Below are 113,680 nucleotides of genomic sequence, written 5' to 3' on the forward strand. Positions count from 1 at the left end.
AGCGCGCGCATAATGAGCGCTTTGACAATTACCGCGCCGATGTCCTGCAAGAGGCCGAGCATTGCGTCGCTGAGCGACTCCGTGCCGCGGATGGCGCTCTCGAAGGCGCTGCCGATGCCCGTCGGGAAATTCATGAGGCTTTCGCGCGCGTCCTCCCAGACGGCTCCGGCCTGCTGGCCCGCGGATAAATAGCGGCTCTCCACGCTTGCAAGCTGCTCACCTGCGAGTTTGACCGCAAGCGGCAATTCCGCGAACTGCTGTTTGAGTGCCTCTATCTGTGCTTTGTACTGTCCTGCGCTGATAGCGCCGGATTCATAGCGTTTTTTCAGCGTGTCGAGCGTGTCCGACAGCTGCTGAGTCCCGGCAGACTGCCAGTCGCTGAAAAGCGCCTTCTCGCCGTCCGTCATGTTAAATGCTCCTTTGACTTTGAGCCCAAGCTCTTCGACGCGCTGATTCAGAATGTTGAAGTAGTCCGAGTTAGAAAGAAGCCCCTGCGAGTTCTCCCAGCCGAGGCCGGAAAGATACTCGCGGTCGGCGCGCTCGTATATTTCGGCGAGCTCCTTCGCGGCCTCTTTCTGTTTCTCGATGCGCGCGAGGACACGGTCGGCGTTTTCGGCGTCGAGGCGGATAGCCTCTTTCGCGGCTTTTTCGGCTTCCCGTGCCGCCGCCTTTATTTCGGCGGCGGAAGTTTTTACCGCGCTGCCGGTGGAGGCAACAGAGCCCGCGAGAAATTTCGTCGGGTCGGTTTCAACTTGGAATCCGGCGCTATATTTTTGAACAATCTGCCGTGCTTGCTCCATAATGCTTAGCCCCGATTTATTTTCTGGGACTAAGTTCAGCCCGCCGCGGACTGCCGCGCCTTTACTGGAAAACAGGCCGCTGAAATCCATTTTCACATTATCAGCAACCTTGCCGACGCGCACGGAAGCCTCTTCGCCTTTGCGTGCGAGGAAATCAAAGAATCCGGCGATTCGGTCTTTCAAGTCTTCGAAAAATTTTCCGAGTTCATCCCACTTAGTCACAATCACATAAGCGGCTGCGGCAGCGACGCCGGCGACAAGAGTGAACGGCCCGCCTGCCGCAAGCATGGCTACGCCGAGCTTCGCAAGCGCCGGGATTAGCATGACCGTTATAGCTGTTGCAACGGCTGCAATCGCACCCTGTACTTCCGGCGGCACGAGCTTCTTGAACGCCTCGCGAACGCCGCTCGTCTTTATCTCCTGTGACAGAGCGGTGAGATATGTCGAGACGTCCGACATCTTCGTTTTTAGGTCGAGTCCTTCGGTTATGGAGTCGCCTATGCTGCGCATGATGCTTGATATGGAGTCCTGCATATTGCTGAGCTGGTACGGTATCTCGTCCGCGGACTCCTCCATGATGCCGTCGAAGCGGTCTCTCATGCCGGTAAAAATAGCTTCAAGTGCCGTTTGTGCTGATATGGCTCCTTTTGACGCCTGCGCCTGCACTTCCGCGACGGACTGCCCAGTATAGTCAGCGAGCATCTGCCAGCCTGCGATGCCTGTCTCAGTCAGTTGGAGCATCTCTTCGGCTGACACTTTGCCTTTTGACGCCATCTGACCGAGCGCGAGAGTTATGCGGTCTATGCCCTCCTGACCGAGGCCGAGCGCCGCAGCCGCGTTGCCGACGTTGTTGAGTATCGGGATGACGGCCTCAGCCTGGAAGCCGTAAGCCTGCAAACGTTTCGAGGCGTCGACAAGCCCCGCGAAATCGAACGGCGTTGTGGCTGCGAAGCGCTCCAGATCACGGAGATGCTTTTGCGCAGCATCGGCCGAACCTGTTAATACGGTCATAGATTTTTGGGCGACCTGAAAATCGGCGGACATTTTCACGGCGGCGACGCCAAGAGCCGTGAGGCCGGCGGCGGCATATTTTACGCTGGACAACAGGCTCTGAGACATTCTGACTGCATTTTTCCCGAAGGTCGCGTCTATGCTCTTGTTGATGCGCTTATTCGCTTGTTCTACTCGCTGTGCGAGCTGACTAAAGCCGCTCACGGCTGCGGAAATGTTCGCAGTTATTCTATATTGCAGAGTCGTACTTGCCATCGCCGGCCGTCTCCTTTATCTTCTCGAGCCTGTACCTGTTCGCCTCTTCCGGCGTCATTACGCGACCGCCTTCCCATTCGCCGCAGAGCTTCTCTATCGACGGCGGCTTTTTACCCTGATAGAGCGCCACGAATACGGCGAGCTCCGCGCGTTCGCGCCTCGCAAGATAGCTTTTGTAGTTGTATGCGTGGATGAGGTCGGACAGCTGACCTCTGGTAACGTGCCAGAGGTCTTCGTGGCTCAGCCCAAGCGGGCCGAGCGCCATTAGAAATAGGGACTGCCGTTCGTCTAGGCAGTCCCTTCCGCGTTTTTTGCGTCTTCGCCGTTCTGCGTGGCGAGCGGAATGATGCGCAGGACGAACGAGTTTGTGAGCTCGCCGACTATATCTGCGTACACTGCCGGATAGTCGCCGTCGGCCTGGTCCAGTATCGCGCCGGCGCGTTCGAGCGTCATACCGCGATTGTTCGCAAGCAGTACGGCCCAGAATATAGCGCGGATGAGACGCAGGTCCAGCACGCCATTCGAAATCTGCTGCATGATAGCACTGAGCGGCTGATGCATCGTGTCCTCAAGCATACAGACCGCGTTGAGGCCGAACTCGATTTTATAGTTTTTACCGTTTATAGTGACTTCTCGCATGACTGTCCCTCCTAGACGCTCGCCTGCGCGGTGCTGTCGACGTCGCCGCCGGCGACGAAAGTGACGGCGGCCTCGACGCGCCCGTCGACCGACGCCGAGTAAGAGAGACCCGTTATATAGGCCGGTATCTTATCCTGCGGCTTCGACGCGCCCGTGCCGTCCGGACGGTAGAAGATGTATATGAGCGTGTCGTCTTTCTGCGCTCCCTCAATGAGCTGGAGCGTCTCGCTCTCGGGGTCTACGATTATCGTAAACTCGCCGCGTGCATCTCCCTGCCCCGGGACGTACTGCTTGTTTTTGTCGAAAACTCCGGTCACGTCCACTTCTGTTTTACTTTTGTCGTAGCTCCAGCTCGCCAGGGCTTCGAGGAGGTCGGGCTCGCCGACTCCGTCTTCCGAGACCATGAGCTGAGCGTTTTTTGCAAGCTGTCTGGCCATCAGTCAGTCCTCCTGTCGTAATATCGTATCGTCGCGACGCCGTGCCACCAGTCGGGTTCGGCGGCGTCGCGCATTATCTCTATGCCGTCGTAGAGCGCCCAAGAGGGCACTGCGGCGATTATCAGGTCGTTGATTTCAAGTATCTGCTTGCGCCCGCCAGCGGAGGCGCTTGCGCGCGCCCATACGTCGAGGTCGACCGTCACCTCTGAGCCGCTGTTATCTAGGAGTTCGTCATTAACGCTCTGCACCGACGCGACGGCGATGTACGGAGACGCCGCGTCGTCCGGCGGCTCGTCGTATATGCCGCTGACCTTCGCCATGAGCGCCTCGTTCTCCGCGAGCGCCTTATAGAGCTCGCCGTATTTCATAAGATCAGACATCTTTGAGCGCCTCCTTCATGGCATCTGTCAGCTCTTTGCGAATAAGCCGCTGCTTTGCCTTGACTGCCGGCCGCAGAAAGGGCTGCGCGGGGACTGTCTTGCTCCCCTGTTTATGTCCGTATTCAACTGCGGTCGCGTAGTAAACGCGCGCGCCTGCGCGCTGTTTTTTCGTCCTCCGCTTCGTGCGGCGCGATGTCTCTGGATAGTCGGCATATACGACGCCGCTTAGGTCGTCTTTCCATGTCCGCGCCTTTATGGAGTTGCGCAGCGCGCCGGTTTTCACCGGCGCAAGCCGTTTCGCCTCGTCGCGTACGGCGTCCGTCGCAGTGCGGAGATGTGGATAGACGCAGTCTCGGAGCGCACCTTTCGCTAGCTTGCGCAAGTCTCGGATGGCTTCTTCGGGCATTTTTATGCTGCGCGCCACTGTATTCTACGCCTCCATCCTGCAATCCATCTCGCATACGGCGTGCGCATAGTCCGGCCGCACGGCGCGGACGGTGAGCGTTTTGCCGCGCCATGTTATCACGTCGCCGTTTTCCGGCTCGATTTTGCCGAGCTGAATCGTGACCTGGTGCGTGCGCAGCTCGAGGTCACGGCCGGAGATGATTCCGCTGCGCGAGCGCGTCGCCGTGACCTTCGCCCAGCAGTCGCAGAGCTTTTCAAGCGTACGCACCGAGCCGCCTATGCCGTCGTCGCTTGTCTTCGGCCTTGATATGGTTATCCGCTCCCTCAGCTCGCCCGGGTTCATGCGTAGTCACCGCAGCCTTCAATGTGCGCGAGTATCGCGTCCACTGTGTGGCGCACCGGCGACTGCGCCGCGGAGCCGGACGAGACTATTTCACGACTCTCGTACCAGTGCGCGACCATAAGCTTGACGCACTGGCGGTACAGTTCGTCGTCGGCGAGCGCGAGAGGCTCGCCGTCTTTGACGAGCCTCTGCGTTTTGCTCACCTTGCCCGCGATATACGCCTCCGCCGCCGCGAGCTGACTTTTTATCAGCGCGTCGTCCGTGTCGTCCGGGACGCGAAGATAGAGCTTAAGGTCGTCGAGCGTGAGCGGCATGGCTTACGCCCCCACGGTGATTTTGACGCTGAACGTCCCCGTGTCGGCCGTGACGGCGAAGGTGTGCTCCGCCTCGCCGAGAGTTGAGAGATAGTCGTCGAGGAACGTCAGCTTCCCTCCGCTGAAGGTGTAGTTCGTGCTCTCGACCGTCGCCGGCGTCTCGTCCTTAATTCCCGTTATGCTGTTCGCCCCTGTAACCGTAAACACCACGTCGGCCGGGCTGCCCTTGCTGAACGTGGCTGATTCAGGGTCTACGGTTACGCTGATTTTTTTAGGTACACGAACGCCTTCGTGGTTATCGGCTTGCCGTCGAGTATCGCGTAGCCCATGAACTCCGTCTGGCGCTTCGTCATATACTCGTCGCGGAGCAGCGAGATTTCCTCCTGCACGTTCATGCGGTAGCCGCGCTGGACGTTCGCAAGCAGCATGGCGTCCGCCGGAACCGCGTCCTCCTCGTAGACGACATGGCCGAAGAGCCTGCCGACGCCGCCGGAGATAACGTCGGCGATGAAGTACGGGCGTCCCGTTTCGTCGAGAAGGTTCGCGAGTACGTTCCATATGAACGAGTTCTTGGCGTAAATGACGGCGCCGGAAGAATATCCGCTGCGTATCTTGCCCATGAACTCCGTGAGCTTCGCGTAGTCGACCTCGTCGGTGCTCGCCGTCCACGTCATGACCTGCGGCGTGCTGCTCTCGGCCTCGAGCGCAGTGACTATGCCCTGCGGCTGATTGGTCCCGGTGCCGGAGACGACGGCGGCCGCGAGCGCGTTGCCCATCTTCTCGGCGATGAGGTTCGCGATATAGGTCAGGAACGCGTCTATGGACATCTTTTCGAGTTTCCACGAGATGAGTATCGACTTCGCGAGCTCATATCCGTCGAGCACTATCGAATCGAGCTCGAAGGAGCCGGACGTGACCTCGGTCGATTCGTTGTACCACGTCGCGTTGTCTCCGCCGTCCTTTTCGCGCGGATAGGTGAGCTTGCCTTTGACGTAGGTCTTTGGCACGACGCGGAGTATCGGGTGCGCCTCGCCCATCTCCTTCCATATCTGCTCTACGAGGGTGTTCGGTATGACGATGGTGTGCGTTGAGGCGGTCTGGAGCGCGCCGTGTACTTCTAGGCCGTTGTTCATGCGCGCGAACACCGCGCTCTCGTCGGCGTTGAGCGGCTGGTTCATGAGCGTGCGTGCGAAGGCGGTGCGGTAAAGCGCCTCTTCGTCCCGCGGGCCGCCGGTCTTCTCGGCGGATTTCGCGCCCTCCGGTTCGACGCTCTTGTCTTCGATATTCACCGGAGCGCTGACCTTCATCGCGAGTAGCGCGTTGAGGCTCGCGGCTTCCTTGTCGTGCTTTTCTTTATCCGCGTCGAGCGACTCTATCGCCTCGCGCTTCTCCTTCGCGAGCGCGAGGTCGCCCGAGTTGAGGGCCTCGCGCGCTTCGTCCATAAGTTTCTGGCGCTTTTCTATGTAATCTTTCATTTCTTATCCTCCTGTGTTTTTCATTTCAAGCAGCCGGAGCCGCTCGTATTCCATAGACGCGGCGTATATCGCGCCCGCGTTCTTTGTGCAGGCCGCCATCTGTATAGGCGGCTTGATACTCACTCCGCGAAAGAGCGCGGCAGTCTCCGCCGCGGAAAGGTAGCTTTCCTTGCCCATGAGCTCTATTACTCGCTCAAGGTCGTCCGTCACGTTGAGCCGCTCGGAGTAAACCGACACAACGGCGTTGTCGACTTTTGCAAGCAGCTCAGCGTAGCGCGCAAGTTCTTCCGTGTTGCCGGAAACCGAAGCCCACGCGCGGTGAATCATGAGCATCGTATTTTCGGGCATCTCGATGACGTCGCCCGCCATCGCTATGACGCTTGCGATGCTCGCGGCGATGCCGTCGACGTGGACCGTCTTGCGCCCCTTGTAGCGGCTCAGCATGTTGTAGATTGCCATGCCGGCGAAGACGGAGCCGCCGGGAGAGTTGATGTAGATGTGCAGATGCTCGCTGCTAAGCCCGTCGAGCATCCGGCGGATGGCCTCGGGGTATTTGTCTGCCGAGCTCCACGCCTCCCACCAGTCGGAGACGATTTCGCCGTAAAAGTAGAGCGCCGCGTCTCCGTTTGCGAGATTCCGCACTCGGAGCAGCGTGCTGAGGTTCTCCTTCATTCTTCCTCACCTCCTCCGCCGACGACGGCCGTGTCGAGCCGCCTTATCGGTCTGTCGCCGCCTTCGATTGGCGCCATGTTCAGCACTTCGCGCCACTCGTTGGGCGTCATCGCACCGCGGTCTACCATCTGGAGCAGGTTGAGCTTCGTGCTCATCGAGGCGTATTGCAGGCTGTTCGCGCCAAAGGTGATGCGGTGTCCGGCCTGGCGCTCTCGCGGCGAAAATAGCTTCCGCGTAAACTCGTCGCTCATCTGCTTGGCGACCGGCTCAATCTGTGCCTCGTAGAAGGCGTTCCACTCGTCCTCGGTGTATGAGTTCTGCACGATGTTCTGATTGACGCCGAAAAAGCTGTATATGCGGCGCTCCGTCCTGTCGGTCTGGAGGACGTTCGGGACGTAGTCGTTCGGCTTTATCTGCTGCACCTCGGCTTTCGCGTCGGTCGCGGCGACGCCCGTGCCGTTGCCTTCGGTTGAGAGGTACATCTCCGCGAAGTTCTCGGCCTGCTTTTTAAGGTCTTCCGGCCTTATCGTCTGGTTCCATTTGACGAGCCAGCGGATTATCGCGCCGTTTTTGATGGCGTCCATGAGCCCCTTGTCGCTGGTACCGACCAGCTCCATCAGCGGCGTGAGCGCCTCCTGCGCGCTCGTCCCAAAGATGTCGTTCTCGTAGTAGTCGCGCCGCAGGTGTATCACGTCGCGATACGGGTACGTCACCATACGCCCGTTGCGCAGCACGAAGCGCAGATAGAGGTTATAGCCCCTGTCGTAGATAGCCTCGGCGCTCATGACCGGCAGCGGATACAGCTCTATCGGATAGCCGTTATGGTCGCGGTTGATATAGGCGAAGGCGTTTCGGTTGAGCGTGAGCTGCGCGGCGAGTTTTTCCTGGAGCATACAGCCCGCCATGTAGGGATTCGGTTCCGTGAGGATTTTGCGGATGTAAAAATAATCCGCCTCGTCGCCCTCCGCCTTGACGTGTACCGGCGTGAGCTTGCCGATGGCTGATACGTGCGGCTGTATGCAGCTGCGCAGGATGTCGGACTTGTAGAGCTCTCCGCCCCACTGGTAATAACCGTTGCCTCTGTCCTGTATGACTTCGTAGCGTACGCGGCTCGGGGCGCGGTTAAAAATCTTCGCAAGCCACTTAAACATGGGCATCACCTCAAATCAGGTTCAAATATTCTTCGCGGTGGCGGCAGAAGGCCACGTAGGCGTCGAGCAGCGACGCCATGCCGTCTATGCGGCGCGTTTCGCTGCGCCCCTTCGAGGGCTGGATGTTGTCGTTCTTATCGACATCTATCGAGGTATTCGACAGGCACCACTTGAGTATCGGATTGTTGTTGTAATTTATGATTTTCGCCTCAAGGTCCGCGCCGAGAGCCTTCATCGGAGCGGAGAGCGTGTATTTGCCCTGGATGACCTTCTCCATGCCGTAGCTGCCGAAGTTGGTCTCCATCTCTTTGATAAAGTACACGGCGCTCCACGCGTCGTAACCGAATGCGGCAAGGTATATGCCGTGTTCGTCCTGCACCTCGCGGAACCAGTCCGCGACCTGCCGGTAGTCTATCTGATTGCCCGGACAGGTGCGCAGAAGCCCCTGCTCGCGCCACAGCGCGTAGGGCACTCGGTCCTCGGCTTCTCGGCGCTCGAGTAGGTCTTCGGGTATCCAGTACATTTGCATGACGTAGATATGCGCGTCGTCCGGCACCATGAAGAGCATCGTCGCACAGGTGAGGTCGGTCGTGCTGGACAGGTCGGCGCCGCCGATGCCGTAGCGCGGGGCGAGCGCCGCGATGTCGTACGTCGCAGTGTTGTCGAGCTGCTCAAATGTGAGCCACGCCTCCGACGTCGTTTCGCGCACATTGAAATCCTTCGTCACGAGGTTTTTGACGAGGCGCGGATTTTTCTTCGCGCGCTCGACCTTTTCCGCGAGCGTACGAAGCTCTTTTATCGTTCCGAGCCCTGGGTTCGCCTTCGCCCAGCATTTTTCATCCGTCCACTCGGAGCGCACGTCGAGCTCGTAGATTATCGGGAGCACGCGGTCGTCTTTGTAGCCCGCGGGATCTTCATAGCCCTTGATGATAAGCTCGGCTTCCTCATACTTACGGTCGAAGATGCTTTCTCGTACCGTTCCGGCCGTCGTGACGATGATTGAGAGCGGCTGCTCGCGCGCGCTCATGCCGTCCACGATTACGTCGTAGAGGTTCGTGTCCTCAATGGCATGCAGCTCGTCGATGAGCGAGCAGTGGACGTTGAGGCCGTCGAGCGTGCCGGACTCTGATGAAAGCGGTTTGAATACGCCGTCGTTGACGTCGCAGTCTATCTCGCCGACCAGACACCGGCATCGCCGCGAAAGCACCGGCGACTTCCGCACCATACGCTTGCTCTCGAGCCAGATTATTTTCGCCTGTTCGCGCTTCGTGGCAGCTGATACTATTTCCGGCCCGTTCTCGCCGTCCGCGAGGAGCATATAGAGCGCAATCGCGCTGCCGAGCGCGGACTTGCCGTTCTTGCGCGCCACCATGAGAATGAGCTCGCGGTATTTCCGCGTTCCGTCGTCGCGGCTCACGAATCCAAAGAGCGCAGAGATGAGTGCCTTCTGCCACAGCTCGAGCAGAAACGGTTTGCCGCCGAGCTTGCCTTTGCTGTGTTTGCAGTATTTTTCGATGAACGTTATCGGATGCTGCGCGCGGCGCTCGTCGAAGGTCCACTCGCCAGAATCGTCGTCAAGCAGGCGAACCAGCTCTTTATAGACGCGGCGCACTTTGTCGCTCACGAGCACTTCGCCGGCGGCTATCTGCCGGTAATACTCGCGGATGTAGCCGCCGTCAGTCGCGTGAGTTGACGAAGTCATCGAATCCGTCCCCGTCGTCGGGTTTCGGCGGCTCTTTTTCGACAAATTCCGTAAGCTGCTTCATGATGCTCTGGTAGTTCTTGTTCATCGTATTGTAAAGACGCGCTATCGGACGCTCGCGCTCGTACGGCTCGACCTTGTCCGACTGCGTGAACATCTCGACGAAGCCGTTTTCGTCGAGGTCGGCCTCCATATCCTCAAGCGTCACGCGCATATAGGCCGCGCGCTTGATAAGCGGCTCGAGAGCCGCCTGTTCTTTTTCGGAGCGGGCAACAAAGATGGCATCGAGCCGTTTCTGTTCTCTCTTTATCCGCGTTTCTTTAGACGGCTTCGCCATTTTTGCTGTCAACTCCTTTTTAGGCAGGGGGTTACGCGCGCACCCTGCGTATTTTTCAAAGCTCCCACGCCGGTCGCCGGATTTTGCCCGGTCGGCGCGAAATAGGGGGGCTAGGCCTTGATTAACTGCCCCGAGGCGTCGAAGCGCACATCCTCACGCGTCGGCTCCGTGCCGAAGTGCTCTCTGTTATGACACTCAAGGCAGAGATACTCGAGGTTGTCCCAGTTGAGCGTGATCTCCGGGTCGTCCACATTGCCGTCGGTGATGGGCTGCTTATGATGCACGATGTAGCCCGGCCGCCCGCACCTCTCGCAGATACCGAAGACTGACGCGATATATCCGTCGCGGCATCTCTGCCACGCCGCCGAATCGTAGAATGGCCGTCTCGCCATAACCTCACCGCCCATAAAAAACGCGCCCGCAAGGTTTCCCTCACGGACGCGCGATTTGATAATTTGTGTTTAATTATTATTCGTAGTGCTCCCACATACTTATGACTTTTACGGTATGTTCCGCTTCGTACACGGCATACACAAGCCTATGCTGTCGGTTTATCCTTCTGGAAAGCATTCCTTTAAGGTCACCGACCAGCTTTTCATATGGCGGATAGGGCTTGTAAGGGTTTTCTTTCAATATCCCTATAAGCTCCTTCACCTTATCTCCGAAGCCAGCGCTAATTGCAGTCCTCTTATCCTTGAGCCCCTGCTTCGTGTAAACGACTTTCCATGGTTCATTCATCATCGGGGTCTTCCACGCATTCATCAAGCGGCGTGTTCAGTCCGTCGATAAGTTTCTCCCTCATCCCAGGAATGGAAAGGAGATACAATGTCTCGTTTATCGCCTTGTAGTCGTTCTCGGACAACATGACGACATTTCCCTTTTTTGACGTTATGAATGTCGGTTCTTCTGTTGTAATAACCTCGTCAATGACATTGTACAAATTCTGACGGGCAGCCGTCGCATTAATAATCATATTGCCTCGCCTCCTTCTGCATTATTATCGTACGTTTTTACGTACGTGTCAATAAAATAACCGGACCGCGAATAGCGGCCCGGCTACACAGAAAGGAGATAGTTTTGTGGGAGGAACCGTTTGCCCTTACGCCTGTCACTCAAAAAACCACGCTATCATCATATCGCATAAATTCCGTAAGTACAGGGCATTGTTAGGGCATTATGGCGCGCTTTTCAGGGCAAGTTCAGGGCGAATTAATTTTCTCCGTTCCGCGCCAGCGGTTGCGCTCGTTATGCTCATCCTTGTCCGAGTCGTGCAGCAGGCTGAAGCTCGTGCCGTCGCCATAGACGACGCCGCTCGCTATATCCTCGGCAATCGCCGCCTCACGCCGGCGTAGAGTTTTTACGTCACAGTAATACTCGCCCGCGACGGCCTCAAGCGACTTTGCGCCAGGCAATCCGGCATTGCCGACCTTGCGCAGTAGCTCGTAGTTGTCAGGGTACGCCTTGCGGTACTGTTCCATGACCGCGTACACGCGCGCCCCGCCGCCGTACTGCGCAAACGCCTCGAAAGCACGCTTTGCGCTTTCCGCACTCTCGATGCGCCGCTGCGCTTCAAAAACCGACGGTTCGCTCTGCACATGCACGTCTTCGCTGCGCGAGGAGAATACAAACGACAGCCACTCCGCAAGCTCTTCATCGTCCGGCCAGCGCGCTGTGCCGGTCAAAACATTGAATCCGAGCGGATGCGTGTCCAGAAACAGGAGGATAAGCTCCTTTATGAGCCTGACGCGGCTCGAAATCCATATCTTTGTGCGCTTACGTCCCATAAGTTGCTTGTCCTCCCTTTGATAGTATTACCTTACTCTGCTGTTCCAGACCTCGACGGCGTCGCGTTTGCGGATGCCGTTGTCATCTTTTGTGTAATCCCATAAGTCTGAGACAGTCGCCTCGCACTCTGAGCAGATGACCTCTTTGCAGTCGCCGTAGAGCTTCGTGTGATGCACGACAACAACCGGTTTTCCACCGCAGAATGGACATCTTAGGAGCGTCGCCATGCGTCGTTATCCTTGTTCATTCGCGTGTGCGTGCTTTTTGACATACTCCCGGAGCGCTATTCTGGCAAAATCTTTAGTTTTATCGTCGTCGTAACGCTCGGCAAAGTGCCCCTTGTCCATTAAGCCGTAAAACGCCCTTTTCATCGCCTCTGCGCAATCTTTGCAAACGTCGCCTAATGCGTCTTCGTAACAGACGTCGCCGTTACAGTGCGCAACAATGTAAAATTCTCCTGTGTTCTTAGGCGTGAGTTCTTTGTCACAGTAATCGCAGTAACGGACTTCACAGATGATGGTCTTTTGTTTTACGCTCATTTTGCAGCCTCCTGCTCAGCAGCCTCTCTTGTCTTGGCTCCGTAATAAGCGATGCAGAGGGCGTCCGCTATGCCGTCGCTTGGTTTTCGAGCGCCTTTCGGCACGAGCGGCGTGTTCGGGAACGCCGCCGCCGCGAAGCGTATCGACCTGTCTTTCGTGGTAAGCCCGGCCATCGGCGCGGTGAGCTTCTGCCATTTTTGCGGAGCGACGTATTCGCAGCGTACCCCCCACGCACCGAGAAAACCTTCCCATATTCCGACGCTGCGGCCGAACGAGAACATCGAAGACACGCCCTGACGCGGCATCGCGTGAACGTGTTCGATGTAGGCTCTGCATCTGTATTCCGAAAAGTAAAGCGACAGTTTCTCGCCAAGCGCTCGCAACTCCATCGCATCGCGCGGCGCCGGCGCGGCCAACAGCACTATCAAACGCTTGTCAGTCGCGGTCTCGAGTACGGCTATCCCGCCTTTCGCGCCAAGGTCGACGCCTATTGTTACTTTTCCCGACATTTTCTTCTCTTTCTCCTTCCGCATTTTTCATTCCAAGCCCTGACCGCCTTCTCCCGCGTCCCCCGTGTCGTCGAGCTTCCGCATTTTGTACAGTAGATGGTAGTTCCTCGAATTGTCATAATTACAGACACACTTTCATTTCCGCAGCGACATGGTTTTATGATTTCTTGCATGAGCATTCTCCATTTTTATGCGTGAACCCTTAGCGTGAATGCGTGAATATCCTAAAGGATATATTCACGCATTTCACGCAAGGAAAAGGGCGCAAGCGTGAAATTTTCACGTTTTTTAGTTTTTCACGCTGTTTCACGTTTCACACCTCCGTATGATTCTTTTGCAGGATTTTTCTGATGTATACTTTTTCAAGCTCATACTCGTCCGAGAGTTGATAAACATCATCATCACAAGTTATTTCTCCAAGTCCAGACAATTCTTTACGCATAAGGTAGAAGTTTTGCCGTTTCGTATCAGGCTTCATATTCCCGCTGCGCTCATAAAAAATTTTTCTCCAATCACTCTCACGCACGCCCGCAAATTCGCCGCGTTCGTCGAGCACGCCATACTTTTCAGCGGCCTCGCGGTAAGTTTGAAGGCCGAAGTGCTGCGACTTCGTAAGCTTCGCCGTCTCCTTCTCAGCCCCATCCTCATCCTGCTCAAGCACGAGCGTGGACACGGGTTCTCCGTCGTCGTCGTACCAGCCGGGCAGATGGACGGGAATTTTCTCGAGGTAGACCGGTTCGGCTATTTCTCCGTCCTTGTTCTTGACCTGTTCGAGCTTTATCCTGTCGCCGCTCGTCGTGACGAGTATCTGGTTGTCGAGCGCGCCGCGCCACGCGGTAGAACCTCTGGCCCGCCCCTTCGCGTCCTGGTTCGCGCCTGTGTGATGCACGAGTATCACAGCGCAGTCAAAGGTTCTCGAAAGGGTCGAGCAGGCGTCGAGCATCGTCTTTGCGTCTACGGCCTTGTTCTCGTCGCCTACGAGGAACCTGTGCAGCGTATCTACGACTATGACGGATATTTTCTCCGCCTCGAGGCTCCGTATCTCGGATATGGTACGCGCGAGCCCTTCAGGCGTGTTCAGCTCGCAGTCCGAGGACGATACCCAGGCGTTGAGGCGTTCGACCTTGTGATACAGCTTCCAGCCCGCTATGCGCGCCTTGAGGCCGTAATGGCCCTCGCCCGCAAGATAGACGACGCCTCCATGCCGCACTTTGAGCCCCGCCCAGTCGTTTACGTCCGAGGCTATGCGCAGCACCCAGTCGAGCACGACGAAGGTTTTTCCGCAGCCAGAATCACCGAAGACCATAGCGAGGCCGTTGCACTGGATCCACTTCTTCACGAGCCACGCGATGGGCGCGGGCTTCGCGCAGAAGTCGTCGGCAGAGACGAGCCACGAACTGCCGCCTTTAAGCAGCGCCTTCAAGTCGCCGCCGGCGTTGACATAGTCGTTCGCGTCTCCCGTTTCGGGCGGGATCACAGCCCGTCCGCCGCACAGGTGCGCGGCTTCCTCCGCTGCTTTTTGTCCGGTTCCGCTTTCGTCGTTGTCGCCGACTATGACGATCTCCTGCGCCGGGCCGAGCTTTCCGCGCAGCCACTTCGCTACGACGGGCATATTCCCCGCGTTGAGGGCGACTATCGTCGTGCGTCCCGTAGCCTCGTAGACGCTCGCAGCGGTCGCGTAGCCCTCCGCGACGTAGACCGTCCCCTGCGGAGGCAAAGAGCCGAGCGGAAAATACCCACCCTTTATCTCGCCTCCGCCGTGGAACTGCTTCCCGCCGTCGCCGTCTATATACTGCGCCGAGACTACTTCTCCGCCCTTGACGACCGGCAGCATGAGCCGCCCGTCTCCCGTCTCGTATATCCCGTACGAGCCGACGCGCTTCTTCACGAGATACGGATGTTCCGGCGATGCTTGTTCGAGCGTCTTGAGTATCTTTTTGACAGCCTCCGCTATCTGCTCGTAATATTTGCGGCGCTCGGCCTCTTTTATCTCGATCGCTTCGGCTATGCGGGCCTCGTAGGCCGCGAGCTCTTCGGCGGACAATTCTCTCCCGACGTCGGCGCGCCATCGCTGCTCGAAACCGCCGCGCCATGAGCCGAACATGCCGGCCGGGATGTTGTCGCCGAAGCCGACGTACCAGCCGGCTTTCTCCGTCCCCTTATCTCCTTCGACCGGGAAGCGATGTATTTTCCCGTCGAGGACGATACGGAGGCTCTTCTCCGGATTCAGCCCGGAGGAGGTTATAGCCGCCGCGAGCTGTTCTTCCGGCGCGTCGGGCTTTATCTCCCTATCCCAGCCTGATGCTAAGACAGCCATCTTTGACAGCTTCCCGCCACGCCAGTACGGCGTTCATGGCCTCTGCGGCCCCGCAGCACACGACGGCCCCGTAGCCTATCCCGTCGAGATATTCGAGCCAGTCCTTCTGGGCGTCGGAGACGGCGCCGCCCTTCTGCCGCTTCATCTCTATCCACAGCCCCCACTCGGGGATGAAGAGATCCGGCACGCCGCGGCATACGCCCTCGGCCTTGAGCCGCGCGGCGGTGCGTATGTCGCGCCATCCGCCGTTCGGTACGGCGATTATACGCACGCCGGGGAACGCCTTGCGGAAGGACGAGACGAAGGCGCACTGCTCCTCATGCTCCGACGGCAGCGGTTTACCAGTGCCGGGCGAGCACTCGGTAATATCTTCCGTCTTTTTTGATAGTGACCGTTTCCGGCGCGTCTGCATCATTCAGCACCTCCGCTAGCTGTTCCAGGTAGTTTTCGTCTATTCCGTTCGCGAGCGATATGTCCGCGCCGCATCCGTCTATGATGTCGCGCAGCGTTATCTCCGCCTTGTATCTCGCGTATCCGTCGTGGAGTATCGTTATATACTCCGTCACCTTGTCTCCCGTCAGCTCCGCGTTGTAGTAGTTCACGCAGAGCATGTTTATCTGCTTGGCGCGGCTCTGCTTGACGTACCAGAGCCATTCGCGCACGCGCATCTCCTCCGGGCCGCCCATGATGTCCTCTCCATGCAGCGCGAGAGGCTCCTTCTCCGCCGGCGGGAAAACGTAGCCGCAGGCGGGACAGACCTTGACCGAAGTGTGCACCAGTTCTGCGCACTGTTCGCAGACCTTCACGGGCGCGTCTCCCGTGCCAGGCCCTTTATGCTTTGGCGGGACGACGTCGGTTATCGGACCGTGCCGCTTGACGTTTCCGGCGAAGTCAAGCACCAGGCAGTGGTCCGTGTGGCTCTTGAGCCTCATGCCGCGCCCGGCCATCTGGACGTAAAGACCAGGGCTCAGCGTCGGGCGCAGCATCGCGATGAGGTCGATGTCCGGGTAGTCAAAGCCGGTCGTCAGCACGTTGGCGTTAGTCAGCGCCGTGACGCGCCCCGCCTTATAGTCGCGGATTATCCTCTCGCGCTCGGCCTTCGGCGTATCGCCTGTGACGGTCTCGGCGGATATGCCCCGCGCGCGCAGCGCGTCGCGTATGGCGATGGAGTGCGCCACTCCGGCGCAGAAGAAGAGCCACGCCCTGCGGCCTCCGGCGCGCGCTATTACTTCGTCGACTATGCACTCGTTGTCGTCGGTGTTGTTGACCGCCCGCTGAAGCTCGTGCTCTATATACTCGCCGCCGCGTCGGCCTACGCCGTCGACCGAGAGCTGCGCCGCGGGCAGCTTGGAGCGCAGCGGCGCGAGGTAGCCGCGCGACACAAGCTCCGCGACGGACACGGGTTCGACGAGTCCGTCGAATATCGCGCCGTGCTCGCTGATAAGCCCGTGGCCGAGACGGTACGGCGTCGCCGTGAGGCCGACTATCCGCATGTCCGGGTTCACGCCCTTGAGTTCGCCCAAGAGCTTTCTGTAGCCGCCTTCGGCTTTGTGGCTTATCGTGTGGGCTTCGTCGACGATTACGAGATCGACGTAGCCGAGCATCTCGGCCTTGCCGCGCACGCTCTGTATCCCCGCGACTGTCACGGGCATTCCGACGTCGCGGCTGCCTATGCCGGCGGAGTATATGCCGAGCGGCGCTTCGGGCCACGCGAGCAGTATCTTTTCCGCGTCCTGTTCGAGCAATTCTTTGACGTGCGAGAGGACGAGTATCCGCGACCGCGGCCAGCGCGTCAGGATGTCGCGGCAGAGACCGGCTATGACGTGGCTTTTACCGCTGCCCGTGGGCATCACGACGCATGGGTTGCCTGCGTTGTATCTCATCCATGCGTAGAGCAGGTCGATCGCCCGCTGCTGATAATCTCTCAGAGCCATCAGAAGGGCACCTCCTCGTCTTTCTCGCCCTGTTTGTCGATTATTAAAAGTTCGTGCGTCGTGAGGGCGCAATCGGTGAGATACGGGCTTCCGTTGAGATATTCTCTGCCCTTTATCTCATATCGCGCGCAGAATCCGTTTTCCGTGCCGCCCCTGAATTTCCACGGCACGAGGTCGGGATGCGCGGTGTGGCAGTCGCAGCCAGCGCGCTGTTCGTCGACCGTAAGCTCGTATGGCGTGCCGTGCGAGCATATCCATGTCCCCTCTTTAGTCGGCGTGACGTGGGCGCAGGTGCGGCAGTTGACCTCTTCCGAAAGATGCGTCGTAAAGCAAAAGTCGTGCGCCGCGCAGAGCTTGCACTGCCACCACGACGGGTCGGCGGAGAGCGGCTCTGGTATCCTTTCCGCCAGCGCGAGGCCGTGTCCTCGGCGTATCAGGGATTCCGCCTTCGGCTTGTCGAGATATACGCGCTCGGCGTACATTTCGTCGTTGTCTTTGCATACGGCTATGTAGAGCGCGCGGTCTATCTTCGTGCCGAGCATGTAGCCCTGCATCTGCCACCAGTGGCGGCGCTTGGCCTCATAGACGCCTTTGCTCTGGAGCTCGCGGAAGGACTTGAGCGAGTGCGTCTTGAATTCCGCGACGTGGCGCGTCTTTTCGGCTCCGGGCACACCGCTTTCGATTATTCCGTCGACGGAGCCGGATACGTGGCAGCCGAAGTCTACGCGGCACTGTCCGTCCTCGTCGGCGTCGGTCGAGCGGATCACGACGCCGGCGGCGCGGAGGTCGCGGACTATGGTCTCTTCTTCGCGGTGTCCGCGGCGGAAGAGGCGCAGCATACGGCCTGAAAAATTTTCTGTAACCGCCCAGCGGAAGTTGAGCCATATCCAGCGGTCGCACGGGTGTCCCAAGAGCGAGAGCCCCAGATGCGCTCTCGGGGGCTCTCTGTGCTCTTCGTGCCACTTGTCTATGCGGCTCTGTATGTCAACCTGATTGAGCGGCTCCGGTAAAGCCGCCATTGCCGCCTACCACTTGAAGTCTGGCGCACTAGAACGAGGCTGCGGCGGCTGCGCGAACGCCTGGCTGAAGCCTCCGCCTGCGGGAGGCATTACGGCGTCGCCTGCGGGCGGCATGGACGGCACGGCTCCGTCTACAGCCTTGTAGTTCCTCACGTCGTTGCTCGCTGGATATTTGTCGGTCGCCTCGCGTACCGTTACGCTCGCCCTGACGGTCGCGCCGAGCAGCTGATCCGTGTCCTGGAGCGGTTCCTGCACGCGGCCCGCGATGGTGAGGGCTTTGAGCTGCTGCCGGCCTATGCGCTCGGCCTCCGCGGAGCTGTTGCGGATGTTGAAGTTCGCAAAGAGCTTGCGCCCTTGGTAGGCGGGGCCGATTATGTCGAACTGGACTTTTATGCAGAGCCCGCCTGTGCTCGTCTGTTTGAGCTCCGTCTTCGTCACCTGCATGACGTATTCTCCCGCCGGCACGGGGGTGAAGTCTTCCGGTTTTACGCTTGCAAATTCCTGCGCGAAGTCGTTTCCGAGTATTGCCATGGTTATTTGTCCTCCTTTTTGAGTTCAACGGTTATGCTTACTTTGCCCGGGGTTTTCGTGATGGCGGCTGCGAAAACATTCTGTGTCATGGGATTGAGTGAGTTCCAGCCTTTTTTGTCCAGTTCGGCCTTCCAGCGGAATGACTTGTCCGCCTCTTCTTTCAGCCCGTAGCGGACCGTAATGTCTTGTAACTGTGCCGCGTCTATCTTGACGTTAATCGCGCGCTTGACGCAGACTTTGTATTCGTTTACGGTGCGGGTCTGCGAACCTTCCCACTGTTCGGGCACTTCGAGGGCTTTCGCGAGTTCGGCCTCGAGAGCCACGCGCTTCGCTTTCGCCGCGTCTTCGGCGGCTTTGGCTTCGTAGAGGTCTTCTATGAGTTCGTATGTAGCTTCGGTCATTGCGCCTGTCCTCCTATTTTTTCGATGATTTTGCCGAGGTCGGCAGGTTCCCACATGTCGAGCCGCCCGCTCCTGTCCTTCGCCGTCCAGATGCCGTCCGTCGCGCACTGGAGCGTGCGCATCGTCTCGCCGTTTTCGTTCTGACCGACGCGCAGCGCGAGGACTTCGTCAAAGAAGTACGGAAGCATCTGGCCGAGTTTCTGCCCCGGCATGGAGGGCGAGTGAAGGAGCTGGCCGAGTTCGTTCTGCTGTTTCTCTACTTTCGCGGAAAAGTAGACGTGCCGCCCGGGGAGGTCGCGGAAGTCGCGGATAAGGGCGGTCATTATGTCCTGCATCGCGCCGTACGCCTGGCGCGGGTCTTTCGACTGAGCTTTTTCCGTTCCGAGCACGACTTCGGCGATTTCGGAGATGGAGTCGAGCGCTACGCTGCGGAAGCCCTTCGCCTCTTCGGACGAGGCGAGCCACCCGTAGGCCTCGCGTAAATCCGCCATAGTCTTGATTTCGATGTAGGGCAAATCCTCGCCGCTGATGGAGAGCAGCCCGCCTTCCGCCGAGAGGATGACGGGCGCCGGAAGCGTCTTTATGAGCGTGGTCTTGCCGGAGCCCGCCATACCGTAGACCAGGACCTTAAGGCCGTTCATTTTGACTGTGTTGGTGCTTTTCAGGTTGATTGCCATTATCCTTCCTCTTTGATTTCTTTTCCTTCTCTGAACTCCGCAAGCACTTCCGAATGCACTACTTTTTGATGTTTGAAGTCCAGGTCGCGTATATCCTGCTTCGTGCCGACCGCGACGCTGACGCCCTTGACTCCGGTTATCGTGTAGGCGTATACGCAGTAGGTCGGGGCTTCGTGCTCGCTTTTCACCTTCGCTTCCGCCATGGCGGCTTCGACTTCGTAGAGGGACATGACGAAGGTCATGAGCTCGATGGCCGATTCCTTTTCGCTTATCTCGTCTTTATGCGGAGCGAGCGCTTCTTCTTTGATTTCCTTGATGGCCCGTTTTTCCGCCAGTATCTTCGCCTGTAGGTGCGAGAACTTGTCTCTGGCTTCGCTGCGGTCTTTGTCCTGCTTGACCGGCTCGTCCGTCGGGAGGATCTCTTCGCCGGCGAGCCTTTGCTGTCCGTCCGGCTCGACGAAGACGGCGAGAGTCGTTTCTCCGGATTCCGTGTCTTCCGGCTCAGGTTCCGTTATCACAACCGGCGATTCCGTTATTGAAACGGGTAAATTCGTTGCCGGAACGGGGCCATGGCATGGGATGATTTCGCAATCTCCGCAACCAAAATATTTGCGTGCTCCGTCTATGTCCTCGACTTCGGCGACGTGCGAGCCAGGTACCTGCGGGCAGACGTAACGCTCCAATATCTGCGGCGCGGGTTCGGCGGAGGCCTGGCCGGCCTCTTTGTATTCTGCGTCGATGCGAAGTATCTCCGGCGTGAGGTCGTGCAGCCAGGTCTCCATAAGAGCGCTGGTTTCGAAAGAACGCAGCAGCTGCTCTCGTGTCACGCAGCTTCCTTCCGGCGGTCCTTCGCCTTTGTCTATCCCATCTATGAGCGCGCGTATGTTCGCATTCTCTTCTCTGAGCCAGAACGCTCCTTCTTCGACCGCCGTGAAGGCGGCCTCCTGGAACGAGTCGTAAACATATACGTCGAAGGCCGTCCTAAGCACGTTGTTGGCCCATACCGGCGGCCACGCGAGACTGTACTCGGTCATATACGGCGACTCTTTGCGCCAGCTTTTACCGTATTTGAGATAGAGAACCGGGCTGAACAGTCCCGCAGGACAGCGTCTGACGTGCAGGTATGACGTACGGGCGTACGGTTTTTTTATCGAGCACGGGAAAAGCGGCATAGCCCCGTCGTCGCTGGTCGGTGAGAGATATGTTTTATCTATCTCCCAGTAGTCGAAGCTGTTTTCATCAAAGCCGAGCAGCGCGGCGATTTTTCGCGCCGTGGCGTCGCGGCCGTAGCCGCGCTTTCCGGCGTTTTCCTCGTGCAGCTTTATAAGCTCAGCGCGCCTGTCGTAGAATTCCGCGGCCGTGATGCCCATCGTCATACGCCTGCCTCGTACGAGGCGGTGATAACGGTCTTCGCGCCGTCGTTGCCGCTGAACTCGTTCATGATAGTGAGCTCTCTGGCCTCGATGTCCTCAAGGATGTACTTCAAGGCCATAGCGGCGTGTTCTTTCGATATTTGCCCTTCTTCTAAACTCTCCTGCATTAGTTTTCTTTCATGCAGCGCGCTGTCTATGCGTTTTTGCCTGCGGTCGCGCTCCGCGGCCCAAACTCCCATGTAGACGCCGATTACAAAACAGACGGCTACAAACAGCATATAGACCGGCGTGCTCACTGCCGGCGCTCCTTTCGGCGCGGATGTTCATCGATGTACTTGTCGAGCTCCCTGATGTCGTAGCGCGTGAGCTTCTCGTTGCCTTCGAGCTTCAAATACTCCGGGCCGATGCCCTTATCGCGCCAGTCGCGCAGAGTGCGGCCGGAGACACCGAGATACTTCCCCGCCTCATTTTCGCCAAGCAGCCGCGGCGGCCTCTGCATGGATTCGTCAATCTTCTGGATGGCGTCCATCAGCGACGCCCGTAGTTCTTCACGCTGTTGTTCAAGTGCTTGTTCGGTCATTTTCTAAATAGTCTCCTTTGTATGGTGTGCTATATTCTTTTAAAGATGTGAAGCGACTCCCTATGACGAACTTAAAGACTAATTAGTATCCTTATGAGCTCTGGTAGGTCTTTACTGTCTATCAGGGCTCTATCTTCTCCGGTCTTAGCATCTAGCCTGCGGAAAATCGCAGTCTTTAGTTTCTCGGCAAGCTGTTTTTTATCTTCGTCTGTAAACGCTTTCAAATTTATCATCTCCCTTCGTTTAATTTCGTGTTGCCTGTATTCCGTTGTCATGGTGCAGTGTGAAATTTTTATTCGTCAGAAACCAAATCTTTCACAGAACAGCCAAGAGCGTTGGCGATTTTTTCAAGTGCTCTAATAGTTGGACTTTTAGTCCCTCTTTCATAGGCCACTATGGAATTTATTGAAAGACCAGCTTCCAATGATAATGTTTTTTGGGTCCAGTCTTTTTCTAATCTTTTTGATTTAATTCTGTTCATTTTAGTCCATCTATCCTCCTTTAGTTGGATTTTACATAAAACAAAATAACACTATAGCATATTTATGTCAAGACAAAATCCCACTATAGGATTATTGTATTTTCATACTATAGTGTGTATTCTATAAATATGAATAGGATGTGATGCTATGAATATTGGGGAACGCATACGGATATACAGAGAAGCGCAAAAAATGAGCCAAGAAGAATTGGGCAAGATCGTTGGGCTTTCTAAAAATTCGATATATCTTTATGAAAAAGGAGAACGCATCCCACAATCTGACAATTTACTAAAAATTGCCACAGCACTTCAAATAACACCAGATATGTTATTTGGGACACCAGCGGCTAATGTATCGCATGTAAAAATGCTCGAAATCCCTCTGTTAGACATCGCCACGGCCGCAAGCTGCGGAGTCGGAAACGGCCTTTCTGGCGTAGAACTTCAAGCTGGTGAAACGGTTTTCATTGAGTATTCAGACTTGCAGCGCTATGACGATCTTCGCAAGCCGTTTGCGATTCACACCGAGGGAGACAGTATGGAAGGCGCAGGACTTGAGGAAGGCAGCGTCGCCGTCATCAACCCCGCAGAAGACGTTATCAGTGGTGACATGGCGCTCGTCGTATGGAATGATAATTGGTTCGTCAAATGGGTAATCTGGAATCCAGACGGCTCAGTAGAACTTCGTTCGGCTAATCCTAACTACGGCGCCATTAAAGTCGATAAGGAATATGCCGCAGATAGTAATTGGTTCCGCATTGTCGGCAAGGTTGTCTCAATCATTAAGAGGACGAAGCCCAGAAGGGCGTTTTAAATCTTTTAAGGAGCACACATGATATGAAAAAATTCCTCGCAACGCTCGCGCTCATCTTTACTCTTACGTCAACGGCCTCCGCCGCGTCGCTCTACACCACGACGATAATGGACGTGTCAGCCGCCCAGGTACAGGATGCTCTCATTGAGATTTTCACCGGCAAGAACTTCACCATCGACGAAGTGACGCCTTACATGGTTTCCTTTCAGAAATCTTTCGGTGACGGCTTCTTCGAGCCGACGAAGCTCAACACCGTAAAATGCAACCTCATAGAGCGCGACGGCAACGTGCGGCTAATGGTGTCTCAGATGGAAATAATCGCTGGGCGCACCATGCGCAAACGCTCGATAGATCACCTCATTCCGCTGCTGTCCGAGGTTAAGCACGTGCTGGACGGTACGCCGGTCGAAGAAGTGCGCAACGAAGCCGTCAACCAGCTTCCAGGCTCCGGCAATGAGCGCGAGAAGGAACTCGGCCTCGTCCTTGGAGAGAATGGCGGAGTCATCGACGTAAAACCAGGCAGCGCGGCGCACTGAAAAATCGCCATCGGCGACGCAATCCTCGAAATCAATGGCATGAGCCTAAACGGCATGGACCGCGAAGCCGTAAAAACCTACATCGCCAACAAATGGGGCTCCGGCGTGTCGCTCATCATGCTTGTCCAGCACAACGGCGAGAAGAACTTCGTGACGCTGAAAAAAGGCGAATAATTATTAAAGGTTAAATGTAGGTTAAAGCAAAAAATAAAAAGGGCCTTTCCATAACCGGAAAACCCTTGAAATAGCTGGTCGGGATGGTCGGATTCGAACCGACGACCCCCTGCTCCCAAAGCAGGTGCGCTAACCAGACTGCGCTACATCCCGACGCCTACGAGATTATACCATGACTTGGCGGATATTAAAAAGCAGAAGTAAGCGGGATTTCGTCGTAACGACCGCTTCAATCCGGCGCTCCGCTCCTTACGTCGTCGAGCTGGGCTATGAGAGTCGCAGCGAACAGCACGGCGCATCCGGTCAGCTCACGCGCGGAGAGCGTCTCTCCGAGCACAAAGTAGCCGAAGATCGCCGCGAATACTGATTCCGTGCTCATTATGATGCAGGTCGTCAGCGGCTGGACGTAACGCTGCGCGGACATCTGGAAGGTGTAGGCGACGCATGTGCAGACGAGGCCTGCGTATACGACCGGCTTCCACGACGCGGCGACGGCGGCGAAGTCGGGACGCTCGAATATCAGCGAGCCTGCGACGGAGAGCAAAGCGACTGTAGCGAACTGTACGGCCGACAGCTTTACGGGGTCGCTTTTTCTTGAAAATGCGGAACAGGCCATGATGTGCGCCGCCCAGAAGAAAGCGCCAAGAAAGATGACGAGGTCGCCGCGCCCTATGAAAAATCCGTCTTTTATTGAGAGCAGGTAGAGGCCGCCCATGCTCATGAAGATCGACGCGACAGCCGTGCGCGAAGGTATTTTCCCAGCGAATAGGCCGTACAGCGGCACTATAACGATGAATGTCGCCGTTATGAAGGCTGTTTTTCCTGCGGTTGTGCCCTGCATGCCGGCGAGCTGGAGCACCGAGCCGGAGAAGAGCGCCGCTCCGCATATCGCGCCGTGCTTGATGATTCTACCCAGTTCGGCACGTTTTTCGCCGGCGGAGAGCGTTTCGCCTCCGTCTCCCGTTTCGCCTCGCTTCCATGTTACGAAAAGCAGCAGCGCAAGGGCGGCGGAGCTTACGACGTATCGGCTCGCGCAAAAGGTCAGCGGCCCTATTTCCTGCATCCCGAGTATCTGGGCTATATAGGATGTTCCCCAAATAACGGCGCATGAGACCAGCATGGCGGTCGAGACTGCGCGTCTTTTCAGCATTGCGGATTCCCCCCGAATTCCCCGCCCGGCGCCGGAGAGCGCCGGGCCGCGCGGCTCAGTTGTTTTCAACGAGCTTTATTTCTTTAGCGGAAAGATTATATAGTTTGTATACGGCTCTGTCGAGGAGGCGCTCCGTCTCAGAGGCTTCCGGAGAAATTTTTTTGTACTTTCCAGGCGGATCCTGCGCGTAGAGCTCCGAGAGTTTTTTCCCCGCCGCCGTTATCTCTTCCATCAACGCGCGCTGCGCCGCGTTTTCCATGTTGACTCGGCGTATCGGAAGCGACGAGAGCACCGACGTTCGCAGTTCAAAATATCCGTTGAGAAGCTCGGGTGAGCGGGCGCGAAATATGTAGTCCATGACCTTGGAGTTCAGCAGCGCGAGCAGGAACCAGTCGCAGCCCTCTATCACGCAGCACTTGTCGTTGACGTAGGCCGGGCTTTCGGAAGCAGCCGCCGAAAGACGTTTCGTTATCACCGGAAGGATCAGTTTTCCGCGTTCGAAAACGCCGTAGTATTTGCACGACCGAAGCTCCCACCAGTAATCTCCCATATCGCGCCGTTTCGCGGCTCTGCGCTCGAACGGAGCCAGGCGAGAGGCGACCTCCGGATGGTGCGCGGCGAACCAGCGGTCCGGCGCTTCCAGCTCGCGGCGGCGGTCCGTGTAGCCTTTGGGCATGAAGATGAGGCGTTTTTTCGCCGGCGGAAGATAGTAGCGCTTCACCTCGCGCCCAGTGTAGAACGGAACGAGCATCGAGGCCGACTCCGGTTCGGCGGAGGCTATTTCCTCCGCCTCTGCCGCGTCGATTACAAACGCTTCGTTGAGCCCGGTCAGCACGCCGCGATAGACGCCGCCGGCGCACGCGGCGAGCGGCACGCTTTTTTCGCATATTTTTTCTTCGAGGCTTTTTTTATCGGCTTCCGTGAAGTTCCATGGCGTTTCGCCGAGCTCTTCCGCGCCTCGCACGTAGGGCTGTACCGACGCCCGCGCGCGCGGCAGCCCGTTCCACGCGCCGTCGGCGGCTATAACGAGGACCGGCTCGTCGTGCACAGCCTCTTTATAGAACGATAGGACGCAGAGCGGCATGGCGGATCCGGTCATCTGAGGCGCGCTGCCGAGGTCGGCGACCATACGCGGCGGGCGCAGCGCGAAGAAGCGCCGCAACCCTTCTCCGTAGCGCGACCGCATCCATTTGTTTGATATGAGCATGACTGCGCTCCCGTCAGGCGAGAGCATGGACGCCGCCTTCTCGACGTAGTAGCAGTAGAGGTCAGCGCCGAACTGTGACGAAGCGTAGCCGCCGAGCAGAGGTTTTATCGAAGTGAAATGTTCCCCGCGGACATGCGGCGGCTTCGAGACGACGAGGCTGAATTCTTCGCCGTCCATCACGCCGTCTACGAGGACGCTGCCCCATACGAAATGTCCCTCGGCGGGCGCGGCGTCATATTTGAGCATAAGGGCCGCGCGCAGCGCGTCGAGCGCCGTTGCAGAGCAGTCCGTCGCGTAAAGGCCGTTCCTTATAAATTCCGCGGCGAATCTTGCCGCGCCGCGCCCCGACGTCCCGAGATACTTGCCCAGCTTGACTCGCGCCTCCGCCAGCTTCTCTACGACGGCGAGCACGATTTTCCCGTCAGACGCCGCGAGGTCGCAGAAGCGGATCGAAGCCAGAGCTTCGTCTATTTTCGCCGCGTGCAGACGCACCAGGCTGTCGTCGAAAAGTATCCTGTCGTCGGAGACATAGCCGTCGAGCGCCGCTTCGCTGAGGCCGCAGCTTTTATGTATGTACATTTTCAGCCCTTCGGCGCATATGAAGTCCATCAGCTCCGGAGGGACCGTTACGCTTTTTACAGGCGACGAAACGGCGAGCGCGATAAGCCCGCGCCAGTTTTCCGACGGCGGCACGCACGCCAGCACGCCGCCGCACTCCTCCGACGCGGCGCAGGCTTCTACGAATCTTATTATGTTTTCTTCTTTCACTGCGGTGATTTCGACTCCAGGGCAGAGTTTTACAAGAGCCACGTCGATCCTGCCGCAGCCCATCAGAGGCGAGTGGCTGCCGATTATTTTATAAGAAGAGATCAACGACTTGAATCCGCGCGGAATGCGGCGGCCCGACCGTATTCGTCCGTCGCCGGCAGAGACGTTGGAAAAGACGGAACGCGCCAGCAAGAAAAACTTTTCCGAGTCGAAGCCCTCTTCGCACGGCGCGCTGTACAACAGGGACGGATTTCCCTTCGGCATATGAGACACCACCCGCTCGCAGTATTCGTATCTCTAAGTATAAAGCATCGCGCCTCAAAAATACATCCCGCCTTCGCCGTAAGAGCCGATGCGGAACGGCGTTCATACGCCGCGTGCCATTTCATACGATTTTATCAGAAGTCTGCGGCGCGGCCTCCGGCCCCTGCGCAGTCGCACATCCATGTGCGAGAAAGCGCCGGCCGCGGCGACAGATGCAAACGTACTGGAGGACCTCCCCCAGCCGGTCGCAGTCGTCGCTGCCGGGCCGGGGACTGAGTTTCGTACGAGACGACGCGGCCGCCGCATCCGCCGGAACTCGTGAAATAAATCCGAGTAAGCAATGAAAAGCGCGAAACTCTGAACGGCTGGCGCAGTACGCGGAAAGCATATGAAAATGCCGGAGTTTTTAAGCTCCGGCTTTTGCGGTTCGTTACAGAAGCAGCTCGGCGACCTGGACGGCGTTGAGCGCAGCTCCTTTGCGCAGATTGTCTCCGACGACCCACATCGCAAGCGCGTTGTCGAGCCCGGTGTCGCGGCGTATGCGTCCGACGCAGACGTCGTCCGTTCCGGCCACGTCGAGCGGCAGCGGGTACTCAGCGGACTGCGGGTCGTCGCGTACGACGACGCCTGGAGCTTTTGAGAGTATATCGCGAGCCTCGTCCGGCGTTATCGGACGTTCAAACTGCGCCGTCACGCTCTCGCCGTGGCAGCGGAATATCGGAACGCGCACCGTGATGCCGCTTACGCGAAGCTCCGGAAGGTGCATTATCTTGCGCGACTCGTTGACCATCTTCCACTCTTCCTCGGAGATCCCCTCTCCGTCGAACGGGCCGATGTGCGGCAGGAGGTTGAAGGCTATCCCGTGCGGATAGACCTTTTCCTCGTAACCCTTGCCTTCGAGCGCCGCGAGAGCGCCGTCGCGGAGGGATTCTATCGCCGCTTTACCCGTTCCAGCGACGGACTGATAGGTGCTGATGTTGATATATTTGAGCCCGGCCGCCTTGTGCAGCGGGTACAGCACGACTACCGCCTGTATCGTCGAGCAGTTCGGGTTGGCGATTATGCCCTTCTTCTTCGCGAGCGCGACGTCTCCGGCGTTGATTTCTGGAACTATAAGCGGAACGTCTGGGTCCATGCGCCACGCAGAGCTGTTATCTACGACGGTCGCACCGCTCGCAGCGGCGACGGGAGCCCAGCGCTTCGACGTCTTGCCTCCCGCCGAGAAGAGCGCTATGTCGACATCCTTGAAGGAGTCCTCGCGGACGGCGCGCACTGTAACGTCTTCTCCGCAGAATTTGATCTTCTTCCCCTCTGAGCGTTCAGACGCGAGCGGAACGAGTTCCGATACCGGGAAATTCCTCTGTTCGAGCGTGAGAAGCATCTCCCGTCCGACGAGGCCGGTGGCTCCAAGCACGGCTACCCTCATGCCGCTCATCAGAACGCCACCTCGTCTATAAAGTGATCGTGCAGCTCGCGAACGGCGTCCTCCGCGCGCGAAGAGCCGACGACGCATGTGATGGCGAGAGCGGTCGAGGCTATCATTTCTATATTTATGCCTGCCTCCGCAAGTATATTGAACATCTTAGACGGTATCTCGGGGTGGTTCGCTATGCCGGCGCCGACGATCGAGACGCGCGCTATCTCCGTGTCGAAGGAGACGCCCTGCGCATCGACCTCGCGGCACATTTCGCGGCAGACCTGGCTCGCGACTTCGAGGTTTGTTTTTTTGACAAGGAAGCCTATATCGTTGACGCCTCCGCGCATATTGTTCTGAATTATCATTTCCGCGCCGACGCCCTTCTCTGCGAGGTTCGCGAAAAGGCGCGCTGCGACGCCCGGAATGTCAGGCACTCCAAGCAGCACTACCTTCGCCGCCTTCATATCGTGGACGACGGCCTTTATTATAAGTCCCTCCGTTACCGGGTTGCTCATTACCCATGTGCCCTCCTCTTCAACAAAACTTGAACCGACATAAAGCGGCACGTCGTAGCGCGCCGCCATCTCGACGCTCCTGGCCTGAAGGACGTTCGCGCCCTGCACCGCCATCTCCATACATTCTTCGAATCCGAGCTGTTTAAGCTTGCGCGGATTTTTTACGACGCGCGGGTCGCCGGTCATTATGCCCGTCACGTCTTTCAGAAGGCGGCACGACTGCGCGCCCAGAGCGGCGGCGAGCGCGACGGCGGAAAGGTCGGAGCCTCCGCGTCCGAGAGTTATCACGTCCCCGTTGTCCGTTATAGCCTGAAATCCCGTTATGACCGCGACGGTGCCTTCGTTGAGCACCTTTTCGACGGCCTCCGGCTCTATCCTGTAAATACGTCCCTCCATCGGGAAGCCTTTGGCGCGGATGCCCGCCTGCTGCGCCGTGAACGACTGCGCCGGAAGCCCGAACTGCTTGAGCGCGAGCGCGAGCAGCGCGACGCTCTGCTGTTCGCCGGTGGCGAGGAGCTGATCCATTTCGCGTCCGTCCGTCTCGGAAGCGACGTCGTTGGCGAGCGCGAGAAGGTCGTCCGTCGTGTTGCCCATCGCGGAGACTACGACCGCGACGCGGTAGCCCTCTTCGCGCGTCTTTTTGACTATCTGCGCGACGTGCTTCATGCGCGCCGAGTCCGCCACCGAGGAACCCCCGAATTTAAGGACGGTAAGCGGCAGTTTGTCCCATTCCATCTATCTGCACCTCCGATATTCCTCAAGCAGGCGGGGAAACTCCATATCTACGTCTACGCGCGCGCCCTGAGCGCTGCCGTCGAGTACGAAGAACTGCGAGCGCACTCCGTGTTCGGTGAACGTACGGCACATCGCCTCCGCGACGCGCTGCGTCGAGCCTTTGACCAGAGCGATGACGCTCGGCCCGGAGCCGCTGATCGCGACGCTCAAGCATTCGGGCAGGGCCTCGACGCGTGAGAATATCACGTCGCCGCCGGAAAAGAGCTTGCTGCGGTATTGCTGGTGCAGCCTGTCGTCCATTCCCCACTTGAGATAGTCCCATTTCCCAGTGGCCCACGCGGCCGTCAGCAGCGCGGCGCGCCCGACGTTGAATACGGCGTCGGCGAACGGCACTTCCTTCGGCAGCGCATTGCGCGCGTCAGAGGTCTTGACCCGTTCGTCGGGGACGGCGACGACGCAAAGCACCTCTGGCGGAAGCGGCGGAAGGTTGACGTACCGCAGCTCCTTTCCATCCCAGCAGCTTACGACCATGCCTCCGAGGAAGCAGGGCGCTACGTTGTCTGGGTGTCCCTCTATCACCGTCATCGCACGCAGCAGTTCGTCGTCGTCCGCGTCGTATCCAGTAAGATACTTCGCTATCAGCACGCCAGCGACGACAGCGCCCGCGGAGCTGCCGAGGCCGCGGCAGAGCGGGATGATGTTGTGGCACCACAGAGCAAAGCCGGGCCCAGTGACGTTCCATCTTTTACAAGTCTCTTCGTAGGCTTTGACTACGAGGTTCGCCTTCGGCGACGAGAGCTCGCGGCTCCCCTCTCCGAGCGCCTCGACCCGATACTCGCCCTCAGGCAGAAGCTCCGTGACTTTGAAGATGTTATAAAGCGAGACCGCCATCCCGATCGTATCGAAGCCGGAGCCGAGGTTGGCGCTCGTCGCGGGAACGCGGAGCGTTATCAGCGCGTTCACCCCTTCATCACCTCCATAAGCTCGTCGAAGCTGTCTCCGATCTCAACAGGGCGGCCCACCTGCGACATTGCGGTGTCGGGGTCTTTCAGACCGTTGCCCGTAAGTATCATGACCGCTGTGATTCCGCGCGGCAGGCGGCCTTCCTTCTTTAACTTTATAAGTCCGGCGAGCGGCGCGCACGAAGCCGGCTCTGCGAAGACGCCGCCCTTCGACGAAAGTATGTACTGCGCCGCGAGTATTTCTTCGTCCGTGACGGAGTTGAACTCTCCGGAGGACTGCGCGACGGCCTCCTTCGCGAGGTGCGCGCTTACAGGATTGCCTATACGTATCGCCGTCGCCACCGTCTCCGGATTCGGACACGGCTCGCCTGTCACGAGCGGAGCCGCCCCCGCAGCCTGGAAGCCCATCATACGCGGCAGCTTGTCTATCTTTCCGAGATCCCTGTACTGCTTATAGCCGGCCCAATAGGCGCTGATGTTCCCCGCGTTGCCGACCGGGATAGCGTGCAAGTCCGGCGCGCGTCCGAGCGCTTCGCAGATCTCCCACGCGCCGCTTCTCTGCCCCCAAAGGCGATAAGGGTTTACGGAGTTTACTATGGCGAAGCCCTCGCGTTCCGCCGCCTCGCGCGCCATCTCGAGAGCGCGGTCGAAATTGCCGCGCACCGCTATGACCTTAGCGCCGTACATGAGAGCCTGCGCCAGCTTGCCGAGGGCAACCTTCCCCGCCGGAAGCAGCACGAAGCATGGAACCTGCGCCGCCGCCGCGTAAGCCGCGGCTGAAGCCGAGGTGTTGCCGGTAGAGGCGCAGACGAGCGCTTTCGCGCCGTCCTCAAGCGCTTTTGCTACAGCCATAACCATCCCCCTGTCCTTGAACGAACCGGACGGGTTGCACCCTTCGAGCTTGGCCCACAGCTCTATCTCGAGCATCCTGCTGATGCCGTCGAGATGTACTAGCGGCGTAGAACCTTCGCCGAGCGTTATGCGCGGCGTCTTATCTGTGACGGGAAGAAGCTCCGCGTACCTGTCGATTACTCCCATTGTAAAACTCCTCCAATCTGAAGACTGATGCCAGCCGTTAAAAAAGCGCCGCCTCTGCTTTTATTACAGAGGCGGCGCTGAATATGCTTTCCGCTGTTCCACTCTTATTCGGCCGTATGAAAACGGCCCTCGTTCGCGCTGTATCGGGCGCGCCCGGACGACTTATCTCTTTTTGAGCTTCGCCGCCGGCTCGGAGGTGGTCTTCCGGTTCGGTTCAACGAAGGCTTTTCAGCGTTTCAGCCCTCTCTCTGTGATGAGCCCGAACTTTACTATCCTCGTCATTGCCGCAGGATTATTAAGTTCAATGTTGAGTTTATACTACTCAGCGATACAATTGTCAAGCGATAATTGATATTTGAAATTTCGCGCCCTTTCTGTTAGAATGCTCAAGAATTAAGATATAGTGTTTTTAGGTGGGATATTTCAATGGCAAAAGCATCAGCGGATAAAGTTGTTATGACGCGCGAGGGCTACGAAAAGCTCAAATCCGAGCTTGTAAGCCTGCGCGGCGACGGAAGAGCCGAGATAGCGGCGAAGCTTGAGGAAGCGAGAGCCTTCGGCGACTTGAGCGAGAACGCCGAGTACCATGCCGCGAAGGAGGAGCAGGAAAAGCTGGAGAACCGTATACTGCAGCTTGAGTACCAGCTCAGCAAAGCTCAGATAGTAGAGGCTCACGACGTCGATACGAGCATCGTCAGCCTCGGCACGACGGTGACTCTCGAAGATCTCGACCTCAAGAAGACCTTCGTCTATACCCTCGTCGGCACCGAAGAGGCCGACATAAAGGAAAACCGCATCTCCGCGGCCAGTCCGGTCGGTAAGGCCGTCATGGGCAAGCGCGCAGAGGAAGAGGTCATGGTCAGGACGCCGCGGGGCATCCGCCATCTCAGAGTTGCAAAGATTCAGCTCAAATAGCCGGCGTCGGAAAACGGACATAAAAATAGGGGGACGCGAAAGCGTCCCCCTATTTTTATGTCCACGTGCTTGTGATCATCCGCGCTGTATGGAAAAAGACCTCCTGATAATTGACGACAGGAAATCTCCGAACGAAATCCCGCATGCTTTCGCGGCCTTCGGCACAAGGCTAGTAGAGGTCATGCCGGGTGCGGTGTTCGCCTCGAGCGCGAAGCCGCCGCCGTCAGGAGTCACGCGAAAATCGACGCGGCTGTAGACGCGGCAGCCGAGCGCCTTGTGCGCCGCCAGAGCTCCGGCCCTAAGCTTGTCGTTCACCTCGTCCGTGAAATCCGCCGGACAGACGTACTCCGTACAGCCGTGCGTATATTTGTTTTTGTAATCGTAGAAGCCGGTTTTGGGCTTTATGTGAACCGGCGGAAGCGCGACGGTCTCCCCGTCCTCCTTCTCCCAGACCGCGACGGTGGCCTCTTCTCCCGCGATGTAGCGTTCGACGAGCGCCCTAGGCTTGTGCGCCCACGCCGCCTCGAGCGCCGCGGCGTATTCCGAGATATCGGTGACGAACGACAGCCCAACCGTGCTGCCGTCGTCGTTAGGCTTGACTACGATTTTCCCGTACTTTTTAAGCAGCCCGGACGCGAGCTCCACGCACTCCGCGCCGCGCACAGCGGTAAAGCCCTCGGGAGAGGCGACGCCGGCAGCGGCGAAAAGCAGCTTCGCTGCGGTCTTGTCCATCGCGAGCATCGAAGCCTCCGGCCCCGAGCCGGTGTACGGAATATTGAAGGCTTCCATCACGGCCTGAATCCGCCCGTTCTCCCCCCAGCCGCCGTGCAGCGCTACGAAAGCGCCGTCCGCCCCAAGGCCCTCCCAGTCGCGGACGAACCTATCTATCGAGCGCACGTCGTATGTTTCGGCATCGTATCCGTTGCAGTTGAGAGCGTCCGCCACAGCCGCGCCGGAGTTGAGCGAAACCTCGCGTTCTGAACTTACTCCTCCGCACAGTACAATAATCTTCATCATCCAGCCTCCGCAAAAGGTTAGTCGTCTTTTGATCCTATCTCGAGCTTACGGTCGGGGTAAGCGTTTATAAAAAGTGTCAACCCTATAGTGTAGTCGTCCTCCGAACGCTTGTCCCTGTACCACAGTTCCCACGTCATACAGTGCATATTGTATGTCAGCGAATAGAACATTGAAGATATGTCGTCGATTTCTATGTCGTAGTTGCCGGCCACGAGGAAAGTCCATTTCTCCCACGGCGCGCCGAGCGGCAGAGGGAACGAAATGACCTGGCTTATCGTCTCGCTGTTCGTATAGCGGTCCCACGCCATCGGGCTCTTGCCCTCTTCAACCCAGCGGCGGTAATAGGAGGTTGCGAAGTTGAAAACGCCGAGCTTGTAGCTGAAGCCTCCCCATGCGTCCGTAGCCTTCTGATTTTTGTCCTCGTTGTAGTAATCGAAGTATCTGTACCTCGCACCGTAGAACGGCTTGAAGATTCCTATCGACCACTGCGGCCTGCCGCGGTACTGAGCGACGTACGCGATACGCTCAGTCCATTCCTGCGCCGTGATGTTGTCTCCGTAGCGGCCCCACGCCGTGTAAAGGCGCAGCTCGCCGCCCGTCAGAGGCTCGTTGAACCACGGAGACGAAATAGAGAATTCCGGATCACGCCAGACGTCGCGGTCCTCCGTGACGTCCGTAGCGACCTCGGTCGAAACCAGCTCGCGCTGCGCCCAGTACAGCCGCGCGCGCCAGCCCTCGGTCTCGTAGTCGATACCCCAAGCGGGACGCCAGATGGTATCCTCCGTGTCGTCGTTATAGAGCCTGTATATGTTGGCGAAGACGCTGAGCTGATCGGTGATCTGGTAGGTATAGTCGATCTTCGTCTCGAACTCTCCCTGCGTCCAGTAGACCGCCTCGATATCAAGCTCGCCGTACTGCCCCATGTCTATCGGGCCGTGTATCCCGAAGCCCGCGCCGAGGTCCGAATCATAGTTGATTATGGGCTGGAGCCCTTTTTTCTTCCTGCTGCTTATTATGTAGTCGAATGGATACGGAATTACCAGCGCGTCGCCTATGTAGAAGCGCGGACGCTTGAGCACCGTCTTCTTGCCTGGGAATATGACCGCCCTCTTCGAGACGAATTTATAGTGCGGCTTCGTAAAGTCGCACGTCGTCGACGTAACGCCGGTCCATTCAGCGACGTTCTGCGATTGACCGTCCTTTTTCTTCCTCCTAGGCGCGTGAATGATGCCGAGCTTCGCTGCGTCGGAATCAGGCATCATCCGGACCCGCCCGCCCTCCATATGCATAGGGCCCGATTCGCCGGAGACCTGCGTGAATATCCCTCGGCGGGTTTCTACGTTGTACTTGAGATGCTTTCCTATATATTTTTCGCTGCCGGTCTCGCTGTCGGAATATACGACGACGTTCTCCCTGTAATCGGAATAGGCGTCGACGATATGCGACTTGGTGTCGTATTCGACGTATGGAGCAAAGAGGCGGACGCCCTTGTTGCGTATACGGACGTTGCCTTCGGCTATCGCGATGCCGGTATGTTCGTCATAGCTGATTTCGTCGGCATCGAGGAATACCTCGTTCGGCGGCTGCGCCGGCGTCCCGCCGTCAGGCGCGGCGACGGCCGCGTCGTCCGAAGCCGCCTCAGCCAAATCCTCAGATACCGGTGCCGTTTCGCCTCCGAGTGGGATAAAGACGCTGTTTTCCGGCTCGGCGGAAAAGGCCGCGCCGGAAACAGAAATGAGAATGGCGAAGGCAAGGCACGCCGCGGCGATGAAAGGCCGCCCCGCGCGCCTCCCGCCGGATGCTAGTTTGTCCAAGTTACAGTGCCCCCGTTCCTTATGCGGCAGTCGCCGCTTACGGTGTCGTACTGACCGGCGTCGCCGCTTATCACCATATTTTCCGAGCTCAGGACGACGCCCTTCGAGAAGTCCCAGCGTTCCGTCTGCGCGTCGTATTCAACAAAGCCCGATTTCATCTTGTAGGTCTTTCCGTTTTCGGTCATAGTACCGTCTCCGTTTGTAAGAGTTATATCGCTGTTCTCCCGCGTGAAGGTACTCGCGTCGGCGTATATGTGGGTGTCGCGGCCGTTCGGGTCCTTGATCGTAATGTCCACGGAGCTTCCGTATATGACGCCTTCTTTGTGCTCCGCGCGCGGGGAAATTATGATCCACGTCTTTCCGTTCACGACGCGCTCGATCTCTATATCCTCCACGATGATGTCAGGCAGAGGTATATTTTTCACCGCGCCCAGATGCAGATCCCTCCACAAGTAAAAAGCCCCGACGGCGATCACGAGGATCACCGCCAGGACGATGGCTTCACGCTTGGTTAATTTTTTTATGTTCACAGGGGAGCCGGCCTCAGTATAAATTCGGGTCGGAGCGCGTGCCCTGCGGAGCCGGTCCGCCGGGCTGCGTGAGCGGCGAAATCTGAGGCGGCACCTGATAGGCGGAAATCTGGACGGCCTCCGACGTCTGCGCGTAGAAGAGCGTTCCTTCCTTAAGCTGCTTGTCGTTGCCCCTTATCAGGAATCCGCCCGCCAGGCCAACCGGCCCGAGCAACACGGCTCCCGCGAGGCTCGCCCCCGCCGCCCCTATCATGGCGCTGTCGGCTTCCATCGCCTTTTTGGCCGCATCGCCGATATTGACCGGAACGACCATCGGTCCCAGCACTTCAACGCCGTCGATCTCCATCTCTATTTCGGAAGAGCGTCCGAAGCTGCGCGGAGGCTTCACTTTTGTGATATGCGCGAAGACGCGGCTCCCTTTCGGGGCGACTAGCATATCTCCTATCATTATCTGTTCGTTCAGCGCGAGAATGATGATGTCGTCGACCTTGACGTTCCTTACTGTGAGCGTGTTGAGCAGGATGCCCTTCACTATCGTCTCTTTCGGCAGCTCAAACTGCGTCGCGAGTATCCCTTCCGGCAAGAGCTTCGTCAGAAGGCGCTCAAGACGCGAGACAAGCGGTCCGGCCTGGTTCATCCCCTCGAGTATCCCCTCCATCGCGTCTATGCGCCTCGTAAGAGGCCACGTCGGATGTATCTCCTGGCTGACGCCCCATTCGGCGACGGAGAGCTTAAAAAGCACCGAAGGCTGCGTATCGGTTCCTCGTTCAAGGAAGTCTATAAGCGCCGTCTGACGCTCGGTCAGGCTACCAGGCAGCTCGCGTCCGAAGATCGTCCTTTCGACGTCGTTCAGCCTGTTGAGCAGGCCGCCCTCGCGCTTGCTGCCGTATATGATGGTCTCTATCCTCTCAAGCATTTCAAACGCGGGGGGGGCTTTGTCCGGCTTGATTATGGTATTGGCCGTCCCGGTTGAAACGATCGCGGGGCCTGGAGCCGGAGCCTGCCCGGAGGCTTCGCCTCCGGCCGCAGTCTGCGCCGCTGGGGCGTTCGCCGGCTCTGGAGCCGCTCCGTCGTCCGCCCATGAGCAGACCGGGAAGGTCATCGTGAACGCCGCGATCAGCGCGGCTATTTTCTGCGTGCTTTTGTTCATCATGCTTTTTTGGCCTCCTTTTTCTTTTTAAGGTCGAGAGCCGACGCTATAAAATCCTTAAACAGCGGATGAGGGCGCACCGGACGCGACAGAAATTCCGGATGGAACTGCACGCCCACCATCCACGGGTGGTTGTCGTTTTCCATTATCTCAACCTGCCCGCCCATCGGGCAGACGCCGGCTACGGTCATTCCCGCCGCTTCAAATTCCTTTATGTATTCGTTATTGAACTCGAAGCGGTGACGGTGCCGTTCCTCTATACGGTTAGTCCCGTATATTTTTTCGGCCTTGGTTCCGCTCTTTATATCGCACGGATATGTGCCGAGACGCGAGGTACCTCCGATGCCGGCGACGTTCTTCTGCTCTTCCATAAGATGTATAACGGGATGAGTCGTCCGCTCGTCCATCTCAAGGCTGTTTGCGTCGGCGAAGCCGAGCACGTCGCGGGCGAACTCTATGACTGCGACCTGCATTCCGAGACAGAGTCCGAGGTACGGCACTCCGTTCTCGCGCGCGTATTTCGCTGCGGCGATCTTGCCTTCGACGCCGCGCTGCCCGAATCCGCCGGGCACGAGTATCGCGTCGGCCCTGCCGAGTATCTCGGACACGTCGCCGGTCTCCAGGTCCTCCGCTTCTACAGGGAAGATGTTGACCTTGACTCCGTTCGCGATGCCGGCGTGCGACACGGCCTCGTTGACGCTCAGGTATGCGTCTTTGATCTCGGTATATTTGCCGACGAGTGCGACTGTAAGCTCCCCCTTCCGCGTATCGTACTTGTGCAGGAATTCTTTCCAATCCTTCATGTCGGGCGCTCCCTTGGTAGGCAGCCCGAGCTTTTTGAGCACGAGATGGTCGAACTTCTGCGAGTGCAGCACCATCGGTATCCTGTATATGGAATCGGAGTCCACGGCTTCAAATACGGAATCGGCGGGGACGCTGCAGAAAAGACCTATCTTCTCGCGAAGCTCCGGTCCGACAGTGAATTGCGAGCGGCAGACTATTACGTCAGGCTGTATTCCGATCCTGCGCAGTTCGTTGACGCTGTGCTGCGTAGGCTTCGTCTTGAGCTCGCCTGATGCGGCAATGTAAGGGACGAGCGTCACGTGACAGTACAGTATGTTTGAACGGCCGACGCGGCTCGCAAACTGGCGTATGGCCTCGAGGAACGGAAGCCCCTCGATGTCGCCGACCGTGCCGCCGATTTCGGCGATCACTATGTCGTTGTTCTCGCCGACGTGCTCTATCCTGTCCTGTATCTCGTTGGTGATGTGCGGTATGACCTGAACGGTCGCGCCGTCATATCCTCCGGCGCGCTCCCTCTGTATGACGGCGGAATATACCTTGCCGGTCGTGCAGCTGTTTTCTCCCTTTATCGTCTCGTCTATGAAGCGCTCGTAGTGCCCCAGGTCGAGGTCGGTCTCAGCGCCGTCCCACGTTACGAATACTTCTCCATGCTGAAAAGGGCTCATTGCTCCGGCGTCAACGTTGATGTATGGATCCATCTTAATGATGCTGACCTTGTATCCGCGGCGTTTCAGAAGAACGCCGAGCGACGCTGCCGTAATTCCCTTGCCGAGAGATGAAACTACTCCTCCGGTGACGAAAATATACTTAGTCATTGATTACAAACGCCCCTTCTGGCATATCTTATTTTTTATCTGACGTGCTTCAGCGGGTTCTGAGGCTTCCCGCCGACACGAACCTCAAAATGCACGTGATTGCCCGTAGACCTTCCCGTACTTCCGACGAGAGCTATCGTCTGGCCGCGCGAGATTTTCGCGCCGCGTTTTACAAGCAGCTTGTGGCAGTGCCCGTAGAGCGTCGTCATCCCGTTGGAATGTGAGAGGACTATAGTGCGTCCATAGCCGCCCATCCATCCGGAATGGACGACGACGCCGTTCGCAGGCGCCTTTATCTGCGTGCCGCGCGGAGCCGCTATGTCGAGGCCGGAATGGAACACGCGCCGTTTGCCGAACGGGCTCTTCCTCCATCCAAAGTTGCTCGTTATCCTTCCGATTATCGGCAGGCGCAGGCTGCGCGAACCTCCCGTGATCTTGGCGGACGCTCTTCTGATGCCGCCGCGTCCCTTCGTCGCGATGCGGACCTCTGTGTCGGCTATGAGCTTGCCGCCTGGAAGGAAAATTTCTTCCCCGATTATGAGCTTGTCGCTCTTCATAGAATTGGCTGTGAGTATGGCGTCCTTCGCCGAGCCGTATTTATCGGCGAGCTTGCCGAGCGTGTCGTTTTTCGCTATTTTTATAAATACGCCGTCCTGATTCGGGATGCGGAGTTTCGTACCGAGCTTCAGACGGTGGATGTTGCCGCCCAGTATGCTCTGGTTGCTGCCTACGAGCGTATCGACTTCCAGGTCGAATTTCCCGGCGATCCCCCACAGAGTGTCGCCTTCCGAAACGACGTATTCCTTGACTTCAAGTATGCCGCCTTTCTTGGCGAAGGCCAGCTCTTCCTTCTGAAGCTTTCTGACGAACAGCAGAGTCGCCACGACGTCGTCGTGGCTGTCAGGTACGTACAAGACTTCGGCCGGGTTGGGCTTTTCACCTTTGCGGAGGCCGTTCGCCTGGCGGAGATCCTCTTCGGATACGCCGAATTCTTCAGATATGGATTTCAGCGTGTCGCCCGGCTCAAGCACTATCTCTGTCCAATGTATGTCCTCGTCCAGCTCCGTCTTGTCCGCGCTCGATATCCTGCCGTCGTTCTTTGACAGTATGCCGTAAAGCTTCAGTTCTTCCTCTGTGAGAGTCGGTATGCTCGGAAGGGGCCCGATGGCTAAAGGCACAAGCTCCGAGTCCTCCTGAGACGGCGCGGCGTCGCCGCTTCCTGCGGCATTGAGGAAATCGGAGACGTCTACGGTGAAGAACCCCTTGTTGTCCTCCGGGTTCGACGCGGAGACCTCTCCTCCCAGACCTATCCAGTACATACCCGAACGCTCCGCGGCGACGGCGGCGCATACCACGGCCCCGCCGACAGCCAAGACGAGGAAAGCGATGAGGTATATCTTTTTCCTGAATACGGCCTTATGCAAATTGGACTTGTCCTTCATCAGTCCACCTCTTATGAGCTTAAGCTGTGCCTTTGAGCGGCAGTTATTTTAACCGACCTTTATTGTAGCAAGAAAATCGCGGTTCGTGGGGGTGTTTCTCAATTTATCGAGAATAAGATTGAGAACCTCCGCCTCGTCCATATTGGCGATCTTGCGGCGCAGCGACCAGATGCGCTGGAGGTCGGCCTCCGGCACCATGAGCTCTTCCTTTCGCGTTCCCGACTTCGTTATGTCGAGAGCCGGGAATATTCTTTGTTCGGCTATCTTCCTGGAGAGGTGGACCTCCATGTTGCCGGTGCCTTTGAACTCTTCGTATATGACGTCGTCCATGCGGCTTCCGGTCTCGACGAGAGATGTGCCTATTATCGTGAGGCTTCCGCCGTTCTCGATGTTGCGCGCGGCTCCGAAGAATTTCTTCGGGAAGTAGAGCGCGGCCGGGTCCATACCGCCGGAGAGCGTGCGTCCCGACGGCGGGACGACGAGGTTCGATGCGCGCGCGAGGCGCGTGATGGAGTCGAGCAGAAGAACGACGTCCTTAGACACCTCGACGAGGCGCTTCGCCTTTTCAAGCGCCAGTCCGGCGACGCGGAGGTGTTCCTCTGCGGGACGGTCGAAGGTCGAGGCTATTATCTCTCCGTCTACGGAGCGCGCCATGTCTGTGACTTCCTCGGGGCGCTCGTCTATGAGCAGCACCATAAGTATGACCTCGGGATGGTTGGTCGTTATTGAATGCGCGAGGCTCTTGAGAAGGGTCGTCTTTCCCGCCTTCGGCGGCGAGACGATGAGCGCGCGCTGCCCCTTGCCTATCGGCGCGAAGATGTCTACGATGCGCGTCGCTATCTGGCGGCGGTCCGTTTCAAGCTGAAGCTTTTCGTCTGGGAATATCGGCGTAAGGGCTTCGAAATGAGGGCGGCGGCGAGCTTCTTCCGGGTCGGTGAAGTTTACATTTTCTACGCGCAGCAGCGCCTCGTAGTGTTCCTGATCCTTCGGCGGACGGATTATCCCCCAAACGACGTCGCCGTTGCGCAGGCCGAAGCGTCTTATCTGAGAGGCGGAAACATAAATGTCGTTGCTGCTGGGAAGAAGTCCCGACGGACGGAGGAAGCCGTAGCCCTCCGGCATACATTCGAGGGTCCCGCCGTTGTAACGGTATCCGAGGGCTTCCGCCTGCGTCTTCAGAATATCGTTGATGAGGTCGTCTTTTCTTCTTGTAGTTATGGATGAAACGCCGGTGTCCTTGGCTATTTTGCGAAGCTCCGCCAGCGTCTCTCCTGCGAGCTGGTTGAATCCAAGCTTGGGATGCTGATGGCGTATCTGGCCGCGCTCGTTGCGCGCCGCTTCGGGCTGAGGCTCGTCCGCCGCCGTGGATGAAAGCGCCGTTTCTGCGGTTTCCGCGCGGGCTTCGCTTTCGACGGTCTTAGTCTCTGCCGCTGGCGCTTCTTCGGCGGTTTCACTCTCGCAGGCCGCCTCCTGCTGCTGCGGCTGCTCCGACATGGCCGGCTCTTCGCTTTCTGCGGCGTCGAAGATCGTCTCCTGCCTTGACTCCTGATCTTTCGTGCGGCGTCCGCGCTTTATCGGTTTATGCTCCTCTTCCGGCGCGCCGGCTTCAGCCGGCGGCGCGGATGGCGATTCTTCTTTTTTCCTTCTGCCGCGGCGCGGCTTCTCCGCCTCGCCGGCTTCGGACGTTTTTCTTACGGACGTCCTTCTTTTCTTGACCTGCGCCTCTTCTCCGCCATCTTCTGCAGCGGACGGCCGCTCCTGGCTCTGTTCGGTCTGTTCTCCGGCGTCTGCGGCGGCTCTGCTTCTTCGCTTTACGCTGGTCGTTTCGTCGTCTTGTTCAGTTTTTCTTCTTGGCAAGTTAATAGCCTCCGTTTAATATTTCTTATTTCTTTTTACTTTATTGTTTTCTGACAATCTCAAAATCAAGGCTGCTGAGCAGTTTCGTTGAAGATGAAATGGTTACCTTGTAATTACCCGCCGGAAGCGGCGTGCCTTCCTCCTGAAGCAGGTAAAACGCGCGCACTCCGTCCTTCGCCATAAGCTTCAGGGACTCGGAGAGCACCTTTTCGTTTTCGTAGTACCATGAAATTTCCAGGTGGTTGCCCTCGGGAGCGGAGGAATATTGAAACCACAGACATACTTGGCGCACTCCGTATTGTATCGAGCTCCTCACCTTGTGAGGCAGCCTGTCTTTATCCAATTCGACGCATACGACGGCTTTGTCTATGGTGAAGGTGCTGCCGAGGAGACCTGTTCTCAGACTAACAACGCTTAATATTACCAGGACAACGACCGCCGCTCCGAGCAACAAAAGGGGCCGCCGTCCAGAACCTTTTACATAATCTCGTTCCATCTGTGCCACCAGTCTCTGGAATGTTATTCTAACATGAGTTTATTAGAAAATATATAGACTAAGGTGCAATATCCGTCAAAATCTTTCAATTTAATTTTTTCAGCCACGCGCGGCGCGCTTCCACAGTGCCTTGATGTCGGAAACCATTTCCTCGAGGGCGGGCGCGCCGAAGCCGTCCACAGAAAGCTCGCTTATGCCGCTGATGCCGTCTACGGCTCCGGCCTCCGCTGCGGCACGCAGGATTTTCGTTTCGTCGCCGGGTTCCATACCGCGCCAGCGTCCCCAGATAAACGACAGGGCGGCGGCGAGCGAATATGCCCCCCAGTTGCTTACGTCAGCCGTGAGCGCGAACTCGGCGCGCACGACTGAGAGGCACGATACGTAGTCCGGGAGAAGCGCCGACAGACCGGCGAAATAATTTCCCATTCCGGCCTCGTTCCCTCCGTCGCCTATTCCGATAGTACGGATTCCGAACATGTCCGCCTCGAGCGCCAGCGCGTCGAGCGGCGCGGCCCATGCGGATATATCTTTTTTCTTGAAATTGTAGTAACGTCCGTCCGAAGCACGCCCGGGGCGTTCGACGAATATGACTCCCTCCAGCCCGGCGTCTTTCAAAGTCTGGGGGGCCTCCCGCACCGTTCTTTCAGGGCATCCGGCGGCCTCAGCGCATTTTCTCATCACGTCGATGCACAGAGAGTCCGTCCATATCTCGCACCGGCGCCCCTCCGCAAGAAAAGCCCTCGCCAGCGCGACGGCGCCGCCTGGTCCGTCCGTTTCCGGCGCGCCGGCGGCGGGGATGTAAAATCCAGAAACGACGGCGACGCTGCTAAGCGGCGCAAAAGCCGAGGCTGCGCGCGCCAGCTCGCGCGGGCTGCTCAGCCTCGAAGCGCCGCGGCCTGCGGCGTCGCGCGCGGTGAGCGCCGTAAGCTCCTGCGCGAAGCTTTCTAACAATGCTTCGTCCACGCCGGCGTCCTCCTTTCGCCACTCTTGGCGGAACGGCGCGGGATTTACCGCGCGCCGCCGTTATATGCTGAGAGTCTCCATTATGCGGAGCATATCCTTATCCAGCGGCCTGCGCTCTTCCCATGCTTTTTGGAGCGGGGAGGCGACTATTTCTCCGCCTATGCGTCCTACCATCATGCCCATCTTGCCGTCCAGCAGGCACTCTACCGCAGCATATCCCAGCTTCGCGGCGAGCACCGCGTCGAAGCACGACGGTGAACCTCCGCGCTGGATATGTCCGAGAACGACTATCCTAGGGTCATAGTCGCATTTGCCCTTGAGTTTGTCGGCGAGCTCGTGCGCCGGCATTACGCCCTCGGCAAGCACGATTATCGAATGCGTTTTACCGTGTTCCTTCGCGTAATGAACCTTTTTTATTATCGCCTCTATATCGGCCGGTATCTCCGGCACAAGTACGAATTCCGCGCCGCACGCGACGGCCGTTTCAAGCGCCAGGAAGCCGGCGTTGCGGCCCATCACCTCGACGATGAACATACGGTCGTGGCTCGACGCAGTATCGCGCAGTTTGCTTATACATTCAAGCGCCGTGTTACAGGCCGTATCGAAGCCTATTGTGCAGTCGGTCCCTGCCATGTCGTTGTCTATCGTACCGGGAACGCCTATGACCTGTATTCCGCGTTTGTGCAGTTCGAGCGCGCCGTGGAACGATCCGTCTCCGCCTATTACGACCAGAGCGTCTATGTCGTTCTCGCGAAGTTTTGCAGCCCCGGCGTTGACGCCCTCGGGACGCATAAATTCCGCGCATCTGGCGGTGCGCAGTATCGTGCCGCCGTGCATCAGTATGCCGCCGACCGAGCTGCGAGTCAGAGGAACGAAGTCTCCGTCGAGAAGCCCCTCGAAGCCGCGCCTTATGCCTATAACGTCCAGCCCGTGATACAAGGCCGTGCGCGTAACCGCGCGTATCGAAGCGTTCATCCCCGGCGCGTCGCCGCCGCTTGTTAACACACCAATCCTTCGAAGCATGTTTTTATCCTCCTTGCCCGCTCTTTTCCGTTTACACGAAGATATTATAACAGATACTGCGGCTCTTCCGGGCCGTCTGAGGCTTCGGCAGAGCCGCGCGTCCTGCGCGACCATAGCATTACGGCGGCGGGAACGGCGCCGGCCTTTCTGAGTGCCGCGATGGCGGCGCGCGCCGTGCCGCCGGTTGTGTATACATCATCGACGAGTATAACGCGTTTCCCGCGCAGCCGTTCAGAAACTCTGAACGAAGCTCCGGAGACGCCCGCGCGTTCGGCGGCGTTCCGTCCACTCTGCGGCGCGCGGCGTTCGGCCCACGACATGGCGCGGGCCTCAACGTCGAGCCCGCGGCGCGAAGCTATGCCGCGCGCCAGCAGCTCGGTCTGATTGTACGCGCGCCGGCTGCCTTTGTGCAGCGGGAGCGGAACGATGCAGTCCGCTTCTATTCCTTCTGCAAGCTTCGACATGCGCGCGCCCATCGCGAGCCCGAGAGCCCGCATGTTCCTATATTTGAGAGCGAGAATGAAATCCCTCGCCGCTCCCTCGTGGAAGGCCGCGGCGTAGCACGGGACGCCGCCGTAACAGCACGGCCTGCCGTAAGGCCCGCCGCACTCCGCGCAGAACGGAGGCGGCGGCTGCGACGCGGCGTCGTTCAGACATTCTTCGCAGAAAGGCACCGCAAGACGCCCGCAGGCCGGACAGCTGCTTGGAAAGATAATGTGCAGAAGTTCACCGAAGACGTATGGAAGGCGCAAAATCAAGCAAAATGGGCGGCCCTAGGGCCGCCCGGTAAATTTACGGCTTACGCGAAACGCTTCGCCGCGTTTTTGAGAGTCTCGGCCTTGTCCGTGCGCTCCCACGCCGGCATCGGGTCGAGGTCGATGCGCCCCATGTGCCCGTAGGCGGCGAGACGCTTGTACTGCGGCTTGCGCAGGTCGAGGTCGCGGATTATCGCCGCGGGGCGGAAGTCGAAGTTTTCGCGGAGCAGCTCCGTGATTTCCTCGTCCTTTATCTTGCCCGTGCCGAATGTCTCGACCATTATCGAGACCGGCCTCGCCACGCCTATAGCGTACGCCACCTGTATCTGGCAGGCGTCGGCGAGCCCAGCCGCCACGACGTTCTTCGCGGCGTAGCGCACCATGTACGCGCCGGAGCGGTCCACCTTGGTCGGGTCCTTGCCGGAGAACGCGCCGCCGCCGTGCGGGACTGCGCCGCCGTATGTATCGACTATTATCTTGCGCCCGGTGAGGCCGCTGTCGGCCTGCGGGCCGCCGAGGACGAAACGTCCCGTCGGGTTCACGAATATACGGAGCTTCGACGTAATCAGATTTGCTGGGATGACGGGCTTGATAACGTGCTCTATGATGTCCGCCTCGATCTGCTTCTGGTCGATCGCGGGGTGATGCTGCGTACTGATGACCACGGTGTCAACGCGGACGGGCTTTCCATTCTCGTATTCGACAGTTACCTGGCTCTTTCCGTCGGGGCGCAGATACGGCAGAGTCTTGTTCCTGCGGACCTCAGAAAGACGGCGCGCGAGCTTGTGCGCGAGCGATATCGGGAGCGGCATAAGCTCTTCCGTGTCGTTGCACGCGAATCCGACCATAAGCCCCTGGTCCCCAGCGCCTATGGCGTCGATCTCGTCATCGGAAAGCTCCTTAGCTTCCTTGGCCTTGTCCACGCCGAGCGCGATGTCGCAGGACTGCTCGTCTATCGTCGTTAGGACGGCGCAAGTGTCTCCGTCGAAACCGTACTTGGCGCGCGTGTAGCCTATTTCCTTGACGGTCTTGCGCGCGATTTTAGGAATGTCGACGTAGCAGTTCGTGCTTATCTCCCCGGCCACCATGACGAGCCCTGTCGTCACAAGCGTCTCACACGCGACGCGGCCCATCGGGTCAGCCTCGAGGATGGCGTCGAGGACGGCGTCGGATATTTGGTCTGCGAGTTTGTCAGGGTGTCCCTCCGTCACCGATTCAGACGAAATGAGATACCTTTCTTTGCTCATAATTCAAACACCTCCGTAAGGATTTATGATACTTCGGTTATTGTAACATCTGCGCGAAAATTTTTATATACGGCTTTGCGCAAAAGGCCGGCGAAACATCTGCGCCGGCGCGCCTCACATGGCGCGGAGCGCACGAAGGAACCCGCTCACGGCGCGAAGGCCGTTTTTCAGCGTCTCTTTGCCGCAGGCGTAGCCTATCCTGAAACAGCGCGGCTCGCCGAAACAGTCGCCCGGCGTGACGAACGCGCCGGTCTCCTTATACATAGCTTCGCAGAACTCGTAAGACGGCATGTCCGCGCCGTACCGTATCAGCGCCGTCGTCCCGCCGCGCGGCTTCACGTAATCGACGAGCGGTTCGCCGGAGACCCATTCGTCCAGGATTTCAAGATTTTCGCTCACTATGCTGCGGTTCCTCTCGAGCAGCTTTTCACCGTGCTTAAGCGCGAGCGCCGCGACCGACTCGTCGAGCATCCCGCAGCTTATGAGGTTGTAGTCCCTGTGCGAGTGGCAGCTTTTTATCACGCTCTCGTCGCGGCTCGCAATCCAGCCGAGGCGAAGCCCGGCGAGCGAAAAAACCTTCGACATGCCGCTGACGGAAATCCCTTTCTCGTAGATGTCCGCCATCGACTCGCTCCATTCTTCACCGGGCGTCAGATGACGGTACGCCTCGTCGCAGAGCACCCACGCCCCGGCGCTTCGCGCGATGTCCGCAATTTCCTCAAGCATCCGCGCGTCCATCAGCGCACCGGTGGGGTTGTTGGGGTTATTGACGCATATCATTTTGACGCCGCGTCCTGCCAGCCGCCTCAGCTCGCCCAAATCGGGCAGATATCCGTCCTCCCGCCGCAGACGCAGGATCGAGACCTCCGCGCCGAGAGATTCCGGAATTGAATATAGCTGCTGATACGTCGGCATGACGCTGACCACGCTGTCGCCAGGAGACAGCAGCGAGAGGAACACGTGATGATTCGCCCCGGACGCCCCGTGCGTCGGGACGACCTGTTCCGGCCTTATCGTTCGGTATAGCGCGCAGACCCCTTCCTTAAAAGCCGGCTGCCCCGCGATGTCTCCGTACGTCAGCCGTTTCGCCGAAAGAGCGTTCAGAAATTTTTCCTTGTTTTCTCCGGTCAGTTCGAAAAGCTGGTCGAGAGAGACGGAATCGACGCACGTTTCAGCTATATTGTATTTCGCCCCCGTTTCCCATGCGTTCATCCATTCCTCCACTTCAAACGGCTTGATATACATGCAGAACCCTCCTTATAAAAAATAAAGCGCCCGCGGCTCCCTTGTAACGCGCAGAGCGCGCCGTACCTACGGGAGACCGTGGACGCTTTTCACCCTCCGCCCGGTGGCGGAGGAAGCATTTACCCTATTTATGTTACGAAGATAACACGAACCGCTCTTTCGGTCAACGCCGGCTTCGAGCGAAGCCGGCCCGCCCACGGCGCTTTGCAAAAACGGGCTGCAAATAGTATGATGAAAGCGCTATGCGCGGATAAAGCGGCAGACACGAAAACATAAACTTAAGCGAGCGGCAGCGGGAGTGAACCAAATGGAAACAGAAAAAATAAACGCCCCGTCGCATATTGAGATACGCGGCGGGCGCGTACACAACTTAAAAAATATCGACGTGGACATACCTCTTCAGAAAATCGTAGCGATAGCCGGAGTATCTGGCTCCGGGAAATCGTCGCTGGCTCTCGGCATTCTTTACGCTGAGGGTTCTCGGCGCTACCTCGAGGCGCTCTCGACATACACGCGGCGGCGCATGACGCAGGCCGAGAAAGCGCAGGTAGACGACGTGCTCTACGTCCCCGCCGCGCTCGCGCTGCGCCAGAGGCCCGGCGTCCCAGGCATACGCAGCACGTTCGGCACGGGGACGGAGCTGCTGAACAGCCTGCGCCTCATGTATTCGAGGCTCGCGAGCCACAGATGCCCCAACGGCCATTATCTTCCGCCGTCCCTCAACGTGGCGGCGGGACTCGAGCTCGTCTGCCCGGTGTGCGGCGCGCACTTTTTCGCGCCGAGCGCGGAGGAGCTCGCATTCAACAGCCAGGGGGCGTGCAAGCGGTGCGACGGCACCGGCGTCGTCCGCACCGTAGACGAATCGACGCTCGTGCCGGACGAAAACCTGACCATCAACGAGGGCGCCGTCGCACCGTGGCAGACGCTGATGTGGTCGCTGATGAAGGACATCGCCCGCGAGATGGGCGTCAGGACGAACGTGCCCTTCAAAGACCTCACGCCGAAGGAGCGCGACATCGTATTCCACGGCCCCGCCGTCAAAAAAAGGATAATCTACCAGAACAAGACGAGCGGTGCGGCGGGAGACATGGATTTCACATACTTCAACGCGACGTACACGGTGGAAAACGCTCTGGCTCACGTAAAGGACGAAAAAGGCATGAAACGCGTCGAAAAATTCCTGTGCCAGGACGTCTGCCCGGACTGCGGCGGCACGAGGCTCTCCGAGGCCGCGCGCGCGCCGAAGCTGCGCGGAATATCGCTCGCCGACGCATGCAAAATGACGCTCGCAGAGCTGTCCGAGTGGGTCGCGGGCGTCCCCGCTTCGCTTCCGACGGAGATGCGCCCGATGGCCGAAAGCATCTGCGACTCGTTCCACGGCGCGGCGAAACGGCTGACCGACCTCGGCCTTTCATACCTGACCATCGACCGCGCCGCCTCGACCCTCTCGACGGGAGAGCGCCAGCGCATGCAGCTCGCGCGCGCCGTGCGCAACAGGACGACGGGCGTGCTTTACGTTCTCGACGAACCGTCGATAGGTCTTCACCCGTCGAACATGGAGGGGCTGACCGGAGTCATGCGCGACCTTCTCTCCGACGGCAACACGGTGATCCTCGTAGACCACGACGTGAACGTGCTGAAAGAGGCGGACTGGCTCGTCGAGCTCGGCCCCGAGGCCGGAGCGGGCGGCGGAAGGATCATCGCGCAGGGAAGCATTGAAGAAGTCGAGAAGAACCCTGCGTCGAAGATAGCCGGATTCCTGACCGGCGAGCGCGTCATCGACGTGGGGAACCACGTCCCGGCCGGCAAGATGTTCGACCTCGGAACGATAAGCCTCTCGACCTCCGACATACACACTGTGAAGCCGCTCGACGCGGATTTCCCGAAAGGGCGCATGACGGCGGTCACAGGCGTCTCCGGCTCCGGAAAGACCACGCTGATACTCGAAAGCCTCATCCCGGCGCTCGAAGCGAAGATAAAGGGGGCTAAACTGCCGCCGCACGTTAAATCCGTAACGGCGGAGGGAATCCGCCAGGTCAAACTGATAGACGCGACCCCGATAGGCGTCAACGTCCGCTCCACCGTAGCGACATACGCCGACGTGCATGACGAGCTGCGCAAAATCTACGCACGCACGCCCGACGCGAAGGCGAAGGGCTACAAAGCGGGCGACTTTTCCTACAACACCGGGAAGCTGCGCTGCCCCGTCTGCGACGGCACGGGAGAAATAAGCCTCGACATACAGTTCCTGCCGGATGTGGACATTCCGTGTCCCGAGTGCGGCGGCTCGCGTTACTCCAAGGAAGCCGGCCTCGTCCGCCGTTTCCCGAAAAAATCAGAAAAAGGCTATTCGCTTCCGGAGCTCATGGACATGAGCATAGACGAAGCGCTCGAAGTCTGCGCCGACCTTCCGAACGTGAAGCGCAGGCTCGAAGTGCTGCACGGCCTCGGCCTCGGATACCTCACGCTAGGCGAAGAAACCCCGAGCCTCTCAGGCGGCGAGGCGCAGAGGCTGAAGCTCGCGAGCGAAATGGGAAAAGGACAGTCCGACTCCGTGTTCGTATTCGACGAGCCGACGATCGGCCTGCACCCCCTCGACGTTGAGACGCTGCTGAAAGTTTTCAAAAATCTGATAGACAGCGGCGCGACCGTCATAGTCATAGAACACGACCTCGACGTGATACGCAACTCCGACTACGTGATAGACATGGGCCCCGGCGGCGGCGCGGAAGGCGGCACGATAGTAGCACGCGGCACGCCTGAAGAAATATGCCGCTGCGCGGAGAGCAAGACCGGTTACTATCTGAAAAAATACATCGGATAATCAAAAATCCGGCGCGATGCGGAAAATTTTCCGACGCGCCGGATTTCGTATATTTTGCGGAGCTTTTATAGTTGTTTAACTAATAAAAAAGCTGCTTTCATCGTCATTCCGCACTTGACGCGGAATCTCGTGTCTTTAAATTCATGAGGCCTCGGTGAACACAAGTCACTGGATGCCGCGTCGGAGCGCGGCATGACGGAAAAACGTTTTCCTTGTAAAGTTTACTCACTATACGCACTTGTCCGCACGCCCGCGGCGTTGTCGCGTACGCTCTTGATTGCGGCAAGCAGCGCGGTCCGCCTGCCGGCGTCGAAAAGTTTGACGAAGCTCACGGGCTTGTCGAACGGCGGCTTTTGAAGCTCTGCGCCCTCGATATATCCGTTCTGCTCTATATAGCTGATGATTTTGCGTATAAAAGTTATCTGGTTCTGATTCAGCGACTGGTCGTCGATGAACGCGGAAAACGCCTTCATCGCCGCCTCGTGATCGAGCTTCGCTATGCGCCGCACGAGAAGGCCGAAGGGCGTCTCTCCGTATTCGCGCCTGTAATCCTCGGCGCTGCCGAGTTCGACGGTCAGGATGCGTTCCAGCGTACCGTAGTCCTCCGCCGTCAGCGGCAGGTTGTGCGTCAGCTTATGGATAGCAGGAATGTCCGCGTGCTCGTTGATATAGCGGTTCACCTTAGCGCGGTAGTTCTCGAAATCATACGGCTCGCCGAGCGGCTCTCCCTCGCGCCGTTCAAGCACCGGGTCGGCGAGCTTCGTCACCACGAGCCTGCGCTCGTCGCCGCCGTCGTCGAGGAACTTGATAAGCTCGCGCAGTTCGCGCCGCGCCTTTTCAAAGATCAAAATATCCCCCGCCGCCCAAAATTCCTCCGTTCCTATTTCGCGGATAAAATCAAGCTTCTCGGCTATCTGAGGTATGCTCGCCCTGCGTTCCAGCGCCGAGGCTACGGAGCAGAGCTGCGCCTTCGCGCGGCGGAAAGCCGGGGAATTTTCGATGCGCGCGAGCATCAGGCCGTACATGAAATTATCGAAGCGGCCCGCCATTTCGTCGCGCCCGTCGCCGCAGACGAGCGGCGCGACGTACAGCGTCAGCTCGTGCCTGTCCTCGTCGCCGATATGGACGAACGCCTCCTCGCGCTTATATTTTTCGACGTAGCGCCTGCGCAGCCGCACGCTCGCAAGATTCGTATTCAGAGCCGCCACCTGCTCGCGGCAGCCTTCCGCAAGCTCGCGCCGCCAGTTACGGAAATCTTCGTCCGAATACGCGCCGTCCTCGAGAGCGGCGCAAAGGCGTATCCGTTTGCAGAAAACGCTCTCCGCGAGCGACTTCGTCTCGCGCCCTTCGTATCCTTCCTTGTGCGCGCGGAAATATTCGAAATTCCCGCAGTAGTCGAAAATTATAAAACGGCGCTTGTCAGTGTACTCGCCGTCAATATTGTCTACGCAGCCGAGCCCTTTGCAGAGCCGCGTGCCGCGCCCTATCATCTGCCAGAATTTCGTTTTCGAGCGAACTTTCTTGAAAAATACGAGATTCACGGCTTCCGGCACGTCTATGCCCGTGTCCATCATATCGACGGAAACGGCGATGTGAGGCTCCCTGTCCGCGATTTTAAAATCGTCTATGACCTTCTGCGCGTATGCGTCGGCGCAGACCGCGCGCTGCGCGAATCCGCCCTTCAGCCGTGGATAAAGCTTGTTGAAGCGCTGTATGATAAACTCCGCGTGTCTGGTGTTCTGCGCGAAAATAATGGTCTTGCCTATGCGGTCGCCTCCCGCCGTGCGTATGCCGTTCTCCATCAGATCCTGCAAAACGGCGTCGCACGTCTCCTCGTTGAAGACGAACCTGTTGAGCTGCGCGGAGGGTATAAAATCAGGCATTGAGCCGTCGTCCTCCGCGAAATCCTCTTCGTAGCGCTCTTTATCCTCTTCGGAAAGGTCGTCGTAGGTTATCCCCTCTTCGAGGAACTTCGTCCTGACCTCGTAATTGTAGTACGGCACGAGCACCTTGTCCGTATTCACCGCCGTCTCGTAGTCGTATGCGTAAGTCGGCACGCCGTGCTCCATTTCGAAAAAGTCGTAGGTGTTGCGGTCAACGTCGGTCTTCGGCGTCGCGGTAAGGCCGACGAGCGCCGCGTCGAAATATTCGAAAATAGCGCGGTATTTCTTGAAAATGCTCCTATGGCTCTCGTCAATGATGATAAGGTCGAAATGCGCGGGAGTGAAAAGCCGCCGCCCGTCCTCCGTCTTCGCCGAGTCTATCGCGTTCAGCATCGTCGGATAGGTCGAAAAGACTATGCGCGCCTCTTTGTCGTCCCTGTTTGAGCAGAGATTGCAGAGCGACATATCCGGCAGGTAATTCTTGAAATCGTCCTTCGCCTGCTTCACGAGCGCCACACGGTCGGCGAGGAACAGGACGTTCGTCACGTAACCGCCGCGGCTCAGCACGTCCGTGAGGCTCGACGCCGTGCGCGTCTTTCCCGTCCCCGTCGCCATCACCAGCAGATGCCTGCGCGCGCCGCGCTCTATCTGCGCGCAGACGGCGCGTATCGCCTCCTTCTGGTAATAGCGGTCGGTGATTTTGTCGTCTATCTTTATTTCAGAAAGCGGGCGGCGCTCCGCCCTGCGGTCGATCAGCTTCTGCAGATCGCCGGGCGAGAATATCCCGCTCACACGACGCTGCGGCGCGCTCATGTCGTCCCAGAAATACGTGTCGAAGCCGTTCGTCGTAAAAATCACCGGCCTCCGCCCGAATTTCCGTTCGAGCGCATCGGCGTAGAGCTTCGCCTGCGTGCGTCCCGCGTTCGCATCGCGGCTCGCGCGCTTCGCCTCCACGACGGCGAGCGGCAGCCCGTCGCGCCCGAAAAGCACGTAGTCGGCGAATCCGGCCTGCCCAGGAACGCCGGCCATATCCGCGACTTCGTATTCCTCCGCGACGTTAGCGCCCGGGCCGGAAAACGTCCATCCGGCCTCCTTCATATCCACGTCTATGTAAATCTTGCGCGTGCGGAACTCGGAAATATCCTCCGGCTCGAACCTGCGCGTTTCGCGGTGCGCTTCCTTCTCTGCGGTATAGCGCGCGGACATCGCGCGAATCTGTCCGAGAAGCTCTTCGATACGCGCATCCTTCTCGGCGAGCAGCCGCTCGCCCTCCGCGGCCCTCTTTTCCGCCTCCGCGCCGCGAGATGCGGGAATCCGACTTGCGTCGAAACTCCGTTCCTCGTAGTCCGCGCCGTAGCAGTAATCTATCCATTCCACGAACTCGAAGAGCGCGCGCAGCGAAGCGAGCGCTTCCTCATGAGTCACGCCGCGCCCCGTGTGTACCGCGAGATTGCCGAGCTTCACGATAAAAGGCAGCCTCCCCCACACTTTTTCATCGACTGCGCCGCGGAAAGTGTACTCGTGGATCAGCGACTGCAAATTATCGCGGTAGGGCATTTTCATCGTCTTGTCCGCCGCGTATACCCACTTCACCGCAAGCTCGAGCGCCTTGCGGCACCCCACGGCGCAAAGCGCGGGAGAGGCCGCGAGAATATTTTCCGCCTCGGCGCAGGCCGCGGCGAAAAGCGAATATTCGGGCTTTTGCTCTAAAAATGTGAAGTTGGGCATATGTATTACCCTTTCTTATTTATTGTATTTTCTTATCAACCTGTTTAATGCATTTGTAAACTCTTTAATATCTGCAAAATAATTGGGGTAAGCATGAGTCAAAGCATCAAAGGACTGCGCTGAGACCAAAACAATATCCAGTTTTTTTGCTCCATTTTGCAATTCTAATTTATTATATTCTTCTGTTGCTTTCTCAATTCCGCTAAAGCGATTAACTTTTAACAATGCATCGTTCACATCTAGTGCAAGCAAATAATATCCGGGGTTTTGACTTTTTGTAGTACGAGGTATATATGATGTTGCAAGTCCAATTGTATAAAGCTTATTAATAACTTCAAGTTCTTTCATTATTGCCATCAATTCAGCTACTACAACTTTTGCGTCTGTTGAAATACCTTCCACAACCTTTGTACCTTCTTGTATAGAAAATATCGCAGAGACAACTTTAAAAAACCTTAACCAGCGTTCTGACCCTTGGTTGAATTTTAACCCGTTTTGTGTAAATATGCCAACGGTCTCTACAGCAGTAGCCCACAAATGTTGTAGTTTGGTTCTTAATTGTATTTCAACTAGTAATCCATTATAGTCGTTTCTTTTATCGCTTCTGTACTTATATATGAGATGAATTCCTCTATAACCAGTCTCATTTTTAGGCAACGCAATATAATCTTTCTCGTTATGTAACTCATGACGAATACGTGAATTTTGTAGTTTTTCTTTTACAGCATATACTGCGTTTACATTAGGAAGTATTGCACGGCATCCCCCCAAATCTTGCATACGATATAATTGCATTTCAGGAAAGCGTTGTATTTTACCAATAATAGTTTCTAACCTTTTAAGACGTTGAACAACTATGGCACCTTTTATACCATCAATTTGATGTTTCAAGTTAATTGCGAATGTGTTCATTGGAAATGCATGCGCAGCTCGCCAATTATCTATTATTTGTAAACATTCTTGAAGCTCTTGCCCTTGGGCATGTCCAGAAGCGATTTTATTACCGGCGGTATTTATTTGTTTCTTAGTATATTCAACAGTTTTCCACATTATTCTACAACCTCTATGTCAGCACAAAAATATTTTTGCATTAACAACTTCCTTAACATGCTAAGTGTATCAAAGCCTTTTTGGACATTCAACATAATGCCATTAATATACTTAACAAAACGAGAATATTGTTTTTGCAATTCCATTGGTGGTAATGGAATTGTAATTTCTCGTGCTTTTTGTATTCCAAATGCAGGTTGCGATGTAGATTTCATTCCCAATTCAATGATATGTTCTTCTAAGATCTCTTTTCCTACCATTCTAGCTTTATTAAAATTTATACGATACATATTATAGTCACATTCAGTAAGCCCGATATATGGAATACCATTTTGTGAAAATGGAGGTGTTCTGTGACTCGGATGCGGGTCTACTATTTCGGCAATCTCACTAAGCTGGTGTTTTTGCCATTTTTTTCATCAAGTGAAACATCTCCAAACATCTCGACAAATTTGGATTTTACGAGTTCGTCGAGCTTGTCGAGCTGGCGGCGGCGTTTGGCTGTCAGTTCGCTGACTTTATGCAATTTTGCGCTGTTCATTGAGCGGCGGAAGCGGAATCTCCATTTTGCGCATATCAGCCTGCGTCAACTTTTTGCGCGTTGCACCGTTGACTAATCCAGACACGTCATAAAACATCAAAGAATAACATAGATAATCAACATCAACGCAATCTTTTGGTTTGAGAACATGCGCATGGTTATTTACCCAACATTTTCCAGAGACACGATAGGCTATCGGCTTGTCTTTTGAGCCCAAATTACCGCCGTCTTCTGCCAATAGTACTAATTCGTCGTCGAATATATAATCATCAACGTAATCTTGAACGCCGTTTGCGCCATAATACGGATAAGGGCCGGGCTTACGGTCTGACGCCGTTATTGGCACGCGCTGGCTGTCTAAAATTTCGCAAATGTCCCCCAGCCTCCCCCTCACAGCATTTCCTCCAATTCCGCGAGCCCCGACGTTATTTCCATTTCGAGCTCGTGAAGTTCCGCCATTATCTGCTCGGTCGGCGGGTAGTCGACGGGTTTGTATTCGACTTTTTTGTATTTGTTGACGGAGAGGTCGTAATCGTTTTCGGCGATCTCTTCCTTCGGCACGAGGAAGCTCTGTTCGGTGCGCTCGCGCGCCGCCTCTTGGTCGAGATTTCGGAAGCGCTCTACTATGTCAGGGATGTCGTTTTCGTCCGCGGGCGCGCGTTTGTCGTCGAGCGTGAAGCCGTCGGCCTTCATGTCGTAGAACCAGACCTTATCCGTGCCGCCCGCTCCGGTCTTGGTGAAGACGAGGACGGCGGTCGACACGCCGGAGTACGGTTTGAATACGCCCGACGGCATAGATATGACGGCGCGCAGCTGATGGTTCTCGACGAGCTCGCGGCGCAGTGTCCTGTGCGCCTTCGACGAGCCGAAGAGCACGCCGTCGGGCACGATGCAGGCACACCGCCCGCCTTTGCGCAGCATCCGCAGGAAGAGCGCGACGAAGAGCAGCTCGGTCTTTTTCGTGTTCGCCGCGGCCTTGAGGCTGTCGCTTATGCTCTCGGCGTCCACCGTTCCCGTGAAGGGCGGATTTGCGAGGCAGAGGGTGAATTTGTCGCTTATGCCGTTCTGTTTGGAAACGCTGTCTTTGTAGTCTATTTCGGGCCGCGTTACGGAGTGGAGCATGAGGTTCATCGCGGAGATGCGCAGCATCGTCCTGTCGGTGTCGAAGCCGGTGAAGGCCGGCCCTTCGAAGCGCTCCCACTGCTCCGCCGTCATTTCGCTTTCGTAATGGGCGCGTATGTATTCCGAAGCGGAGACGAGGAAGCCCGCCGTGCCGCAGGCGGGGTCGCAAATAACGTCGTCGGGCGTGGGGCGCGTGAGCTCCACCATCATGTCGCGTATGTGCTTCGGCGTGCGGAACTGCCCGTTGTGGCCAGCGGTGGAGAGTTTGCCGAGCATGTATTCGTAGAGGTCGCCCTGCATGTCGAGCCCCGTCAGGTCGTGTTCGTACAGGTCGTCGAGCCCCGTTATTATTTTCTGGAGAACCTGCGGCGTGGGAATGAGAAACATTGCGTCGCTCATGTAGCGCGCGAAAGCTCCGTTGTCCTCCGCGCCCGTGTCGCCGCGGATTTCTATAAGTTCGCCGCGTTCGTCGAAGTCCGGCAGACGTCCGCCCCGCATCGCTTTTATAGCGGGAAAGACGCGGCGCGAGACGACGTCGTATATTTCGCGCGGGTCTCTGTTTTTGAAGCGGCTCCAGCGCATCGACTGCCCCGCCTCAGACTGCGGAAATATGCGCGGCATCGCCCCGCCGCCCGCGTTTTCCATTTCTTCCGCTTCGAGCTCCTTTTCGTCGAGCGAGCGTATGAACATCAGATACGTGAGCTGTTCTATGACGGTCAGAGGATTGGTTATCCCGCCCGCCCAGATGTCCGTCTATATTTTATCGACTTTGTTTTTTATGACGCCTGTGATCAATTGCGAGGCTCCTTCCCGTCCGCCGCGTTTTCGTTCGCTTTATCCGCGCCGCCGTCCCTGTCAAAATCCGTTATAGCGAGAGTTTTTCCCAAAGCGAGGAGAACGTTGATAACTGTTTCAAACTTGGGTTCTTTCTCCCACCCGGCAAGTTTTTTTATTTTTGATTTCTTTACGCCTGTCTTTTTTGCAATATCTTTTATCTTTACGCCTTTGTCGCGCGCTTTGACGAGCTCCTGCATGACGGCGACTCTGATATTGCTGGCCGCTATTTCTTCCGGCGTAAAGATTTTACGTTCAAACTCCTCGTCCCATACTAAAAAGCCGTTTTTATATGTCATTGGTCTGTCTCCACCTGTTCCGATGCGCCGGTTACTCCTTTGCGCATCAGAGCGACCGTTTCCACGTGCCCAGTCTGGGGGAACATGTCGAACGGCGCGGCTTCCGCGAGTTTGTAGCCTCCGGCGGCGAGGCGCTTGGCGTCGCGGGCCAGGGTGGCGGGGTTGCATGATACGTAGACGACGCGCTCGGGGGATATTTTTAGTATTGCGTCTGTTACTTTTTCGTCACAGCCGGTGCGCGGAGGGTCGAGCACAACCGTGTCGAAGTTCCGCGCGCTTAGTTCTTCGGCAAGGTCCTCGGCCTGCGCGGTATAAGGTTCAATATTGTCAAGCCCGTTTTGCGCGGCGTTCTGTTTTATGTATTTCGCAGCCGGCTGCCAGCTTTCAACGGCTGTCACATGGCGCGCGTGCGCGGCGAGAAAGGCGGTCAGGCTTCCGACGCCGGAGTAGAGTTCGAGAATTTTCCGCGCGCCGCCTTCCACGGCAAGCGCGGCAGCGCGGCGGTACAGAGCAAGCGTTTGTTCCGAATTTACCTGAAAGAAGGACGATGCCTCGAAAGTAAACGAATATTCGCCAAGTTTTTCCGTTATAGTGGGTTTCCCGTAAATCGTAATAGTTTTTTCGCCCCAGATGAAGTTGCCGTGGTTCGGGTTCACGTTGTAGACGAGGCCGGTCAGCCCTTTGATTCCGGCTGCGGCTTCCGTCAGGAGCGAAGTCTCTTTTTTCGAGAGCGGCCTTGAGCCGATGACTGCGCATAGTTTTTCACCTGTGAAGCGGGCCTGGCGCATTACGACGTGGCGCACGAGTCCAGATGCGGGGCCGCCCTTTTCGCGCACTCCGCGGAAGCCGCGTTCGCGCAGCGCATAGGCGATTTTTTTCACGCCATCGTCTATCCCGGAAAGCAGCACGGGACAGCCGCGGTATGGCACTATTTCGTGGCTGCGCGTTTTGTAGAAGCCGGAGACGAAGTTTTCACCGCGCGCGGACTGCACGGGCAGCGAGGCTTTATTTCTGTAGTTCCACTCGGACGGCGACGGCACGCACTGCGCGACGGGAGGTTTGTCGAATCCTCCGATGCGCCGCAGCGCCTCTTCGACCGTTCTGTGTTTCATCGCAAGCTGTTCTTCGTACGAAATGTGCTGAAGCTGGCAGCCACCGCAGCGCCCGAATAGCGGGCAGCGCGGATTTACCCGCGCAGGCGAATCGCCGCCGCGACTCAGCACTTTCGCCACGCCGTAGTTTTTCTTTTTCGTTACGAGGCGCACTTCCGCGCTTTCTCCGGGCAGCGCGCCCGGCACGAAGAGGACGAAGCCCTCGTCTCCGGCGCGGACGACGCCTTCGCCTTCGTTGTTGAGTCCCGTTATAGTTACGTTTAATATATCTCCCTGTCTCATGTGTGATACTATAACATTACGTGCCGCGCCGCGCTATAAGTTTCGCGGCGGACGCGGTGTGAAGAAGGGGCGGTTGAGATGGCTGGAAAGCGTTTCGCATGGATATTTTATATAATTTTCGCTCTCGTCCTCTACGCTGCGGACGTCGCGAGCAAGCGCTTTGTCATCGCCTTCGGCGGCGGCGTGTCGCTCAACTCCGGAATTTCTTTCTGGCTGCTCGGCGGCGACGGGAAAACTGCGGCGCTTGTGATGAGCGCAGCCATCTGCGCCGTTTTATCGGCGGCCTTTGTATGGGCGCTGCACGACTCACGCCGTTCACTTATGCGGGCGCCGCTGGCACTGCTCGCCGCCGGAGCCGCGGGGAATCTGACCGACCGCGTCGTCTATGGCCACGTCGTGGAATGGCTTCCGGTAACCGCACCGTTTTTCGGAAAACTGTGGATAAACGCCGCCGACGTATGGCTGATAGTCGGCGCTGGGCTGGCTGTGCTCGCTCTGCTGACTGCTGGCGTTGCAAATAAAGGGTGAATACGGAGGTATGATCTATGCCGCTTGAAATTGTGCGCAATGATATAACAAAAATGAAGGTGGACGCGATAGTAAACGCGGCGAACAGTTCTCTGCTCGGAGGCGGCGGCGTGGACGGATGCATACACCGCGCGGCTGGGCCGGAGCTGGCCGAAGAGTGCCGCGGGCTTGGCGGATGCGGCACGGGCGACGCGAAGATCACAGGCGCGTACAATCTGCCGTGCAGGTACGTGATACACACAGTCGGGCCGGTATGGCGCGGAGGCGGCTTCGGCGAGCGAGAAAAGCTCGTCTCGTGCTATCGCAGGTCGCTCGAGCTCGCAAAAAAGCACGGCTGCAAGAGCGTGGCTTTCCCGCTTATCTCCGCGGGAGTTTACCGATACCCGAAGGACGAGGCTATTCGGGTCGCAGTCGAAACTATAAACAGCTTTCTTCGTGAAAACGACATGACTGTCTATCTCGTATTGTTCGACGAACAAGCCCTTCGTATATACGAAAAACTTTTCGGCAAAAGCGGAGAATTCGCCGAGTAAGAGCGAAAGGCCGACGGCGCCGGAGGCAGCCGGGCGCGGTAGAAAGCCGCAGATAGTGGAAGACGAAAATGCCGGCCGGAAAATCCCGGCCGGCATTTATAAAGTTCGTGCTAAACTGCGAGCCGTTACTTTCTCGCGGCGACAGCCTCGGACATCATCTTGTAGCCCTCTTCGAAGGCTTTCTCGTTAAGCTCTTCGGTTCCCTTCGGGACTCTGGCGAGGATGGCGTCCTTCACGGCCTGCGGCTTCACGAGGCCCTTGTCCTCGAGAACTTTCGCGGCGGTGCCGAGCGCGACCATGTTGACGACTATCTCGCGGCCGAGTTTCTCGCGCGCGGTGCGCACGATCGGCAGGAGGTAGATGTCGGCGTCGAGCTTCGGCGGATCGGTGACGAAGAAGTCGTCGAGAATGACGGTGGCGCCTTTAGCCGTGTCGTGGCTGTAGGTGTCGCACGCCTTCTGCGTGAGTATTATCTGAAGGTCGGGGTGGGCCGCCTTCGGGTAGTCTATTTCGCCGCGGTCGTAGACGACCTCGGACTTCGAAGCGCCGCCGCGGGCTTCGGGGCCGTAGGCCTGGCTCTGTACGGAGTTGAGTCCCTCAGTACGGAGCGCGGCGGCCTCACCAAGGATCACCGCGGCGAGGATGACACCCTGTCCGCCGGATCCAGCAACACGAATTTCAAAACGATCGCCCATGATCCGAACCTCCTATGCCTTTCCCTGCGCGCGGGCAATGACGTCGTTGTAGCGGTCAGTGTACTCGCGGGCGGTCTCTATGTTGACGAACTCGCCGACGACTATCTTGTCCTTGAGCTCATCGGGCGACATCTTGTCGGCCTGGGCCTTGAGGACGGTGTGCTCCTTGAGGTACTTGATGTTGTCGGTCGGGCGGCTGCGCTTGTTCTTGCGTCCGAACTGCGTATGGCAGTAGGTGACGATTTCGACGACGGCGAAGCCCTTCTTCTGATGCTCGATGGCTTTCTTGAGTATCTGCTCGCACTGCATCGGGTTGGCTACAGTGGCGCGCGCGACGAAGGTCGCTCCGGCGCCCTCGGCGAGCTTGCAGACGTCGAACACCGGATCGATCGCTCCGTAAGGCGCGGTCGCGGCGAAGGCGCCTTCCGGCGTCGTCGGGGAAGCCTGGCCTCCGGTCATGCCGTAGATGTTGTTGTTCATGACTACGGCCGTAATGCCTATGTTGCGGCGGCATGCGTGGATGAAGTGGTTGCCTCCGATGGCGGTGCCGTCTCCGTCGCCCATGACGTTGACTATCGTGAGCTCGGGGTTGGCCATCTTGACGCCCGTCGCGAAGGCGAGCGAACGTCCGTGCGCCGTGTGAAGCGTGCAGGCGTCTATATATCCCGGCATACGGCTGGAGCAGCCGATACCGGACGAAATGCATATCTGCTCCTTGGGTATCTGGAGGTCGGCAAGGGCGCGGAGTATGGCGTGCATAATGATTCCATGTCCGCAGCCGGGGCACCAGATATGGGGCATGAACTTGGAACGCAGAAGTTTTTTAACGTCTTCGCGTGGCATCGTTACGCCACCTCCTTGATGAAGGACATAATTTCCGCAGGCTTGTAGAGTTCGCCGTTGATGAGGCTCTTGCCGTGTACTTCGCAGTTGCCTTTGACGGCGCGCTCGACTTCGTGGACGAGCTGTCCGGCGTTGAGCTCGGGGACGATGATGTGCTTGACGTTCTTAGAGAACGCGGCGATTTCTTTGTCCGGGAACGGCCAGATGGTGATGGGACGGAAGTGTCCGACCTTGACGCCCTCTTCGCGAAGCTCGCGGATGGCGCGGAGCGACGAGCGGGAGACGGAGCCGTAGGAGACGACGACTATCTCGGCGTCCTCCATGAAGTCCTCTCTGTAGGCGACTATTTCGTCGCGGAAACGCTCGACCTTGCGGATGATGCGGTTGGCCTTGAGGTCTATGTCGGGCGCGTCGTTGGTCGGGAAGCCCCACTCGTTGGTGGTAAGTCCAGTGACATGCCAGCGGTAGCCGTCGCCGAAAGCCGGCATCGGAGGAACGTCGTCCTCGTCCGGGCGGTACGGTATGAAGTCGTCGGGAGCGACGGTCGGCTTCTTACGGTCGACGACCTTGAAGCTTCCGGGCTCCGGAATGGTTATCTTCTCGCGCATGTGGCCTATGACCTCGTCGGCCATTATGAGCACGGGCTGGCGGAAACGCTCGGCCATGTTGAAGGCTTCTATCGTAAGCGTGTAGCACTCGGGGATGGAGCACGGCGCGTAGGCTATCGTGGCGTGGTCGCCGTGGGTGCCCCATCTCGCCTGCATGACGTCGGCCTGGGAGACCTTCGTCGGAAGTCCCGTCGAGGGGCCGCCGCGCTGAACGTCGGCGACGACGAGCGGAATTTCCGCGATGTAGCCGTAGCCGAGAAGCTCCTGCTTCAGCGAGATTCCGGGGCCGGAGCTCGCCGTCATCGCTTTCTTGCCGGCGATAGACGCGCCGAGGGCAGAGGCGATGCCTCCGATTTCGTCTTCCATCTGGACGAATTTTCCGCCGAGCTTCGGAAGCTCTTCGGACATGACTTCCATTATCTCAGTCGACGGGGTGATAGGATAGCCTCCGAAAAATCTGCATCCGGCGGCTATAGCGCCCATGGCTATGGCTTTGTTGCCCTGCCAGAATTCGTTCTGAGCCATTACTGCTCACGCTCCTTCACTGTGATTGCCAGGTCCGGGCAGATGTTTTCGCACTGGCGGCAGCCGATGCAGTCGTCCTGACGCACGCCTTCGCACTTAACGTGATCGTTAAGCTCGAGAACCTTCTTGGGGCATATAGAGACGCAGAGGCCGCATCCTTTGCACCACTTCTCCATTACTTCGATGCTGAACTTCTTCGCCAAAAGACCCACCTTCCTTCCACACATCTAATCGATTTGTCTGTCAACCAGAGTAACGTGATTTGATTGGCATAACTAGGCTAATTATGCCAAATCTTTACGGCTTATTCAAGGATAAGCGTGAATTCTCTATTTTCTGACAGCTTGCAATTATTGAAAAAATTTTAGAAACTTGAGGGACCTATGTCTGGCGCACGGAGATACGTCCCGCGTATCTGCTCCGGCGCGACCGCGGCGTCCCGCCTCTCGCCGCCCATCACGGCGCAGACGCCGCCGGACGCACTCTCTCTCGGAATCACGGTACAGCCGCACGCTTCGAGCTCAGGATACTGCCCGGCATCGGGAGACACGACGGCGGCGTGCGGAAAATCGCGCAGCTTCGCCGACAGCTCCGTCACGCGCATGAACGACGGAGGCACGACCGCCTTAAGCGCATCACCCGAGGCAGCGTACAGGGCCGCGTAGCAGTGAGACGCGCGCGCCCTGAACACGGGGACGAGCAAGCCGTACTCATTCCTCATATCCCAGACAAAAAGCTCGAGCGACGACAGCGGCACGACCTTCACACCTAAGGCGAAGGCGAGCGCGGCGCCGTATGCTATGCCGGCCCTTATGCCCGTGTAGTAGCCGGGCCCCGTCCCGACGGCGATAAGGGATATGTCGCCGAGCGAAAGCCCGGCTTTCGACACGGCCTCCTCCGTCATGGCAGGAAGAAGCTCGGATTGGCGGCGCGCAAGCTCCAGATTTGTTTCCGCAAGTATTTCACATCCGTCCGCGACGCCGACGTTGGTCCAGCGCCCGGCGCAGTTTATGCCAAGAACAGCCATTATTCATCCTTCCCGGGAAAGAGCGCCCGCTTCACCAGCGCGAGCAGCTCCGTCTCTTTCTCTCCGAATGCCTCGAACACCAGTACGCGCGCATCTTCGTCGCCGGGCACGGGCAGAAATTCGATCTCCACCCTGTCTTCCGGGCGCTCGCTCCATCTCTCCGCCCATTCCACGGCGGCGGCGAAGCCGTCGTCCAGATACTCCTCTATGCCGAGCGCATCTATCTCTTCTTCGCTTTCCAGACGGTACAGGTCGACGTGGAGAAACGGAACAGCGGCGTCGTATTCGTTCATTATCACGAAGGTCGGGCTTTTCACCCTGTCGTAGCCTACGGCGCCGCCTATGCCCTGCACGAAGCGCGTTTTCCCCATTCCGAGCCCGCCTTTCAAAAGCGCGAGCAGCCCGGGATAAAGCGCCTCTCCGAGCGCGCGCCCGGCCGCGAAAGTGTCGTCCTGGCTTTCGCTTATTATAGAAAAGGAATTAACGCAGGATTTGAGTAATCTCATCGGCTATCTCCCTCGCCAGCGTGCCGCGAAGGCCGTTCCTCTCCTCGAGGCGTTCTCCGGCGGCGCCGTGGGCTAGAGCGCCGGCGGCGGCCGCGTCCATCACAGGGAGGCCGGAGGCCATCAACGCGCCTATAACGCCGCTCAGTACGTCGCCGGAACCGGGAACGGCGAGAGCCGGAGAACCGGCGCCGATCATTCTCAGCTCGCCTGACGCAGATGCTATCAGCGTGTTCCTGCCCTTCAGGAGGGCGAAGCCGGCCTTTCTTGTAAGCAGCCTCGCCGAAGCCTCGCGCGACGCTTCGACCTCCGCCGCGCTGAGCCCGAGTATTCGCGCAGCTTCGCCGCCGTGCGGCGTGAGCAGAGCGTCGTCGCGCTCTTCAAGCCCGTCGAGTTCGCGCGCGAAAAAGTAAAGCATATCGGCGTCGATTAGCAGCGGCGCGCGCCAGTTCTCCCAAAACCACGAGAAGAGCGCGCCGGCCTCTTCGCCGCGCCCCATGCCGGGGCCTATCGCCGCCGCGCCGCACTTCGGCATCCATTCAGCTATCATCGGCGCCGCCGCGGCCGCGTCGACCGCCCCGCCGTCCGTTGGAAGGGGAAGTATAACGGCCTCGGGCAGCGCCGCGGAAACCTCCGAAGCGATGAAGTCCGGCACTGCGAGATACACGAGCCCAGCTCCCGCGCGCAGCGCCCCGAGCGCGGCGAGCAGCGGAGCCCCTCGATAAGCGGCGCTTCCGGCGCATATCAGCAGTGAGCCGCGCTCCGTTTTGTGAATAGAGCGCATGACAGGCGGAAGCATTCCGCGTATGTCTTTTTCACAATAAATGGTGAGGGCCGGATTTTCGGGAAGAACGAGCGCCGCGGGAACGCCGATATCCGCCGTGGTGATTTTTCCGCATGCCTCAAGGGCCGGAGAAAAGGCCATGCCTTTCTTCGGAGCTAGGAAAGTGACTGTGGCTGACGCGCGCACGCACGGAACCGCGCAGCCTCCTTCGTCTGGATCCGCGCCGGAGGGGATGTCCAGCGACAGTATGTTTTCGTACCCATCGGTCAGACGTATCAGCCGCGCGATTTCTCCTCTGGGCGCGCCGGAAGCTCCCGTTCCGAGCAGGGCGTCTACTATCACAGCAGCCCCGCCGAGTATCGCCGAAATTTCTCCGTCGTCGAGGCGGGAAGCGTCTTTTATGACAAGCTCGGCGCATTCGAGCTTGCGGATTACGCCGAGATTGACGGCGGCGTCGCCCTTATACTTGTCGTCTGCGGCGGTTTTTATGACGGTCACTCCGTGTCCGCGCAGCATCAGATGGCGCGCTGCGGCGAAGCCGTCTCCGCCGTTGTTGCCGTGTCCGGCGAGCACGGCGAACGGCCCTCTTCCGCCGCTCATAGACAAGGCCGCATCCGCGGCCGCGCGCGCCGCGTTCTCCATGAGCACGACTGAAGGCACGCCTAAGCGCTCCGCCGCTATACTGTCGGCTTCACGCACGTCAGACGGCATATAGAATTTCTGCATTTTCTCACCCTTCCAGAACAACCATCGCGACGGCCATGCCGGACTCGTGCGATATGCTTAAGAAAACGTTTTTTATTCCTTCGCTGTCGAGGCGGAGGCGGAATTTTTCCGAAAAGTCGAAGCGGGGGCCGCGTTCGGTACGGACGACCTCGCATGAGTCCAGCCCCATAGAGCCGAGTCCCCAACCTCCGGCCTTCGCCAGAGCCTCCTTAGCGGCGAACGCGGCGGCGTAATGGGCGGCCGAGTCGGACTTGCCTTCGGCGTATTTTATTTCTCCGTCGGAGAAAACCCTCGCGGCGAAGCCGTCGCGCGCGACCGCGTTTCTCATGCGGGCTATGTCGCAGAGGTCTACTCCTATGCCAAGAACCATTCGCTTAACCTATGGCTTTCTTTACGGCCTGAGCCTGCCACGCTTCGAGAGATTTCTGCGCCTTGCGGTACTGCGAACGAAGCTTCGTCTTCCACTTCGAGCCGTATATCTCCGGCGCTATCTTCACCGTCTTGGCTACGAGCTTCTGATAATAGCTGCGGTCCGTCGCCCACTTGCCGTGCCGTCCCTTATACAGCCCGGCGAAATACAGCCACACGTTATCCTTGTGCTTCGCGGAATTCGGATAATCCTCTCTTATCTTTTTGGAATAATCTTTGAGGAAGGCTTGCGTGCTCGAATATTTTCTGAAAGCGGAAACGCGCTGCACGGTCTTATTGCCGACATGCTCGGCGCTGGATTTGTTGTAGACCGGCTTTCGCGCCGCCTTCCATTCCTTGTCGGCTTTTATCCCGGCTCCGTTGCGCGCCTTCACCCAAAGTTCGCTCGTCCACTGCGCAGTTTCGTGCGCGCTGTGTACGGTCGCAGCGAACGGATTCGGGCACTTGTATTTTTTCGCATAGCGGTAAAACTCTCGCGCCGACATCGCGTCCGCCTGACCGGCCAGAGCGAAGAGGACGAGCAGAGCGAAGGCGCAGCATCGCAGCAGCGCGCCCCCCGCGCCCACTCCGCGCGCGCGCTTCAGAAATAAACGTTCCATATCGCTAAAACCCCTTTTCAATCGTATTAACTGCCGGCAAAAACCGTCGTCCGATAAAAATATTATAGCAGGAAGAGCGCCGAGACAAGACGGCATGGCCCCGCGGCTCAGCGCGATACAGAGGAAGTCAATGCGGCGCGGCGTTTTTGATATTGGCATAATCGGGAAAAGGCAAAAAAAAAAATGGTGGATCGTACAGGAATCGAACCTGTAACCCCCTGATTAAGAGTCAGATGCTCTGCCAGTTGAGCTAACGATCCACATGAAAGAAGATATTTAATTTTAAAAAATGGTGGATCGTACAGGAATCGAACCTGTAACCCCCTGATTAAGAGTCAGATGCTCTGCCAGTTGAGCTAACGATCCATCATACTGGGGTGAGTGACGGGAATTGAACCCGCAACCCTCGGAACCACAATCCGATACTCTAACCAATTGAGCTACACTCACCATAACTTCTGCTTCCGGCTAAAAGTGGCGCGCCTGAAGGGACTCGAACCCCCGGCCCACTGCTTAGAAGGCAGTTGCTCTATCCAACTGAGCTACAGGCGCAACTACTGCCTTTGCCAAAGCACGGAGATAATTATAGCCAAAATTATGTTTATGTCAATACAAAAAATCCCGCGCCGCCGGCATATTTTTCGGCGGCGCGGAGAACGCGCGCGGATAGGTTATTTTTCAGGGCAATCGCCGCGCCACGGGCATCGTCCGCAGCGTTCCTTTATCCCGCGGAAGTCTCCCGAAACGGCGCGGACGGCGGCCTTTTCTATCTCTTCCTCTATCGAGGCGAAATCTCCGGGAACGTAGCGGCGCGCCGCAGCCGCGGCGCTTCCGCGCAGATATATGAGCGCCGAGTCTATCTGCGCGCCGCACTCTCCAGTCGATTCGAGGAACCTGTTCAGCGCGCAGGCGTAAAACTCAAGCTGTTTCTCGTAATAGAACGACGGCGCGGTCTCCTCCGGAGCCGTCTTCCAGTCGCGAAGGTGCAGGCCGCCGGAGTCGCGCCAGAAAAGGTCCGTCGTCCCTATCAGCACAGTGCCGTTGAGCGGCACGCGGAAGCGAGTCTCCCTTTGAAGAAGGCCGCCGCCCTTTCCGTCAAGCTCGGCCAGAAGCGCGCATTCTTCCGTCGCGGCGAAGCGGACGAGCATTTCGCGCAGCTCGGCACGCTTCGCGCCCGAGCCGTATTCACCGCGAAGGGGCGCCGGCAGCCTCCAATATACGCGCCGCCATTCGGCGCCACGCTTCTCCGGCAGCCACTGCGCGGCGCCGTCCGCGCGAAAATCCCAGCGAGCGAGCACCCAGTGGGCGAGCACGCCGAAGTCCGAACCCGCGCCGCCGCCCTTGACTATCCATCCAGCCGAGCGCCCCTGCCTGTATATCATGCGGTAGGCGGCCGGACACCATGACAGCAGCGAGTAGGCGGAGGCTGAGATGCGCGCGAGCTTAGCCGGACTTACCGTTTTCAGCTCTAGAGCCGCGCCGCCGGACGGCGATTCGTAACGCGCGTACTTCGGCAGCCCGGCGTCGTCTTCGGTCAGCTCCTCGCACTCGTCGCAGAGGCCGCTTTCCATCACGGAGCCGAGGAAGTTCGGCGGCGCGGCGTCTTTGTCCTTCGGCTCCTTGTAGATTCCGCACAGTATCAGGCGGTCTCGGGCGCGCGTGAAGCCGACGTACCAGAGCCTTTCAAGCTCCTCGCGCCCAGCCGCGCTTTCCTCCGCTTTTTCCCATCTGTAGGCGGCGGTCCTGCCGTCGCCATCCGCCGTTCCCGCTCCTTCGAGATACTCGGGATAGTCTTTCGCCGCGACTCCGTACTTTTTCGAGACGAAGACAGGCGGCAGGGCCGCTCTCCCCTTGTCGGACACAGTAAGCGCCACTACCGGGAACTCGAGTCCCTTCGATGCGTGGACCGTCATCACGCGCACGGCGTCCACGCCGTCTCCGAAGAGCTCCGGCTCTTCCTTGGCGCTTCCGGACGAGGATGCAGTAAGCAGATATTCGGCGCAGCCCTTCAGCGACTTCCCTTCCGAGCGCTCGTACTCCGCCGCGATGCCGGCAAGGTAGACGACGTTCGCGTTTACGCGCAGACGCCGAAGCCCTGCGTAATTTTCCAGAAAGCTTGGAGATTTAAGGAGGTCAAGCAGCACCGCCGAGACTCCGCCGAGCAGCGCGCGGCGGCGCATCCCGTCCAGGCGTTCCCATACGTCGGGCCGCAGCCGCCTCACGACGGCGGCGAGCGGAAGCGGCCCCCGGCGCCCGCGCTCCGCGTATGCCGCTTCGATGAGCGCCCCGGCCTCACCCGCACTCAGCCCGCAGAACGGCGACGCCAGCCAGCCGGCGAGGAACAGCGGATCGTCAGGCGATGCGAGCAGAGAGATCATATTAACGAGATCGCCCGTTTCGCCGCGTCCGAAATAGTCCTTGCTCGTCGAAAGCACATACGGCAGGCCGAGGCGCTCAAAGGCCCGCTCGATGTCGGAGTATTCCGCGCGCGTCTGCACGAGCACGGCGAAGTCGCTCCACCGGACTGGACGGAAAGCTTCGGCGCTCTTGTCCCACACCGGCGCTTTTTCTTCCATCATCGCCGCGAACCTGCGTCCGAGCCCCGCGTATAGGCGAAGCCGGAGCGCGGCGGCGTCAGAGCGTTTCTCCGGCTTTTCGTCCTTTTCGTCTGAATACGGCGAGACGGCGCGAAGGACGGAAAAGCGCGGATAGGGCACGGAGGCTCCGTCGCGCCGCGCCGAAGCCGCATCGTTCTCCGGGGCGGTCAGCGCTTCGTACAGCACCGACGACTCGCCCTTCCACATTCCGCCGAAGAGTCCGTTGAATTTTTCAAGCAGTCTCTTCGCAGTGCGGAAATTCTGCCCGAGTACAATATATTTAGCAGTCCCGCCGCCGCGCGCGCGCGCCGTGTAGCCGCGGAAGAGCTCGAGATCGGCGTGGCGGAAGCGGTATATGGACTGTTTCTGGTCTCCGACGACGAAGAGCGTCGCGCCGTCCCTTCCGCCGTTCCACAGCGATTCTATGAGCGCGTTCTGCAGCGGGTCGGTGTCCTGAAATTCGTCGACCATTATATGCTTGAACTTCGTCCTGTACTCCGGAGACGATTCGACGACCTTCGAGGCGTAGCAGATGAGGTCGGCCATCGAGATAAGCCCCTCCCTGCGTCGGAACTCGTCCCAGCAGGCCCAGCCGACGGCGCAGGCGCGGCGGAGCAGCCTGTTTATCCTCTTCTCCGCCTCCGACGGCGGCTCAAGCAGCGCCAGCTTGCCGGCGAATTCGCCGCGCCACGCCGAGAGCGGGCGGTCTATTATGTCTTCGATATCCTTCTTTACGCCTCCCGACGGCAGCGGCTTTAAGACGTCGTCGAAGAGCCCGGCGCAGAACTCCGTCAGCTCGCCATCGTCACGCGGCGCGTGTCCGCGCCAGCGTTCGAGAAAGGCGCAGAGGCGCTCCTGAGTCTTCGTTTTTTTCTTTCCGCCGCCCAGAGCACCGTTCAGCTCGAGCGCCGGGAATATGCCGTTCATCCAAAGACTGTATATGTCGCGCCTTACGTTCTTCATGGAAGCGATCGAGGTCTCGAGCGCGGAGCCGTCGTTGTCCCACAGCTCTTCCGGGCTTTGCCCGGCGCAGTAGAGCTTTTCCGTGCATGTCCGCGCGGCGCCGGCGACGGCCTCAGGCGTCAGCGCGTTCATCACGTCGGTAAAATCCGGCGACGCGAACAGTTCCTCCGCACGTCCGCGCCATTCGCCCGGCAGCGCTCGGGATATTTTGCCGAAGGATGATGACGAAAGCGCCGAGGTGAACTCGCGCCACCATATATCCTCTTTCGGCGCTGGCATCATCGCGGCGGACGGGTCGATGTCGAGCGCGAGGCCCGACTCGCGTATGAGCTTCATCGCGAAGGCGTGTATCGTCGATATGTAGGCGTCGTCGATGCTTTCTATTCTTTCTCTCAGGTGGGACAGCTCGTCGGGGTAGGCGGAGTACCATGCGGAAAGAGTTTTCTTAATTCGCTCGAGCATTTCTGCGGCGGCCTTTTTGGTGAAGGTTAGCACGAGTATTTCGCCGATGCCGCACGAAGGATCCGACGCGAGCAGCCATGCGAAACGCTGTGAAAGAGTCTGGGTCTTTCCTGTACCGGCTCCGGCGCTTACCACGGTCAGCGGCGCTTCACTTTGCAGCGCGGCCCGCTGGTCATCCGTGCCCGAGACGAGAGAGTGCCAGGCCGGGACGCTATTCTTCTCCGTCATCGCTTCCGCCCTCCTCAGTAAGAGATTCTATATAAACGCGCTTTTCCCGCTTGCGGCACAGAGTGAAGTAGGCGCAGTTTTTGCATAAGCGTTCCTTCACTTTGTAGCCCGGCGGATATTCGCCATTTTTAACCGATTCCGCCATCTCGCCCATGAGCGCCGCAGCCTCTTCTATCTTTGTATCGGCTGAGGCCTTTTTCTTCGTCGTACCGTCGAGCGCGTACAGATCGAAATATCTGTCGTCGTTAAAATAACCGCAGAAGGACGGCCCCGCATGGCCGAACCATCCGAAGCCCAGTATCTTTTCCTTGCTTGCCGCGCCGAGGATCGCACAGTAGGCGGCGACCTGAAGCTCTCTCGCGTGGCTGCCCGCCGCGCCGAGCTTGTAGTCGAGCACCACTATTCCGCCGTCGAAGCGGTCTATCCTGTCCGCTTGCCCAGCGAAGAGCACTCCGCCAAACTCCGCGCCTTCGAGCTTCGACTCCGTATCAGTCCTTATTTTCGGGACGGCTGCCAAGCGCCGCTCGATATCATCCTGCGCCGCGGCCATGCCGAACATCTGCGAACGGAGCCGTTTCTCATATCGCGCGAGGCGCGGATCGCCGTCGAGCTCAGGGTACTCCGCGGCCTTGAAAGCCCCCCAGTTGTCCATGACGCAGCGGTGTATGGAGAGCTTCGGATTTTCGTTTTTCACCCGAAAAACATGTTCCCACACCTTATGCGTCAGATTCCCTGCTTTTCGGTTGTCGTAGAGCCCGGGGCGGACGCTCTCAAGGCCGAGCACACGCTCGCACCAGTACATATACGGGCAGACATTCCACCTGTCTATATCGCTCACGCGTATTTTGGGCGGCTCGTCCGAAAGCGGCGCGCGCCCCGCGGGCGGCTCCTCCATCCGCCCGCGGCTCACCGGCGTACACAGCACTTCGGCCTGCGGGAACCACGGCCCGCCGCCGTCAGGCAGGGCTCGCTCCGCATCGTAAGTTATAACTCCCGCCGGTTTCCACGAACGCGGCCCGTCATCGAGGGCGCGCGTCACGAAGCGCGATTCGCCGCACTCCTCGCCGTTCTCGTTGAAAACGGCTCGCGTTATTACGGCGGCGCGCCGTCCCGTCGCCAGTATTCGGCGGAAGACGGCCTCCTTCTGCTCACGTTCCTCATGCAGCTCCGGAAGGTGCGACGGTTCCTCTCCACCGGCAGAAACGGCGTTGAATCTGGCCTTTTCGTCGTTGCGCAGCAGCATCGACTCTCGTATCACTCCGGGCCAGCGGCTTGAATCGACGCCGGTCATTATCCAGCAGCCGTGAGAGGCGAGCGTCGGAGGCGGCCCGGCGTAGACTGTCAGCGAGCGGCTCTGCGGAAGCTGCACCGGCAGGGTCGCGGTAAGGCTCCAGTCGTTTATGAACGCCGCCGCCTCCGCCCCGTAAAGCGTTACGGACGCCGCCGGGCCTATGTTTTTTGAATCGTCGGAGAGCTTTTTTATCTTTTTATCAAGTTCGTCGATGGCAGAAGCTACGGCCTTGACTCCGTCGTCGAGCGCGCTTATGGAGGCCGCAGACGCGGCGGCGCGCTCCGCGGCGCGCTCCGAGCGGAGGAAATCGTACCAGAGCGACAGCGACCGCTCCGGCGAAACGCCCTTTTCAAACTCCGCGCACATTTCCTCGGCCCGGCGGATCACTTCGCCGGCCTCACGCGGCAGAACGCCGAGCCACGCATCCATGCCGTCAGGCAGCGCGCTTCCGTCGTATTCGAGAAGCCGCCCTCCCTCGCCGAAGAGCAGCGGATTCGCAAGAAGCGCCGAAGTCTCGTAATTGTTCCACCCGGAACGGCTCGCCCGCCAGATCAGCGAAGGCAGGCCGCCGAGCAGAGTATCGCCAGCAGTGCCGCCCTCCTGTACGTTGTAAGGTATCCCGTACCGCGAAAGCGCGTATTCCATCACGTGCAGCCGCTCAGGGCCGACGGTCAGCCCTATATCCCCGTAGCCGCGGAACTCTCCAAGCGGCGTCAGCCCGCCCTCGCCGCAGGCCCAGAGCGCCAGCTCTCGCGCGACGGCCTCGAGCTCGAGCTGCGGGCTGCCCGCTTCCAGTTTCACGACAGGGACGTCCCACGCCGGCCTCTTACTATATTCCACGCCTAGCTGCTTGATCCCGTCGTGAAAACGGTCCAGCCCCGTTTCGGGCTGGAACATCGTCACGTTCGTGAGCTCGCCCAACGTTTTTACAAGCTTGAGCTGCGACGACGCGAACGACAGAAAACCCGCGAAAACCACGGGACGCCCCGCTACGAGCCCGCGCCCCGCGTCCGTGAGCAGCAGGCCGCGCGCCAGCGTGAAAATCTGCGCCGCGTCCGCGAGGCCGTACTCGGCGAGGTAATCCGTGTATCTTTCGTAAAGCTCTGCAAGGACGGCCCCGGGCGCGCCTCCGCGCGCACCCTCGCCGAGGGCGGAACGCAGAGCCTCCGCCGAAACCTCCTCGGCGAGCAGATCTTTTATATTCTCTCCCAGAACCGATACGAAGCCGTCGTGATAAAAGCCGGGCGCGAGCTCCGTGCCGTTCTCCGCGGCCTCGGAGAGAAAGTCCGAGAGCAGCCACCGTAATATAAGCTTATGATCCGGCGGGTCGATGACGCGCGCGGCGCTTCCGTCCGCGCGCTGGAGCTCGGACAGCAGATCTCCCGCCGTCCATACCGCCGGACGCGCGCCGAAGCTCGGCGCTCCTCCGCATATAAGCTCGAGCAGCGCGTCGCGGTCGAGCCCGGCCGGCACGATGAATATCGCGCCGCCTCCGCTTTTTTTATAAATATCCGTCAAATCGCCGCTTCTGTCCGCAAGCGTGAAATAACTGTTCACAGTTATAGCCACACGTCCGCCCCCCTACGTTACGCACGCGCCGCCGCGCCGGTATTTTCGGGCGCGCCGCGCGTCTTTTCAGCCGCGTTCAAAAATCGTGCGAAATATAAACAGCGCCGCGGCCGCAGAATACGCTTCCGATTCAATATTATCACCCGAGCCGCGCGCGCGCCATAAGAGCACGCCTCGGCGAGCCGCGGAGGCCAATATAGGCTATAATAACGTGACGCCGGGCGGGAGGTGCGTACGATGAACACGGAGAAGATAATCGAAAAGCTTTACGAAAACGCCGAAGCTTCGCGCGGCGAGCTCGAATTCCTCATAGACGGCAGAAATGAGGAAACGGCGCAAAAGCTGAGCGCTCTAGCGCGGCGGCGCGCGCTTGAAAATTTCGGCAATAAGATATACGTGCGCGGCCTCATAGAGATATCGAGCTTCTGCAAAAACGACTGCCTCTACTGCGGCATTAGACGAAGCAACGGAAAAGCGCAGCGCTACCGTCTGACGAAGGACGAAATTCTCGAATGCTGCCGCGAGGGATACGGGCTCGGCTTCCGCACCTTCGTGCTGCAGGGAGGCGAGGACGCATTCTTCACAGACGACGTGACGGCCGGCATCGTGGCTTCGATACGCGCGGGCTTCCCGGACTGCGCCATAACTCTGTCGCTCGGAGAACGAAGCCGCGAGAGCTACGAGAAGCTCTTCCGCGCCGGAGCGAACCGCTACCTTCTGCGCCACGAGACGGCGACGCCGGAGCACTACGCGAAGCTGCATCCGAAGGAACTGTCGCTCGAAAACCGCATGGAATGCCTGCGCGCGCTCAAAGAGATAGGCTTCCAGACAGGCTGCGGCTTCATGGTCGGCTCGCCATTTCAGACGACTGCGGACATCGTGAACGACCTGATGTTCATAAAGAGCTTCTCTCCGCAGATGGTCGGCATCGGCCCCTTCATCCCGCACCACGACACTCCGTTTGCGGACAAACCGGCGGGCGCGGCGGAGCTGACCGTATTCCTGCTCTCCGTCGTCAGGCTGATGAATCCGAAAGTTCTGCTCCCCGCGACGACGGCGCTCGGCACCATAGAGGACGGAGGGCGCGAACGAGGCGTCCTCGCGGGCTGCAACGTCGTCATGCCAAACCTTTCGCCGCTCTCGGTGAGAAAGAAATACATGCTATACGACAACAAGCTCAGCACCGGCGAGGAGGCCGCCGAAGCGCGTGCGGCTCTCGAACGCCGTATGGAAAAAATAGGCTACCGCGTCGTGACGGAGCGCGGCGACTACAAAGACTGACACCGGCGCGGCAGCGCCGGAAAAGGAGGAAAACGCGATGAAAAAGACTCTTGGCATACTTCTGGCAGCGGCGCTCATGACCGCGGGAAGCGCCGGCGCCGAGGACTGGCCCCTGTTCAAGTGCGATGCCGGCAGAAGCGGCAGCGCCCACCCGAAGACCGAGGCGTCATACACCTTTGAGGGAAAGATAGAATGGAGCGCGCCGATACCGGCCGGCGCGTCGTCGTCGCCCGCCGTCTACGGCGGCACGATATACACCGGTTCCAACGACGGAGCCATGTACGCCTACAGCCTTAAGACAGGCGAAGTCCGCTGGAAATTCGACACCGGCAACTGGATAACGACAGCCCCGGCCGTCTACGGCGGACAGGTGTTCGTCACGAGCTACGACAGCAGGCTATACTGCGCCGACGCGCTCACCGGCGACCAGATATGGCAGTTCACGACCTCGAACAACATCCAAAGCTCGCCGGCGGCGGCGGACGGCGTAGTCTACTTCGGTTCGGACGACGAATATCTATACGCCGTCACGATAAAGACGGGATGGCAGAAATGGAAATTCAAGACCGACGCGGCCGTCACCGGCTCGCCCGTAGTCGCGGACGGAGTAGTCTACGTCGGCAACCGCAACGGCAAGCTCTACGCCGTAGACTGCGCGACGGGACGGCTTAAATGGCGCGCGATAGTCGGCGGCCCCATCACTTCGGCCCCCGCGGTAAGCGGCGGACTGCTCTACTTCACGAGCCAGGACGGCAAAATATACTGCGCAAGGATAAAGCACGAGGCTGTGATATGGAGCTACGACGCGAAGGCGCAGATAGAGACTTCTCCCCTCGTCGCCGGAAACAGGGTGGTATTCGGGGACATATCTGGTAAGGTGACGGCGCTCGACGCGCAGAACGGCGCGAAGTTATGGACGTTCGAAGCGGGAGGCTCCGTATTCTCATCCGCTGCATATCACGACGGCACGATATACGTAGGAGCGAACGGCGGCAAGCTCTTCGCTCTCGACGAGGCTACTGGAAAACCGAAGTGGTCGCTCGAACTCGGCGGCGACATAACGGCGGCCCCAGCGATCGCCGGCGGCAGAATAGTCGTCCCAACGACCGGCGGAGAGCTGTTCTCAATCAAATAAACTGCGCGCCCGGATAAATCAAACTCACGCGCGCATAAATCCGAAAGGGGAGCAAAATTATGGAAATCACTGAGAATTTTGAGCGGACTATAGCGCCCTTCTTCTGGATAGGGCACGACGAATCTGCCTCAGTGTGTCTGAACGTCGGCGAATATTTACAGGACGTTTTCGACGCGCGCTCAGGCGACGGCTTTGAGGGAAACGGCTACGACTGGGCAAGCCTCGCGCAGGTTTTCCTCAATGAGAAATGTCCGCGCCTGTTAGGCAAGGTTGACTTCGACCCCGAGGGAAGCATGTTCTGCGCATATTCCGAGGACGCGGAGGCGCTCATGGAATTTATTCTGAAATTTAAGGAAGCGTGCGAGAACCGGCCGCTGATTGCAGATTTATTCAGCCGCGCGGAACTGGACTGATCCGTACGCGACCTACTGCCGCAAGACGTAAAAATGCCGGAGCGTCGGTGAGAAGCTCCGGCTTTTTTTATTTTCGTGTATCGATTTAGAAATTTTCCACTAGGCTTTCGAAGGTGTCCGCAGCGCGTATCATCCTAAAGCCTCCGTCGAGAGTTTTAAGCACCTCCGCCGGACGCAGGCGGCAGTTATAGTTCGACGCCATAGAATAGCCGTAGGCCCCGGCGTTCATCACGGCGATGAAGTCGCCCTCCTCCACGCGCGGAAGCTCTCGATCCTTCGCTATTATGTCGCCGCTCTCACATATGTTGCCGACGACGTTCACCTTCTTCGTGCCGCTCTGCTCTTCGCCGCCGCGGGCGGAGACGACCTCGACCTCGTGATATGAGCCGTAGAGCACAGGGCGCATAAGCACGTTGAAGCCGACGTCTGTACCTACGTAGGTCTCTCCGTAATTCTCCTTAACGGCGAAAACCGTGCCGAGCAGCGCGCCGCACTCGGCGCAGACGAAACGCCCGGGTTCGCACTTGAAATGCACGAACTTGTTGTCGTAGCGTCCGACGAACGCGTCGAGCAGCGGGAAGAGGGCGTCGCGCAGAGCGACGAAATCGAGCGGTTTCTCCTCCGGGCGGTACGGCACACCAAAGCCGCCGCCGAAATCCACGAACTCAAGCCCGCGGAAATTTTCCGCCACCATATCGAGCAGATTCGCCGCGGCCTCGACGTACGGCGCCGGGTCAAGAAACAGCGAGCCTATATGCTGATTGATGCCGACGAGCTTCAAATCGTATTTTTCAATAACTTCCTTGACCTCGCGGCAATACTTAGGCTCGACGCCGAATTTCGTCTTCTTGCCGCCCGTCACTACCTTGTCGCAGTGTCCGGCTCCGACACCGGGGTTAAAGCGCACGGCGACGCTCCCGCCTCTGTTGATGCGCCCGAACCGCTCGAGCTGCGACAGGGAATCGACGCTGACGGTTATATCGCGGTCGATACAGAAACGCAGCTCGTCCTCCGAAACGTTGTTGCCTATATAAAATATCTCGTCGCTCTGGAAACCGGCCCTTTCAAGCAGATAAATCTCTCCAGGCGACATAGCGTCTGCCCCGTAGCCTTCCTCGCGTATTATATCGAGCAGAGTGAGATTATTGTTGGCCTTCACAGAAAAGCTGGGGTGTATCCTCCCCTCGAACGCGTCCATAAGCGTGCGGCAGCGATCCCTCAATACCGCCTCGCTGTAAACGTATACGGGAGAACCGTACTCCGCCGTTATTTCAGAAACTTCCTCATAATTTAAAAACATCGCGCCCCTCCGAATATTAAATCCTGGCAACGCCGGTCATACGCGCGGCTTTAGCCACGGCCGAAGCAACGGCCGGGACGACGCGCTCATCAAGGGCCGAAGGTATTATATACTGCGGCGACAAGTCAGAATCGGAAACGAGAGACGCAAGCGCTTCGGAGGCCGCAAGCTTCATAGCCTCGTTAATACGGCGCGCGCGAACGTCAAGCGCTCCCCTGAAAATTCCTGGGAAACCGAGGCAGTTGTTGACCTGGTTCGGGAAGTCGCTGCGTCCCGTTGCAACGACCGAAGCTCCGGCTTCCAGCGCCTCGTCCGGGAAAATTTCTGGAGTCGGGTTTGCCATAGCGAACACGACGGGTGATTTAGCCATACTGCGCACCATATCTCCTGTCAAAAGGCCCGGGCGCGAAACGCCGAGAAACGCGTCTGCACCTTTTATGACGTCGGCCAACCCGCCGCGCCTGTGCTCAGGATTCGTAATTTTGGCCAGCTCGATCTGCGCTGGGTTCAGCCCATCCGGATGTCCGTCGCATAGCGCGCCGTTAATATCGCACATGATTATGTTCTTAACTCCGGCGGCAAGGAAATAGCGCGCTATCGAACTGCCGGCCGCTCCCGCTCCGTTTATCACAAGTACCGAATCCTCAAGGCTCCGTCCCGTAAGGCGAAGAGCGTTTTTATATGCCGCTAAAGCGATGACCGCGGTGCCGTGCTGGTCGTCGTGAAAAACCGGTATATCAAGCTTTTCCTGCAGCTTCCGTTCTATTTCAAAACAGCGCGGGGCGGAAATATCCTCCAGGTTAATGCCTCCGAACGAAACTGAGATCCTCGAAACCGTCTCCACGAACTCATCGACGTCTTTGGTCGATACCGCGAGAGGAATAGAATCAATCCCTGCAAAACGTTTAAACAAACAGCTTTTGCCCTCCATCACCGGAAGCGAAGCCGCCGGCCCGATGTCGCCGAGCCCAAGTACGGCGGAGCCGTCTGTTATCACCGCTACGAGGTTGTTTTTTATAGTGACGTTCCACAGCTCGTCCTCGTCCCGAGCTATGGCTCGGCACGGCTCCGCCACCCCTGGCGTATAAACAAGGGAAAGATCCTCCATGCTTTCGATCTGCTTACGGCATTCAATACGAAGCTTGCCTTTTAAATCCTTGTGCATTTCAAGCGAACGTTCGAAAATATCTTCCTTCATAATTCTACCTCCGAGTCCTGCAACTGCAACAGTTTATCTCTATTTGATATGAATTGCAAATTTTCAATCCGATCATATAATACAACCTACGATATTATAATAGAAAATTCAGCAAAGGATTGATTGCGCAATGGCTGACAAAGAAAGTTTATACGAAAAATGCGTAGAATTTCACGGGCATTCGTGCGGCGGGCTGCTTATCGGGTTTCGGGCCGCGCTGTACGCGATGGAATACTTCGGCCTCGAAAGACGCGCCGGGGACGAAGAGATTGTATGCGTCGCAGAAAACGACGCCTGCGGCGTAGACGCGATACAGGCGCTGCTCGGCTGCACCGCAGGCAAGGGAAATCTGATATTCCGGCTGCGCGGAAAACAGGCTTTCACCTTCTACGAAAGAAAAAGCGGCAAAGCTTTCCGCATCGTATTGAAGGAAACGGAGTTCGCCGACAAAGAAGCGAAAAAGGCGTTCATGCTGAACGCCCGCTCTGATGAGATATTCGACCTCGGCGAAGCCCCCTTCCCTCTTCCTGCGAAGGCGAAAATATACGCCTCACATCCCTGCGCCGCCTGCGGCGAAAAAACGGCGGAGCCGTGGCTGAGAGTGAAAGACAGCACGTTGCTCTGCATTGACTGCTGGGAAAGACAAAGTTAGAGAGACATGGCAAAAGAGCGGGCCCTTTGTTCAGGCCCGCTCTCGCAACATCGTACACAGTTATTAGCAGTGTTTCTTTATAAAATCTATACTCAGATCATACACTTTCTCTTTCCACGCGACGGAGCTGAATTGATGGTTGGCGCCCGGAATCACTTCAAGCTCCGCCTGAGGGCCGTACATATCCATATATAGCCCGGAGGCGTATACGGGGACCTTTTCATCTTCCTCTCCATGTATTATCAGAACGCTGCCGTCATACCCTCTGGCGTCTTCTACTATGTTTATTCCGCGCACCTCGGAGATGAACTCTCCCGAAAGCTTCAGACCGCCGACGTCGTAAAACTCCTCGTAGCGTCCCGGGACGGCGTGCACCCTGCTGCTGATGTCGTAATACACATAGTTGCCGGGAGCCCAAAGAACTATCGCTTTGGGGCGCAGGCCGGGCGCGATGTTGGAGGCTATCGCCCCGCCGAGGCTGTGGCCGACTAAAAACAGCTTTGAGGGGTCGCACCATTCCTGCTCTCTCGTCCACTCGTAAATAGCTCGGGCCTGCTGCTTTTCGCCGGTATAGCGCATCTCGGAAAAATCCCCGTCGCTCTCCCCGCATCCGTAAAAATCAAATTTAACGCATGCGATCCCGGCTTTTTCGCAGCGCCTGGCGAACAGCTCGTGAAGGCGCATCAAGCCTATTCGGTCTACGCTGAAACCATGGAAAAAACAGACCGCAGGAAAACGCCCGCCATCGTCCGGTATTCTGGCGTCTCCCCTGATGAGTTTATCGCCGACGAGAAGCTCTAAATTTTTGAACATTTGTCTTACCTCTTATATACTTGATACATATCCCAGAAGCTTAGGGAGGCAAAGCGTAATGTCGGGGAATATGACCAGCACCGCCAACAGCGCGTAAAGCACTATGATCATCGGGAACGTGTCTTTGAATATTTCTTCGAACGTTGTGTTTGACACCCTCTGGGCCACGAACAAATTCCCGCCCATCGGAGGGGTTATCATGCCTATGCAGAGGTTTATGACCATTATTATCCCGAAATGCAGCGGATCGTAGCCTATCGCGGAAGCTATCGGGGCGAATATCGGCGCGAAGAGCACGATGGAAGAGATAGTGTCTAGGAACATACCTATAATCAGCAGGGCGATGTTCAGCATCAGCATTATGACCGCGCTTGATGACGTGATGGACAGCATCCACTCAGTGATATGAGTCGGGACGCTGTTTATGGTGAGTATCCTGCCGAGGGTATTCGCCGCTCCGAAAAGTATCATGATCGTGGCGGATGTTATCGTAGCTTCGAACATAGCGTTGCAGAAACGTTCCCATGTGAGCTGGCGGTAGACGAACACGGCGACGATCAGCGAGTAGACGACGCCTATAACGGCGGACTCCGTAGGTGTAAAAACGCCGGAATATATGCCGCCGAGCACTATCAGCGGCATGAGGATAGCCGGGATAGCTTCCTTAAACACACGCGCCCTTTCCGCTGACGTCTTTGCTTTAGATTCTTTGCCTTTATAGCCGCGCTTCTTACTCTCGAAATAATTGTATATCATGAGCACGACTCCCATAAGTATCCCGGGAATGATGCCTCCGATAAACATATAGCTGACCGACACTCCAATAGTCACTCCGTACATTATCATCGGGATGGACGGAGGAATGACGGGACCTATCGTACTTCCAGCGGCGATCAGCGCTCCGGCGTATCCCTTGGAATATCCCTGGGCCGTCATAGCCCCTATCATGATGCTGCCTATCGCTGCGGCTGTCGCAGGACCGGAGCCGGAAATCGCTGCAAAAAACATCGAGGCGAGTATAGCCGCCATACCGAGTCCGCCCGGCATCGCTCCTGTAAGAAGTTCAGCTACGTTTACAAGCTTTTTGGCTATGCCGCCGTACTCCATGAGACTTCCTACCAGCATGAAAAACGGCACCGCAAGCAGTGAGAAAGAATCTATGCTCGTCACCGTAGACTGCGCCAACATCTGCACCATATTTGCGCCGCCGCTGAAAAGTGAAAAAGCGAAGACACAGCTTATACCCAAGCTAACAGCTATAGGCACTGTCAGCATAAGGCACGCGAACAGCACGCCTATCATCATACCGGTCATTTATTCAGCTCCCTCCTTTTCCATATGGTTACCGGACTTCACCGCGACTACACGCCTCTGGATAATACGCAGCGACATTCCGGCCATGCCGAGAACGCCTGCAAGATACATAGTCCATTTCGGTATAAGCGGAAGCGCCGATAAAACCTGCCCCTGCGCCTTAACCAAGCTCATGACCTGAAATATTTCATAGGACATATAAAAGCCGTAGCATATCGCAACTATGTCGCCCAGCAGATATATCTTCTGGAAGGTCTGCGGGCTTTTCTTCAGCGCGAGAGCTATCGCCGTGACCCTCATATGCACGTCTATCCTTCCGCACCAGCTTATTCCGGCGAAGGAGCTCCATACAAGCAGAAAACGCGCGAGCTGTTCTCCCCATGAAAGCGTATAGTTGAATACAAATCTTGTAACGATATTGAACGATATTATCACAGTCATTACTATGAGCATCGCAACGATAAGATATTTTTCTATCAGATTATAAAACGGTTCTTTTCTCGCCGTTCCGTCCATCGTTCTTCTTTCCTCCATTCACCGATACTAAGGCGCAGAAACGGCGGGCCGTGGATAAACACACGCCTATACACAAACCCGCCGTATTTTTACGGTGTGTCCGCGCCAGCCGGCGCGGACACGAATACCCGCCGATGCCTATTTATATTTTTTATTGACTTCTTCTACCTGCTTGATCAGATCTTCGCCTATCTGCGGCCCATACTTGTCATAGACCGGCTTCGCGGCGTTTTTAAAAGCGGCGCGCTCTTCAGGGGTCAGCGTAATGATCACGTTCTTGCCGTTGCTTCCTATCTTCGCTTCAAGCTCCGCTTCGTTTTCCGCGGACAGCTTCCGCTCAAACTTCAGCATGTCGTTGACGCATCCCTGTATGAGCTCCTGGTCTGCCTTCGAGAGCTTGTCCCACCAGACCTTGGAGGCGAGCAGCGGACTCGTGTCGTATATGTGCCCTGTCTTGATTATGTACTTCTGCACTTCATACAGCCTGTTGCCGTCGATGTTGGCAAAAGGGTTTTCTTCGGCGTCCATCGTTTTATTTTGGAGGGCTGTGTAAAGCTCCGAGAAAGCCATAGGCACCGCGGACGCGCCGAGCGCATTGAAGTGGTCTATGTGCATTTGGTTCTCCATCACTCGGATTTTCTGCCCTTGCATATCTTCAGGCTTTCTGACTTCAGTATTCGACGTTACGTGACGCCACCCGGTAGCCAGCCACGCGAGCCCTTTGAAGCCGGACGGCTCGAGCTGAGAGAATATTTTCTGACCGACCGGGCCGTCGAGAACCTCTTCCGCGGCCGCGTCCGACTCAAACAGGTACGGAAGATCCAAAAGCTTCGTAGAATCCGTAAACGCACCAAGGAAAGCAACTGAGGATATAGCCATCTCTAGCGTTCCCATCTGGAGCTGTTCCAGCAGCTCCGTGTTGTTGCCAAGCGCAGAAGCAGGGAACACCTGCACCGTGATCCTTCCGTCCGTCTTCTTGCTCAAATCTTCTCCAAGTTTGTTAGATGCGACGTCGATAGGCACCCCAGCCTGACTGACGTGCGCTATCTTGATCACCACTTTTTCACCCTTGGTCGGGTCCGCATCCTCCGCGGCCCAGGCAGCCGGCATAAACGCCGCTATCGCAGCCATAAGAACCAACAGACAAACACTCAATTTTTTCATGATATTGTACCCCTCCTGTAATCTTTTGATAGATGCCTGTCTTAGCGTAATGTTACCATCGCATAAAAAAACATATCAAGATTCAGCAGCGATAAAAAACTCGATAAATAATTGTATTTAATGCACAATAAGGCATCTGAAAAGTCAAACACGCGCCGTCCTGGCGCTGTCGTAAAACGATAAATGCTGATATAATCAGCCGTGAGCTGCGGTCTGTCTGACTTAAGCCTCGTGATTCGGCGCCATGTGCGGTGCATGAATTTTATAGCAAGGCATTGTATTTAAAGCATATTTTATTTAAGAGATTCCGCACCGCGAAACATGGGAGAAAACAACCGTGAAATTACCTGAAAACATTATGTACGAATTAGTGGAAAATATACGCTCTGTCTGCGGGGTACGCGCTTTTATCGCGGACCTGAGTTTCAAAATCCTTGTACCCAGGCACGACGCGGAGAGTGAAGGCATACAGAGGGAGCTCGACCGATACTCCGCGCCGGACGCTGCGAACATCGCCGCCCTCCCGCGCGGCGACCTGACCGTTTACAAATATGTCTTTGACGGCAGCCCTCTCTGCATATTCATAATAAAAAATGCCAACGCCCGCTTTATCATCAGCTATATGAAGACCTTGGCCGACATTTTGCTCAGAGGCAGCAAAAGGCAGGCTTACGATAATTCGGTGAATACGCGGGACATACTGATAAACCAGATATCCGGCACAAACGCGGAGAGCCGGGAGTTTTCGGCACTAATAGAGGATTTTGGGTATTCCCGTGTCTGTAGAAGATGCGCCGTGCTGTTTGAGATAACCAGGCTGCGCAGCGGCGACGAAAATAATTTTGACTTCTCACCTCCGCCGTTTGAATCGCTAATAAACGAATCGCCGCACAGCTTATCGGGCGAAGACATATACGGCTTCCTCACTTCAAAACGATATATGGTCTATAAAGACGTATCCTCTATCAAAGAAAATGAAATGACGGAGTACATTCAAGACTACGCACGCATCATACTGAGGGCGATGGCCGATGTCGCGGGCTACGAATGCAGAGTCGGGATAGGCAGCGTCTATCATAATATATTCGACCTGCGAAACAGCTATCTGGAAGCTTCGTTCCTGCTCTCAAACTTCGAATATCTCAATAACGCCGCCGGCAATAGGGTACTGCACATAGACGGCTTCATATTTGAATACCTTTCCGAGGTCGCCGGTCTTGATAATTGGCGGACGCGCTTCCGCTCCATCGATGAGGCGCTCCCGGACGGCAGCGGCATGCTCCGCGCGGCGATAGAATTATCCAGAAATGGGATCAACACGACCAGGGCGGCGGAGAAATGCGGCGTCCACCGTAACACTATGATACAAAGATTTACAAGGCTCAAGGCGGCCGCGGGGATTGATCCGGCCAACAGCGACCGGGACAGGATGCTGCTGAGGGCTTTCGCGCTCAACCGCAACAAAAAGGTCACGCTGAGTGTCGGAATAGTGATACAGCCAAATTCCATACTCCACCTGGGAATGCAGAAACTCGCGGAAATCATAGAGCGCGAGTCAAACGGAAGCATAGACATGGACATACATACTCTTTCCGTCTCGGGCAACAACGCGATGCTGTTTGAGACGGCGCGCATGGGGACTCTCGACATGGTCGTCGCCGCGACAGGAGTGATGAACAAGTTCACGGACGGGCTCACGGCTCTGATCGATTTTCCATTTCTCTTCGAAACAAATGAAGAGGCGATGTATGTCCTCAACTCGGCCTTTTTGAGCGGGATAGAAGATCCGCTGAAAGATACCGGCATCAAATGCCTCAACATATGGTCGATGGGGTGGAGGTACATCACATCCAGAACGCCTATACGCCTTCCGTCGGACATTGTTGGGCAAAAGATCCGCATAATGTCTACGGAATCTATATACGAATATTTTAAATCCATAGGAGCTGTCCCGATCCATATCCCTTACGGCAAGGTCAGAGAAGCCCTGCGCGCCGGGATCATCGACTGCGAGGAAAATCCGTACCATAACATCTTAGGAATGAGGTTTTACGAGGAGCAGCGCTATATAACACGCCTCAAATATTACCTCGACACGGAGGGACTGTATATGTGCCAGAAAACCTGGGACTGCCTTTCGCAGACAAACAGAGAGCTTTTGAAGAGAGCGGCTAAGGAAGCGACGGAATGGATATTCCGGGAGCAGCACTATGTCATCAACCAGCAGGCAAAGAGCGCGCTGGTTTCGGAGCATCAGATGGAGATACTGGAAATTTCCGGCGAGCAGAAGGATATGTGGAAAAAATACGCGGATTTTCTATACGCCTCGTATCCTCACCGCTCGTTCCTGCAAAAAATCATGGAGGTCCGCAATGACTTTAGACACTGACGCCGTCATAGAAAACCTTATCCACGACCTGAAGAACGCATTTCCGTACGCCCATATCGGCGCAGTATCGCCAGGCGGCAAAATAATATGGGATTCAGACGCAGCGCCCTTTTCACAGAGCAATAAAGAAGCCTTCCCCAATAAATATAAAAGCATAACCACAGTGGCGGATGAAAACGGCTCGGCTTTTTACAAAATTTCCCTCCCTCTGCGTTCGTTACGTATAAATATCTATATTCCGGTAAATATCCCTTGCGACGTCCTAACGGCAGGTAAAATGGCGGAATCTATAATCGGGTATTCAAACGCGGTTTCTATGGAGAACGAGCTATACTCTAGGCAGCGCAACGTCAATATGCTGCTGGAGCGTATACTGCACGCGGACAGGAACGATACTGACGTATATACCTCGCTGCTGGCGGCTGACCTGGGGTTTGACATGTCTGTGAAACGTGTGATGTACGTCATCCGCTTTTTAGATACTGACGCTGAGCAAACTAAAAATAAACAAATGTTTTCATTGTCGGTAAACAATATCCAAGCCGCTGTTTCATCCATAAGCAGCCAGGACATCGCAGGCTCTTTCAGAGAAAACGAGATCGTAATATGCCACGCGAACGCTGGGCAAAAATCCGAACGCGATTTTATAAATATACTGAAGGACAATATCCCGAGTGGTGCCAATTATTTTATAGACATAGGGCCGGAGTGCGATTCGATCTCCGATTATCCGGGCTACTTTCCATTCGTATCGGAATCCTTGGAATTCGCCGAGAGATACGTAAAGGAGGGGAGAAATGTTTTTCTTGCGACAGACTTCCTTGCTGAGCACATAGCGAATAATGTTCCCAAACAGAAGCTGGAGCATTTTTTCAAGAGAGAGCTGGATTATGCGGCAAAGACTCCGTGGTTCTGCGAGACGCTTGGCGCTCTGACGGAAAATAACATGGAAATGAACGCGGCGGCCAGTTCTATTTTCATACATCGCAACACGATGGTGTTCAGAGTGAATCAAATCCGCAAGAAGCTGGGACTCGACCCTATAAACAAAGACAGCGACAGATTCCGATTGATCGTTTTCTATAGATGGCACGAGAACACATAGTTCTTCGGATAAAGCAAAGCGTATGCACTTACACATGTAATTCGCGCCTGGAGAAAAGCCGGGCGCGAATTACATGTCAATAAAAAAATTGGAATCTGTAGTTCTACATCCCCATATAAGCCTTACGCACTTCGTCGGAGTTTAGCAGCTCTTCGGCCGTGCCTTCATGCACTACGCGCCCCGTTTGGATTACGTAGCCACGGTCCGCTATTTCGAGAGCTTCCTGCACCATTTGTTCTACCAGCAGGACTGTGACCCCGCGCTTGCGAATTTCGCCTACGGTTTCAAGCACGCGCTCGACAAGGCTCGGCTGGAGGCCCAGCGAAAGCTCGTCCAGCAGTATGAGCTTCGGGCGCGACATGAGGCCGCGCGCGATGGCGCACATCTGCTGCTCGCCGCCGCTCATCGTCTCGGCGGTCTGGCCGGAGCGGTCTTTGAGTATCGGGAAAAGCTCGTACATTTCTTCGATGCGCTGCGCCACAACGTTCTTGTCCGTCACGCTGAATGCGCCGAGCTCCAGATTTTCGCGCACGGTCAATTTGGAAAAGAGCCTGCGTCCTTCCGGGACATAGCTTATACCGTGCTTTATTATCTCGAACGCCGGTTTTTTTGAGATGTCTTCGCCGCAGAACGAGACGCTTCCGGATTCCGGGTGCATGAGTCCGGCTATCGTGCGCATCGTCGTCGATTTTCCCGCGCCGTTTGCGCCGAGTATAGCGACGATCTCTCCTTCTTCGACATGAAGCGATATTCCGTGAAGAACCGGAACATGGTCGTAAGAGCAGAATATGTTGTTTACTTCGAGCATCCGCGCCATTACTGCTTCCCCTCCCCGTGCAGGCGTTTACTGAACTTCTCTCCGAAGTACGCCGTTATAACCACCGGGTCGTGTACGATTTCGGCGGGCTTGCCTTCGGCTATTTTTTTCCCGCTGGCAAGGACGACTATTTTATCCGCGATGGGCATTATCGCTTCCATGATATGCTCGACCATCAGTATGGTTACTCCCTGCTCCCTAAGTCGGACGATGACGTTGACCATCTCTTTGACCTCTGTGGAAGTCAGTCCGGCGACGGCCTCGTCGAGCAGCAGCAGCTTCGGTTCAGTCGCGAGGGCGCGGGCCACCTCAAGCCTCTTTTTGTTTCCTATGGTCAGCCCGCCCGCCAGTTTATTTCTGTGCTCAGAGAGAAAACAAAGCTCCATGCAGCGCTCCGCCACCTCGCTCGCCTTCGCGGTGTCGCTAGTGCGCATGTACGCTCCGACGAGGATATTTTCAAAGACGGACATCTCTTTGAGGGGCCTCACGACCTGGAAGGTGCGCGCTAGGCCGAGCCTGGCCATTTTGTACGCCGGAAGGTCGGTGACGTCTTCCCCGTCGAAGAAAATTTTACCGCCAGTAGGCTTGTACAGCCCCGCAACGCAGTTGAAGAGAGTCGTCTTGCCCGCGCCGTTCGGCCCTATCAGTCCGACGATGCTGCCCTTTTCCACATCGAAAGAGACGTCGCTGTTTGCGAGCAACGATCCGAATTTCATCGTAAGGTTTCTGACCTCAAGAAGCGCCATCAGCGATCCCCTCCTCTTTCAGCAGAATCCTGCGTTTTGCCGAGCTTCCTCGAGATGTAGCCTAGAAGCCCCATTATGCCGCGCGGCTCTTTGACCATAACTATTATGATGATGAGCCCGAAGATTATGAGGTCCACACCCGGGCCGAGGTGAGAGAGGTAGGCCCTCGTATATTCCTGGAGCGGTATCAGTACGAGCGCGCCGAGGAACGGCCCCCAGAAGGTTCCGAGTCCGCCGAGTATCGTAATGAGCACGAATTTCATCGACATGTCGAGCGACATGACCATCGGCGGATCGACGCGATAGTTGTATTGAGCGAAGAAAGCGCCGCAGAGAGCCGCGAGCGCGGCGGACGTCGCCATCGCGCCGAGCTTGACGACGGTGCTGTTGACGCCGAGCGATTCTGCCGTCTCCTGTCCTTCGCGGACGGCAAGCAGATAGTATCCCATGCGGTTTTTCTCAATATGGCGGACGATGCCGAATACGAGCAGGAATATAGCGAGAGCTCCGATGTAGTATCCCGTCTTGGTGCTCGACCACGAGAAGTTCAGCCAGCCGTCGGGGAGTATCGGATAGTCAAGGCCGAGCGCTCCGCCTACGGCGTCCCATATCATGAAGAGCCTGTTGAATATCTCGACTATAGCGAAGGTCGCTATGGCGAAGTAATGCCCTTTGAGCCGGAAGCACGGATAACTGATTATTATAGAAACGGCCGCGGCTGCCAGCATTCCGAGAGGCGCGCCGAACCACGGCAGCGAGCCGAATTTGACGACGGCGAGCCCGGCTCCGTAAGCTCCGATGCCGAAGAATACGGAGTGTCCGAACGAGACCTGTCCGCCGTAGCCGCTTATGATGTTCCACGACTGCGCCATGGAGGCGTACAGCAGAACCATAGTCGCTACGTGTCCGAAGAACGACCCGCCTATGACGCCGGGTATGCACGGCAGCGCGACGGCTATAATTATAAACGCGTACCAGAGCTTGTCTTTTTTCGTCATACTCATAGCCGTCACCACCCGAAGAGGCCCTTGGGCCGTACAAGTATAACTATCAGATATATGGCGAACACTGCGACGTATTTGACGACCGCGGCGATGTAGAATCCGGAGAAAGACTCTACAAGGCCGATGAGCAGGGCGGCGGCCAGGGCCCCCGGGATGCTGCCGAAGCCGCCGAGCGCGACGACGACGAACGCGATGAGGCTGAAGAGTGCGCCGACCTCCGGATGGACGGCGAGGTATGTGGTCATAAGCCCGCCCGCGACGCCGACACAGGCTCCGCCGATGCCGAATACGAGCAGGTAGATTTTTTCAGTGTCTATGCCCATCAGCTCAGCCGCTTCCTTGTCCATCGCGGTGGCCTGTATAGCCCAGCCGAGGCGCGTTTTCTTGATGAGCCAGTAGAGCGCGGCGAGTATCACGAGCGCGAATATCCCGGTGACGAGCTGCGGTACTGATACTATGGCGCCTCCGATTTCAAACGTCTTGCCGTCAAGCATCGTGCCCGAGAGGAGACGGAAATTCGGGGAGAAGCGGTTCATGCAGAAATTCTTCAAAAGCATCGAAAGGCCGAACGTAGCGAGCAGCGGAGCCATAGCCGCTTTGCCGAGGCTGTGCTTTATGACGAATTTATACGTCAGGGCTCCCATGACGAACAGGAATATGCCGGATGCGATCCAAGTGAACAGCGGGTCGAGCCCGAGGATGAATCCGAGCCAGTAGCAGACGTACATCGCCACCATGAGGAATTCGCCGTGGGCGAAGTTGATTACGTCCATGACGCCCCATATCATGCTGAGTCCGGCGGCGACGAGAGCGTAAAGGAGACCGCTCAATATACCATCTATAAGGACCTGCAGAAAACTGCTCATGCAAAGACCTCCTTACTGCTTCTAAAAAGGGCGGGGCATCGGGAATGCCCCGCCCGCTTCATGTGTTTTTGTTTTTCGATAGATGATTGTGTTTGGACGGCTTTATCTCTTGTCCCACGGGGTCATCGGGAACGTGGGCTCGGCATCTTTGTACTTAAGCGGGAATACGGTGTTGTACTTCTGGCTCTCAAGCTGCGTTATGACGGAGAGGGCCTTTATATTCTGGCCGTCCTCGCCGAATTTGACGGAGCCGGAGAGCGACATCACCGACGGGAACTCTTCGGTCTTTAGAACCTGGAGGACTTTTTCGGTATCGGGGCCGCCGGCCTTCTCTATCGCCTGCGCGAGGACCATGAGCATGACGGCTTCCTGGATGGAGTCGCTGTCGAACGGCTGGTTGGATCTCGGCGTGTAGTACTTGTCCTGGATCTTTATGGCTTCAGGCATGAATTTCGCGGCGAGTTCCGGCGAGTAGCCCATGCCGCCCATGAAGAAGTTGCCGTCGTCAGCAAGCTCCTTCTGCACCGCCGGGTTCTGGTAGCCCGTGCAGTAGTTGAGGGCGATCTTCGGCAGCCAGTTGAGCTGCTTCATCGTGCGGACCCAGAGCGAATAGTCGCCGCCGAGAGCCGCGCCGAACACCGCGTCGGGGTTGGCGGCCTTAAGCTTCTGGACTTCGCTGTTGAGGTTCGTGGCGCCGTTGTTGAACGGTACATCCGCAACGACTTCGAGGTTGATCTTCGCGGCGGCCTTTTTCGCTTCCGCGGCGGCATGCTTGCCGAACTCGGTGTTCTCATAGATGAGGCCCATCGTCTTTATGCCGGCGTTCTTTTCTTTGTTGAGATAGTCGATGTAGTCTACGAACTCTACCGACTCTATGGCGTCGGTCGGAGCGTGGCGGAAGAAATATTTGTAGCCGCGCTCTGTGAGTTCAGCGGAGCTCGAGCATCCGCAGAGGAATATTTTCTTCGCGCGTTCGGCGACGGCGCTCGCGGGCTTCGTAGCGGCGCTGTTGTAGCATCCGATTATCGCGAAAACTTTTTCCTGGTTATAAAGACGCTCGGCCTCCGACTTGGCGACGTCGGGCTTGCCCTGGTGGTCGGCCTGGACTATCTTGATGACGTACTTTCCGCCGAGAAGTCCTTCGCCCGCGGCAAGAGGCGCGTTGATTTCGGGGTTGGCTTCGTTGATGAAGTCAGCCGCGGCAAGGACGGAGTTGATACAGTTCTGCCCGGAGACGGCGGCGGGACCGGTCAGCGGGAACAGGGCGCCTATCTTGATCTCTTCGGCTGCGAAAGCCGAAGTGGCTAAAAAGGCGGCACAAAAAACGGACATAGCAACAGTTACAGCACGCTTCTTCATGAACACTTTACCTCCTTACAATATGAGCGAAGAAATAAAAATTTTGCTCTGGCTAATATTATACTATTTTATTTATTATCGTCAATTTCCGGTTATGCGTATTTCCTAACCTTAAATTATTGACTTTTACCGATTCAAACGCTATATTATGAGCAACTTGGTGGACAATTCCACTTAACAAATATCAAATAAACATCTCAAGGAGGATGTCGTCATATGATTTTCCATGCAGAGGCCATAATCACTCCGCGTGAGGGAGTCCTCGACACACAGGGCAAAGCCGTTGAAAAAACGCTTACGCATCTCGGCTATAAGGGGCTTGAAGAAGTCCGTGTCGGACGCATCGTGACGATGCGCATCGACGCCGAAAGCGGCGACGCGGCGGCGGAGGCCGTGAAGAATATGTGCCAGGATCTGCTGGCCAACGACCTTATAGAGACCTATAAGATATCGGTGCGGGAAGCTTAAGATGAAGACAGCCGTCGTCGTTTTTCCAGGGAGCAACTGCGACCGCGACGTTCAGCGCGCAGTCTCCGAGACCTTAAAGACATCGGTCGAGATGGTCTGGCACGAGGAGACTAAGTTCGCCTCTGAACCAGACCTCGTCATCCTTCCAGGCGGCTTCTCCTACGGCGACTATCTGCGCTCAGGCGCGATGGCCGCGCGCTCGCCCATAATCGCGGCGGTAAAGGAGCACGCCGCGGCCGGCAAGCTCCTGCTCGGCATATGCAACGGTTTCCAGGTGCTTACGGAGACGAAGCTGCTTCCTGGAGCCCTCCTTACCAACACGACCACCACATTTATATGTAAGAGATCATACATCCGAGTGGAACAAACGGATAACTTTTTCACATACGGGCTCAAAAAGGGAGAAGTCGTACAGTATCCCATAGCCCACCACGAAGGACTGTATTTCCTGCCGCCCGCCGAACTCGAAGAACTTGAGAAGGCGGGCCGCGTCGTTTTCCGCTACGCCGACCCAAATACCGGGGAGGCCGGCGCTCAGTACGCGCCCAACGGCTCGCTGAACGGCATAGCGGGAATATGCAACGAAAAAGGCAACATCCTCGGCCTTATGCCGCACCCCGAGCGCGCCACGGTTTCGCATCTGAACGGCGGCACGGACGGCGCGGCGTTCTGGCTTTCTATCGCGCGCGGTTTCGCAGAAAGGAGCGCTTGCTGATGGGTTTCCGCGAAGTCGGGCTTTCTGAGTCCGAATATAAGAGAATACAGGAGCTGCTCGGGCGCGAGCCGAACGACCTCGAACTCGAGCTCATCGGCGTAATGTGGTCCGAGCACTGCAGCTATAAATCCACCCGCCCGCTGCTGCGCACCTTCCCGTCCAAGGGCAAGTACGTGCTTCAGGGACAGGGCGAGAACGCAGGCGTCGTAGACATGGGCGAGGGCTGGGGCTTCGCCTTCAAGGTCGAGAGCCACAACCATCCTTCGGCTGTAGCGCCGTTCCAAGGCGCGGCGACTGGGGTCGGCGGCATCATCCGCGACATCATCGCGATGGGCGCGCGCCCGTCCGTGTCGATGGACGGACTTTTCTTCGGCGACGCTTCGCTGCGCAAGACGCAGAACCTCGCCAAGGGCATCGTCGAAGGCATAGGCTCTTACGGCAACTCGGTCGGCGTCCCCGTCGTCGGCGGCAAGACCTTCTATTCGCCGTGCTACAACGACAACCCGCTCGTAAACGCTTTCAGCGCCGGCTTCGTCCGCCTCGACAAGATGGCGAGCTCGCAGACCGCAAAGCCGGGAGACTACGCGGTGCTGCTCGGCTCGAAGACCGGACGCGACGGCATAGCGGGCGCCTCTTTCGCGTCGCGCGAGCTCGACGAGGACGCGCGCGCGAGCAAGCCGCAGATTCAGATAGGCGACCCGTTTGAGGAAAAACTGCTGATAGAGTGCTGCATGGACCTGCTCGACAAGAACCTTATCGCGTCGATGCAGGACATGGGCGCGGCTGGAATTCTCTCGTCGTCGAGCGAGATAGCCCACAAGAGCGGCTGCGGCATAAACATCCAGGTCGAGAAAATCCCGCTCCGCGAGGCCGATATGCAGCCGTGGGAGATATTCCTTTCAGAGTCGCAGGAGCGTATGCTCCTTATCGTCGAAGAAGAAAAGCTCGCGCCGGTTTTCGACATGGCTAAACATTACGGACTAGACTGCGCGATAGTCGGCGAGATGACTGACACCAGACGCTACCGCGTCTACAAGAACGGCGCGCTCGAAGCCGACCTTCCTACCTCCATACTCGGCGACACGCCGGAGATACACTGGCCCTCCGAAGAACCCAGGGATCTGCCGGAGCGTCAGGCGCTCGACCTTTCGACGCTGAAATGCGGCGACGCCGGCGAAGAGCTGCTCGCGATGCTCTCCTGCCCGAACGGACGCAGGAAGAACGCTATTTGGGAACAGTACGACTCTATGGTGCAGCTCCACACGATAGCCGGCCCGGGAGAACCGGCGGCGATAGTCGAGGTCCCGCAGACGGAGCGCGCCTGCGTGCTCACGATGGAGGCCGAGCCTTACAAGTGCTGGACCGATCCTTACACCGGAGCCGCCGAGGCGATGGCGCTCTCGCTGCGCGGGATATGGCTCACCGGGGCCGACGCGCTCGGCATGACGAACTGCCTTAATTTCGCCTCGCCGGAGTTCCCCGAGAAATTCTACGAACTCAAGGAATGCCTGCGCGGTCTCGCCGACACATGCCGCGCTCTCGACTGCCCCGTCGTTTCCGGCAACGTCAGCCTTTACAACGAAACGGCGAACGACAGGATATATCCGACGCCGCTCGTCGTGACGGCCGGCCTCGCGGTGGAACGCGACAAGACGGTACGCGCCGGAAAAACCGAGCCCGGAGACCTCCTCTACCTCGTCGGGCCGAAGGAAGGCTCGCTCGGAGCGACGCGCTATCAGGAGGCCAAGAACGGCAGGCCGCTCGGCAAGACTGTGGCGCCCGACTGCGAAGCAGAGAAGAAATTCCGCGACGCGGCGCTCGCAACGGCTCACGGCCAGCTTGCGAAGTCGGGCCGCGTAGTCGCCGGAGGCGGGCTCGCAACTACGCTCGCCAACGAAGCGATAGCTTCGGGAACGGGCATGAAGCTTGCGCTCGCCCCGGAAACATCGCTCGAGGCGCTGCTCTTCTCCGAGGGCGGCCCGCGCGCGGTATACTCCGTAGCGCCCGAGAATGCCGCTGCGTTTGAGAAGACATGGGAAAGCCTCGGCTGCGCCAAGATAGGCGAAGCCGGCGGTGATTCCTTCGAATGGCAGGGAATAATGAACCTGCCGCTCGCGAAGCTGACCGCGGCGTTCACGGGGGAAAATTAAAGTATGTGCGGAGTTTTCGGGGCTTACAGCACGAAAGGGAGCCCCGTACTTGAAGACATATATCTCGGCCTCTGCGCGCTCCAACACAGGGGCCAGCTCTCCGCCGGCGTCGCGTGGACAGATGACGGAACGGTACGCATCAAAAAAGGACTCGGCCTCGTCCACGAGGCCCTGTCGCAGAACGAGCTCGCGAAAATAGACGCTCACGCCGCGATAGGCCACGTCCGCTACGCGACGGCGGGCGGGACGCGCCCCGAGAACTGTCAGCCGCTCGGCGCGGACTACGCGCAGGGCCCGATAGCTATCGCGCACAACGGCAACTTGACAAACGCGCGCGCACTCGCGGCTTACCTCGCCTACAAGGGCGCAATATTCCAGACCACCTGCGACTCTGAGACGATACTGCAGCTCATCGCGCATCAGCCGGGCGCGGTGCCTCTTGAAGCGCTGGAGACTGCACTCTCGAAAGTTGAGGGAGCTTACAGCCTCGTCGTCCTCCTGAACGACTGCCTTATCGCGGCGCGCGACCCGTGGGGCTTCCGTCCGCTCGCAATCGGCAGGCGCGGCGAAGACTATTTCGTTTCTTCAGAGTCCTGCGCTTTCGACATAATCGGCGCGGAGATGGTGCGCGACGTCGAACCGGGCGAGATACTGGTGATAGACAAGCGCGGCATAATTTCGCGCAAACGGCCTCCGAAGCCGCGCCATTACAGATGCGCTTTCGAATACGTATATTTCGCGCGTCCCGACAGCGTCATAGACGGGCGCTCGGTATACAGGACGCGCAAGGAGCTCGGCGCAACGCTCGCGCGCTGCGGCGGCTGCCCGAAGAACGCCGTCGTCGCCGGGATGCCGGACAGCGGAACTCTAGCCGCCATAGGCCTCGCGGAAGAGGCGGGGGCGGATTTCGAGGCCGGCGTCGTGCGCAACCGCTACGTAGGCCGCACATTCATACAGCCGACACAGCGCGTGCGCGAGGCCGGCGTCAAGATAAAGCTCAATCCGCAGCCGGGGATATTCGACGGCAGGGAGGCGGTCATAGTAGACGACAGCCTCGTGCGCGGCACGACCGCGGGACGCATAGTTTCCATGATACGCGGCAGCGGCGCGGCAAAGGTCCACATGCGCATAGCTTCGCCGCCGGTGCGCTTCCCGTGCTATTACGGCATCGACACGCCGACCTCCGCCGAGCTGATGGCGGCGCAGATGTCAGTGCCGGAGCTTTGCCGCAAAATCGACGCGGACTCGCTGGAATATATAAGCTGCGACGAGCTTTGCCGCGCGATAGGTCTTCCGAAGGACGAGCTCTGCACGGCCTGCTTCGACGGCGATTATCTCGAGGAAGAAGAAAAGAACGATCTTCTTGGATTTTAATGCATCCGGGGCTGCGGTCCCGGAAATAATATTTTAACGGAGGAAATATAAATGAATCTCACGAAGAAAGATTTCATCTACGAAGGCAAGGCAAAGAGGCTTTACACGACCGAGGACCCGAAGTACGTCATAGTCGAGTACAAGGACAGCTTCACGGCCTTCAACGGGCAGAAGAAGGCGACCATGAGCGGCAAGGGCGTCCTCAACAACAAGATATCCTCAAAGCTTTTTAAGCTTCTCGCCGACAACGGAGTCGAGTCGCACTTCGTCGAGCAGATAGACGACACACACCAGCTCGTCAAGCGCGTTCAGATCGTACCGCTTGAGGTCATCGTCCGCAACATCACGACCGGCTCGCTCTGCAAGCGCCTCGGCGTGAAAGAAGGCATGGAGCTTCCGCGCCCGCTCTTCGAGATGTGCTACAAGGACGACGCCCTCGGCGACCCGTTCATCATCGAGGACCACGCGCTGCTCTTCGGCTGGGCCACAAAAGAAGAACTCGACAAGATTAAGGAGACCTCGCTCCGCGTCAACTCGATACTCAAGGACTACTTCGCGAAGCTCGGCGTCGTGCTTGTGGACTTCAAGCTCGAGTTCGGCAAGGACTGCGACGGCAACCTCATCCTCGCCGACGAGATATCGCCGGACACCTGCCGCTTCTGGGACAAGTCGACCGGCGACCACCTCGACAAAGACCGCTTCCGCAAGGACCTCGGCAACGTGCTCGGCGCTTACGAGGAGATATGGAGAAGGATATCCGCGTAAGATAATATGAGCGGTATTTTCGGCGCTTACAGCGTCAAGAACAAAACGGTACTCGAAGAGATCTATCTCGGCCTATACGCGCTTCAGCACCGCGGACAGGAGTCGGCGGGCATAGCTTGGGCGCGCGGCGGGCACGCGGCCTCGGCGCGCGGCTTCGGGCTTCTCCACAATGCGATAGACCAGCACAAACTCTCGCTTGAGGAGGCGAACTGCGCGATAGGCCACGTCCGCTACGTGCCGCTTGAAAGCCAGCAGCTCCACAACGTGCTGCCGGTCTGCGCGAACTACGCGCGCGGCCCGATAGCGATAGCCCATGACGGCCTCATTACCAACGTCGGCGAGCTGAAGTCGCAGCTCGAGGCGCGCGGCGCGATATTCCAGTCCGCGACGAACTCCGAAGCGATACTGCACATGGTAGCGCAGAAGTCGCACATGGAGCCGGTCGACGCCATCGTAGACGCTCTGAAGCGCCTCGAGGGCTCCTATGCGATAGCCGTCCTGCTCGAGGACGCGCTCGTCGCGGCGCGCGACCCCTACGGCTTCAAGCCGCTCGTTCTCGGCGAACGCGACGGAACGTACTACGCGGCCTCCGAATCATGCGCGCTCGACATCGTCGGAGCAAAGCTGCTGCGCGACGTAGAGCCCGGCGAGATAGTGATAATAGACAGACGCGGCATGAAAAGCCTGCGCGTCCGTCACGAACGCCCCTCACGCTGTATGCACTGCTCGTTCGAGTACGTCTACACGGCGCGCCCGGACAGCATAATCGACGGGCGCTCGGTCTACGAGGCGCGCAAGGAGATGGGCCGCCGTCTCGCGCTGAAGGCGCCGTGCGCGAACGCAGACCTCGTCGCCGGAATGCCGGACAGCGGCACGATAGCGGCGATAGGCTACGCGCAGGCTGCCGGAGCGCCGTTTGAGATGGCGGTCGTACGCAACCGCTACGTCGGGCGCACTTTCATACAGCCTACGCAGAAAGTGCGCGAGCTAGGCGTCAAGATAAAGCTTAACCCGATAGCGGAGCTTTTCAGAGACAGGCGCGCCGTCATAGTCGACGACTCGATAGTCCGCGGTACGACGGCGGAACGCATCGTAACGATGATAAGAAGCTGCGGCGCGGGCGAGGTGCATCTGCGCATAGCCTCGCCGCCCGTGCTCCACCCCTGCCGCTACGGCATCGACACGCGCAAGGAGGAGACCCTCGCAGCGGTGCGCATGACTCTCACGGAGCTCTGCCGCAAGGTCGGCGCGGACTCGCTCGATTATCTGACCGAGGAAGACCTCGTCGCCGCGATCGGTCTGCCGGAGGACCGTCTCTGCACGGCCTGCTTCAGCGGCAAATATCTCGAAAAATATTAAGGAGGAACTCTGTTGGGCAAGCTCAGCTACGAGAAATCAGGAGTAAGCATCTCAGGCGGCGACGCGTGGGTCGAGACGATAAAGTCCCTCCTCGCCAAGCATCCCAAGGATAAAAACTGCGTCGGCGGAGTCGGCGGCTTCGCCGGCCTTTACAGAATAGGCGGCGGCAAATGCCTCGCAGGCTGCACCGACGGCGTAGGCACGAAGCTCGAGCTCGCTAAGGCGACCGGCCTCTACCGCGGCCTCGGGCAGGACCTCGTCGCGATGAACGTCAACGACCTCGTCACGGTAGGCGCGCGCCCGCTGTTCTTCCTCGACTACGCCGCATGCGGCAGACTCGACGAAAAAATACTCGCCCCGATAGTCGACGGCGTGATAAGCGCCTGCGAGGAAAGCCTCTGCGCGCTGCTCGGCGGCGAAACGGCGGAGATGCCCGGCGTCTACGCACCGGACGGCTTCGACCTCGCCGGATTCGCGGTCGGCATAGTGGACGAAGACAAAATAATCGACGGCGGCGACATCCAGGAAGGAAACCTGCTCGTCGGCATTGAAAGCTCCGGCATACACAGCAACGGCTACAGCCTCGTGCGCAGCGCGCTCGGCAAAGACGGTTTGAACGTAGCTCTCGACTCCACGCCTGAAGGCTGGGACGAAACGGTAGCCGAAGCAGTCATGCGTCCGACGCGCCTCTACGTCAAGGCGGCGCTCGCCGCTATAGAGACGGGAGTCGTGCGCGGCATGGCCCACATCACTGGCGGCGGCATGTACGGCAACGTCATCCGCGTCATCCCGAAACACCTCGACATCAACGTCGACTTCTGCTCGTGGAAGCGCCCGAAGGTGTTCGACCTCGTGCAGAGCGCCGGAATCGACGAGGAAGAGATGCGCAAGGTATTCAACCTCGGCATCGGCTTCGTATTCATAATAGACCCGAAAGACCTGAAAACGCTCGAAGAAGCTCTAGAAAAGCTCGGCGAGCATCCGGCCGTCATCGGCGAGGTCATCAAATGCAGCGCGCCCCGCGAATAGCGATACTCATATCCGGCACGGGCACCAACATGCACGCCATCCTCAACGCTATAAGGGACGGCGAGCTGGAGGCCGTGCCGGCCTTCGTCGGCAGCGACAACTCGGCGGCGAAAGGGCTGAAGACGGCGGCGGAGCTCGGAGTGCCGACGCGCGTCTTCTCATACAAGAATTTAGGCAAAGCCGATGCGGAAGAGGCTATAGCCCTCGCAGTGGAAGAGGCCGGAGCGGACTGGATAGTCCTAGCCGGCTTCATGCGCATACTCTCGCCGGAGTTCGTGCGCCGCTTCGCGGGACGCATCATAAACATACATCCCGCGCTGCTGCCCCTCTTCCCCGGCGCGCACGGCATCCGCGACGCATGGGACGCCGGCGTGCCTGAGACCGGCGTGACAGTCCACATAGTGGACGAAGAAGTCGACCACGGCCCGATACTCGCCCAGGAAAAGGTCAGACGCGAGCCGGACGACACGATAGAAACGCTCGAGGCGAAGATACACGCCGTCGAGCACAAGCTTTATAAAAAAACGCTGAAAGAATTTTTTGAAAAGAATCCCGCAAACCCGAAATGGAGGCTTGGAATGTTGGAAACTAAAAAAGCGCTTATCTCAGTATGGGACAAGACCGGAGCGCTCGAACTCGCCAAAGGTCTCGCCGCCCACGGATACGAGATAGTATCAAGCTCCGGCACGGCGAAATATCTTGAAGAGGGCGGCGTCAAGGTCACAGAAGTCGTAGACCTCACCGGCGTACCCGCGATACTCGGCGGCAGGGTCAAAACGCTCCACCCGACGATAATGGGCGGCATACTCGCCAGACGCGGCCTCGCGCAGGACGACGAAGACCGTGCGAAATTCAACATCCCTCTCATCGACGTAGTCGTCTGCACGCTCTATCCGTTCGAACAAACCGCGAAAAGCGGAGCCGATCTCGACCAGCTCATAGAAAAAATAGACATAGGCGGTGTATCGCTCATCCGCGCGGCTGCGAAGAACTACTACCACGTGGCCGTAGTGACCGACATCGCGGACTACGCACGCGTGCTCGAAGAGCTTGAGCAGAAGCAGGAATTCACGCTCGAATTCAAACAGGAGCTCGCGCTCAAAGCATTCCGAGCAACATCCTCCTACGACGCGGTGATATACCGCGGCCTCTGCCGCGAGCTCGGCGTCGAAGAGAAAGTCTCAGACGACAAAATCATCCCGCTCCGTATGGAGCAGGAGCTCCGTTACGGCGAAAACCCGCACCAGAAGGCCGCGCTCTTCATGCCTCCGCTCGAACATCGCCCGTTCGAGCAGCTCTCCGGCAAAGAGCTCTCCTTCAACAACCTGCTCGACCTCGACACGCTGCTGCGCGGCTGCTCCGTGTTCCAGGACGTATGCGCCTGCACCATAGTCAAGCACACGACGCCGTGCGGCACGGCCTACGGCTCGACGCCGCTTGAAGCCTTCAGAAAGGCTCTCGCATGCGACCCGGTGTCGGCATTCGGCGGAATAATCGGCCTCACCCGCGCAGTGGACATGGAAACGGCTGAGGCGATAACGGAAACCTTCTTTGAAATCGTCGCAGCGCCCGGCTTCGAAGAGGGCGTCGCGGAATACTTCGCCGAAAAGAAACACAACCTCCGCGTCCTCAAGATACTCCCCGGCTACGCGCCGAAATTCCAGATTTCCGCCAACCGCTGCGGCTGGCTCATAGAAGAGGACAAGCTCCCAGCGCTTCCGAAAGAAACCGAAGGAACCTGGCACGGCACGCCGCGCCCAGAGCTCTGGGACGACATAGTATTCGCCTGGAAAACAGCCGCGATAACCAAGAGCAACGCGATAGTCCTCGTAAAGGACGGCGCGGCCGTCGGAATCGGAGGCGGCTTTACGAACCGCGTAGACGCGGCCGAATACGCGATAAAGATGGCGAAAGGCAAGGCCGAAGGCTCCGTCATGGCCTCAGACGCATTCTTCCCCTTCCCCGACTCGATAGAGCTCGCCGCGAAGGCCGGAGTCCGCGCCGTCATCGAACCGGGCGGATCAATACGCGACGAAGAAGTATTCAAAAAAGCCGAAGAACTCGGCCTCAGCCTGTTCGTCGGCGGCAGCCGCACCTTCCGCCATTAAAGGACATGGAGTGAAAGCTATGAAAGTCATGGTACTAGGCGGCGGCGGACGCGAACACGCCGTAGTGCACGCCTTCTCAAGATCGAAGATAACCACCGAACTCCACTGCTGCCCCGGCAACCCCGGAATAGCGAAGCTCGCGCTCTGCCACGCCGGCGACCCCTGCGACCCAAAAGCCATGAAAGATCTCTGCACGTGGCTCGGCATAGAACTGGTCTTCGTCGGCCCTGAAGCTCCGCTCGTCGCCGGCACCGCCGACGCGCTGCGCGAGGCCGGCATACTCGTCGTAGGCCCCGGAGCATCCGGCGCGCGCCTTGAAGGAAGCAAGGCATTCTCCAAAACATTCATGAAAAAACACGGCATACCGACCTCCGACTTCGACCTCTGCACCAACCTCGCCGAATGCGAAGCGGCGCTCAAAAAACGCAGCGCCCCCTACGTCGTAAAAGCTGACGGGCTCGCGGCCGGCAAAGGCGCCTTCCTGCCCGAAACCTATGACGAAGCCGTCGCTGTCTGCCGCATGATGCTCGAAGAGCAGAAACTCGGAACGGCTGGAAACATTATAGTCGTCGAGGACTACGTCGAAGGCATGGAAATGACAGTCCTCGCCCTCACAGACGGCAAAACCGTGCGCATCCTCCCCTCCAGCCAGGATCATAAACGCGCGCTCGACGGCGACAAAGGAAACAACACCGGCGGCATGGGAGCATACTCGCCAGTCCCGTGGGTAGACGACGTGTTCATGAAAAAAGTCACCGACGAAGTGCTCACGCCGACGCTGAAAGGGCTCGAAGCTGACGGAATACCGTTCTGCGGCGTCATCTACGCAGGCATAATGATAAAACCCGACGGATCCCTCTCCGTACTTGAATACAACGTGCGCCTAGGCGACCCGGAAACGCAGGTCGTCCTCCCCGCCTTCGGCGGAGACTTCGGCGAAGCGGCCCTGGCCTGCGCCAAAGGCGAGCTCTGCAAAGTCGAATGGCCCGGAGCCGTCCGCACCGCGCTCGGCGTCGTCATGGCCTCAGGCGGATACCCCGAAGCCTTTGAAAAAGGCTATGTAATAACCGGAACTGACGAAGACGTCCCCAACACATTCGTCTACCATGCCGGCACGAAGCTCGACGACAAAGGCCGCCTCGTTACAAACGGAGGCCGCGTGCTCACAGTAGTCGGACTCGCGGACGACCTGCCGACGGCGCGCGAACGCGCCTACGCCAGAATCGCCGGCATACATTTTGAAAAAGAACACCACAGAAACGACATCGGCGACAAATCGCTGAAAAGGGGGAAATAACATGGCATCTCCGAAAATCGGCATAATAATGGGGTCCGCCTCCGACATTCCAGTCGTCGAGAAAGGGACACCGGTCCTTGACGAACTCGGCATAGAATACGAAGTTGCGATAGCCTCCGCTCACCGCACTCCAGAGGACGTCGAAGGCTACGCGAAAAAAGCCCGCGCCCGCGGCATACAGGCTCTTATAGCCGTCGCCGGCCTCTCCGCCGCGCTTCCCGGCGTAGTCGCAGCGGCGACCACTCTCCCCGTCATAGGCGTCCCGGTAAAAGGCGGCGCGATCGACGGCATGGACGCGCTCCTTTCCATAGCGCAGATGCCTCCAGGAGTTCCGGCTGCCTCCGTCGGCCTAAACGGCGCGAAAAACGCCTGCCTCATGGCGGCCAGAATTGTAGCCGCTGCCGACTGCGAGCTAACCAAAAAGCTCGAAGCCTACGCCGCCAAAGAATCCCAGAAAGTCCGCGACAGCCGCAAAAAACTAGAAAACCTCCCCGCCGCCCCGGACGAAGCGTATTAAACTTCCCAAAGTACCAAGACACACAAGAGGCCGTACAGGAACAGAGTACGGCCTCTTGTAATAAATAGCGGCAACATCATTGCTCCGCCAAAAAACAATAAAAATTCCTTGTATAATATCTGCATATGATAAATAACTTTGGGAACTGCCGTCATTAGCGATGCACAGGAAGGAAAAAGCATGTCATTAAACCACAAAAAGTTATTGCCGCCTCCATGGCTTGCATACCCCGAAATAGAACGCTATTCCATTGGCTGGCGAATGGGATACGGCGAAGATTATCTATATAAATTCTCAGATTGGTTTTATTCGCTTCCGGAAGAGAAGCAAAAAAAGTATCGTGACATGTTCCCTGAACCAGTCACATGGGCAGGCTGGTGGAATGATACTGACGCTACAAATATATTAGAACACGGCAACTTTATTGTTACACTATGGACTTCGGACGGAACTCCTAAGTATACGCTACCGTGGCTACAGAGAATAACGGAAGAGGGCCAACAACATAAATTCTGCTTCTTCTGTGGACATAAGCCTGCTAATGACGGAACCTTAACAAAAAGCTGCTTCAGCCAATGGTGGATGACTGACTTCAACGCTATGGGGCAAACATATTGCTGTATGGAGCAATACATGATGGCTGGAAAAGCTGATCTATTCGATGACCAAGAAACAAGGGGAAAAATTTTAGAGAGCCGCAGTCCTAAACAAATCAAGGGACTTGGACGACGAGTTAAAGACTTTGAGCAGGTCACATGGGACAAGGCTAAATTCGCTATCGTACTTAACGGGAACTGGTGCAAATTTAGTCAAAATGTGGCGCTGAAGACATTCCTCCTATCGACTGGCGACGCTATACTAGTCGAAGCCAGCCCCTATGATGGAATATGGGGCATACGCATGCAGGCAGACGCGCCCGATGCTGCCAATCCTCTGAAGTGGCGCGGACAAAACCTCCTAGGCTTTGCGCTTATGGAAGTACGTGATGAGCTGCGGCGCGTCACCAAGAACGAATCGTTATGTGACTCTGTGTCACGTAACTAGAGCTATAGTAATAAATAGCCCATGAAGTTGATATACAACCGCCATACGCCGTCTCAATGATCCATGGTTTAACACGTGTAAGCTTCTCGTGATTCTAGCCGTATGAATAGTGCATGTCCAAGTAATTATATCCAAATCCAAGCACATGCCGCAACAGAGTAGTGAAGAAACCGACCGAATAATGGGGAAGCTAAGTTCTACTACGCAAATCATAGACTTGCAGTCTCACTTACCTCATAATTCGCCGTGTGCTTCGTGCGGCAAATCTTCGTCCTAGCTCCCTGGCCGTCCCACGGTTCGCGTGATAGCAGCCGTACTTAGACAAGTATATAAAATCAGAACCACCAGCTAAGCCGGTGGTATGTCCCAGCCCTATAAGGGCATATTACCGGCAGCTCTAAACGAGCTTGAAAATCCGCCAACCGCACCATTTTCCCGGGCGGCTCCTAAAGGAGCTTGCCGGGAATCTTTTTTGCCTGCGTCCACCGGCTTACCCTTAAACGGGTCTATTGGCTCAAACAAACTCAGCAGGTCGGCTTGATAGCCCCTTACAACACAAGTGCATCCAGTCATTCCACGCCACTGGATGCCGGTCCAAGCGCGGCCTAACGTAACGGCGGCCTCTCCCCCATGCGCACGGGCGGCTGCACCTTAACGCCAATATCTATATTCCGTTCAGCGCACAACAAGAACATAAAACAGGCATAACGACGAAGTTTCGTTGTAAGCACAGCTGTTGTAAACGATGTAAAGCAAGACGAGCAGGTTCGTTAAGCCCGTTTGAAAGCATGTGCATGTATGTACGCACATGACGAAGCGCGCCAGAGAGGCATGAGATGCACATGGAAATTAAAGCAGATGAAGCCAGCTTCGAAGCGCGTGAGGCGGAGCGGCCGTCTCACTCCGTAAAGCAAGAACGTGCGGCTGAGAGGCGTGTATATATTGAGACGCAGGCGGAATTTCGCATGACGCAGATTTACAGTTGGCATCTACGGCAAGAGCATAAAGACGGAGGCACTGAGACAGGCGAGTATATGAACTGGAACATAAAGCGAGAGAGGGACGGCCTAAGGCCGTCCCTCTCTCATTCAACTAATTCCGGCGCCGTCCTACTCTCCCACGGATACCCTCCGCAGTACCATCGGCGATGAGGTGCTTAACTGCCAGGTTCGGCATGGAACTGGGTGTGTCCACCTCTCTATGAACACCGGAAATCTTTTCCCATCACTGAGGCTTCTGCCCTCCGTGATGCGCGGATAAAGCCTGCTTCCAGCACGTCCGCAAAGGATTTATGAGGTTAAGGCTTCGGCGTATTAGTATTGGTCGGCTCAAAGGGCGTTACCCTCTTACACCCCCAACCTATCTATCCGGTCGTCTGCCGGACGCCTTATCTGCTTTCGCAATGAGGTATCTCATCTCAAGGCCGGCTTCCCGCTTAGATGCCTTCAGCGGTTATCCGATCCGGACATGGCTACCCAGCTTATGCCCCTGGCAGGACAACTGGTTCACTAGCGGTCCGTCCATCCCGGTCCTCTCGTACTAGGGACAGTTCCTTTCAAATACCTTGCGCCCGCAGTGGATAGGGACCGAACTGTCTCACGACGTTCTGAACCCAGCTCACGTACCGCTTTAATGGGCGAACAGACCAACCCTTGGGACCTGCTTCAGCCCCAGGATGCGATGAGCCGACATCGAGGTGCCAAACGCCGCCGTCGATAGGAACTCTCGGGCGGCATCAGCCTGTTATCCCCGGGGTAGCTTTTATCCGATGAGCGATGGCCTTTCCACTCAGGACCACCGGATCACTAGGACCAACTTTCGTTTCTGCTCGAGATGTCTCTCTCACAGTTAAGCCACCTTATACCCTTACGCTCTCTGGGTGTTTTCCATTCACCCTGAGGTGACCTTCGCGCGCCTCCGTTACTCTTTGGGAGGCGACCGCCCCAGTCAAACTGCCCGCCTGACAATGTCCCGCGTCGTGCTTCAACGCTCGCGGTTAGAATCCCAGCAAGGTAAGGGTGGTATTCCAAGGGCGGCTCCCCATAATCTGGCGATCATGGTTCTATGCCTCCCACCTATCCTATACATACCTTACCGAAATCCAATATCAAGTTACAGTAAAGCTCCACGGGGTCTTTCCGTCCTACTGCGGGTAACTGGCGTCTTTACCAGTACCACAATTTCACCGGGACCACTGTCGAGACAGCGCTCAGATCGTTACACCTTTCGTGCAGGTCGGAACTTACCCGACAAGGAATTTCGCTACCTTAGGACCGTTATAGTTACGGCCGCCGTTTACTGGGGCTTCAGTTCAAAGCTTCGCCTCGCGGCTAACCTCTCCCTTTAACCTTCCAGCACCGGGCAGGTGTCAGACCCTATACTTCGGCTTGCGCCTTGAGCAGAGTCCTGTGTTTTAGTTAAACAGTCGCCTGAGCCTGGTTTCTGCGAACCAACAGCGCTTACTATGTAAAATATTCACGCCGCCAGCCACTCCTTCTCCCGAAGTTACGGAGTCAACTTGCAGAGTTCCTTAACAATGGTTATCCCGTTCACCTTAGCCTTCTAAGCCAACCCACCTGCGTCGGTTTGAAGTACGGGTCCGGCATTTCTCCATAGAGGTTTTTCTCGGCAGCCGAGCTTTTGCACCTTCCAGAATTATTTCCTCCACATCGGCTCTCGGCCTTAGAGGGAGAGGGATTTGCCTCTCTCCCAAGCCTACGGCTTTGTACCGGGATTTCCATCACCCGGCGTGCATAGCTTTCTGCGTCGCCCCGTTTGTCAAACGATTTGCCGGAGGGCGGGATTGTCTACCCGCTGTCCATCGGCTACGCCTTTCGGCCTCGCCTTAGGGCCCGCCTAACCCTGGGCGGATGAACCTTCCCCAGGAATCCTTGGGTTTACGGTGAGTGTGTTTTACGCACACTTTGCGCTACTCATGCCGTCATTCTCACTTCCATAATGTCCACATGCCCTTACAGGCCTGCTTCGTCCTTTATGGAACGCTCCCCTACCAGTCAACGGTTATTACCGCTGAATCCGAAGCTTCGGCGCCATGCTTAGCCCCCCACATTTTTGGCGCAGGGACGCTCGACCAGTGAGCTGTTACGCACTCTTTCAAGGGTGGCTGCTTCTGAGCCAACCTCCTGGCTGTCTGGGCATCCCCACATCCTTGTAACACTTAGCATGGGCTTTGGGACCTTAGCTGTCGGGCTGGGCTGTTTCCCTTTCGACTACGGATCTTCGCACTCGCAGTCTCACTCCCGATCATGATCTGCAGGTATTCTTAGTTTGATTAAGCTCGGTAGGCTGAACGCCCCCTTACCTAGTCAGTGCTTTACCCCCTGCAGTCTTCGATCGAGGCTGCACCTCAATGCATTTCGGGGAGAACCAGCTATCACCATACTCGATTAGCTTTTCACTCCTATCCACACCTCATCCAGGCCTTTTTCAACAGGCTGTGGTTCGATCCTCCAACCGGTGTTACCCGGTCTTCAATCTGGACATGGATAGATCGTATGGCTTCGGGTCTATAGTACGAGACTTGCGCCCTGTTCAGACTCGCTTTCGCTGCAGCTTCAAACCTTGTAGTTTTTAACTTTGCCACGCACTATAACTCGACGGCTCATTTTCCAAGAGGCACAATGTCACTTCATAAGAAGCTCCATTTGCTTGTTAGCACGAGGTTTCAGGTCTGTTTCACTCCCCGCCAGGGGTGCTTTTCACCTTTCCCTCTCGGTACTGTTTCTCTATCGGTCGCTGAATGTGTTTAGCCTTGGACCGTGGTCGGCCCGGATTCGCACGGAATTGCACGTGCTCCGTGTTACTTGGGTGGCTTTCCGGAGGTTTTTCATTTTCACTTACAAGGCTTTCACTTTCTTCGGCCAGATGTTCCAACTCTGTTCGGTTGATGAAAAACTTTGTAACTCCGTTCAAGGGCCGCATCCCTTGATGAAAGCTCCCGCTACCCCTGTGCCGCAACGCTTGCGGGCTTGGCACGGCTCAGGTTTGGGCTTCTCCCCTTTCGCTCACCACTACTCGGGGTATCTCTTACGATTTCTTTTCCTCGGGGTACTGAGATGTTTCACTTCTCCCGGTTGCCGCCTTTTTAAAAGGCTCATGGGTTGCCCCATGAAGGTTGCCCCATTCAGAGATCTACGGATCACGGGACGCTTGCTCCTCCCCGTAGCTTTTCGCAGCTTGCTGCGTCTTTCGTCGGCATTCAGCGCCAAGGCATTCCCCTCGTGCTATGTGTACCTTAACCTCATAAATCCTTTATGGACTTTCTCTTGCAGGCGCTTTTACCCGCTTCCGAAAGTTTTTCATGGTGCGAGACTGAGGATGAGGAGGAGGCGGTCGTTTGTTGAAAACGTGCCGTCTGTCGCGAGGGTTCGCGTTTAATTTTTTATTTACGGCTGTTTTTCAAGCCGCTCCTTAGAAAGGAGGTGATCCAGCCGCACCTTCCGGTACGGCTACCTTGTTACGACTTCACCCCCCTTACTCGGCGCACCTTAGACGCATCTCCCCCTTGCGGGTTGAGCCTGCGGCTTTGGGTGCCCCCAACTCGGGTGGTGTGACGGGCGGTGTGTACAAGGCCCGGGAACGTATTCACCGCAGCTTGGCTGATCTGCGATTACTAGCGATTCCGGCTTCATGTAGTCGAGTTGCAGACTACAATCCGAACTGGGACCGGCTTTCTGGGATTCGCCAACGCTCGCGCGTAAGCTGCCTTCTGTGCCGGCCATTGTAGCACGTGTGTCGCCCTGGGCATATAGGCCATGATGACTTGACGTCATCCCCACCTTCCTCCGCCTTGTCGGCGGCAGTCTCGCCAGAGTGCTCAGCTCTGCCTGTTAGCAACTGGCAATAGGGGTTGCGCTCGTTGCGGGACTTAACCCAACATCTCACGACACGAGCTGACGACAGCCATGCAGCACCTGTTCACGCTCCTTAGCAAGCTAAGGTCTTTCCGCTTTCACTTCAATACCACGTGTATGTCAAACCCAGGTAAGGTTCTTCGGTTTGCATCGAATTAAACCACGTGCTCCACCGCTTGTGCGGGCCCCCGTCAATTCCTTTGAGTTTCAGTCTTGCGACCGTAGTCCCCAGGCGGGATACTTAACGCGTTAACTACGGCACGGAACAACTGCTTGCCCCACACCCAGTATCCATCGTTTACGGCCAGGACTACCGGGGTATCTAATCCCGTTCGCTGCCCTGGCTTTCGCACATGAGCGTCAGTAGTGTGCCAGGAAGCCGCCTTCGCCACTGGTGTTCCTCCCGATATCTACGCATTTCACCGCTACACCGGGAATTCCACTTCCCTCTCACATACTCTAGCCTGCCAGTATCTGTTGTAGAACTGAGGTTGAGCCTCAGCCTTTGACAGCAGACTTAACAGGCCGCCTGCGTGCGCTTTACGCCCAGTAATTCCGAACAACGCTCGCCCCCTACGTATTACCGCGGCTGCTGGCACGTAGTTTGCCGGGGCTTCCTCGTGTGGTACCGTCATTGCTTCTTCCCACACAACAGGGCTTTACATCCCGAAGGATTTCTTCACCCACGCGGCGTCGCTGGGTCAGGGTTGCCCCCATTGCCCAATATTCCCCACTGCTGCCTCCCGTAGGAGTCTGGACCGTGTCTCAGTTCCAGTGTGGCCGGTCGACCTCTCAGTCCGGCTATCCGTCTTCGCCTAGGTGGGCCTTTACCCCGCCTACTAGCTGATAGAACGCGAGTCCCTCCCCAACCGGATTGCTCCTTTCACCTCTCGGCTTATGCGGTATTAGCATCCGTTTCCAAATGTTGTCCCCCTGTCAGGGACAGGTCCTCACGCGTTACTCACCCGTCCGCCACTTGGTCGTCCCAAAAGCAAGCTTCTAAAACAACCCCGTTCGACTTGCATGTGTTAGGCACGCCGCCAGCGTTCGTCCTGAGCCAGGATCAAACTCTCCGCTTGATTCCTGAATCTCGCTCGCTGGAATTGCAGATTTACATCGTGTAATTCACAATTTCCTTATGCACTATTCTATTGACATGGTGCTTATCGCCGTTTCGGTTTGTTGCTTGCCTCGTGGCGGCGACAAAAGGAAGTATATTACGCTTCCGCAAAAATTGCAAGCCCCTTTTTGTTATTTTTTCGTAAACCTGGCAGAAAAATTTTTAGGAGTACTCCATGGGGCGGCGCTGGAGGATGAGGAGGCCGTCGCGGGGCTCGAAGGAGAGCCGACCCATGAATTCTGTGAGTTCGCTCGTATAGGTCACTATTACGGGCACGTCTTTTACTGCAGGGTGGCCGAGAGCGTATGTGAGAAGCTGCGATCCTATGCCTTTGCCCTGGTAGTCGGGGTGTACCAGAATGTCCCACAGTGAGGCCCGGAATACGAAGTCCGTGAGCATACGGCAGAAGGCGACCAGTTTCCCTTCGTGACGTATCGAGAAACACATGCTGGTTCCTTCAAGCATTCTGGCTATCTGATCGAGCGAGCGGCTGCGTCCCCAGCGCGTGAAGCGGTAAAGGTCCTGAAGTTCGGCCGGCTTTACCGCAAGTTTGCTGTCGTAGAAGTAGTATTCAGGATTTAATTTCATCGGCGAGTCCTTCCCGTATGAAGCCGTAGGCTCTCGGGCTTTTCGCGGATGTCAAAGCGAGGCCGCCGACGATTTTTCTGAGGTCGCCGCGTCTCGCGTCTTTCGCGACGCTTAGCTCAATGAGCTGCCCGGCTCCGCAGCGCGGGCAGGTCCACATCGCGCGGGCCTTGCCGTCCGCGTCCGGCGAGCCCGCGAGCACTTGCAGCTCTCCGCATTTCTGGCAGGATAGTATCAACATCTCAATGCTTCTTTCACACTTTTATTTTAGTATGAATCGGACACGCAGGGGGCCTTCCGTGTATATGTCCCTAGCGGCGACGATTTCAAGGTTGATATTATTCTCCACTTCCGTTATGTGGTCAAGCGCGTCCAGAAATTCAGCGGTGTCTATAGAGCCGACGTTGCCTGATATGGGGTCGCGCAGTATGCCGTCGTTCACAGCATTCTGGTTCAAGGTCTTGAGCGCCTGGAATACGACCTCTTCGATGTCTTGTCTTGGCGTTTCCGGTGCGAATGTGTGCGTGTATAAGACTTCGTTTTCTCTGTATATCAGGCTCGAGGGGTAGCATTCAAGCTTCGAGGCTACGGCCTCCCCCTCGACCGCGTTGCCTTCGGCGACGATGCGCAGCAGCCAGCGCCCGGGGTTTCTGGCGACTCTGTCTTTTACGAGGCGCTGAGATTCAACGGTCAGGTTCGGAAGGCTTACGGCTTCCGGCCTTTTGCCGAAACGGTAGGCGAGCAGCGCCCGCGCTTCGCCCCTAAGCCTGTATATGTATTGGTCGACCTGTTCTGGGGTTATCGTCGGTCCGGTCAGCACTCCCTGAGCTAGTATCTCGCCGGACAGCGCGGCGATGCGCCCTTCGCGCAGGCGCTGTATCCCTGATTTCAGCGTTTCAGATTCTTTTTTCATCTGTTCGACTGAGGCGGCGAGTTCCGTGCTTTCTTTCATCAGCCGGTCGTTCTCGCGCTGCAGGGCGTCCTGCTCTTTTTCCATTTTTGCGCGCGTCGAGCGCATTTCCTCCAACTGGCGGCGCGCGTCGGCGAGGGAGTTGGCTCCTTCTTTGAGCTGCGCTTCTATGCGTGTGAGTTCTTCCTGTTTTTCTGCCAGGTCTCCTCTGCTTTCAAACAGGTCGATTTCCATCTGCCCCATCGTGTCGCGGTTTTTCTGGAGTTCGGCGGTAAGGTCGGTGAGCTGGCGCTGTACGAACTGCATGCTGAATAGGGCCGTGCGCACCTGTTCCGAGGCGGCGCTCAGCACGAGGAGCGTCGCTACCGCTATTCCTACGCCTGTCAGGACCGATATTATCCGCGACGTGTATTTCGGGCGCAGCTTCAGAAATGTTATGCGTTTTTTGCCGAGGCGCATTCCGATGACGTCTCCGGCCCAGGAGACGAGCGCGCTCACGACTATAAGCGAGCCAAGCAGTATCCAGTTCATTTCCCTAAATATCTCAAACAAATGAAGACCTCTCTGTTAAAACAATATTTTCACGTTTCACTTGAAGTATTATATCAGATGATTGTGTCGGCTTTGTGGAGATGGCGGAAGAGCGGCGATATCCGTGAAATACGCGCCGAAGAGCGCGCGACAATTCTTATAAATTTTAGAATCGGTGGTAAAATTATTGATTGGAACGGCCTGTGTGGCTTTCGACGCTTTTTTATGCCAATGACGCGCGGATGACGCCGCGTATTTTTTTGAACACTTCGCCGCCGCCCGGCGGAAAACGGATCGTATAAGCTGGTCACTCCGGGCGCGCGGCGCGGCGGAAGGGGGAAAGGCAATGGAATCTGTTTTATCGCCGCTTCAGACGGCGCGTTATGAATATAAGCCGAAGCTGCCGGAGATATACACGCACGGGATGTGCGGAATTATCGCCGCGGAGGGGGAACCG

General features: G+C 57.4%; 110 protein-coding genes, 5 tRNA genes and 3 rRNA genes (1 of these 118 cut by a window edge). 25 read left to right on the forward strand and 93 right to left on the reverse strand.

The window, feature by feature from the left end; translation table 11 throughout:
• The 33 genes from B5F39_RS10425 to B5F39_RS10580 form a co-directional block, all read right to left on the reverse strand.
• Positions 1-2,066 (reverse strand): tape measure protein (locus B5F39_RS10425; RefSeq protein ID WP_143330719.1); only part of this gene is annotated, 2,066 nt, incomplete at its 3' end.
• Complete coding sequence (locus B5F39_RS10430; protein WP_087367094.1) at positions 2,041-2,331, reverse strand: hypothetical protein; 291 nt, start codon at positions 2,329-2,331, stop codon at positions 2,041-2,043. The genes B5F39_RS10425 and B5F39_RS10430, both read right to left, overlap by 26 nt.
• Positions 2,332-2,354: 23 nt before the next feature.
• The gene (locus B5F39_RS10435) at positions 2,355-2,705 is read right to left on the reverse strand and encodes a GTA-gp10 family protein (RefSeq protein ID WP_087367097.1); all 351 of its coding nucleotides are present in this window, start codon (positions 2,703-2,705) and stop codon (positions 2,355-2,357) included.
• An 11-nt stretch (positions 2,706-2,716) separates the two neighbouring features.
• Positions 2,717-3,142, reverse strand: a complete 426-nt coding sequence (locus B5F39_RS10440; protein ID WP_087367100.1) for a hypothetical protein — start codon at positions 3,140-3,142, stop codon at positions 2,717-2,719.
• Positions 3,142-3,522 carry a DUF3168 domain-containing protein gene (locus B5F39_RS10445; RefSeq protein ID WP_087367103.1) on the reverse strand — a complete coding sequence of 127 codons (381 nt, stop codon included), beginning with the start codon at positions 3,520-3,522 and terminating at the stop codon, positions 3,142-3,144. The genes B5F39_RS10440 and B5F39_RS10445 overlap by 1 nt, the downstream gene beginning before the upstream one ends.
• Entirely contained in the window at positions 3,515-3,946 is a 432-nt protein-coding gene (locus tag B5F39_RS10450; RefSeq protein WP_087367106.1) for an HK97-gp10 family putative phage morphogenesis protein, read from the reverse strand. The genes B5F39_RS10445 and B5F39_RS10450 overlap by 8 nt, the downstream gene beginning before the upstream one ends.
• A 6-nt stretch (positions 3,947-3,952) precedes the next feature.
• Positions 3,953-4,270, reverse strand: a complete 318-nt coding sequence (locus B5F39_RS10455) for a phage head closure protein (protein ID WP_087367109.1) — start codon at positions 4,268-4,270, stop codon at positions 3,953-3,955.
• Positions 4,267-4,584: a head-tail connector protein gene (locus tag B5F39_RS10460; RefSeq protein WP_087367112.1), complete on the reverse strand. Its 318-nt coding sequence runs from the start codon at positions 4,582-4,584 to the stop codon at positions 4,267-4,269. Before B5F39_RS10460 ends, B5F39_RS10455 begins: the two co-directional genes overlap by 4 nt.
• Positions 4,585-4,587: 3 nt before the next feature.
• Entirely contained in the window at positions 4,588-4,851 is a 264-nt protein-coding gene (locus tag B5F39_RS14280; protein ID WP_087367489.1) for a X2-like carbohydrate binding domain-containing protein, read from the reverse strand.
• Entirely contained in the window at positions 4,842-6,059 is a 1,218-nt protein-coding gene (locus B5F39_RS10470; RefSeq protein ID WP_087367115.1) for a phage major capsid protein, read from the reverse strand. Before B5F39_RS10470 ends, B5F39_RS14280 begins: the two co-directional genes overlap by 10 nt.
• A gap of 3 nt (positions 6,060-6,062) precedes the next feature.
• Positions 6,063-6,731 (reverse strand): head maturation protease, ClpP-related, encoded by a 669-nt coding sequence (locus B5F39_RS10475; RefSeq protein WP_087367118.1) that lies wholly within the window; start codon positions 6,729-6,731, stop codon positions 6,063-6,065.
• Positions 6,728-7,882: a phage portal protein gene (locus B5F39_RS10480; RefSeq protein ID WP_204245101.1), complete on the reverse strand. Its 1,155-nt coding sequence runs from the start codon at positions 7,880-7,882 to the stop codon at positions 6,728-6,730. The genes B5F39_RS10475 and B5F39_RS10480 overlap by 4 nt, the downstream gene beginning before the upstream one ends.
• Before the next feature lie 10 nt (positions 7,883-7,892).
• On the reverse strand, positions 7,893-9,584 hold the full coding sequence (locus tag B5F39_RS10485) for a terminase TerL endonuclease subunit (protein WP_087367121.1): 1,692 nt from the start codon (positions 9,582-9,584) through the stop codon (positions 7,893-7,895).
• The gene (locus tag B5F39_RS10490; protein WP_087367124.1) at positions 9,559-9,921 is read right to left on the reverse strand and encodes a hypothetical protein; all 363 of its coding nucleotides are present in this window, start codon (positions 9,919-9,921) and stop codon (positions 9,559-9,561) included. The genes B5F39_RS10485 and B5F39_RS10490 overlap by 26 nt, the downstream gene beginning before the upstream one ends.
• 110 nt (positions 9,922-10,031) lie before the next feature.
• Positions 10,032-10,313: an HNH endonuclease signature motif containing protein gene (locus B5F39_RS10495; protein WP_087367127.1), complete on the reverse strand. Its 282-nt coding sequence runs from the start codon at positions 10,311-10,313 to the stop codon at positions 10,032-10,034.
• A gap of 76 nt (positions 10,314-10,389) precedes the next feature.
• Entirely contained in the window at positions 10,390-10,662 is a 273-nt protein-coding gene (locus tag B5F39_RS10500; protein WP_204245102.1) for a Txe/YoeB family addiction module toxin, read from the reverse strand.
• Positions 10,652-10,894, reverse strand: coding sequence for a type II toxin-antitoxin system Phd/YefM family antitoxin (locus tag B5F39_RS10505; protein ID WP_087367133.1), 243 nt, complete (start codon positions 10,892-10,894; stop codon positions 10,652-10,654). The genes B5F39_RS10500 and B5F39_RS10505 overlap by 11 nt, the downstream gene beginning before the upstream one ends.
• A 226-nt stretch (positions 10,895-11,120) precedes the next feature.
• Positions 11,121-11,705 carry a hypothetical protein gene (locus B5F39_RS10510; protein WP_087367136.1) on the reverse strand — a complete coding sequence of 195 codons (585 nt, stop codon included), beginning with the start codon at positions 11,703-11,705 and terminating at the stop codon, positions 11,121-11,123.
• 27 nt (positions 11,706-11,732) lie between these two features.
• Positions 11,733-11,933 carry a Lar family restriction alleviation protein gene (locus B5F39_RS10515; RefSeq protein WP_087367139.1) on the reverse strand — a complete coding sequence of 67 codons (201 nt, stop codon included), beginning with the start codon at positions 11,931-11,933 and terminating at the stop codon, positions 11,733-11,735.
• A 6-nt stretch (positions 11,934-11,939) separates the two neighbouring features.
• Positions 11,940-12,245 (reverse strand): hypothetical protein, encoded by a 306-nt coding sequence (locus B5F39_RS10520; protein ID WP_087367143.1) that lies wholly within the window; start codon positions 12,243-12,245, stop codon positions 11,940-11,942.
• Positions 12,242-12,778: a hypothetical protein gene (locus B5F39_RS10525; RefSeq protein ID WP_087367145.1), complete on the reverse strand. Its 537-nt coding sequence runs from the start codon at positions 12,776-12,778 to the stop codon at positions 12,242-12,244. Before B5F39_RS10525 ends, B5F39_RS10520 begins: the two co-directional genes overlap by 4 nt.
• Before the next feature lie 289 nt (positions 12,779-13,067).
• The gene (locus B5F39_RS10530) at positions 13,068-15,071 is read right to left on the reverse strand and encodes an AAA family ATPase (RefSeq protein WP_087367148.1); all 2,004 of its coding nucleotides are present in this window, start codon (positions 15,069-15,071) and stop codon (positions 13,068-13,070) included.
• On the reverse strand, positions 15,043-15,486 hold the full coding sequence (locus B5F39_RS10535; protein WP_087367151.1) for a VRR-NUC domain-containing protein: 444 nt from the start codon (positions 15,484-15,486) through the stop codon (positions 15,043-15,045). The genes B5F39_RS10530 and B5F39_RS10535 overlap by 29 nt, the downstream gene beginning before the upstream one ends.
• Positions 15,410-17,005, reverse strand: coding sequence for a DEAD/DEAH box helicase (locus tag B5F39_RS10540; RefSeq protein WP_087367154.1), 1,596 nt, complete (start codon positions 17,003-17,005; stop codon positions 15,410-15,412). Before B5F39_RS10540 ends, B5F39_RS10535 begins: the two co-directional genes overlap by 77 nt.
• Entirely contained in the window at positions 17,005-18,024 is a 1,020-nt protein-coding gene (locus tag B5F39_RS10545) for a hypothetical protein (protein WP_204245103.1), read from the reverse strand. Before B5F39_RS10545 ends, B5F39_RS10540 begins: the two co-directional genes overlap by 1 nt.
• A 6-nt stretch (positions 18,025-18,030) precedes the next feature.
• Complete coding sequence (locus B5F39_RS10550; protein ID WP_087367157.1) at positions 18,031-18,555, reverse strand: DUF669 domain-containing protein; 525 nt, start codon at positions 18,553-18,555, stop codon at positions 18,031-18,033.
• Positions 18,556-18,557: 2 nt separating this feature from the next.
• On the reverse strand, positions 18,558-18,956 hold the full coding sequence (locus tag B5F39_RS10555) for a hypothetical protein (RefSeq protein WP_087367160.1): 399 nt from the start codon (positions 18,954-18,956) through the stop codon (positions 18,558-18,560).
• Complete coding sequence (locus B5F39_RS10560) at positions 18,953-19,633, reverse strand: ATP-binding protein (protein WP_087367164.1); 681 nt, start codon at positions 19,631-19,633, stop codon at positions 18,953-18,955. The genes B5F39_RS10555 and B5F39_RS10560 overlap by 4 nt, the downstream gene beginning before the upstream one ends.
• A complete protein-coding gene (locus tag B5F39_RS10565; protein ID WP_087367167.1) occupies positions 19,633-21,009 on the reverse strand; it encodes a hypothetical protein in 1,377 nt (458 codons plus the stop codon). The genes B5F39_RS10560 and B5F39_RS10565 overlap by 1 nt, the downstream gene beginning before the upstream one ends.
• The gene (locus tag B5F39_RS10570) at positions 21,006-21,302 is read right to left on the reverse strand and encodes a hypothetical protein (protein WP_087367170.1); all 297 of its coding nucleotides are present in this window, start codon (positions 21,300-21,302) and stop codon (positions 21,006-21,008) included. Before B5F39_RS10570 ends, B5F39_RS10565 begins: the two co-directional genes overlap by 4 nt.
• Positions 21,299-21,586, reverse strand: coding sequence for a helix-turn-helix domain-containing protein (locus tag B5F39_RS10575; protein WP_204245104.1), 288 nt, complete (start codon positions 21,584-21,586; stop codon positions 21,299-21,301). Before B5F39_RS10575 ends, B5F39_RS10570 begins: the two co-directional genes overlap by 4 nt.
• Before the next feature lie 71 nt (positions 21,587-21,657).
• The gene (locus tag B5F39_RS14085; protein WP_143330723.1) at positions 21,658-21,861 is read right to left on the reverse strand and encodes a hypothetical protein; all 204 of its coding nucleotides are present in this window, start codon (positions 21,859-21,861) and stop codon (positions 21,658-21,660) included.
• 17 nt (positions 21,862-21,878) lie between these two features.
• Positions 21,879-22,067: a helix-turn-helix transcriptional regulator gene (locus B5F39_RS10580; protein ID WP_087367173.1), complete on the reverse strand. Its 189-nt coding sequence runs from the start codon at positions 22,065-22,067 to the stop codon at positions 21,879-21,881.
• A 148-nt stretch (positions 22,068-22,215) separates the two neighbouring features.
• On the opposite strand from B5F39_RS10580, the gene B5F39_RS10585 reads away from it, so the two are divergent.
• Genes B5F39_RS10585 through B5F39_RS14665 form a run of 3 tightly spaced genes read left to right on the forward strand, consistent with a single transcriptional unit; the run spans position 22,216 to position 23,591 of the window.
• Positions 22,216-22,881, forward strand: a complete 666-nt coding sequence (locus B5F39_RS10585; protein WP_087367176.1) for a LexA family transcriptional regulator — start codon at positions 22,216-22,218, stop codon at positions 22,879-22,881.
• A gap of 23 nt (positions 22,882-22,904) precedes the next feature.
• The gene (locus tag B5F39_RS10590; RefSeq protein WP_087367179.1) at positions 22,905-23,417 is read left to right on the forward strand and encodes a hypothetical protein; all 513 of its coding nucleotides are present in this window, start codon (positions 22,905-22,907) and stop codon (positions 23,415-23,417) included.
• A gap of 39 nt (positions 23,418-23,456) precedes the next feature.
• Positions 23,457-23,591 (forward strand): hypothetical protein, encoded by a 135-nt coding sequence (locus B5F39_RS14665; protein WP_255376027.1) that lies wholly within the window; start codon positions 23,457-23,459, stop codon positions 23,589-23,591.
• A gap of 75 nt (positions 23,592-23,666) precedes the next feature.
• On the opposite strand, the gene B5F39_RS10595 is transcribed toward B5F39_RS14665, so the two are convergent.
• The 7 genes from B5F39_RS10595 to thrC all read right to left on the reverse strand — a co-directional run bounded on the left by B5F39_RS10595 (position 23,667) and on the right by thrC (position 31,647).
• Positions 23,667-23,744, reverse strand: a tRNA-Pro gene (locus B5F39_RS10595).
• Between the two features lie 76 nt (positions 23,745-23,820).
• Positions 23,821-24,741, reverse strand: a complete 921-nt coding sequence (locus B5F39_RS10600; protein ID WP_087367182.1) for a DMT family transporter — start codon at positions 24,739-24,741, stop codon at positions 23,821-23,823.
• 55 nt (positions 24,742-24,796) lie between these two features.
• Positions 24,797-26,980, reverse strand: a complete 2,184-nt coding sequence (locus B5F39_RS10605; protein ID WP_087367185.1) for a TaqI-like C-terminal specificity domain-containing protein — start codon at positions 26,978-26,980, stop codon at positions 24,797-24,799.
• Positions 26,981-27,410: 430 nt separating this feature from the next.
• Entirely contained in the window at positions 27,411-28,406 is a 996-nt protein-coding gene (locus tag B5F39_RS10610) for an aspartate-semialdehyde dehydrogenase (protein WP_204245113.1), read from the reverse strand.
• A gap of 8 nt (positions 28,407-28,414) precedes the next feature.
• Entirely contained in the window at positions 28,415-29,647 is a 1,233-nt protein-coding gene (locus tag B5F39_RS10615) for an aspartate kinase (RefSeq protein WP_087367191.1), read from the reverse strand.
• Positions 29,648-30,610, reverse strand: coding sequence for a homoserine kinase (gene thrB, locus B5F39_RS10620; RefSeq protein ID WP_087367194.1), 963 nt, complete (start codon positions 30,608-30,610; stop codon positions 29,648-29,650).
• Positions 30,607-31,647 (reverse strand): threonine synthase, encoded by a 1,041-nt coding sequence (thrC, locus tag B5F39_RS10625; protein WP_087367197.1) that lies wholly within the window; start codon positions 31,645-31,647, stop codon positions 30,607-30,609. Before thrC ends, thrB begins: the two co-directional genes overlap by 4 nt.
• A gap of 426 nt (positions 31,648-32,073) precedes the next feature.
• On the opposite strand from thrC, the gene greA reads away from it, so the two are divergent.
• Positions 32,074-32,562 carry a transcription elongation factor GreA gene (gene greA, locus B5F39_RS10630; RefSeq protein ID WP_087367200.1) on the forward strand — a complete coding sequence of 163 codons (489 nt, stop codon included), beginning with the start codon at positions 32,074-32,076 and terminating at the stop codon, positions 32,560-32,562.
• A gap of 75 nt (positions 32,563-32,637) precedes the next feature.
• Here greA and B5F39_RS10635 read toward each other — a convergent pair whose 3' ends face one another.
• The 13 genes from B5F39_RS10635 to B5F39_RS10695 form a co-directional block, all read right to left on the reverse strand.
• The gene (locus B5F39_RS10635) at positions 32,638-33,576 is read right to left on the reverse strand and encodes a D-alanine--D-alanine ligase (protein ID WP_087367202.1); all 939 of its coding nucleotides are present in this window, start codon (positions 33,574-33,576) and stop codon (positions 32,638-32,640) included.
• A 20-nt stretch (positions 33,577-33,596) separates the two neighbouring features.
• A complete protein-coding gene (locus B5F39_RS10640) occupies positions 33,597-35,393 on the reverse strand; it encodes an LPS-assembly protein LptD (protein WP_087367205.1) in 1,797 nt (598 codons plus the stop codon).
• Positions 35,381-35,923, reverse strand: a complete 543-nt coding sequence (locus B5F39_RS10645) for a hypothetical protein (RefSeq protein ID WP_087367208.1) — start codon at positions 35,921-35,923, stop codon at positions 35,381-35,383. Before B5F39_RS10645 ends, B5F39_RS10640 begins: the two co-directional genes overlap by 13 nt.
• Positions 35,924-35,936: 13 nt before the next feature.
• Entirely contained in the window at positions 35,937-37,076 is a 1,140-nt protein-coding gene (locus tag B5F39_RS10650; protein WP_204245105.1) for a hypothetical protein, read from the reverse strand.
• A complete protein-coding gene (locus B5F39_RS10655) occupies positions 37,073-38,692 on the reverse strand; it encodes a CTP synthase (protein ID WP_087367211.1) in 1,620 nt (539 codons plus the stop codon). The genes B5F39_RS10650 and B5F39_RS10655 overlap by 4 nt, the downstream gene beginning before the upstream one ends.
• Positions 38,693-38,727: 35 nt before the next feature.
• On the reverse strand, positions 38,728-40,134 hold the full coding sequence (locus B5F39_RS10660; protein WP_087367214.1) for a peptidoglycan DD-metalloendopeptidase family protein: 1,407 nt from the start codon (positions 40,132-40,134) through the stop codon (positions 38,728-38,730).
• A 48-nt stretch (positions 40,135-40,182) separates the two neighbouring features.
• Complete coding sequence (gene rho, locus B5F39_RS10665) at positions 40,183-41,628, reverse strand: transcription termination factor Rho (protein WP_239391228.1); 1,446 nt, start codon at positions 41,626-41,628, stop codon at positions 40,183-40,185.
• A gap of 403 nt (positions 41,629-42,031) precedes the next feature.
• Positions 42,032-42,445, reverse strand: coding sequence for a hypothetical protein (locus tag B5F39_RS10670; protein WP_143330724.1), 414 nt, complete (start codon positions 42,443-42,445; stop codon positions 42,032-42,034).
• A gap of 141 nt (positions 42,446-42,586) precedes the next feature.
• The gene (locus B5F39_RS10675) at positions 42,587-43,450 is read right to left on the reverse strand and encodes a DUF4392 domain-containing protein (RefSeq protein ID WP_087367220.1); all 864 of its coding nucleotides are present in this window, start codon (positions 43,448-43,450) and stop codon (positions 42,587-42,589) included.
• Between the two features lie 60 nt (positions 43,451-43,510).
• The gene (gene pfkA / locus B5F39_RS10680) at positions 43,511-44,473 is read right to left on the reverse strand and encodes a 6-phosphofructokinase (protein ID WP_087367223.1); all 963 of its coding nucleotides are present in this window, start codon (positions 44,471-44,473) and stop codon (positions 43,511-43,513) included.
• Between the two features lie 44 nt (positions 44,474-44,517).
• Complete coding sequence (locus B5F39_RS10685) at positions 44,518-45,147, reverse strand: phosphoribosyltransferase family protein (protein WP_143330725.1); 630 nt, start codon at positions 45,145-45,147, stop codon at positions 44,518-44,520.
• 125 nt (positions 45,148-45,272) lie between these two features.
• Entirely contained in the window at positions 45,273-46,475 is a 1,203-nt protein-coding gene (gene metK / locus B5F39_RS10690; protein ID WP_087367229.1) for a methionine adenosyltransferase, read from the reverse strand.
• A 114-nt stretch (positions 46,476-46,589) separates the two neighbouring features.
• Positions 46,590-47,720 carry an aminotransferase gene (locus tag B5F39_RS10695; RefSeq protein ID WP_087367232.1) on the reverse strand — a complete coding sequence of 377 codons (1,131 nt, stop codon included), beginning with the start codon at positions 47,718-47,720 and terminating at the stop codon, positions 46,590-46,592.
• Positions 47,721-48,027: 307 nt separating this feature from the next.
• Between B5F39_RS10695 and B5F39_RS10700 the strand changes: the two genes are divergently transcribed.
• Entirely contained in the window at positions 48,028-50,544 is a 2,517-nt protein-coding gene (locus B5F39_RS10700) for an excinuclease ABC subunit A (protein ID WP_087367235.1), read from the forward strand.
• A gap of 221 nt (positions 50,545-50,765) precedes the next feature.
• Here the strand turns inward: B5F39_RS10700 and B5F39_RS10705 are convergent, their stop codons facing one another.
• From B5F39_RS10705 to rlmD, 8 genes are all read right to left on the reverse strand, one after another.
• Positions 50,766-54,155, reverse strand: a complete 3,390-nt coding sequence (locus B5F39_RS10705; protein WP_087367238.1) for a DEAD/DEAH box helicase family protein — start codon at positions 54,153-54,155, stop codon at positions 50,766-50,768.
• Positions 54,156-54,170: 15 nt separating this feature from the next.
• Positions 54,171-55,205 (reverse strand): RelA/SpoT domain-containing protein, encoded by a 1,035-nt coding sequence (locus B5F39_RS10710; RefSeq protein ID WP_087367240.1) that lies wholly within the window; start codon positions 55,203-55,205, stop codon positions 54,171-54,173.
• Positions 55,205-55,465, reverse strand: a complete 261-nt coding sequence (locus B5F39_RS14090; RefSeq protein WP_143330726.1) for a hypothetical protein — start codon at positions 55,463-55,465, stop codon at positions 55,205-55,207. The genes B5F39_RS10710 and B5F39_RS14090 overlap by 1 nt, the downstream gene beginning before the upstream one ends.
• Before the next feature lie 113 nt (positions 55,466-55,578).
• Entirely contained in the window at positions 55,579-55,746 is a 168-nt protein-coding gene (locus B5F39_RS14460; protein ID WP_204245106.1) for a hypothetical protein, read from the reverse strand.
• The gene (locus B5F39_RS10715; RefSeq protein ID WP_204245107.1) at positions 55,724-56,140 is read right to left on the reverse strand and encodes a restriction endonuclease subunit S; all 417 of its coding nucleotides are present in this window, start codon (positions 56,138-56,140) and stop codon (positions 55,724-55,726) included. The genes B5F39_RS14460 and B5F39_RS10715 overlap by 23 nt, the downstream gene beginning before the upstream one ends.
• Positions 56,137-57,615 (reverse strand): class I SAM-dependent DNA methyltransferase, encoded by a 1,479-nt coding sequence (locus B5F39_RS10720; protein ID WP_343217582.1) that lies wholly within the window; start codon positions 57,613-57,615, stop codon positions 56,137-56,139. Before B5F39_RS10720 ends, B5F39_RS10715 begins: the two co-directional genes overlap by 4 nt.
• A 44-nt stretch (positions 57,616-57,659) precedes the next feature.
• On the reverse strand, positions 57,660-58,001 hold the full coding sequence (locus tag B5F39_RS10725; protein WP_087367243.1) for a hypothetical protein: 342 nt from the start codon (positions 57,999-58,001) through the stop codon (positions 57,660-57,662).
• The gene (gene rlmD / locus B5F39_RS10730; RefSeq protein WP_087367245.1) at positions 57,998-59,395 is read right to left on the reverse strand and encodes a 23S rRNA (uracil(1939)-C(5))-methyltransferase RlmD; all 1,398 of its coding nucleotides are present in this window, start codon (positions 59,393-59,395) and stop codon (positions 57,998-58,000) included. Before rlmD ends, B5F39_RS10725 begins: the two co-directional genes overlap by 4 nt.
• 78 nt (positions 59,396-59,473) lie before the next feature.
• Here rlmD and B5F39_RS10735 point away from each other — a divergent pair, with 78 nt between their 5' ends.
• Together B5F39_RS10735 and B5F39_RS10740 are read left to right on the forward strand one after the other, a co-directional pair.
• Positions 59,474-59,923 (forward strand): signal peptidase II, encoded by a 450-nt coding sequence (locus tag B5F39_RS10735; RefSeq protein ID WP_087367248.1) that lies wholly within the window; start codon positions 59,474-59,476, stop codon positions 59,921-59,923.
• 17 nt (positions 59,924-59,940) lie between these two features.
• Positions 59,941-60,456, forward strand: a complete 516-nt coding sequence (locus tag B5F39_RS10740) for an O-acetyl-ADP-ribose deacetylase (protein WP_087367251.1) — start codon at positions 59,941-59,943, stop codon at positions 60,454-60,456.
• A 125-nt stretch (positions 60,457-60,581) separates the two neighbouring features.
• On the opposite strand, the gene B5F39_RS10745 is transcribed toward B5F39_RS10740, so the two are convergent.
• The 15 genes from B5F39_RS10745 to B5F39_RS10815 form a co-directional block, all read right to left on the reverse strand.
• Positions 60,582-61,151: a 2-oxoacid:acceptor oxidoreductase family protein gene (locus tag B5F39_RS10745; protein WP_087367253.1), complete on the reverse strand. Its 570-nt coding sequence runs from the start codon at positions 61,149-61,151 to the stop codon at positions 60,582-60,584.
• Between the two features lie 12 nt (positions 61,152-61,163).
• Complete coding sequence (locus tag B5F39_RS10750; protein ID WP_087367256.1) at positions 61,164-61,994, reverse strand: thiamine pyrophosphate-dependent enzyme; 831 nt, start codon at positions 61,992-61,994, stop codon at positions 61,164-61,166.
• A gap of 2 nt (positions 61,995-61,996) precedes the next feature.
• Positions 61,997-63,127 carry a 2-oxoacid:acceptor oxidoreductase subunit alpha gene (locus B5F39_RS10755; protein ID WP_087367259.1) on the reverse strand — a complete coding sequence of 377 codons (1,131 nt, stop codon included), beginning with the start codon at positions 63,125-63,127 and terminating at the stop codon, positions 61,997-61,999.
• Positions 63,127-63,330 (reverse strand): 4Fe-4S dicluster domain-containing protein, encoded by a 204-nt coding sequence (locus B5F39_RS10760; RefSeq protein WP_087367263.1) that lies wholly within the window; start codon positions 63,328-63,330, stop codon positions 63,127-63,129. The genes B5F39_RS10755 and B5F39_RS10760 overlap by 1 nt, the downstream gene beginning before the upstream one ends.
• A 161-nt stretch (positions 63,331-63,491) precedes the next feature.
• Positions 63,492-64,154 (reverse strand): tRNA (adenosine(37)-N6)-threonylcarbamoyltransferase complex dimerization subunit type 1 TsaB, encoded by a 663-nt coding sequence (tsaB, locus tag B5F39_RS10765; RefSeq protein WP_087367266.1) that lies wholly within the window; start codon positions 64,152-64,154, stop codon positions 63,492-63,494.
• A complete protein-coding gene (gene tsaE / locus B5F39_RS10770) occupies positions 64,154-64,660 on the reverse strand; it encodes a tRNA (adenosine(37)-N6)-threonylcarbamoyltransferase complex ATPase subunit type 1 TsaE (protein WP_087367269.1) in 507 nt (168 codons plus the stop codon). Before tsaE ends, tsaB begins: the two co-directional genes overlap by 1 nt.
• A complete protein-coding gene (locus B5F39_RS10775) occupies positions 64,635-66,167 on the reverse strand; it encodes an NAD(P)H-hydrate dehydratase (protein WP_087367272.1) in 1,533 nt (510 codons plus the stop codon). Before B5F39_RS10775 ends, tsaE begins: the two co-directional genes overlap by 26 nt.
• A gap of 4 nt (positions 66,168-66,171) precedes the next feature.
• Complete coding sequence (acpS, locus tag B5F39_RS10780) at positions 66,172-66,537, reverse strand: holo-ACP synthase (RefSeq protein ID WP_087367275.1); 366 nt, start codon at positions 66,535-66,537, stop codon at positions 66,172-66,174.
• Positions 66,538-66,541: 4 nt separating this feature from the next.
• Positions 66,542-67,195, reverse strand: coding sequence for a glucosaminidase domain-containing protein (locus B5F39_RS10785; RefSeq protein WP_158096028.1), 654 nt, complete (start codon positions 67,193-67,195; stop codon positions 66,542-66,544).
• Between the two features lie 184 nt (positions 67,196-67,379).
• Positions 67,380-67,455: transfer RNA gene (locus tag B5F39_RS10790), tRNA-Lys, on the reverse strand.
• A 30-nt stretch (positions 67,456-67,485) separates the two neighbouring features.
• Positions 67,486-67,561: transfer RNA gene (locus B5F39_RS10795), tRNA-Lys, on the reverse strand.
• 7 nt (positions 67,562-67,568) lie between these two features.
• Positions 67,569-67,645, reverse strand: a tRNA-His gene (locus B5F39_RS10800).
• A gap of 25 nt (positions 67,646-67,670) precedes the next feature.
• Positions 67,671-67,747, reverse strand: a tRNA-Arg gene (locus tag B5F39_RS10805).
• A gap of 119 nt (positions 67,748-67,866) precedes the next feature.
• Positions 67,867-71,445: a UvrD-helicase domain-containing protein gene (locus tag B5F39_RS10810; protein ID WP_087367281.1), complete on the reverse strand. Its 3,579-nt coding sequence runs from the start codon at positions 71,443-71,445 to the stop codon at positions 67,867-67,869.
• On the reverse strand, positions 71,429-74,305 hold the full coding sequence (locus B5F39_RS10815; protein ID WP_087367285.1) for a PD-(D/E)XK nuclease family protein: 2,877 nt from the start codon (positions 74,303-74,305) through the stop codon (positions 71,429-71,431). The genes B5F39_RS10810 and B5F39_RS10815 overlap by 17 nt, the downstream gene beginning before the upstream one ends.
• Before the next feature lie 237 nt (positions 74,306-74,542).
• Here B5F39_RS10815 and hydE point away from each other — a divergent pair, with 237 nt between their 5' ends.
• From hydE to B5F39_RS10830, 3 genes are read left to right on the forward strand one after another with little or no spacing between them, the layout of a single operon-like run.
• Entirely contained in the window at positions 74,543-75,586 is a 1,044-nt protein-coding gene (hydE, locus tag B5F39_RS10820; RefSeq protein ID WP_087367288.1) for a [FeFe] hydrogenase H-cluster radical SAM maturase HydE, read from the forward strand.
• 37 nt (positions 75,587-75,623) lie between these two features.
• Complete coding sequence (locus tag B5F39_RS10825) at positions 75,624-76,721, forward strand: PQQ-binding-like beta-propeller repeat protein (protein ID WP_087367291.1); 1,098 nt, start codon at positions 75,624-75,626, stop codon at positions 76,719-76,721.
• A gap of 59 nt (positions 76,722-76,780) precedes the next feature.
• On the forward strand, positions 76,781-77,134 hold the full coding sequence (locus B5F39_RS10830; protein ID WP_087367294.1) for an immunity 51 family protein: 354 nt from the start codon (positions 76,781-76,783) through the stop codon (positions 77,132-77,134).
• A gap of 85 nt (positions 77,135-77,219) precedes the next feature.
• Here B5F39_RS10830 and lysA read toward each other — a convergent pair whose 3' ends face one another.
• Positions 77,220-78,434: a diaminopimelate decarboxylase gene (gene lysA, locus B5F39_RS10835; protein ID WP_087367297.1), complete on the reverse strand. Its 1,215-nt coding sequence runs from the start codon at positions 78,432-78,434 to the stop codon at positions 77,220-77,222.
• A 16-nt stretch (positions 78,435-78,450) separates the two neighbouring features.
• On the reverse strand, positions 78,451-79,632 hold the full coding sequence (locus B5F39_RS10840; protein ID WP_087367300.1) for a malic enzyme-like NAD(P)-binding protein: 1,182 nt from the start codon (positions 79,630-79,632) through the stop codon (positions 78,451-78,453).
• Between the two features lie 130 nt (positions 79,633-79,762).
• Here B5F39_RS10840 and B5F39_RS10845 point away from each other — a divergent pair, with 130 nt between their 5' ends.
• Entirely contained in the window at positions 79,763-80,284 is a 522-nt protein-coding gene (locus tag B5F39_RS10845; RefSeq protein WP_087367303.1) for an FmdE family protein, read from the forward strand.
• A gap of 63 nt (positions 80,285-80,347) precedes the next feature.
• Here the strand turns inward: B5F39_RS10845 and B5F39_RS10850 are convergent, their stop codons facing one another.
• From B5F39_RS10850 to B5F39_RS10865, 4 genes are all read right to left on the reverse strand, one after another.
• Positions 80,348-81,097 carry an alpha/beta fold hydrolase gene (locus tag B5F39_RS10850; RefSeq protein ID WP_087367306.1) on the reverse strand — a complete coding sequence of 250 codons (750 nt, stop codon included), beginning with the start codon at positions 81,095-81,097 and terminating at the stop codon, positions 80,348-80,350.
• A gap of 12 nt (positions 81,098-81,109) precedes the next feature.
• A complete protein-coding gene (locus tag B5F39_RS10855) occupies positions 81,110-82,411 on the reverse strand; it encodes a TRAP transporter large permease (protein ID WP_087367309.1) in 1,302 nt (433 codons plus the stop codon).
• Positions 82,412-82,945 (reverse strand): TRAP transporter small permease, encoded by a 534-nt coding sequence (locus B5F39_RS10860; RefSeq protein ID WP_204245109.1) that lies wholly within the window; start codon positions 82,943-82,945, stop codon positions 82,412-82,414.
• 120 nt (positions 82,946-83,065) lie between these two features.
• Positions 83,066-84,091, reverse strand: coding sequence for a TRAP transporter substrate-binding protein (locus tag B5F39_RS10865; protein ID WP_087367315.1), 1,026 nt, complete (start codon positions 84,089-84,091; stop codon positions 83,066-83,068).
• 358 nt (positions 84,092-84,449) lie between these two features.
• On the opposite strand from B5F39_RS10865, the gene dctP reads away from it, so the two are divergent.
• Positions 84,450-86,480, forward strand: a complete 2,031-nt coding sequence (dctP, locus tag B5F39_RS10870) for a TRAP transporter substrate-binding protein DctP (protein ID WP_087367318.1) — start codon at positions 84,450-84,452, stop codon at positions 86,478-86,480.
• The gene (locus B5F39_RS10875) at positions 86,464-87,585 is read left to right on the forward strand and encodes a helix-turn-helix domain-containing protein (protein WP_087367321.1); all 1,122 of its coding nucleotides are present in this window, start codon (positions 86,464-86,466) and stop codon (positions 87,583-87,585) included. Before dctP ends, B5F39_RS10875 begins: the two co-directional genes overlap by 17 nt.
• Positions 87,586-87,688: 103 nt before the next feature.
• Here the strand turns inward: B5F39_RS10875 and B5F39_RS10880 are convergent, their stop codons facing one another.
• The 5 genes from B5F39_RS10880 to B5F39_RS10900 form a co-directional block, all read right to left on the reverse strand.
• Positions 87,689-88,402: an ABC transporter ATP-binding protein gene (locus B5F39_RS10880; protein WP_087367324.1), complete on the reverse strand. Its 714-nt coding sequence runs from the start codon at positions 88,400-88,402 to the stop codon at positions 87,689-87,691.
• Positions 88,402-89,148: an ABC transporter ATP-binding protein gene (locus B5F39_RS10885; protein WP_087367327.1), complete on the reverse strand. Its 747-nt coding sequence runs from the start codon at positions 89,146-89,148 to the stop codon at positions 88,402-88,404. The genes B5F39_RS10880 and B5F39_RS10885 overlap by 1 nt, the downstream gene beginning before the upstream one ends.
• The gene (locus B5F39_RS10890) at positions 89,148-90,152 is read right to left on the reverse strand and encodes a branched-chain amino acid ABC transporter permease (RefSeq protein ID WP_087367505.1); all 1,005 of its coding nucleotides are present in this window, start codon (positions 90,150-90,152) and stop codon (positions 89,148-89,150) included. Before B5F39_RS10890 ends, B5F39_RS10885 begins: the two co-directional genes overlap by 1 nt.
• A 5-nt stretch (positions 90,153-90,157) precedes the next feature.
• Entirely contained in the window at positions 90,158-91,018 is an 861-nt protein-coding gene (locus B5F39_RS10895; RefSeq protein ID WP_087367330.1) for a branched-chain amino acid ABC transporter permease, read from the reverse strand.
• 102 nt (positions 91,019-91,120) lie between these two features.
• Positions 91,121-92,377: an ABC transporter substrate-binding protein gene (locus tag B5F39_RS10900; RefSeq protein WP_087367333.1), complete on the reverse strand. Its 1,257-nt coding sequence runs from the start codon at positions 92,375-92,377 to the stop codon at positions 91,121-91,123.
• A 216-nt stretch (positions 92,378-92,593) separates the two neighbouring features.
• On the opposite strand from B5F39_RS10900, the gene purS reads away from it, so the two are divergent.
• From purS to B5F39_RS10960, 11 genes are all read left to right on the forward strand, one after another.
• Entirely contained in the window at positions 92,594-92,845 is a 252-nt protein-coding gene (purS, locus tag B5F39_RS10905) for a phosphoribosylformylglycinamidine synthase subunit PurS (RefSeq protein WP_087367335.1), read from the forward strand.
• A 1-nt stretch (position 92,846) separates the two neighbouring features.
• Entirely contained in the window at positions 92,847-93,560 is a 714-nt protein-coding gene (gene purQ / locus B5F39_RS10910) for a phosphoribosylformylglycinamidine synthase subunit PurQ (RefSeq protein WP_087367338.1), read from the forward strand.
• Positions 93,560-95,710, forward strand: a complete 2,151-nt coding sequence (gene purL / locus B5F39_RS10915) for a phosphoribosylformylglycinamidine synthase subunit PurL (protein WP_087367341.1) — start codon at positions 93,560-93,562, stop codon at positions 95,708-95,710. The genes purQ and purL overlap by 1 nt, the downstream gene beginning before the upstream one ends.
• A 3-nt stretch (positions 95,711-95,713) precedes the next feature.
• Positions 95,714-97,084: an amidophosphoribosyltransferase gene (gene purF, locus B5F39_RS10920; RefSeq protein WP_087367344.1), complete on the forward strand. Its 1,371-nt coding sequence runs from the start codon at positions 95,714-95,716 to the stop codon at positions 97,082-97,084.
• A 51-nt stretch (positions 97,085-97,135) separates the two neighbouring features.
• On the forward strand, positions 97,136-97,849 hold the full coding sequence (gene purC / locus B5F39_RS10925) for a phosphoribosylaminoimidazolesuccinocarboxamide synthase (protein WP_087367347.1): 714 nt from the start codon (positions 97,136-97,138) through the stop codon (positions 97,847-97,849).
• A 6-nt stretch (positions 97,850-97,855) separates the two neighbouring features.
• Entirely contained in the window at positions 97,856-99,208 is a 1,353-nt protein-coding gene (gene purF / locus B5F39_RS10930; RefSeq protein ID WP_087367349.1) for an amidophosphoribosyltransferase, read from the forward strand.
• Positions 99,209-99,220: 12 nt separating this feature from the next.
• Entirely contained in the window at positions 99,221-100,237 is a 1,017-nt protein-coding gene (purM, locus tag B5F39_RS10935; protein WP_087367352.1) for a phosphoribosylformylglycinamidine cyclo-ligase, read from the forward strand.
• Positions 100,216-102,345: a bifunctional phosphoribosylaminoimidazolecarboxamide formyltransferase/IMP cyclohydrolase gene (gene purH, locus B5F39_RS10940; RefSeq protein WP_087367355.1), complete on the forward strand. Its 2,130-nt coding sequence runs from the start codon at positions 100,216-100,218 to the stop codon at positions 102,343-102,345. Before purM ends, purH begins: the two co-directional genes overlap by 22 nt.
• Before the next feature lie 19 nt (positions 102,346-102,364).
• Positions 102,365-103,642, forward strand: coding sequence for a phosphoribosylamine--glycine ligase (gene purD / locus B5F39_RS10945; protein WP_087367358.1), 1,278 nt, complete (start codon positions 102,365-102,367; stop codon positions 103,640-103,642).
• Position 103,643: 1 nt separating this feature from the next.
• The gene (gene purE, locus B5F39_RS10950; protein WP_087367361.1) at positions 103,644-104,159 is read left to right on the forward strand and encodes a 5-(carboxyamino)imidazole ribonucleotide mutase; all 516 of its coding nucleotides are present in this window, start codon (positions 103,644-103,646) and stop codon (positions 104,157-104,159) included.
• 180 nt (positions 104,160-104,339) lie between these two features.
• Entirely contained in the window at positions 104,340-105,203 is an 864-nt protein-coding gene (locus tag B5F39_RS10960) for an NADAR family protein (RefSeq protein ID WP_087367367.1), read from the forward strand.
• Positions 105,204-106,299: 1,096 nt separating this feature from the next.
• Here the strand turns inward: B5F39_RS10960 and rrf are convergent.
• The 6 genes from rrf to B5F39_RS10990 all read right to left on the reverse strand — a co-directional run bounded on the left by rrf (position 106,300) and on the right by B5F39_RS10990 (position 113,244).
• Positions 106,300-106,415: ribosomal RNA gene (rrf, locus tag B5F39_RS10965) — 5S ribosomal RNA — on the reverse strand.
• An 81-nt stretch (positions 106,416-106,496) separates the two neighbouring features.
• A 23S ribosomal RNA gene (locus B5F39_RS10970) occupies positions 106,497-109,464 on the reverse strand.
• 174 nt (positions 109,465-109,638) lie between these two features.
• Positions 109,639-111,156 (reverse strand): 16S ribosomal RNA (locus B5F39_RS10975).
• Together the 16S, 23S and 5S rRNA genes form the textbook arrangement of a ribosomal RNA operon.
• A gap of 203 nt (positions 111,157-111,359) precedes the next feature.
• Complete coding sequence (locus tag B5F39_RS10980; protein WP_087367370.1) at positions 111,360-111,785, reverse strand: GNAT family N-acetyltransferase; 426 nt, start codon at positions 111,783-111,785, stop codon at positions 111,360-111,362.
• Positions 111,769-112,023, reverse strand: a complete 255-nt coding sequence (locus B5F39_RS10985; protein WP_087367372.1) for an alcohol dehydrogenase — start codon at positions 112,021-112,023, stop codon at positions 111,769-111,771. The genes B5F39_RS10980 and B5F39_RS10985 overlap by 17 nt, the downstream gene beginning before the upstream one ends.
• A gap of 21 nt (positions 112,024-112,044) precedes the next feature.
• Positions 112,045-113,244 carry a DUF3084 domain-containing protein gene (locus B5F39_RS10990; RefSeq protein WP_087367375.1) on the reverse strand — a complete coding sequence of 400 codons (1,200 nt, stop codon included), beginning with the start codon at positions 113,242-113,244 and terminating at the stop codon, positions 112,045-112,047.
• A 325-nt stretch (positions 113,245-113,569) separates the two neighbouring features.
• On the opposite strand from B5F39_RS10990, the gene B5F39_RS10995 reads away from it, so the two are divergent.
• On the forward strand, positions 113,570-113,680 hold the 5' portion of the coding sequence (locus B5F39_RS10995; protein ID WP_087367378.1) for a diphosphate--fructose-6-phosphate 1-phosphotransferase. 1,569 nt of this gene lie beyond the right edge of the window; the window shows 111 of its 1,680 coding nt (coding positions 1-111); its start codon is at positions 113,570-113,572; its stop codon lies beyond the right edge, outside the window.

The sequence above is a fragment of the Cloacibacillus sp. An23 genome, from assembly GCF_002159945.1.
Lineage (GTDB): Bacteria > Synergistota > Synergistia > Synergistales > Synergistaceae > Caccocola.

Bases quoted from the DNA above. Each gene is read 5' to 3' on its own strand.
- purS (WP_087367335.1), top strand. From the start codon at position 92,594: ATGATTTTCCATGCAGAGGCCATAATCACTCCGCGTGAGGGAGTCCTC.
- B5F39_RS10555 (WP_087367160.1), bottom strand. From the start codon at position 18,956: ATGACCGAAGCTACATACGAACTCATAGAAGACCTCTACGAAGCCAAA.
- B5F39_RS10650 (WP_204245105.1), bottom strand. From the start codon at position 37,076: ATGATGAACAAAAGCACGCAGAAAATAGCCGCGCTGATCGCGGCGTTC.
- B5F39_RS10655 (WP_087367211.1), bottom strand. From the start codon at position 38,692: ATGACTAAGTATATTTTCGTCACCGGAGGAGTAGTTTCATCTCTCGGC.
- B5F39_RS10535 (WP_087367151.1), bottom strand. From the start codon at position 15,486: ATGATGCAGACGCGCCGGAAACGGTCACTATCAAAAAAGACGGAAGAT.
- rho (WP_239391228.1), bottom strand. From the start codon at position 41,628: ATGTCGGAGCAGCCGCAGCAGCAGGAGGCGGCCTGCGAGAGTGAAACC.
- rlmD (WP_087367245.1), bottom strand. From the start codon at position 59,395: ATGAGACAGGGAGATATATTAAACGTAACTATAACGGGACTCAACAAC.
- B5F39_RS10825 (WP_087367291.1), top strand. From the start codon at position 75,624: ATGAAAAAGACTCTTGGCATACTTCTGGCAGCGGCGCTCATGACCGCG.
- lysA (WP_087367297.1), bottom strand. From the start codon at position 78,434: ATGTTTTTAAATTATGAGGAAGTTTCTGAAATAACGGCGGAGTACGGT.
- purF (WP_087367349.1), top strand. From the start codon at position 97,856: ATGAGCGGTATTTTCGGCGCTTACAGCGTCAAGAACAAAACGGTACTC.
- B5F39_RS10605 (WP_087367185.1), bottom strand. From the start codon at position 26,980: ATGCCGAAGGGAAATCCGTCCCTGTTGTACAGCGCGCCGTGCGAAGAG.
- B5F39_RS10750 (WP_087367256.1), bottom strand. From the start codon at position 61,994: ATGCCACGCGAAGACGTTAAAAAACTTCTGCGTTCCAAGTTCATGCCC.
- B5F39_RS10610 (WP_204245113.1), bottom strand. From the start codon at position 28,406: ATGAGGGTAGCCGTGCTTGGAGCCACCGGCCTCGTCGGACGGGAGATG.
- B5F39_RS10510 (WP_087367136.1), bottom strand. From the start codon at position 11,705: ATGGGACGTAAGCGCACAAAGATATGGATTTCGAGCCGCGTCAGGCTC.
- B5F39_RS10490 (WP_087367124.1), bottom strand. From the start codon at position 9,921: ATGGCGAAGCCGTCTAAAGAAACGCGGATAAAGAGAGAACAGAAACGG.
- B5F39_RS10895 (WP_087367330.1), bottom strand. From the start codon at position 91,018: ATGAGCAGTTTTCTGCAGGTCCTTATAGATGGTATATTGAGCGGTCTC.
- B5F39_RS10505 (WP_087367133.1), bottom strand. From the start codon at position 10,894: ATGATTATTAATGCGACGGCTGCCCGTCAGAATTTGTACAATGTCATT.
- hydE (WP_087367288.1), top strand. From the start codon at position 74,543: ATGAACACGGAGAAGATAATCGAAAAGCTTTACGAAAACGCCGAAGCT.
- B5F39_RS10585 (WP_087367176.1), top strand. From the start codon at position 22,216: ATGAATATTGGGGAACGCATACGGATATACAGAGAAGCGCAAAAAATG.
- B5F39_RS10745 (WP_087367253.1), bottom strand. From the start codon at position 61,151: ATGGGCGATCGTTTTGAAATTCGTGTTGCTGGATCCGGCGGACAGGGT.
- B5F39_RS10475 (WP_087367118.1), bottom strand. From the start codon at position 6,731: ATGAAGGAGAACCTCAGCACGCTGCTCCGAGTGCGGAATCTCGCAAAC.
- tsaB (WP_087367266.1), bottom strand. From the start codon at position 64,154: ATGGCTGTTCTTGGCATAAACTGCGCCGGGCGCTGGACCAACGTCGGC.
- B5F39_RS10855 (WP_087367309.1), bottom strand. From the start codon at position 82,411: ATGACCGGTATGATGATAGGCGTGCTGTTCGCGTGCCTTATGCTGACA.
- purF (WP_087367344.1), top strand. From the start codon at position 95,714: ATGTGCGGAGTTTTCGGGGCTTACAGCACGAAAGGGAGCCCCGTACTT.
- B5F39_RS10785 (WP_158096028.1), bottom strand. From the start codon at position 67,195: ATGGAACGTTTATTTCTGAAGCGCGCGCGCGGAGTGGGCGCGGGGGGC.
- B5F39_RS10890 (WP_087367505.1), bottom strand. From the start codon at position 90,152: ATGAGTATGACGAAAAAAGACAAGCTCTGGTACGCGTTTATAATTATA.
- B5F39_RS10440 (WP_087367100.1), bottom strand. From the start codon at position 3,142: ATGGCCAGACAGCTTGCAAAAAACGCTCAGCTCATGGTCTCGGAAGAC.
- B5F39_RS14460 (WP_204245106.1), bottom strand. From the start codon at position 55,746: ATGAACAGCGCAAAATTGCATAAAGTCAGCGAACTGACAGCCAAACGC.
- acpS (WP_087367275.1), bottom strand. From the start codon at position 66,537: ATGGTTCTTGGCATAGGAGTAGACCTCTGCGACATAGCCCGCATGAGA.
- B5F39_RS10485 (WP_087367121.1), bottom strand. From the start codon at position 9,584: ATGACTTCGTCAACTCACGCGACTGACGGCGGCTACATCCGCGAGTAT.
- pfkA (WP_087367223.1), bottom strand. From the start codon at position 44,473: ATGCTTCGAAGGATTGGTGTGTTAACAAGCGGCGGCGACGCGCCGGGG.
- B5F39_RS10860 (WP_204245109.1), bottom strand. From the start codon at position 82,945: ATGGAGGAAAGAAGAACGATGGACGGAACGGCGAGAAAAGAACCGTTT.
- B5F39_RS10700 (WP_087367235.1), top strand. From the start codon at position 48,028: ATGGAAACAGAAAAAATAAACGCCCCGTCGCATATTGAGATACGCGGC.
- B5F39_RS10810 (WP_087367281.1), bottom strand. From the start codon at position 71,445: ATGACGGAGAAGAATAGCGTCCCGGCCTGGCACTCTCTCGTCTCGGGC.
- B5F39_RS10600 (WP_087367182.1), bottom strand. From the start codon at position 24,741: ATGCTGAAAAGACGCGCAGTCTCGACCGCCATGCTGGTCTCATGCGCC.
- B5F39_RS10545 (WP_204245103.1), bottom strand. From the start codon at position 18,024: ATGGCGGCTTTACCGGAGCCGCTCAATCAGGTTGACATACAGAGCCGC.
- B5F39_RS10500 (WP_204245102.1), bottom strand. From the start codon at position 10,662: ATGATGAATGAACCATGGAAAGTCGTTTACACGAAGCAGGGGCTCAAG.
- B5F39_RS14665 (WP_255376027.1), top strand. From the start codon at position 23,457: ATGAGCCTAAACGGCATGGACCGCGAAGCCGTAAAAACCTACATCGCC.
- B5F39_RS10455 (WP_087367109.1), bottom strand. From the start codon at position 4,270: ATGAACCCGGGCGAGCTGAGGGAGCGGATAACCATATCAAGGCCGAAG.
- B5F39_RS10885 (WP_087367327.1), bottom strand. From the start codon at position 89,148: ATGGCGCTTCTTGAGGTCAGAAACCTTACGATGAAATTCGGATCGTTG.
- B5F39_RS10470 (WP_087367115.1), bottom strand. From the start codon at position 6,059: ATGAAAGATTACATAGAAAAGCGCCAGAAACTTATGGACGAAGCGCGC.
- B5F39_RS10850 (WP_087367306.1), bottom strand. From the start codon at position 81,097: ATGTTCAAAAATTTAGAGCTTCTCGTCGGCGATAAACTCATCAGGGGA.
- B5F39_RS10460 (WP_087367112.1), bottom strand. From the start codon at position 4,584: ATGCCGCTCACGCTCGACGACCTTAAGCTCTATCTTCGCGTCCCGGAC.
- B5F39_RS10580 (WP_087367173.1), bottom strand. From the start codon at position 22,067: ATGAACAGAATTAAATCAAAAAGATTAGAAAAAGACTGGACCCAAAAA.
- B5F39_RS10695 (WP_087367232.1), bottom strand. From the start codon at position 47,720: ATGTATATCAAGCCGTTTGAAGTGGAGGAATGGATGAACGCATGGGAA.
- B5F39_RS10880 (WP_087367324.1), bottom strand. From the start codon at position 88,402: ATGGCGCGGATGCTCGAAGTAAACAACATATTCTGCTCTTACGACCAT.
- B5F39_RS10495 (WP_087367127.1), bottom strand. From the start codon at position 10,313: ATGGCGAGACGGCCATTCTACGATTCGGCGGCGTGGCAGAGATGCCGC.
- purE (WP_087367361.1), top strand. From the start codon at position 103,644: ATGGCATCTCCGAAAATCGGCATAATAATGGGGTCCGCCTCCGACATT.
- greA (WP_087367200.1), top strand. From the start codon at position 32,074: ATGGCAAAAGCATCAGCGGATAAAGTTGTTATGACGCGCGAGGGCTAC.
- purH (WP_087367355.1), top strand. From the start codon at position 100,216: ATGCAGCGCGCCCCGCGAATAGCGATACTCATATCCGGCACGGGCACC.
- purD (WP_087367358.1), top strand. From the start codon at position 102,365: ATGAAAGTCATGGTACTAGGCGGCGGCGGACGCGAACACGCCGTAGTG.
- B5F39_RS10565 (WP_087367167.1), bottom strand. From the start codon at position 21,009: ATGACGATGGGCATCACGGCCGCGGAATTCTACGACAGGCGCGCTGAG.
- B5F39_RS10735 (WP_087367248.1), top strand. From the start codon at position 59,474: ATGGCTGGAAAGCGTTTCGCATGGATATTTTATATAATTTTCGCTCTC.
- B5F39_RS10830 (WP_087367294.1), top strand. From the start codon at position 76,781: ATGGAAATCACTGAGAATTTTGAGCGGACTATAGCGCCCTTCTTCTGG.
- B5F39_RS14085 (WP_143330723.1), bottom strand. From the start codon at position 21,861: ATGACAACGGAATACAGGCAACACGAAATTAAACGAAGGGAGATGATA.
- B5F39_RS10575 (WP_204245104.1), bottom strand. From the start codon at position 21,586: ATGACCGAACAAGCACTTGAACAACAGCGTGAAGAACTACGGGCGTCG.
- B5F39_RS10775 (WP_087367272.1), bottom strand. From the start codon at position 66,167: ATGCAGAAATTCTATATGCCGTCTGACGTGCGTGAAGCCGACAGTATA.
- B5F39_RS10445 (WP_087367103.1), bottom strand. From the start codon at position 3,522: ATGTCTGATCTTATGAAATACGGCGAGCTCTATAAGGCGCTCGCGGAG.
- purQ (WP_087367338.1), top strand. From the start codon at position 92,847: ATGAAGACAGCCGTCGTCGTTTTTCCAGGGAGCAACTGCGACCGCGAC.
- dctP (WP_087367318.1), top strand. From the start codon at position 84,450: ATGTACGAATTAGTGGAAAATATACGCTCTGTCTGCGGGGTACGCGCT.
- B5F39_RS10985 (WP_087367372.1), bottom strand. From the start codon at position 112,023: ATGTTGATACTATCCTGCCAGAAATGCGGAGAGCTGCAAGTGCTCGCG.
- B5F39_RS10845 (WP_087367303.1), top strand. From the start codon at position 79,763: ATGGCTGACAAAGAAAGTTTATACGAAAAATGCGTAGAATTTCACGGG.
- B5F39_RS10540 (WP_087367154.1), bottom strand. From the start codon at position 17,005: ATGGCTCTGAGAGATTATCAGCAGCGGGCGATCGACCTGCTCTACGCA.
- B5F39_RS10980 (WP_087367370.1), bottom strand. From the start codon at position 111,785: ATGAAATTAAATCCTGAATACTACTTCTACGACAGCAAACTTGCGGTA.
- B5F39_RS10550 (WP_087367157.1), bottom strand. From the start codon at position 18,555: ATGGCAATACTCGGAAACGACTTCGCGCAGGAATTTGCAAGCGTAAAA.
- purC (WP_087367347.1), top strand. From the start codon at position 97,136: ATGAATCTCACGAAGAAAGATTTCATCTACGAAGGCAAGGCAAAGAGG.
- B5F39_RS10840 (WP_087367300.1), bottom strand. From the start codon at position 79,632: ATGAAGGAAGATATTTTCGAACGTTCGCTTGAAATGCACAAGGATTTA.
- B5F39_RS10755 (WP_087367259.1), bottom strand. From the start codon at position 63,127: ATGGCTCAGAACGAATTCTGGCAGGGCAACAAAGCCATAGCCATGGGC.
- B5F39_RS14090 (WP_143330726.1), bottom strand. From the start codon at position 55,465: ATGGTAGGAAAAGAGATCTTAGAAGAACATATCATTGAATTGGGAATG.
- B5F39_RS10615 (WP_087367191.1), bottom strand. From the start codon at position 29,647: ATGGAATGGGACAAACTGCCGCTTACCGTCCTTAAATTCGGGGGTTCC.
- B5F39_RS10590 (WP_087367179.1), top strand. From the start codon at position 22,905: ATGAAAAAATTCCTCGCAACGCTCGCGCTCATCTTTACTCTTACGTCA.
- B5F39_RS10635 (WP_087367202.1), bottom strand. From the start codon at position 33,576: ATGAAGATTATTGTACTGTGCGGAGGAGTAAGTTCAGAACGCGAGGTT.
- B5F39_RS10865 (WP_087367315.1), bottom strand. From the start codon at position 84,091: ATGAAAAAATTGAGTGTTTGTCTGTTGGTTCTTATGGCTGCGATAGCG.
- metK (WP_087367229.1), bottom strand. From the start codon at position 46,475: ATGAGCAAAGAAAGGTATCTCATTTCGTCTGAATCGGTGACGGAGGGA.
- B5F39_RS10660 (WP_087367214.1), bottom strand. From the start codon at position 40,134: ATGAAGGACAAGTCCAATTTGCATAAGGCCGTATTCAGGAAAAAGATA.
- B5F39_RS10740 (WP_087367251.1), top strand. From the start codon at position 59,941: ATGCCGCTTGAAATTGTGCGCAATGATATAACAAAAATGAAGGTGGAC.
- B5F39_RS10560 (WP_087367164.1), bottom strand. From the start codon at position 19,633: ATGGCAATCAACCTGAAAAGCACCAACACAGTCAAAATGAACGGCCTT.
- tsaE (WP_087367269.1), bottom strand. From the start codon at position 64,660: ATGAGATTACTCAAATCCTGCGTTAATTCCTTTTCTATAATAAGCGAA.
- B5F39_RS10960 (WP_087367367.1), top strand. From the start codon at position 104,340: ATGTCATTAAACCACAAAAAGTTATTGCCGCCTCCATGGCTTGCATAC.
- B5F39_RS10875 (WP_087367321.1), top strand. From the start codon at position 86,464: ATGACTTTAGACACTGACGCCGTCATAGAAAACCTTATCCACGACCTG.
- B5F39_RS10705 (WP_087367238.1), bottom strand. From the start codon at position 54,155: ATGCCCAACTTCACATTTTTAGAGCAAAAGCCCGAATATTCGCTTTTC.
- B5F39_RS10710 (WP_087367240.1), bottom strand. From the start codon at position 55,205: ATGTGGAAAACTGTTGAATATACTAAGAAACAAATAAATACCGCCGGT.
- B5F39_RS10525 (WP_087367145.1), bottom strand. From the start codon at position 12,778: ATGCGGAAGGAGAAAGAGAAGAAAATGTCGGGAAAAGTAACAATAGGC.
- thrC (WP_087367197.1), bottom strand. From the start codon at position 31,647: ATGGGAGTAATCGACAGGTACGCGGAGCTTCTTCCCGTCACAGATAAG.
- B5F39_RS10480 (WP_204245101.1), bottom strand. From the start codon at position 7,882: ATGTTTAAGTGGCTTGCGAAGATTTTTAACCGCGCCCCGAGCCGCGTA.
- B5F39_RS10520 (WP_087367143.1), bottom strand. From the start codon at position 12,245: ATGAGCGTAAAACAAAAGACCATCATCTGTGAAGTCCGTTACTGCGAT.
- B5F39_RS10430 (WP_087367094.1), bottom strand. From the start codon at position 2,331: ATGGCGCTCGGCCCGCTTGGGCTGAGCCACGAAGACCTCTGGCACGTT.
- B5F39_RS10725 (WP_087367243.1), bottom strand. From the start codon at position 58,001: ATGACATATAAAAACGGCTTTTTAGTATGGGACGAGGAGTTTGAACGT.
- B5F39_RS10530 (WP_087367148.1), bottom strand. From the start codon at position 15,071: ATGGCTGTCTTAGCATCAGGCTGGGATAGGGAGATAAAGCCCGACGCG.
- B5F39_RS10435 (WP_087367097.1), bottom strand. From the start codon at position 2,705: ATGCGAGAAGTCACTATAAACGGTAAAAACTATAAAATCGAGTTCGGC.
- B5F39_RS10515 (WP_087367139.1), bottom strand. From the start codon at position 11,933: ATGGCGACGCTCCTAAGATGTCCATTCTGCGGTGGAAAACCGGTTGTT.
- B5F39_RS10900 (WP_087367333.1), bottom strand. From the start codon at position 92,377: ATGAAGAAGCGTGCTGTAACTGTTGCTATGTCCGTTTTTTGTGCCGCC.
- purL (WP_087367341.1), top strand. From the start codon at position 93,560: ATGGGTTTCCGCGAAGTCGGGCTTTCTGAGTCCGAATATAAGAGAATA.